This is a genomic window from Allobosea sp. 2KB_26 (genome assembly GCF_052115715.1).
Taxonomy (GTDB): Bacteria; Pseudomonadota; Alphaproteobacteria; order Rhizobiales; family Beijerinckiaceae; genus Allobosea.
In genome coordinates this window covers 110871-223791 of sequence record NZ_JBFRHE010000010.1, presented here as the reverse complement: position 1 = coordinate 223791, position 112921 = coordinate 110871, and the positions used below count along the sequence as shown (strand labels likewise).

The 112921-nt window shown below is 65.2% G+C and carries 102 protein-coding genes (2 of these 102 only partly in view); 59 read left to right on the top strand and 43 right to left on the bottom strand.

Annotated elements, in window-relative coordinates:
- Together cobU and cobO are read left to right on the top strand one after the other, a co-directional pair.
- A protein-coding gene (cobU, locus tag AB4099_RS24210; protein WP_441479903.1) for a bifunctional adenosylcobinamide kinase/adenosylcobinamide-phosphate guanylyltransferase crosses the window boundary here: on the top strand, nucleotides 1-201 show its 3' portion. 324 nt of this gene lie to the left of the window's left edge; 201 of the gene's 525 nt are visible here — the last part of the coding sequence; its start codon lies beyond the left edge, outside the window; its stop codon occupies nucleotides 199-201.
- A gap of 13 nt (nucleotides 202-214) precedes the next feature.
- Nucleotides 215-826 carry a cob(I)yrinic acid a,c-diamide adenosyltransferase gene (cobO, locus tag AB4099_RS24205; RefSeq protein ID WP_441479902.1) on the top strand — a complete coding sequence of 204 codons (612 nt, stop codon included), beginning with the start codon at nucleotides 215-217 and terminating at the stop codon, nucleotides 824-826.
- A gap of 103 nt (nucleotides 827-929) precedes the next feature.
- Here the strand turns inward: cobO and cbiB are convergent, their stop codons facing one another.
- On the bottom strand, nucleotides 930-1910 hold the full coding sequence (cbiB, locus tag AB4099_RS24200; protein ID WP_441479901.1) for an adenosylcobinamide-phosphate synthase CbiB: 981 nt from the start codon (nucleotides 1908-1910) through the stop codon (nucleotides 930-932).
- Between the two features lie 11 nt (nucleotides 1911-1921).
- On the opposite strand from cbiB, the gene cobD reads away from it, so the two are divergent.
- Both cobD and AB4099_RS24190 read left to right on the top strand, forming a co-directional pair.
- The gene (gene cobD, locus AB4099_RS24195) at nucleotides 1922-2929 is read left to right on the top strand and encodes a threonine-phosphate decarboxylase CobD (protein WP_441479900.1); all 1008 of its coding nucleotides are present in this window, start codon (nucleotides 1922-1924) and stop codon (nucleotides 2927-2929) included.
- A gap of 85 nt (nucleotides 2930-3014) precedes the next feature.
- A complete protein-coding gene (locus tag AB4099_RS24190; RefSeq protein WP_441479899.1) occupies nucleotides 3015-3986 on the top strand; it encodes a D-2-hydroxyacid dehydrogenase in 972 nt (323 codons plus the stop codon).
- A 111-nt stretch (nucleotides 3987-4097) separates the two neighbouring features.
- Here AB4099_RS24190 and AB4099_RS24185 read toward each other — a convergent pair whose 3' ends face one another.
- The 4 genes from AB4099_RS24185 to exbB all read right to left on the bottom strand — a co-directional run bounded on the left by AB4099_RS24185 (nucleotide 4098) and on the right by exbB (nucleotide 8388).
- On the bottom strand, nucleotides 4098-5801 hold the full coding sequence (locus AB4099_RS24185; RefSeq protein WP_441479898.1) for an ABC transporter ATP-binding protein: 1704 nt from the start codon (nucleotides 5799-5801) through the stop codon (nucleotides 4098-4100).
- Between the two features lie 203 nt (nucleotides 5802-6004).
- A complete protein-coding gene (locus AB4099_RS24180; protein ID WP_441479897.1) occupies nucleotides 6005-6889 on the bottom strand; it encodes an energy transducer TonB family protein in 885 nt (294 codons plus the stop codon).
- Complete coding sequence (gene exbD, locus AB4099_RS24175) at nucleotides 6886-7341, bottom strand: TonB system transport protein ExbD (RefSeq protein WP_441479896.1); 456 nt, start codon at nucleotides 7339-7341, stop codon at nucleotides 6886-6888. Before exbD ends, AB4099_RS24180 begins: the two co-directional genes overlap by 4 nt.
- A 3-nt stretch (nucleotides 7342-7344) precedes the next feature.
- Nucleotides 7345-8388: a tonB-system energizer ExbB gene (exbB, locus tag AB4099_RS24170; protein ID WP_441479895.1), complete on the bottom strand. Its 1044-nt coding sequence runs from the start codon at nucleotides 8386-8388 to the stop codon at nucleotides 7345-7347.
- A 378-nt stretch (nucleotides 8389-8766) separates the two neighbouring features.
- On the opposite strand from exbB, the gene AB4099_RS24165 reads away from it, so the two are divergent.
- Nucleotides 8767-9990, top strand: a complete 1224-nt coding sequence (locus AB4099_RS24165; RefSeq protein ID WP_441479894.1) for an MFS transporter — start codon at nucleotides 8767-8769, stop codon at nucleotides 9988-9990.
- A 10-nt stretch (nucleotides 9991-10000) separates the two neighbouring features.
- On the opposite strand, the gene AB4099_RS24160 is transcribed toward AB4099_RS24165, so the two are convergent.
- The 6 genes from AB4099_RS24160 to AB4099_RS24135 all read right to left on the bottom strand — a co-directional run bounded on the left by AB4099_RS24160 (nucleotide 10001) and on the right by AB4099_RS24135 (nucleotide 16792).
- Nucleotides 10001-10519, bottom strand: a complete 519-nt coding sequence (locus AB4099_RS24160; RefSeq protein WP_441479893.1) for a hypothetical protein — start codon at nucleotides 10517-10519, stop codon at nucleotides 10001-10003.
- 168 nt (nucleotides 10520-10687) lie between these two features.
- Nucleotides 10688-11551: a formyltetrahydrofolate deformylase gene (purU, locus tag AB4099_RS24155; protein ID WP_441479892.1), complete on the bottom strand. Its 864-nt coding sequence runs from the start codon at nucleotides 11549-11551 to the stop codon at nucleotides 10688-10690.
- Nucleotides 11552-11634: 83 nt separating this feature from the next.
- Nucleotides 11635-12267, bottom strand: a complete 633-nt coding sequence (locus AB4099_RS24150; protein ID WP_441479891.1) for a sarcosine oxidase subunit gamma — start codon at nucleotides 12265-12267, stop codon at nucleotides 11635-11637.
- Nucleotides 12260-15247 carry a sarcosine oxidase subunit alpha family protein gene (locus AB4099_RS24145; RefSeq protein WP_441479890.1) on the bottom strand — a complete coding sequence of 996 codons (2988 nt, stop codon included), beginning with the start codon at nucleotides 15245-15247 and terminating at the stop codon, nucleotides 12260-12262. Before AB4099_RS24145 ends, AB4099_RS24150 begins: the two co-directional genes overlap by 8 nt.
- Nucleotides 15244-15519 (bottom strand): sarcosine oxidase subunit delta, encoded by a 276-nt coding sequence (locus AB4099_RS24140; protein WP_441479889.1) that lies wholly within the window; start codon nucleotides 15517-15519, stop codon nucleotides 15244-15246. The genes AB4099_RS24145 and AB4099_RS24140 overlap by 4 nt, the downstream gene beginning before the upstream one ends.
- A gap of 22 nt (nucleotides 15520-15541) precedes the next feature.
- The gene (locus AB4099_RS24135; protein ID WP_113518794.1) at nucleotides 15542-16792 is read right to left on the bottom strand and encodes a sarcosine oxidase subunit beta family protein; all 1251 of its coding nucleotides are present in this window, start codon (nucleotides 16790-16792) and stop codon (nucleotides 15542-15544) included.
- A gap of 82 nt (nucleotides 16793-16874) precedes the next feature.
- Here AB4099_RS24135 and AB4099_RS24130 point away from each other — a divergent pair, with 82 nt between their 5' ends.
- The 10 genes from AB4099_RS24130 to AB4099_RS24085 all read left to right on the top strand — a co-directional run bounded on the left by AB4099_RS24130 (nucleotide 16875) and on the right by AB4099_RS24085 (nucleotide 26856).
- A complete protein-coding gene (locus AB4099_RS24130; RefSeq protein WP_113518795.1) occupies nucleotides 16875-17879 on the top strand; it encodes a GlxA family transcriptional regulator in 1005 nt (334 codons plus the stop codon).
- A gap of 93 nt (nucleotides 17880-17972) precedes the next feature.
- Nucleotides 17973-18794 carry a transporter substrate-binding domain-containing protein gene (locus AB4099_RS24125; protein WP_441479888.1) on the top strand — a complete coding sequence of 274 codons (822 nt, stop codon included), beginning with the start codon at nucleotides 17973-17975 and terminating at the stop codon, nucleotides 18792-18794.
- Between the two features lie 169 nt (nucleotides 18795-18963).
- A complete protein-coding gene (locus tag AB4099_RS24120) occupies nucleotides 18964-19704 on the top strand; it encodes an amino acid ABC transporter permease (RefSeq protein ID WP_441479887.1) in 741 nt (246 codons plus the stop codon).
- On the top strand, nucleotides 19701-20555 hold the full coding sequence (locus tag AB4099_RS24115) for an amino acid ABC transporter permease (protein ID WP_441479886.1): 855 nt from the start codon (nucleotides 19701-19703) through the stop codon (nucleotides 20553-20555). The genes AB4099_RS24120 and AB4099_RS24115 overlap by 4 nt, the downstream gene beginning before the upstream one ends.
- A 3-nt stretch (nucleotides 20556-20558) precedes the next feature.
- Nucleotides 20559-21311: an amino acid ABC transporter ATP-binding protein gene (locus tag AB4099_RS24110; RefSeq protein WP_113518798.1), complete on the top strand. Its 753-nt coding sequence runs from the start codon at nucleotides 20559-20561 to the stop codon at nucleotides 21309-21311.
- A 130-nt stretch (nucleotides 21312-21441) separates the two neighbouring features.
- A complete protein-coding gene (locus tag AB4099_RS24105; RefSeq protein ID WP_441479885.1) occupies nucleotides 21442-22974 on the top strand; it encodes a serine hydrolase domain-containing protein in 1533 nt (510 codons plus the stop codon).
- The gene (locus AB4099_RS24100; protein ID WP_441479884.1) at nucleotides 22971-24554 is read left to right on the top strand and encodes an ABC transporter substrate-binding protein; all 1584 of its coding nucleotides are present in this window, start codon (nucleotides 22971-22973) and stop codon (nucleotides 24552-24554) included. Before AB4099_RS24105 ends, AB4099_RS24100 begins: the two co-directional genes overlap by 4 nt.
- A 223-nt stretch (nucleotides 24555-24777) precedes the next feature.
- The gene (gene argE / locus AB4099_RS24095; protein ID WP_441479883.1) at nucleotides 24778-25926 is read left to right on the top strand and encodes an acetylornithine deacetylase; all 1149 of its coding nucleotides are present in this window, start codon (nucleotides 24778-24780) and stop codon (nucleotides 25924-25926) included.
- A gap of 81 nt (nucleotides 25927-26007) precedes the next feature.
- A complete protein-coding gene (locus tag AB4099_RS24090) occupies nucleotides 26008-26391 on the top strand; it encodes a nuclear transport factor 2 family protein (RefSeq protein WP_113518802.1) in 384 nt (127 codons plus the stop codon).
- Between the two features lie 51 nt (nucleotides 26392-26442).
- The gene (locus AB4099_RS24085; RefSeq protein WP_441479882.1) at nucleotides 26443-26856 is read left to right on the top strand and encodes an NUDIX hydrolase; all 414 of its coding nucleotides are present in this window, start codon (nucleotides 26443-26445) and stop codon (nucleotides 26854-26856) included.
- Between the two features lie 46 nt (nucleotides 26857-26902).
- Here AB4099_RS24085 and AB4099_RS24080 read toward each other — a convergent pair whose 3' ends face one another.
- The 5 genes from AB4099_RS24080 to AB4099_RS24060 form a co-directional block, all read right to left on the bottom strand.
- On the bottom strand, nucleotides 26903-27943 hold the full coding sequence (locus AB4099_RS24080) for a succinylglutamate desuccinylase/aspartoacylase family protein (RefSeq protein WP_441479881.1): 1041 nt from the start codon (nucleotides 27941-27943) through the stop codon (nucleotides 26903-26905).
- Nucleotides 27944-28052: 109 nt separating this feature from the next.
- On the bottom strand, nucleotides 28053-28835 hold the full coding sequence (locus AB4099_RS24075) for a transporter substrate-binding domain-containing protein (protein WP_113519326.1): 783 nt from the start codon (nucleotides 28833-28835) through the stop codon (nucleotides 28053-28055).
- A 43-nt stretch (nucleotides 28836-28878) separates the two neighbouring features.
- Nucleotides 28879-29610, bottom strand: a complete 732-nt coding sequence (locus AB4099_RS24070; protein WP_113519325.1) for an amino acid ABC transporter ATP-binding protein — start codon at nucleotides 29608-29610, stop codon at nucleotides 28879-28881.
- Nucleotides 29597-30247 carry an amino acid ABC transporter permease gene (locus AB4099_RS24065; protein ID WP_069877846.1) on the bottom strand — a complete coding sequence of 217 codons (651 nt, stop codon included), beginning with the start codon at nucleotides 30245-30247 and terminating at the stop codon, nucleotides 29597-29599. The genes AB4099_RS24070 and AB4099_RS24065 overlap by 14 nt, the downstream gene beginning before the upstream one ends.
- Entirely contained in the window at nucleotides 30244-30906 is a 663-nt protein-coding gene (locus AB4099_RS24060) for an amino acid ABC transporter permease (RefSeq protein WP_113519324.1), read from the bottom strand. Before AB4099_RS24060 ends, AB4099_RS24065 begins: the two co-directional genes overlap by 4 nt.
- 153 nt (nucleotides 30907-31059) lie before the next feature.
- Here AB4099_RS24060 and AB4099_RS24055 point away from each other — a divergent pair, with 153 nt between their 5' ends.
- Nucleotides 31060-31845 (top strand): IclR family transcriptional regulator, encoded by a 786-nt coding sequence (locus AB4099_RS24055; RefSeq protein ID WP_441479880.1) that lies wholly within the window; start codon nucleotides 31060-31062, stop codon nucleotides 31843-31845.
- A 19-nt stretch (nucleotides 31846-31864) separates the two neighbouring features.
- Here the strand turns inward: AB4099_RS24055 and AB4099_RS24050 are convergent, their stop codons facing one another.
- Nucleotides 31865-32137: a heavy-metal-associated domain-containing protein gene (locus AB4099_RS24050; protein WP_113519322.1), complete on the bottom strand. Its 273-nt coding sequence runs from the start codon at nucleotides 32135-32137 to the stop codon at nucleotides 31865-31867.
- Nucleotides 32138-32338: 201 nt separating this feature from the next.
- Here AB4099_RS24050 and AB4099_RS24045 point away from each other — a divergent pair, with 201 nt between their 5' ends.
- Together AB4099_RS24045 and cueR are read left to right on the top strand one after the other, a co-directional pair.
- Nucleotides 32339-34864: a heavy metal translocating P-type ATPase gene (locus AB4099_RS24045; protein WP_113519328.1), complete on the top strand. Its 2526-nt coding sequence runs from the start codon at nucleotides 32339-32341 to the stop codon at nucleotides 34862-34864.
- Nucleotides 34865-34886: 22 nt separating this feature from the next.
- A complete protein-coding gene (gene cueR / locus AB4099_RS24040) occupies nucleotides 34887-35333 on the top strand; it encodes a Cu(I)-responsive transcriptional regulator (protein ID WP_113519321.1) in 447 nt (148 codons plus the stop codon).
- A 49-nt stretch (nucleotides 35334-35382) separates the two neighbouring features.
- Here the strand turns inward: cueR and AB4099_RS24035 are convergent, their stop codons facing one another.
- The 4 genes from AB4099_RS24035 to AB4099_RS24020 all read right to left on the bottom strand — a co-directional run bounded on the left by AB4099_RS24035 (nucleotide 35383) and on the right by AB4099_RS24020 (nucleotide 41789).
- Entirely contained in the window at nucleotides 35383-36723 is a 1341-nt protein-coding gene (locus tag AB4099_RS24035) for an HlyD family type I secretion periplasmic adaptor subunit (protein ID WP_113519320.1), read from the bottom strand.
- Between the two features lie 67 nt (nucleotides 36724-36790).
- Nucleotides 36791-38854 carry a type I secretion system permease/ATPase gene (locus AB4099_RS24030; protein WP_441479879.1) on the bottom strand — a complete coding sequence of 688 codons (2064 nt, stop codon included), beginning with the start codon at nucleotides 38852-38854 and terminating at the stop codon, nucleotides 36791-36793.
- 26 nt (nucleotides 38855-38880) lie between these two features.
- Nucleotides 38881-40866, bottom strand: a complete 1986-nt coding sequence (locus tag AB4099_RS24025) for a hypothetical protein (RefSeq protein ID WP_441479878.1) — start codon at nucleotides 40864-40866, stop codon at nucleotides 38881-38883.
- Between the two features lie 149 nt (nucleotides 40867-41015).
- Nucleotides 41016-41789, bottom strand: coding sequence for a hypothetical protein (locus tag AB4099_RS24020; RefSeq protein ID WP_441479877.1), 774 nt, complete (start codon nucleotides 41787-41789; stop codon nucleotides 41016-41018).
- Nucleotides 41790-42252: 463 nt separating this feature from the next.
- On the opposite strand from AB4099_RS24020, the gene AB4099_RS24015 reads away from it, so the two are divergent.
- Entirely contained in the window at nucleotides 42253-43101 is an 849-nt protein-coding gene (locus tag AB4099_RS24015; protein WP_162768482.1) for a transposase, read from the top strand.
- Here AB4099_RS24015 and AB4099_RS24010 read toward each other — a convergent pair.
- The gene (locus AB4099_RS24010) at nucleotides 43086-43571 is read right to left on the bottom strand and encodes a hypothetical protein (protein WP_113518758.1); all 486 of its coding nucleotides are present in this window, start codon (nucleotides 43569-43571) and stop codon (nucleotides 43086-43088) included. The two genes, AB4099_RS24015 and AB4099_RS24010, sit on opposite strands and share 16 nt — an antisense overlap.
- 42 nt (nucleotides 43572-43613) lie before the next feature.
- On the opposite strand from AB4099_RS24010, the gene AB4099_RS24005 reads away from it, so the two are divergent.
- Complete coding sequence (locus tag AB4099_RS24005; protein WP_441479876.1) at nucleotides 43614-44189, top strand: hypothetical protein; 576 nt, start codon at nucleotides 43614-43616, stop codon at nucleotides 44187-44189.
- A gap of 105 nt (nucleotides 44190-44294) precedes the next feature.
- On the opposite strand, the gene AB4099_RS24000 is transcribed toward AB4099_RS24005, so the two are convergent.
- Genes AB4099_RS24000 through AB4099_RS23985 form a run of 4 tightly spaced genes read right to left on the bottom strand, consistent with a single transcriptional unit; the run spans nucleotide 44295 to nucleotide 48705 of the window.
- The gene (locus AB4099_RS24000) at nucleotides 44295-45404 is read right to left on the bottom strand and encodes an ABC transporter ATP-binding protein (protein WP_113518756.1); all 1110 of its coding nucleotides are present in this window, start codon (nucleotides 45402-45404) and stop codon (nucleotides 44295-44297) included.
- Between the two features lie 4 nt (nucleotides 45405-45408).
- Nucleotides 45409-46938: an argininosuccinate lyase gene (argH, locus tag AB4099_RS23995; RefSeq protein ID WP_113518755.1), complete on the bottom strand. Its 1530-nt coding sequence runs from the start codon at nucleotides 46936-46938 to the stop codon at nucleotides 45409-45411.
- A 7-nt stretch (nucleotides 46939-46945) separates the two neighbouring features.
- Complete coding sequence (locus AB4099_RS23990; RefSeq protein ID WP_113518754.1) at nucleotides 46946-47812, bottom strand: carbohydrate ABC transporter permease; 867 nt, start codon at nucleotides 47810-47812, stop codon at nucleotides 46946-46948.
- Entirely contained in the window at nucleotides 47809-48705 is an 897-nt protein-coding gene (locus AB4099_RS23985; protein WP_441479875.1) for a carbohydrate ABC transporter permease, read from the bottom strand. Before AB4099_RS23985 ends, AB4099_RS23990 begins: the two co-directional genes overlap by 4 nt.
- A gap of 149 nt (nucleotides 48706-48854) precedes the next feature.
- On the opposite strand from AB4099_RS23985, the gene AB4099_RS23980 reads away from it, so the two are divergent.
- On the top strand, nucleotides 48855-50114 hold the full coding sequence (locus AB4099_RS23980) for an ROK family transcriptional regulator (RefSeq protein ID WP_113518752.1): 1260 nt from the start codon (nucleotides 48855-48857) through the stop codon (nucleotides 50112-50114).
- A gap of 46 nt (nucleotides 50115-50160) precedes the next feature.
- On the opposite strand, the gene AB4099_RS23975 is transcribed toward AB4099_RS23980, so the two are convergent.
- Nucleotides 50161-51027: an MBL fold metallo-hydrolase gene (locus AB4099_RS23975; RefSeq protein WP_441479874.1), complete on the bottom strand. Its 867-nt coding sequence runs from the start codon at nucleotides 51025-51027 to the stop codon at nucleotides 50161-50163.
- An 86-nt stretch (nucleotides 51028-51113) separates the two neighbouring features.
- Here AB4099_RS23975 and AB4099_RS23970 point away from each other — a divergent pair, with 86 nt between their 5' ends.
- Nucleotides 51114-52403: an extracellular solute-binding protein gene (locus AB4099_RS23970; protein WP_113518750.1), complete on the top strand. Its 1290-nt coding sequence runs from the start codon at nucleotides 51114-51116 to the stop codon at nucleotides 52401-52403.
- Between the two features lie 57 nt (nucleotides 52404-52460).
- On the opposite strand, the gene AB4099_RS23965 is transcribed toward AB4099_RS23970, so the two are convergent.
- Genes AB4099_RS23965 through AB4099_RS23950 form a run of 4 tightly spaced genes read right to left on the bottom strand, consistent with a single transcriptional unit; the run spans nucleotide 52461 to nucleotide 57078 of the window.
- Nucleotides 52461-53708 carry a Gfo/Idh/MocA family protein gene (locus AB4099_RS23965; protein ID WP_441479873.1) on the bottom strand — a complete coding sequence of 416 codons (1248 nt, stop codon included), beginning with the start codon at nucleotides 53706-53708 and terminating at the stop codon, nucleotides 52461-52463.
- A 13-nt stretch (nucleotides 53709-53721) separates the two neighbouring features.
- Nucleotides 53722-54588, bottom strand: a complete 867-nt coding sequence (locus AB4099_RS23960) for an ABC transporter permease (protein WP_113518748.1) — start codon at nucleotides 54586-54588, stop codon at nucleotides 53722-53724.
- Nucleotides 54585-55526 (bottom strand): ABC transporter permease, encoded by a 942-nt coding sequence (locus tag AB4099_RS23955; protein ID WP_113518747.1) that lies wholly within the window; start codon nucleotides 55524-55526, stop codon nucleotides 54585-54587. The genes AB4099_RS23960 and AB4099_RS23955 overlap by 4 nt, the downstream gene beginning before the upstream one ends.
- Before the next feature lie 31 nt (nucleotides 55527-55557).
- Nucleotides 55558-57078 (bottom strand): ABC transporter substrate-binding protein, encoded by a 1521-nt coding sequence (locus tag AB4099_RS23950; RefSeq protein ID WP_113518746.1) that lies wholly within the window; start codon nucleotides 57076-57078, stop codon nucleotides 55558-55560.
- Between the two features lie 265 nt (nucleotides 57079-57343).
- Between AB4099_RS23950 and AB4099_RS23945 the strand changes: the two genes are divergently transcribed.
- Genes AB4099_RS23945 through ggt form a run of 3 tightly spaced genes read left to right on the top strand, consistent with a single transcriptional unit; the run spans nucleotide 57344 to nucleotide 60879 of the window.
- Entirely contained in the window at nucleotides 57344-58519 is a 1176-nt protein-coding gene (locus AB4099_RS23945; protein WP_441479941.1) for an ROK family transcriptional regulator, read from the top strand.
- Nucleotides 58516-59265, top strand: coding sequence for a glucosamine-6-phosphate deaminase (gene nagB, locus AB4099_RS23940; protein WP_113518744.1), 750 nt, complete (start codon nucleotides 58516-58518; stop codon nucleotides 59263-59265). The genes AB4099_RS23945 and nagB overlap by 4 nt, the downstream gene beginning before the upstream one ends.
- A 21-nt stretch (nucleotides 59266-59286) precedes the next feature.
- A complete protein-coding gene (ggt, locus tag AB4099_RS23935) occupies nucleotides 59287-60879 on the top strand; it encodes a gamma-glutamyltransferase (RefSeq protein WP_441479872.1) in 1593 nt (530 codons plus the stop codon).
- An 85-nt stretch (nucleotides 60880-60964) separates the two neighbouring features.
- Here the strand turns inward: ggt and AB4099_RS23930 are convergent, their stop codons facing one another.
- Nucleotides 60965-62200 (bottom strand): MFS transporter, encoded by a 1236-nt coding sequence (locus AB4099_RS23930; RefSeq protein ID WP_441479871.1) that lies wholly within the window; start codon nucleotides 62198-62200, stop codon nucleotides 60965-60967.
- 206 nt (nucleotides 62201-62406) lie between these two features.
- Complete coding sequence (locus AB4099_RS23925) at nucleotides 62407-63294, bottom strand: LysR substrate-binding domain-containing protein (RefSeq protein WP_441479870.1); 888 nt, start codon at nucleotides 63292-63294, stop codon at nucleotides 62407-62409.
- 251 nt (nucleotides 63295-63545) lie between these two features.
- Here AB4099_RS23925 and AB4099_RS23920 point away from each other — a divergent pair, with 251 nt between their 5' ends.
- The 4 genes from AB4099_RS23920 to AB4099_RS23905 all read left to right on the top strand — a co-directional run bounded on the left by AB4099_RS23920 (nucleotide 63546) and on the right by AB4099_RS23905 (nucleotide 69200).
- A complete protein-coding gene (locus AB4099_RS23920) occupies nucleotides 63546-64289 on the top strand; it encodes a helix-turn-helix transcriptional regulator (protein WP_113518741.1) in 744 nt (247 codons plus the stop codon).
- Between the two features lie 82 nt (nucleotides 64290-64371).
- On the top strand, nucleotides 64372-65079 hold the full coding sequence (locus AB4099_RS23915) for an HAD-IA family hydrolase (protein ID WP_441479869.1): 708 nt from the start codon (nucleotides 64372-64374) through the stop codon (nucleotides 65077-65079).
- 78 nt (nucleotides 65080-65157) lie between these two features.
- A complete protein-coding gene (locus AB4099_RS23910) occupies nucleotides 65158-67575 on the top strand; it encodes a heavy metal translocating P-type ATPase (RefSeq protein ID WP_441479868.1) in 2418 nt (805 codons plus the stop codon).
- Nucleotides 67576-67928: 353 nt separating this feature from the next.
- Entirely contained in the window at nucleotides 67929-69200 is a 1272-nt protein-coding gene (locus AB4099_RS23905; protein ID WP_441479867.1) for an esterase/lipase family protein, read from the top strand.
- Between the two features lie 380 nt (nucleotides 69201-69580).
- On the opposite strand, the gene AB4099_RS23900 is transcribed toward AB4099_RS23905, so the two are convergent.
- A complete protein-coding gene (locus AB4099_RS23900) occupies nucleotides 69581-71065 on the bottom strand; it encodes a B12-binding domain-containing radical SAM protein (protein ID WP_441479866.1) in 1485 nt (494 codons plus the stop codon).
- A gap of 337 nt (nucleotides 71066-71402) precedes the next feature.
- On the opposite strand from AB4099_RS23900, the gene AB4099_RS23895 reads away from it, so the two are divergent.
- Complete coding sequence (locus AB4099_RS23895) at nucleotides 71403-74570, top strand: ATP-binding protein (RefSeq protein ID WP_441479865.1); 3168 nt, start codon at nucleotides 71403-71405, stop codon at nucleotides 74568-74570.
- 51 nt (nucleotides 74571-74621) lie between these two features.
- Here the strand turns inward: AB4099_RS23895 and AB4099_RS23890 are convergent, their stop codons facing one another.
- Nucleotides 74622-75560, bottom strand: a complete 939-nt coding sequence (locus AB4099_RS23890) for a homocysteine S-methyltransferase family protein (protein ID WP_113518734.1) — start codon at nucleotides 75558-75560, stop codon at nucleotides 74622-74624.
- Between the two features lie 328 nt (nucleotides 75561-75888).
- Nucleotides 75889-76572, bottom strand: coding sequence for a Crp/Fnr family transcriptional regulator (locus AB4099_RS23885; RefSeq protein ID WP_441479864.1), 684 nt, complete (start codon nucleotides 76570-76572; stop codon nucleotides 75889-75891).
- A 160-nt stretch (nucleotides 76573-76732) separates the two neighbouring features.
- On the opposite strand from AB4099_RS23885, the gene AB4099_RS23880 reads away from it, so the two are divergent.
- Nucleotides 76733-77038 carry a hypothetical protein gene (locus tag AB4099_RS23880; RefSeq protein ID WP_441479863.1) on the top strand — a complete coding sequence of 102 codons (306 nt, stop codon included), beginning with the start codon at nucleotides 76733-76735 and terminating at the stop codon, nucleotides 77036-77038.
- Nucleotides 77039-77128: 90 nt separating this feature from the next.
- The gene (locus AB4099_RS23875) at nucleotides 77129-80305 is read left to right on the top strand and encodes a cyclic nucleotide-binding domain-containing protein (RefSeq protein ID WP_441479862.1); all 3177 of its coding nucleotides are present in this window, start codon (nucleotides 77129-77131) and stop codon (nucleotides 80303-80305) included.
- A 21-nt stretch (nucleotides 80306-80326) separates the two neighbouring features.
- Here the strand turns inward: AB4099_RS23875 and AB4099_RS23870 are convergent, their stop codons facing one another.
- Nucleotides 80327-80821 carry an Lrp/AsnC family transcriptional regulator gene (locus AB4099_RS23870; RefSeq protein ID WP_441479861.1) on the bottom strand — a complete coding sequence of 165 codons (495 nt, stop codon included), beginning with the start codon at nucleotides 80819-80821 and terminating at the stop codon, nucleotides 80327-80329.
- 130 nt (nucleotides 80822-80951) lie between these two features.
- Between AB4099_RS23870 and AB4099_RS23865 the strand changes: the two genes are divergently transcribed.
- Genes AB4099_RS23865 through lpdA form a run of 5 tightly spaced genes read left to right on the top strand, consistent with a single transcriptional unit; the run spans nucleotide 80952 to nucleotide 86243 of the window.
- Nucleotides 80952-81281 carry a hypothetical protein gene (locus AB4099_RS23865; RefSeq protein ID WP_113518730.1) on the top strand — a complete coding sequence of 110 codons (330 nt, stop codon included), beginning with the start codon at nucleotides 80952-80954 and terminating at the stop codon, nucleotides 81279-81281.
- On the top strand, nucleotides 81278-82507 hold the full coding sequence (locus tag AB4099_RS23860; protein WP_113518729.1) for a 3-methyl-2-oxobutanoate dehydrogenase (2-methylpropanoyl-transferring) subunit alpha: 1230 nt from the start codon (nucleotides 81278-81280) through the stop codon (nucleotides 82505-82507). Before AB4099_RS23865 ends, AB4099_RS23860 begins: the two co-directional genes overlap by 4 nt.
- Nucleotides 82508-82511: 4 nt before the next feature.
- Nucleotides 82512-83528, top strand: a complete 1017-nt coding sequence (locus AB4099_RS23855) for an alpha-ketoacid dehydrogenase subunit beta (RefSeq protein ID WP_113518728.1) — start codon at nucleotides 82512-82514, stop codon at nucleotides 83526-83528.
- Nucleotides 83528-84841: a dihydrolipoamide acetyltransferase family protein gene (locus AB4099_RS23850; protein WP_113518727.1), complete on the top strand. Its 1314-nt coding sequence runs from the start codon at nucleotides 83528-83530 to the stop codon at nucleotides 84839-84841. Before AB4099_RS23855 ends, AB4099_RS23850 begins: the two co-directional genes overlap by 1 nt.
- A gap of 4 nt (nucleotides 84842-84845) precedes the next feature.
- Complete coding sequence (gene lpdA, locus AB4099_RS23845) at nucleotides 84846-86243, top strand: dihydrolipoyl dehydrogenase (RefSeq protein ID WP_441479860.1); 1398 nt, start codon at nucleotides 84846-84848, stop codon at nucleotides 86241-86243.
- Nucleotides 86244-86324: 81 nt separating this feature from the next.
- Here the strand turns inward: lpdA and AB4099_RS23840 are convergent, their stop codons facing one another.
- From AB4099_RS23840 to AB4099_RS23825, 4 genes are all read right to left on the bottom strand, one after another.
- Nucleotides 86325-87743 (bottom strand): ATP-binding protein, encoded by a 1419-nt coding sequence (locus AB4099_RS23840; RefSeq protein ID WP_441479859.1) that lies wholly within the window; start codon nucleotides 87741-87743, stop codon nucleotides 86325-86327.
- A 4-nt stretch (nucleotides 87744-87747) separates the two neighbouring features.
- On the bottom strand, nucleotides 87748-88404 hold the full coding sequence (locus tag AB4099_RS23835; RefSeq protein ID WP_441479858.1) for a response regulator transcription factor: 657 nt from the start codon (nucleotides 88402-88404) through the stop codon (nucleotides 87748-87750).
- On the bottom strand, nucleotides 88404-89084 hold the full coding sequence (locus AB4099_RS23830) for a PepSY domain-containing protein (RefSeq protein ID WP_441479857.1): 681 nt from the start codon (nucleotides 89082-89084) through the stop codon (nucleotides 88404-88406). Before AB4099_RS23830 ends, AB4099_RS23835 begins: the two co-directional genes overlap by 1 nt.
- Before the next feature lie 489 nt (nucleotides 89085-89573).
- The gene (locus AB4099_RS23825) at nucleotides 89574-90218 is read right to left on the bottom strand and encodes a hypothetical protein (protein WP_441479856.1); all 645 of its coding nucleotides are present in this window, start codon (nucleotides 90216-90218) and stop codon (nucleotides 89574-89576) included.
- Nucleotides 90219-90342: 124 nt separating this feature from the next.
- Between AB4099_RS23825 and AB4099_RS23820 the strand changes: the two genes are divergently transcribed.
- From AB4099_RS23820 to AB4099_RS23805, 4 genes are all read left to right on the top strand, one after another.
- A complete protein-coding gene (locus AB4099_RS23820) occupies nucleotides 90343-91896 on the top strand; it encodes a sensor histidine kinase (protein ID WP_441479855.1) in 1554 nt (517 codons plus the stop codon).
- Nucleotides 91893-92492 carry a response regulator transcription factor gene (locus AB4099_RS23815; RefSeq protein WP_441479854.1) on the top strand — a complete coding sequence of 200 codons (600 nt, stop codon included), beginning with the start codon at nucleotides 91893-91895 and terminating at the stop codon, nucleotides 92490-92492. The genes AB4099_RS23820 and AB4099_RS23815 overlap by 4 nt, the downstream gene beginning before the upstream one ends.
- Nucleotides 92493-92627: 135 nt before the next feature.
- A complete protein-coding gene (locus tag AB4099_RS23810; RefSeq protein ID WP_441479853.1) occupies nucleotides 92628-93116 on the top strand; it encodes a GlcG/HbpS family heme-binding protein in 489 nt (162 codons plus the stop codon).
- A 70-nt stretch (nucleotides 93117-93186) separates the two neighbouring features.
- Entirely contained in the window at nucleotides 93187-93876 is a 690-nt protein-coding gene (locus AB4099_RS23805) for an ankyrin repeat domain-containing protein (protein ID WP_441479852.1), read from the top strand.
- A gap of 129 nt (nucleotides 93877-94005) precedes the next feature.
- Here AB4099_RS23805 and AB4099_RS23800 read toward each other — a convergent pair whose 3' ends face one another.
- Nucleotides 94006-94323, bottom strand: coding sequence for a hypothetical protein (locus AB4099_RS23800; protein ID WP_441479851.1), 318 nt, complete (start codon nucleotides 94321-94323; stop codon nucleotides 94006-94008).
- A gap of 408 nt (nucleotides 94324-94731) precedes the next feature.
- Between AB4099_RS23800 and AB4099_RS23795 the strand changes: the two genes are divergently transcribed.
- From AB4099_RS23795 to AB4099_RS23750, 10 genes are all read left to right on the top strand, one after another.
- The gene (locus AB4099_RS23795) at nucleotides 94732-95550 is read left to right on the top strand and encodes a transporter substrate-binding domain-containing protein (RefSeq protein ID WP_069877798.1); all 819 of its coding nucleotides are present in this window, start codon (nucleotides 94732-94734) and stop codon (nucleotides 95548-95550) included.
- A gap of 104 nt (nucleotides 95551-95654) precedes the next feature.
- Complete coding sequence (locus tag AB4099_RS23790; RefSeq protein WP_441479850.1) at nucleotides 95655-96299, top strand: amino acid ABC transporter permease; 645 nt, start codon at nucleotides 95655-95657, stop codon at nucleotides 96297-96299.
- Nucleotides 96296-96952: an amino acid ABC transporter permease gene (locus AB4099_RS23785; RefSeq protein WP_441479849.1), complete on the top strand. Its 657-nt coding sequence runs from the start codon at nucleotides 96296-96298 to the stop codon at nucleotides 96950-96952. The genes AB4099_RS23790 and AB4099_RS23785 overlap by 4 nt, the downstream gene beginning before the upstream one ends.
- Complete coding sequence (locus AB4099_RS23780) at nucleotides 96933-97661, top strand: amino acid ABC transporter ATP-binding protein (RefSeq protein WP_069877795.1); 729 nt, start codon at nucleotides 96933-96935, stop codon at nucleotides 97659-97661. The genes AB4099_RS23785 and AB4099_RS23780 overlap by 20 nt, the downstream gene beginning before the upstream one ends.
- A 2-nt stretch (nucleotides 97662-97663) precedes the next feature.
- Nucleotides 97664-98686: a LacI family DNA-binding transcriptional regulator gene (locus AB4099_RS23775; protein ID WP_441479848.1), complete on the top strand. Its 1023-nt coding sequence runs from the start codon at nucleotides 97664-97666 to the stop codon at nucleotides 98684-98686.
- Nucleotides 98679-100271, top strand: a complete 1593-nt coding sequence (locus tag AB4099_RS23770) for an acyl CoA:acetate/3-ketoacid CoA transferase (RefSeq protein WP_441479847.1) — start codon at nucleotides 98679-98681, stop codon at nucleotides 100269-100271. The genes AB4099_RS23775 and AB4099_RS23770 overlap by 8 nt, the downstream gene beginning before the upstream one ends.
- On the top strand, nucleotides 100268-101041 hold the full coding sequence (locus AB4099_RS23765) for an enoyl-CoA hydratase/isomerase family protein (RefSeq protein WP_441479846.1): 774 nt from the start codon (nucleotides 100268-100270) through the stop codon (nucleotides 101039-101041). The genes AB4099_RS23770 and AB4099_RS23765 overlap by 4 nt, the downstream gene beginning before the upstream one ends.
- A 3-nt stretch (nucleotides 101042-101044) precedes the next feature.
- Complete coding sequence (locus tag AB4099_RS23760) at nucleotides 101045-101800, top strand: 3-ketoacyl-ACP reductase (RefSeq protein ID WP_441479845.1); 756 nt, start codon at nucleotides 101045-101047, stop codon at nucleotides 101798-101800.
- A 17-nt stretch (nucleotides 101801-101817) separates the two neighbouring features.
- Complete coding sequence (locus tag AB4099_RS23755; RefSeq protein ID WP_441479844.1) at nucleotides 101818-102978, top strand: dihydrodipicolinate synthase family protein; 1161 nt, start codon at nucleotides 101818-101820, stop codon at nucleotides 102976-102978.
- 133 nt (nucleotides 102979-103111) lie between these two features.
- Entirely contained in the window at nucleotides 103112-104143 is a 1032-nt protein-coding gene (locus tag AB4099_RS23750) for an AGE family epimerase/isomerase (RefSeq protein ID WP_441479843.1), read from the top strand.
- Nucleotides 104144-104226: 83 nt separating this feature from the next.
- Here AB4099_RS23750 and AB4099_RS23745 read toward each other — a convergent pair whose 3' ends face one another.
- The gene (locus AB4099_RS23745) at nucleotides 104227-105252 is read right to left on the bottom strand and encodes an AraC family transcriptional regulator (RefSeq protein WP_441479842.1); all 1026 of its coding nucleotides are present in this window, start codon (nucleotides 105250-105252) and stop codon (nucleotides 104227-104229) included.
- Nucleotides 105253-105672: 420 nt separating this feature from the next.
- Here AB4099_RS23745 and AB4099_RS23740 point away from each other — a divergent pair, with 420 nt between their 5' ends.
- From AB4099_RS23740 to AB4099_RS23705, 8 genes are all read left to right on the top strand, one after another.
- Nucleotides 105673-105963 carry an STAS domain-containing protein gene (locus AB4099_RS23740; protein WP_162768471.1) on the top strand — a complete coding sequence of 97 codons (291 nt, stop codon included), beginning with the start codon at nucleotides 105673-105675 and terminating at the stop codon, nucleotides 105961-105963.
- A gap of 5 nt (nucleotides 105964-105968) precedes the next feature.
- A complete protein-coding gene (locus AB4099_RS23735; RefSeq protein WP_113518690.1) occupies nucleotides 105969-106334 on the top strand; it encodes a response regulator in 366 nt (121 codons plus the stop codon).
- Nucleotides 106331-108385 (top strand): chemotaxis protein CheA, encoded by a 2055-nt coding sequence (locus AB4099_RS23730; protein ID WP_441479841.1) that lies wholly within the window; start codon nucleotides 106331-106333, stop codon nucleotides 108383-108385. The genes AB4099_RS23735 and AB4099_RS23730 overlap by 4 nt, the downstream gene beginning before the upstream one ends.
- Nucleotides 108385-108867 (top strand): chemotaxis protein CheW, encoded by a 483-nt coding sequence (locus tag AB4099_RS23725; RefSeq protein WP_441479840.1) that lies wholly within the window; start codon nucleotides 108385-108387, stop codon nucleotides 108865-108867. The genes AB4099_RS23730 and AB4099_RS23725 overlap by 1 nt, the downstream gene beginning before the upstream one ends.
- 54 nt (nucleotides 108868-108921) lie before the next feature.
- A complete protein-coding gene (locus tag AB4099_RS23720; protein ID WP_441479839.1) occupies nucleotides 108922-111126 on the top strand; it encodes a HAMP domain-containing methyl-accepting chemotaxis protein in 2205 nt (734 codons plus the stop codon).
- Nucleotides 111127-111211: 85 nt separating this feature from the next.
- Complete coding sequence (locus AB4099_RS23715) at nucleotides 111212-111691, top strand: chemotaxis protein CheW (protein ID WP_441479838.1); 480 nt, start codon at nucleotides 111212-111214, stop codon at nucleotides 111689-111691.
- 17 nt (nucleotides 111692-111708) lie between these two features.
- Entirely contained in the window at nucleotides 111709-112581 is an 873-nt protein-coding gene (locus AB4099_RS23710; RefSeq protein ID WP_162768470.1) for a CheR family methyltransferase, read from the top strand.
- On the top strand, nucleotides 112578-112921 hold the start of the coding sequence (locus AB4099_RS23705) for a protein-glutamate methylesterase/protein-glutamine glutaminase (RefSeq protein WP_441479837.1). It continues 763 nt past the right edge of the window; 344 of the gene's 1107 nt are visible here — the first part of the coding sequence; the start codon lies at nucleotides 112578-112580; its stop codon lies off the right edge, out of view. Before AB4099_RS23710 ends, AB4099_RS23705 begins: the two co-directional genes overlap by 4 nt.

Below are 112921 nucleotides of genomic sequence, written 5' to 3'. Positions count from 1 at the left end.
AGCCGCGAACTGGTCGAGGCCTGCCTCGCGGCACGAGGCCCGGTGGTCCTGGTCTCCAACGAGGTCGGGCTCGGCATCGTGCCGGATAATGCGCTCGCCCGGCGGTTCCGCGACGAGGCGGGCCGGTTGCACCAGATGCTTGCGGCGCGGGCCGACCGGGTGATCTTCATGGTCGCGGGTCTGCCGATGCAGGTGAAATGAGCAGGGAGTTGTGATGACAATCGATGCTGACGAGGCCGCCCGCCACAAGGCCAAGATGGAAAAGCGGAAGGCGGTGCAGGATGCCGAGGTCGCCGCCAAGACGATCGAAAAGGGGCTCCTGATCGTCAATACGGGGCCTGGCAAGGGCAAGTCGACCGCCGCTTTCGGTCTGATCCTGCGGGCTCTCGGCCATGACTGGCGCGTCGGGGTGGTGCAGTTCATCAAGGGCGCCTGGGCGACCGGTGAGCGCAAGGCGCTCGACGCCTTTGGCGATCGCATCGTCTGGCACACGATGGGCGAGGGCTTCACCTGGGAGACGCAGGACAAGGCCCGCGATATCGCCGCCGCCGAGCGCGCTTTCGCCAAGGCGAAGGCGCTGATGGACGATCCGGAGATACGCCTGCTCGTTCTCGACGAGCTCAACATCGCGTTGCGCTACGACTATTTGCCGCTGGCGGAGGTGGTCGAGACATTGGCGAACCGGCGCCCTGATCTGCATATCGTTGTCACCGGCCGCAATGCGAAGCCCGAGTTGATCTCTGTTGCCGACCTCGTCACCGAGATGACGCTGGTGAAGCATCACTTCGCAGCGGGCGTGAAAGCACAGGCCGGGATCGAGTTCTGAGGCTCAAGCATCGGCCCGAAAAGTGGATCGCGGCTTTCGGGACAGCCGATGCAAACACAGAAGGTGAGATCATCGGTCCGGATGCGATGCCCGGTCCGATGATCTACAAGGCGAGCGCGGCGAAGGCGCCTGTAATCGCGAGCCCCCACAGGAGCAGACACGCCCTCCGATAAAGAGCGAGCGCCCGCCGGATATCCGCCGCGCCCGCTTCCGCCCGGCCATCCCCCATCCAGCCGTCGTCGACCCTGACATCGCCATAAACGCGCGGGCCCGCCAGCCGGAGACCGAGCGCACCCGCCATCGCGGCTTCCGGCCAGCCGGCATTGGGCGAACGATGATGGCGGGCGTCGCGTCGGACAGCTCGCCACGCATTGCTGGGGTCTGACGTTCGGTCGAGTGCGGCGGCTGCGGTCAGCAGCAGCGCGGTGAGGCGAGAGGCCGGAAGGTTGACGAGGTCGTCGAGACGCGCCGCCGCCCAGCCGAAGGCGAGGTGGCGCGGTGTCTTGTGGCCGATCATCGAATCGGCGGTGTTGATTGCCTTGTAGAGCGCGCCGCCGGGTAGGCCGCCGACGGCGAGCCAGAGCGCAGGGGCGACGATCCCGTCCGAGAAATTCTCGGCAAGGCTTTCAATCGCGGCGCGGGAAACCCCGGCCTCGTCGAGAGTTTCGGGGTTGCGGCCGACAATCATCGAAACGGCCGCGCGACCGCCGGCGAGGCCATCCCGCTCCAGCCCTTCGGCGACGCGTGCGACATGGTCGTGCAGGCTGCGCTGTGCGATCAGGCTGGAGGCGAGCAGTGCGAGCGGCAGCCAGCCAAGCGGGCCGAGGCCGCGACAGAGCAGGGTCAGCCCCCATGAGACGATGAAGACGACGGCAAGCAATAGCGCGAGGGCGAGGCCGCCGGCCGCCTTGCGCATGGTGAACGAGTCGCTCTCGCGATTGAGCGTCCGATCGAGGCGGGAAATCAGCGCACCGATCCAGGTGACGGGATGGCCGATCAGCGCATACAAGCCCTGGGGGTAGCCGAATCCCGCTTCGATGATCAGCGCGGCGGCGAGGAGCGGCAGGGAATCGGACAGGCTCATGCGGGGCGGGAATGACTGAGGCGGCGGGCAAGGTCTGGCATGGCGGCGATCTGGCACAGGCGAAGGCGCTGTTCCCGGAGGCGCCCGAGCCATGGATCGATCTTTCGACCGGGATCAATCCAATCCCCTATCCGGTTCCTGAGCTGCCGTTAAGCCTCTGGCAGCGTCTGCCGGGAGCGCGGGACGAGGCGGCACTGCTTGCTGCCGCGCGTCAGGCTTATCGCGTATCCGCAGCGGCCGGCATCGTCGCGGCGCCTGGCACCCAGATCCTGATCGAGCTGTTGCCGCGGCTTGCAAGCGCGGGAGCGGTGGCCGTGCTGGGCCCGACCTATGCGGAGCATGCGCTCGCCTGGCGCAAGGCCGGCCGGGCCGTCCACGAGATCGAAAGGCTCGACGATGTCGGCGACGCTGGCGTGGTCGTGGTGGTCAACCCGAACAATCCCGATGGACGGGTGATCGGGAGGGAGCAGCTCGCCGCGCTTGCCCGAAGCCTGGCGACCCGTGGCGGATTGCTCGTCATCGACGAGGCTTTCATCGATTTCATGCCCGAGGCGAGTTTGATCCCGGAGCTGCCTCCGGCGACCATCGTGCTGCGCTCCTTCGGCAAGACTTATGGTCTGGCGGGCCTGCGCCTCGGCTTCGCGATTGGCGAGCCACGCCTGACGGAGATCCTGCGCAACGCGCTGGGTCCATGGGCGGTGGCCGGCCCCGCGCTTCATCTCGGGGCGCAGGCGCTCGGTGATGTAGCTTGGCTGGCGGCGACCTCCGCCGCTCGCACACAGGACGCTGGCCGGCTCGACTCGCTGCTGGAAACGTGCGGCGAGGTCGTCGGCGGAACCTCCCTGTTTCGGCTGCTGGCGACACCCGTCGCGGTCGCGCTCTTTGCCCATCTCGGCCGCAACGGCATCTATGTCCGCCGCTTCCAGAACAATGTCGGCTGGCTGCGCTTCGGATTGCCGGCAGGCGTGCCGGAATGGACCCGGCTCAAGGATGCACTGGCATCCTTCCCGCCTGCCTGAGCGACATGGGGCGTGAGTGCAAGACGCCCGGGACGGCGCCGCCTCGCGCCACTAAGCTCCAGCCGTCACCAAAGGGGAGAACGGAATGACGTCCTGGCCTCACGAGCGCGAACTCACGATCGGCTTCGCCCATGCCGCCTACCAGCTCGGTGCCGAGTTCGCGACGCGCAAGCGCGCGGCGAAAAGTTTCGAGGTCCGCGGCCTGGACGAGCTTAGGGCACGTGCTCCCGAGGCCGATGTCCTCGTCGTCTCCGGTCTCTGGCGCAACGAACTGATCGCTGCCTGCCCGCGCCTGCGCTTCGTCCAGTCGATCAGCGCCGGCACGGATCAGTTCGACAAGCCCGCCTTCGCCTCGGCGGGCCTTCGCCTCGCCAGTGCGCAAGGGGGCAATGAGCGCGCCGTTGCCGAACACGCCATGGCGCTCATCCTCGGCCTTACCCGTCAGATTCATCTCGCCCGCGACAACCAGATGGCGAAGCATTGGCGGCCGATGATCGGTGATCGCGCCCGGCGTGAGGACGAGCTTGGCGGCAAGACGCTGGTCATTGTCGGCCTTGGACGGATCGGCCTGCGTTTGGCGAGGTTGGCTGCGGCGTTCGGGCTGCGCATCATCGGCGTGCGCCGCAGCGAGCACCCCGAGCCCGGCATCGATGCGATCGTGACGCCGGACAAGCTGAGCGAGGTTCTGCTGCACGCCGATATCGTGGCGCTGACCTGCCCGCTGACGCCCGAGACCGAAGGGCTGATCGGCAAGGCGGCCCTTGCCGCCATGCGCCCGGGCTCTCTCCTGGTCAATGTTGCGCGTGGCCGTGTCGTCGACGAGGCGGCGCTGCTGGAGGCGCTGGGCTCGGGGCGCCTGGCGGGCGCCGGGCTCGACTGCTTCCATGACGAGCCGCTCCCGCCGGCCTCGCCCTTCTGGGGGCAGCCGAACGTCATCGTCACCCCGCACAGCGCCGGTGAGACGCGCGCCTACGAGACGAATGTCGTCGATATCCTGATCGACAATCTCGACCGGCTGGCGCGTGGTGACGCGCAGTTGCGCAACCAGATCGTTTAGATCAGCGAACCGGATATCGTATCCGGTCCGATGATCTGACCTTCTGTGATTGCACCGGTTTTCCCGAAACGCGCACAGTACTTTTCGGGCCGATACCTGACCGGGGGGCGCTTACGCCTCGTGCAGTCGGCGGTAGATGCCGTCGGCCTTGACCAGGTCGGCATGGCTGCCCTGCTCGGCGATCCCCGTCGAATCCACCACCACGATCCGGTCGGCGTCACGGATGGTCGCGAGACGATGCGCGATCATCAGCGTGGTGCGGCCCTGCGACAGGTCCGCAAGCGATTGCTGGATGGCACGCTCGGTTTGCGTGTCCAGCGCTGAGGTCGCCTCGTCCAGGATCAGGATCGGCGGATTCCTCAGGAAGATGCGAGCGATGGCGAGGCGCTGCTTCTGGCCGCCTGAAAGCTTGACGCCGCGCTCTCCGATGATGGTATCGAGCCCGTCGGGCATGGCCGCGATGACCTCGTCGAGCCGCGCGCGTCGCGCCGCCTCGACGATCTCGGCCTCGCTCGCCTCGAGCCGGCCATAGGCGATGTTCTCGCGCATCGTGCCGGCAAAGAGAAAGACATCCTGCTGCACGATGCCGATCTGCCCGCGCAGCGAGGCCAGCGTCATGTCGCGGATATCGATGCCGTCGATGGTGATGCTTCCCCCGCTGACCTCGTAGAAGCGCGGCAGCAGCGAGCAGATCGTCGTTTTGCCGGCGCCCGACGGACCCACGAACGCGATCGTTTCGCCCGGCCTGATATGCAGGTCGATGCCGCTGAGCACGGGGCGGCCTGTCTGATAGGCGAACGAAACGCCCGTATAGCGGATTTCCCCCGAAAGCCTCGGTGCAGTCACCGCATTCGGGCGGTCGGCGATATCCGGTTCGGTGTCGAGGAACTCGGTATAGCGCCGGAAGCCGGCGATGCCCTTCGGATAGGTCTCGATCACCGAATTGATCTTCTCGATCGGCCGGAAGAAGACGGCGATGAGCAGCAGGAATCCGACGAAGCCGCCCTGGCTCAGGCTGCCAGTGATGACGAGGTAGCTGCCGGCGACCATCACCACCATCTGGGTCAGCCGCATGCTGAGATAGCTCAGCGAGATGGTGGCCGCCATGATGCGGTAGGCATCGAGCTTGGTCTGGCGGTAGTTCTGGTTGTCACGGGCGAAAAGCCGCCGCTCGTGCTCCTCGTTGGCGAAGGCCTGGACGACGCGGATGCCGCCGACATTCTCCTCGATGCGAGCGTTGAAGCTGCCGACCCGCCCGAAGAGCTGCTGCCAGTTATGCGTCATGCGCCCGCCATAGCGGCCGGTCAGCCAGCCGGTCAGCGGCACGATCGCGGCGGTGACGAGCGCAAGCTCGGGGCTGACCATGAACATCAGCACGAAGGCGCCGAACAGGGTCATGATTGCGATGAACAGGTCTTCGGGCCCGTGATGCGCGACCTCGCCGATCTCCTCGAGGTCCTTGGTGAGGCGGGCCACGAGATGGCCGGTCTTCTGGTTGTCGAAGAAGCTGAAGGAGAGCTTCTGCAGATGGTCGAACGCCTTCCGCCGCATCTCGGTCTCGATATTGATGCCGAGCATGTGGCCCCAATAGGTCACGATCGCCATCAGCCCGCTATTGAGCAGGTAGATCACCAGTAGGGCTGCGGCGCAGCCAAGGATCAATCCCCAGTTCTGGCCCGGCAGCAACCAGTCGATGAAGAACTTCACCGCGATCGGGAAGGCGAGCTCGAGCAAGCCCGACAGCACGGCGCATGAGAAATCCAGCATGAAGAGACCGCGATGCGGTGCGTAATAGGCGAAGAAACGGCGAAGCATGATGGTGTCTTCTCAAATCCGGATCGCGGTTCGGATCGGGCGTCCCGGATCGCGTGATTTTCCGCGGATCCAGAGGCGGGAATGGGGCCGGGCCCCTCTATAGGCTCTGGCGTGCCGGAGCGGAATGCCGGCGACGCATGGGCGGGCCCTGATCACGGATCGACGAGGCGGCGGGGCCTCCGCCTCGTCCCAGGTCGTTCATCTCAGCGATTGTAACGCACCGGCACCGCGAGCGAGATCGTCCCACCCCCACCAATGCCGGCAGGAGGGGCCGGAACGGGGCTCGCCCTGCGGATCATGCTGACGGCCTCCTCGTCGAGCGTGGCATCGCCGGAGCTACCGGCCAGCCGTGCGGACAGGACCCGCCCACCGCGATCGATCGAGAAGGCAATCTGTACCGTGCCGGGACGGGCGCCGCCCGGGAAGCGCTTGTAGCGGTTGAGATGGGCGATCAGCATGCCACGCCATGACGCCGTCGAAGCGGAAGACGACGCGGCGGCGCCGGTCGGAGCGGAGGTGGGGGCAGCAGCGGGGGCGGCCGATGCAGGAGGAGCAGCGGCTTCCTTGGCCCGCGGCCTCTCGCGCTCGACGGGCTTGCGGCGCTCGACGACGCGCGGCTTGGGCGGCGTCAGCTTGCGTTCGACGACCTTCGGCTTCTCGGGCGCAGGCGCAGGCGGGGGGGCGAGCACTGCGGCGGCATCGGGAAGCTGCGGCAGTTCGGGCAGCTTGATCTCAGGCTCGGGCAGGTGGACCGGCTCTGGCGTCACCTCGGGTTCCGGCGGCGGCTCCGGCTCCTTGACCGGCTCGGGAACAGGCTCCGGGGTTGGCGGGGGCGGCTCGGCCTCGGTCGCCTGGGGTGCAGGGGGCAGGTCAGCCGCGGGGGCCTCGGGCGCAACCGAAACCGCCGCAAGCTCGATCATCACGGCAGGCTCGGGCGCGCCGGCCGCGGCCTCTCCCGGTCGCCAGCTCAACGCCAGCCAGGCAATGCCGCCATGCGCGGCCACGACGACGAGCCCAGCCGAGCTCCAGCGTAGCAGCGCCGGCCAGACGCGTCGCGACACGCCGTCATCGAGAGGCCCGGTCTTCATGGTTTTGCACCCGCAGCCGGCATGGCTGCCTGCCCCGTATCCTCGAGCCCGACCAGCGCGATCTTCAGGTAGCCGGCATTGCGCAGAAGGTTCATCACCTCCATCAGCTCGCGATAGGCGACAGTCCCGTCGGCGCGCAGGAAGACCCGCTGCTCACGGTCGCTGCTGGTTTGTCGGTCGAGGACATTCTGCAGCGCTTCGCGGGGGACAGGATCGTTGCCGAGCGCGAGCGAGAGATCACCCTTCACGGTGAGAAAGACGGGCTTCTCGGGCCGGGGCTGCGGCTGCGCATTGGAGACGGGCAGATCGACGGCGACATCGACGGTGGAGAGCGGGGCCGCGACCATGAAGATAATCAGCAGCACGAGGATCACGTCAATGAAGGGTGTGACGTTGATCTCGGAGACCTCAGCCAGATCGCCGTCCTGCGGATCCTTGAGCGAAACGGCCATGGCTCACTCCGCCGACATCAGCGGCGGCACCGCATGCAGCGAGCGGCCGGGACGCTGTGCCGCGCGCCGCGCGCGCTCGAGATCGCGCGAGAGGTGGCGCAACACGTCGCCCGAGGCGTCCGACAGCACGGCGCGGTAGCCGGCGATTGAGCGCGAGAAGACGTTGTAGATGATGACGGCGGGGATCGCCGCGACGAGGCCGATCGCGGTCGCGAGCAGCGCCTCGGCGATGCCGGGCGCGACCACGGCGAGATTGGTGGTCTTCGACTGCGAGATGCCGATGAAGGAGTTCATGATGCCCCAGACCGTGCCGAACAGGCCGACGAAGGGGGCGGTCGAACCGATCGTTGCGAGCAGTCCGGTGCCCTTCGCCATGTCCCGGCCGGCACGGGCTTCGCGACGCGACAGCGCGATGGCGACGCGCTCCTTGATGCCGTCATCGGAGAGATCCGCCGAACGGCGGACCTCATCGCGGGCCGCTTGAACCAATTCGGCGACAACGCTGCGCCGCGCATGGCCGGCAGAGATCCTCTCGGCGGCAATCTCGAGGCTGTCCGCCTCGTCCAGCCGGCGCGCGGCCAGCCGCGCCCTGGTCTTGGCAGCCATCAGTTCCAGGCTTTTGGCGAGCCAGATCGTCCAGGTCACCAGCGAGGCGAAGGCGAGCCCGAGCATCACGGCCTTAACGATGATGTCCGCCGCCATGAACATGCCCCAGGGTGAGAGGTCATGCGGGAGCGCCGCGGTGGCGACAGGGGCGGGGGCTTGCGGTGCCGGCGGCTGTTGGGGAACCGCCACTTGCTCATGGGCTCCGCTTGGGCTCGCGGCCATGTTCGGAGCCGGCGTCGCAGGCGCGGTCGTCGCGGCTGGCGGTGGCGCGGGCTGTTGGGCGGTCGGCGCGTTTGCCGGCGCCTGCGCAGAACTTGTGCCGATTGCGGGGCCAAATGTGAGGGACAGTGCCAGCAGCAGGCTGCCCGCTACGCTGCGTTTCGCCCGACCGGCAGGGCTGGTCGTGGCTGTCCTGCGGCGGGGCTCGTCCTGGGCACTCATACCGGTTGGCTCTCTGCTGTCAGAATGATGGGCGGTTCATTTCACCGGGCAAGGCAATAGTTGTACTATTAATTTAGAAAAAATCTAATCTATGAATACTTCTATGGGCGCGTTACTGGCGATTAACGATGCGAATGTCAAAGATAAAGATCGCGGTTGTGCCGAGTTGTAACCATTGTTTGAGTGCTTCGCGGTCAGCGGCCGGCGCGACCCGGCGTAACACTTCATCGCGTCGCCGCTGCCGGCCGGTCGGCCGTTCACCCCTGCCGATGATGTCAGCCCAGGTATTCGCAGGATGGCGTTGTCTCCGGGGGGCGAGTCGAAGAATGGTCATTCGGTCGCACCCCGTGATGCCGTTTGCCGGATGACCTGATCTCGATGCCGAGTCTGCCTTCGCCCTTGCCGCTGCCCTCGACCGGGCGCGGGCTCGGCCTCATCCTCACCCTCGGCGTGACACAGGTCGCCGGCTATGGCTGCCTCTACTATGCCTTCGCGGTGCTGGCCCGGAGCATGACCGCGAGCTTTGGATGGGCCCCTGAATGGACCTATGCCGGATTTGCCGCGAGCCTTCTGGCCGGCGGCGTCGTGGCTCCGGTCGTTGGCCGGCAAGTGGACCGTCGCGGGGCACGCCTGGTGATGACGATCGGCTCCGCTCTTGCCGGCTTCGCGCTGCTGGCGCTCGCTGAGGCACGTGGCGGCCCGAGCTATTTCGCGGCGATGATTGCCCTGGGCATGGTCTCGACCATGGTCTTCTACGATGCCGCCTTTGCGGCGCTGACGCAGTCGCGCGGCGCGGGCGCGCGACGCTCGATCAGCCAACTCACTTTGATCGGTGGCTTTGCCTTGACGATTTTCTGGCCCCTGACGACGGCGCTGCTCGCGCAGTTCGACTGGCGCGAGATCTACCGGTTCTACGGCCTGCTTCAGCTTGGGCTCTGCGTACCGTTGCATCTCCTTGGGCTACCAGGGCGTGCCAAACGGGCTGCGGAGCGTGGGCATGCCGCGAGCGTGCCGGCGTTGCTCCATACGGATTATCTCGAAGGCGAGGCGCGCCGGCTCGCCTTCGTTCTGCTCGCGCTCGCCTTCTCGCTGCAGGGCTTCGTCGTTTCGGCCATGTCGGTGCATCTGTTGAGCATTTTGCAGGGGCTCGGCCTGAGTGCCGCGGTCGCCGTCGGCATCGGTGCCATGGTCGGCCCCGCCCAGGTCGCCGGGCGGCTGGCGGAGATGCTGTTCGGCGCTTCTCTCTCTCCGGTGACTACGGCATGGATTTCGGCGGCGATGATGCCGCTCGGTTTCGTCCTGCTGATGACGGGCCAGACGACCGCAGTGCTCGCCGGACTCTTTGCGATCGCCTATGGAATCAGCGTCGGGCTGAGCTCGATCGTCCGTGGAACCCTGCCGCTCCAGCTCTTCGGCCCCGCGGGATACGGCGCGATGCTTGGCAAGCTCTCGGCGCCGGGGCTGGTAGTCAAGGCGGCGGCGCCGCTTGTCTGTGCGGTCCTGATCGAGAGGGCCGGCCTGATGCCAACGGCAGGGCTCATGGTGTTGCTGTCGTTGCTTGCCACCGGGGCCTTGTTCACGCTCGCCCGCAAGGTTTCATGACCTGACGGGTTCAGAACCGTCGCGTGCGCCACCATGAACGGACGGCGTCGCGCGTGCGCAGCATGAAGGCATGGATCGGACTGCGCCTCACCCAGTCCAGCGTGCGCGCACGCAAATCGGTGATGACAGCCATTCCGCGCGCGAACCAGCCGATGGTGAGGAGCTTCTTTCGGCCGGCATTGTAGATGCGCTCGACGATCACGAAGCTCGCCAGATACGCCAGCCCGAGCATGATCAGGCCGCTGATCACATGGCCGCGCGCGATCACGATGAGGCTGACTAGCTTGAGAGGCTCGACGACCGCGAACGGCGCCGCCAGCAGCGCCAGGATCGCAAAGCGCGGCATGCGGGCGATCGCCGCCTCGGCCCGCGCCACGAACCGCCGTTCCGACAGCCAGCGAATGGCTGGGCGGTAGAGCGGGCGTACCAACTCGTCGAACAGGATCAGGAACGAGATCAGGCCTCGTACCGGCAGCGCAGCAACGCGGCCGATTGCGGCCGCCAGACGATGGAGAGGTGACGATGCCATCGATCTTTCCTTGCCGCTCGCGTGGCGGAACGGCAAGCGGAAATGCCACGCCTCCCAGCCGCGGATGGCTGGATACCCGCTGTCATCGTCCCTGGCGTCGGTTCCGTCGCCAGGGATGTCGCAACGATTGAGACGACCCGGGCCTTGATCGCCCCGATCGCGGCGACCTCAGTCGGTGAAGACGACGGTCTTCTTGCCGTTCAGCACGACGCGGTCCTCGAGATGATGCAGCACGGCGCGCGCCAGCACCCGCCGCTCGATATCACGGCCCTTGCGCACCAGCGCGTCAGGCGTGTCGCGATGCGAGATGCGCTCGACGTCCTGCTCGATGATCGGGCCTTCATCGAGATCGGGCGTCACGTAATGGGCGGTCGCGCCGATCAGCTTCACGCCGCGCTCGTGCGCCTGATGGTAGGGCTTGGCGCCCTTGAAGCCGGGCAGGAAGGAATGATGGATATTGATGCAGCGACCAAGCAGCTTGGCCGAGAGCCCGTCCGACAGGACCTGCATATAGCGCGCAAGCACAACGAGATCGGTCCGGGTCTCCTGCACGAGCTGCCAGATCTGGGCCTCCTGCTCCATCTTGGTCTGTCGAGTGATCGGCAAATGATGGAAGGGCAGGTCACCGATATCGGTCGAGGCGATGCTGTCGCGACCGTGGTTCGAGATGATGCCGGCGATCTCCATCGGCAGCTCGCCGATGCGCCAGCGATAGAGCAGATCGGCGAGGCAGTGGTCGAATTTCGAGACCAGCAGCATCACGCGCTTCCGCACATGCTGCTCGCGCAGCGTGAAATCCATGGCGAAGCGCCGGGACAGGTCCCCGAAGGCTTCCGCGATCTCGGCGTGCGACCTGCTCTCGGCGAGGCGCTCGAAGACGACGCGCATGAAGAAGCGGCCCGTTTCGGTGTCGTCGAACTGCTGTGCGTCTCGGATGTTGCAGCCGGCCTCGAACAGCAGCGTCGAGACGGCGGCGACGATGCCGGGACGGTCGGGGCAGGAAAGGGTGAGGATCGAAATGCGCTCGGACATGGCTGATGCCGCCCTTCAAGGGGCGGCCCTTCGCTGGGACAATGGGACGGGTTTCGGGTTGGAGGGCGCGCGACGCGCTGCGCTCAACCTCGTCCCGCTGCCGTCACCCTGCAGCCGAACTCCGCCGCGGAGGCGGAAAGCCAGGACCAGAAACTGCCTGCCATGCTGCGTGCGACCATGATCTCGAAAACGGCGTCACCGGATTCCGGATCATCAGCGATCCGCCAGAGATGCACACCCATATAGGCGATGCTTGTCAAGGCGGCAGCCCCGACCGGGAAGACGGAAGGGTACAGATCGAGCATGCAGCCCTTTGCCAGGGCATCGCGCAACTTCGGCCCGGAAAGCCGCAGCGCAGCCCGCCCGTCGGACTGGTCGGAGACGGCGGCGAGCGGCGCAAGATCGCGCAGCAGCTCATCGAATCCGTCCCAATCCGTCGCGATCAGATGCCACTGATCCGGGCCGGCCCAGACCAGACTGTGGCTCGTGCTGGAGACGATGCGCGGCGTCACCGGCAGGTCGAGCCCGATGCGGCCTTGGAGTGCCTGTGCCAGCGCCTGATGGTGCCCATCTCCCGCAATCAGGCTGGCGATGCAGAGGCCGTCGCGCGCCTCGATCGTGATGCCGGGCTGCCCGGCGGCACCAAAAGCGCCCGAGGCCAGAATGCCGGCCCAGGAGCCGCGTGGCGTCCAGGCAGTTGTCACGGCGTCAGCCATGGAGGCGCGCTCCTTCGGGATCGACGAAGACCGGATTGCAGATTTCGAGGACGATGTCGCCGTTGCGCACCGGATCGACGGCGCGGATGCGCTCGCCGATGCGTTTCGGGCCATTCTTCAAGAGGCCGAGGCCAATCCAGTGCTTCAGCACCGGGGAATAGGCGACCGAGGTCATGTAGCCCTCGTCATGCTCCATCGCCGCAGGCTTGCCGAGGCCGATGAAATGCGCGCCGGCTCGGAGTCGTTGCCCGATTTCCACAGGCTTGAAGCCGACCAGTGCCGGACGATCCGGCTCGATCAGGGCTTCGCGCCCAGCCATGACGCGGCCGACAAAATCCTTCTTGGCGGACATCATTCGACCGAGGCCAAGATCGCGGGCCGTGGTCTGGCCATTGAGTTCGTTGCCCGCGACATGGCCCTTCTCGATGCGCATCACACCGAGCGCCTCGGTGCCATAGGGCGTGATCCCGTACGGCGCCCCTGCCGACATCAGGGCACGCATCATCGCATCGCCATGATCGGCCGGGACGGCGAGCTCATAGGCGAGCTCGCCCGAGAAGGAGATCCGGAACAGCCGTGCCGGGATGCCGTCGCCGACCGTGACGCTGCGGGCCGCGAGATAGGGGCAAGCTTCGTTCGAGAGATCGTGCTGCGCATCGACGACCCCGCGCAGAACCTCGCGGGCCTTTGGTCCGGCAACCGCGGCCTGCGCCCACTGCTCGGAGACCGAGACCATCCGGACATCGAGCGTCGGCCAGAGCACCTGATGGCAGAATTCGAGATGCTGCATCACCTTGGCGGCGTTCGCCGTGGTGGTGGTCATCACGAAATGCGTCTCGGCCAACCGCGAAGTCGTGCCGTCATCCATGACGAAACCGTCCTCGCGCAGCATCAGTCCGTAACGGGCCTTGCCGACCGGCAGGGCCTTCCAGCCATTGATATAGACCCGCTCCAGGAACTCGGCGGCATCATCGCCCTGGATGTCGATCTTGCCGAGAGTGGAGACATCGCAGATGCCGACGCCGCTGCGAACGGCCAGCACCTCGCGATTGACCGTGGTCAGCCAGTGATCCTCGCCGGGCTTCGGATAGTACTGCCCGCGCAGCCAGAGGCCGGTCTCGACGAAGACGGCGCCCTGGTCCTTCGACCATTGATGGGTGGGTGCAAGCCGCATTGGCCGGAAATCCGGGCCGCGATGGTGGCCGGCCAGCGCACCGATGGCCACAGGCGTATAGGGCGGCCGGAAGATCGTCGTCCCCGTCTCGGGAATGGTCTTGCCTGTCTGCTCGGCCATGATGGCGAGGCCAGAGAGGTTCGAGGTCTTGCCCTGGTCGGTCGCCATCCCGAGCGTGGTGTAACGCTTCAGATGTTCGACCGGTCGGAAACCTTCGCGCGCCGCCAGCTCGACATCGGTGTCGGTCACGTCGTTCTGGAAATCGACGAAAGCCTTGCCCTTGCCGCCCTTGACCCGCCAGACCGGAGAAACCGAGACGGCTTCAGGATCGGTCTTGGCCGCGGAAGCCCGCGGCTTCGCCGCGAAACCGCAATCGGCGGCAGCTTCGCTGCCGAGGCGGGCGCCGTCCGCCAGTGCCTCAGCCAGGCTGAAATGCCCGGCAGCGCTGCCGGCGGCGCTGAGCCCAGCCGGCATCGTGCCCGGCACGAAGGCCTGGATCGCCTCGTCCCAGATCGGCCGCGTGTTCTGATGCGAGGTCAGGTGCAGCGTCGGGTTCCAGCCATTCGAGACGGCAAGCAGATCGCAGGCAAGGCTGGTCTCGCGGCCGGACGCGTCGCGGATCGTGACCTGCTTGAGGGCCTTGCCGCCGGAGGCGCGGCTGACCGCGTTGCCGGCGAAGACGCGCGCGCCGATCGCGTTTCCGAGTGCGACCAGCGCCGAATCCACCTGCGGACGCGGATCGACGATCGCTACGACCTTCGCGCCGGCAGCGGCCAGATCGCGGGCCGTGGCCCAGCCATCGTCGCCGGCCGTGAAGACCACCGCCTCGCGCCCGGGCAGTACGGCGTAGCGATTGAGATAGGTCCGCACCGCACCGGCCAGCATGACGCCGGGAGTATCGTTGCCGGCGAAGACAACAGGCCGCTCGATCGCGCCAGCCGCCAGCACCGCGCGTTTGGCGGTGATGCGCCAGGAGCGCTGGCGTGGCTGATGCGCCGGGGGCACCGGCAGATGGTCGTTCACGCGTTCGACAGCGCCGTAGATGCCGTGATCGTAGACGCCAAACACCGTCGTGCGCGTCATGATCCGGACATCAGGAAGGCTGGCGAGCTCGGCCATCGCGTCAGCGACCCATTCGGAGCCGGCGCGAGCGTCGATCTCGCGCTTGTCGGCGAGCAGGCGGCCACCCGGCCGAAAATCCTCATCGCACAGGATGACGCGCGCGCCGCTGCGCGCTGCCGCCAGCGCGGCGGAAATCCCAGCAGGTCCGCCGCCAATGACGAGGACGTCGCAGAAAGCGAACGCCTTCTCGTAATGGTCGGGATCCTCCTCCATGGCGGCGCGGCCGAGGCCGGCGGCGCGGCGGATCAGAGGCTCGTAGAGCTTTTCCCAGAAGGCCGCCGGCCACATGAAGGTCTTGTAGTAGAAGCCTGCGGTCAGCGCCGGTGCGAGCAGCGAATTGATCGACAGGATGTCGAAATCGAGCGAGGGCCAGCGGTTCTGGCTCTGCGCCTCCAGCCCGTCATAGAGCTCGGCCACGGTCGCTCGTGTGTTGGGCTCGCGCCGCGCACCGGAGCGCAGTTCAACGAGCGCATTCGGCTCCTCCGGGCCTGCTGAAAGGATGCCGCGCGGCCGGTGGTACTTGAAGGACCGGCCGACGAGCCGCACGCCATTGGCGAGAAGGGCAGCAGCAAGCGTATCGCCGGCATGGCCCTGATAGGAGCGTCCGTCGAAGTGGAAGCCGACGGCGCTCGCCCGGTCGATCAGGCCGCCATTGCTGCGGCGGAAGGGCTGCTTGGCGCTCATGCCGCATCTCCCTTGGCGATCGCGCTGGCCGTGTCGACGGCCTCGATCGCATGGGTCCTGGTGTCACGCGTCACGACCAGCCAGGCATGGCAGCCGGCGCCGTGATACCAGAGTTCGCGATGCCGCCCGGCCGGGTTGTCGCGCTGATAGACATAATCGTGCATCGCCGCTTCCGTCGTTGCCATTCCCTCGGGCCGCTGCGGATTGGCGTCACCGAGATAGGTGAATTCCTGGACGTCGCGGGCGCCGCAATGAGGACATGTGATGCGCATGGAGAAAGGTTCCTGAGCCGGCTCAGTGCAGGTTCGGCTGGGCGCCAGCGCCCTTTTCGTCGATGAGGCGGCCCGTCGCGAACCGGTCGAGCCGATAGGCGGTCGCGACCTCATGGGGTTCGTCGCGGGCGATCAGATGGGCGAAACACCAGCCGGAGGCCGGCGTCGCCTTGAAGCCGCCATAGCACCAGCCGGCATTGAGATAGAGGCCCTGGACCGGGGTGTGGTCGATGATCGGGGAGCCGTCCATCGACATGTCCATGACGCCGCCCCAGTGACGCAGCATGCGGATGCGGCCAAGGCCAGGCCACAAGGCCATGGCCGATTCCATCACGTCCTCGATCACCGGCAGGTTGCCGCGCTGGGCGTAGGAATTGTAGCCGTCGATATCGCCGCCGAAGACGAGGCCGCCCTTGTCGGACTGGCTGATGTAGAAATGGCCGGCGCCATAGGTGACGACATTGTCGATCAGCGGCTTCACACCTTCCGAGACGAAGGCCTGCAGCACGTGGCTCTCGATCGGCAGCCGCATCCCCGCCATGCCGGCGAGCCGGGAGGAGTTGCCGGCGACTGCAAGCGCGACCTTCCTGGCCTTGATCGCGCCGCGCGTCGTCTCGACGCCGGTGATGCGGCCGCCTTCGATTGTCAGTCCGGTGACTTCGCAGTTCTGCACGATATCGACTCCGCGCTGATCGGCGGCACGCGCGTAGCCCCAGGCGACGGCGTCATGCCGGACGGAGCCGCCACGGCGCTGCAGGAGGCCGCCCTGGATCGGGAAACGGCCATCCCGGTAGTTCAGGAAGGGCACCATGGCACGGACCTGCTCGCGGTCGAGCAACTCGGCATCGACCCCGGCGAGCCGCATGGCATTGCCGCGCCTGGCATAGGCGTCGCGCTGGGGGTCGGAATGGTAGAGGTTCAGCACGCCGCGCTGGCTGACCATCGCGTTGTAGTTGATGTCCTGCTCCAGCCCCTCCCAGAGCTTCAGCGACCATTCGTAGAACGGTGTATTGCCGGGCAGCAGATAGTTGGAGCGGATGATCGTGGTATTCCGTCCGACATTGCCGGACCCGATATAGCCCTTCTCGATCACCGCGACGTTGGTGATGCCATGCTGGCTCGCGAGGTAATAGGCGGTTGCCAGCCCATGGCCGCCGCCACCGATGACCAGGACGTCGTATTCGGCCTTCGGCGCCGCATCACGCCAGGCCGGGGTCCAGCCGCGATGACCCTTGAGCGTCTGTGCGGCGAGGGAGAAAATCGAATAGCGCATCGGGGCACCCGGGACGTCTATGCCGGACAGGAATTCGCGCCGGGCTTGTCATCGTGAGATTGCCGAACATAGTCTCCCGGACATGACCATCAGCGACGCGATCTTGACTGCTAACGACAGGTACGAAGACGGGGCGCCCACCCATGTCGGCTTCCTGCTGATTCCGGATTTTGCGCTGCTCGCCTATGCAACGGCGATCGAGCCTCTGCGCGCGGCCAACCGGCTCTCGGGGCGGGACCTCTATCGCTGGAGTCACGTCTCGATCGATGGATCCCCGGCCCCCGCCTCCAATGGCGTCCGCATCCAGCCCGATTTCGCTGTCGGCGATGATGTCCGTCTCGACTACGTCTTCGTCTGCGCTGGCGGAAACCCTGCTGCCTTCCAGCACCAGCCGACCTTCGCCTGGCTCAGGCAGCTGGCGCGCCGCGGGGTGAAGCTCGGAGGCATCTCGGGCGGGCCCTACATCCTGGCGCGCGCCAATGTGCTGACGGGCTACCGCTTCACCATCCACTGGGAACACGCGCCGGCCTTCATCGAAGACTATCCGGAGCTCGATCTGCGGCGCTCGCTCTATGAGATCGACCGTGACCGCCTGACGTCGAGCGGCGGCACCGCCCCGCTCGACATGATGCATGCCGTCATCGCACGCGAACATGGCAGCGAACTGGCTCTCGCCGTCAGCGAGTGGTTCCTCCAGACTCATGTGCGCGAGGGCGAGGGGCCGCAGCGCATGCCGCTGCGCGAGCGGCTCGGCGTCAGCCATGCCCCGCTTCTACGGGTTGTCGGGCGCATGGAGCAGAATCTCGAAACGCCGCTTTCGCGCGGCGAGCTCGCCCGTACGGCAGGAGTCTCGCTGCGCCAGCTCGAACGGCTGTTCCGCCTGCATCTCGGGCGTTCGCTCGGAGAGCATTATCTCGGCCTCAGGCTGGAGCGGGCCCGCCATCTCCTGCGCCAGACCAGCCTGTCGGTGCTGGAGGTCGCACTCGCTTGCGGCTTTTCGAGTGCGAGCCATTTTTCCCGTGCCTATCGCGCCCGCTTCAATCACCCGCCGCGCGGCGAACGTGTCCCTTACCGAACGGCGGTTTGACGCTATGCGTCAAGAAAACGTCGTATGACGACAATTCGAAATGGGGGTAGGTCGAAACTCTAGGCCCCAACAGAACAACGGGGACCGGTTGCCATGAAACGTACCTTCACGCTCGCGCTCGCCTGCGCCGCCATGCTTGCCGCTATGCCGGCGCTTGCCCAGGATTCTCTCGCCAAGATCAAGGAAAAGGGTGTCCTCACTGTCGGCGTGAAGAACGACTACAAGCCGTGGGGCTTCCTTGAGCCGTCCGGCAAGATCGTCGGGCTCGAGATCGATCTCGCCCAGGCGGTCGCCGACAAGATCGGCGTCAAGCTGGAAATGCTCCCCGTCATCGCCGCCAACCGCATGGAGTTCCTCAAGCAGGGCCGTATCGACATGGTCCTGGCGACGATGGGGGACACGCCTGAGCGCCGCAAGGTCATCGGCATGGTCGAGCCGAACTACTATGCCAGCGCCACCAATGTGCTGGCTCCCAAGAGCGCCAATCTGAAGAAGTGGGAAGATCTGAAGGGGCGCAAGGTCTGCGGCGTCCAGGGAGCCTATTACAACCGCCGCGTCTCGCAGCTCTATGCGCCTGAACTCGTGGTTTTCCCCTCGGTACCGGATGCGCTGAATGCGCTGCAGGGCAACAACTGCGTCGCCTTCCTGTTCGACGACACGCTGATCGTCTCGACACTGGCCGCAGGCGATCCGAAATGGGCAAATTACGAAATGCCGCTGGCTTCGGAAGACCCGCAGCTCTGGGCGATCGGCATTCGTCTCGAGGACATGGACGGTCCCTTCGGCAAGCTGGTGAAGGACATGTCGGTCGACTGGCACAAGAGCGGCAAGCTACTCGAGCTCGAAACCAAATGGGGCATCAAGCAGAGCCCCTATCTGATCGAGACCAACAAGAAGCTGAAGTCAGCTTCGTAGCGCGATTGCGCTCGATTGGCTGCGTTGATGCAGCCTCTGTCACGTCATCCCGGGTCTGACCCGGGATCCATCGCCGCGCGGTGCGAGGGATCCCGGCATTCCGGGGCCTGGCGCCTCGGATGACGATGGGCCTTCGGCTGAAACGGTGCTGCGGCATGAGCAGGTTTCCTTGATCGCGTCCTTCTTCCAGTGGCTGAACGATACGCAGGGGCTGAATTTCTCGGTCTTCTACGATGCGTTCGACCGTTCGCGCTTCCTGACCGGGTTGTGGACCACGACCTATATCTGCGTGGTCTCGATCATCGCGTCGATGGCGCTCGGCCTGATCGGTGTCTGGCTCGCCGGCGGCAATTCGCGCCTCGGCCGGCTTGTGGTGCGCGTCTATGTGCAGTTCTTCCGCAACACGCCGCCGCTGGTGCAGCTCTCCTTCTTCTACTTTGCCGTGGCGAGCCTGCTGCCGACGGTGAGCGATGGTTTTGGCGGCCAGTCGCCGCTGGTCTCCGGGACCGGCTGGGCGATCATCGCGTTCTCGCTCTTCGCCGGCGCCTTCAATGTCGAGATCTTTCGCGCCGGCATCGAGGCCGTGCCATCGACGACGGTCGAAGCGGCCGAGTCGCTCGGCTATACCCGTCTGCAGCTCTATCTCCATGTCGTGCTGCCGCTCGCCTTCCGCATCTGCCTGCCGGCGCTGAACAACAACCTGATCAATCTCGTGAAGACCACGACACTGGCCTATGCCATCGGCGTGCCGGAGCTGCTCTATGCGGCTTCGCAGATCTGGTCCGAGGTGTTCAACGTCCGGGAGATGATGAACGTTCTGCTCGTCACCTATGTCGGGCTGGTGGCGGTACTGGTCTGGATCATGGGCCGCTGGGAGCGGTCGATGCGCATTCCAGGATATTCGACATGAGGTCCGGCTCAACCGATCTGCCGGTGCTCAAGCCGTTCCGCGCGCCTGCGCCGATCGCCCCCTCGGGTTTCGCCGCGCCGGTCATGCTGAGCAGCGGCACGTTGGCTGTCTTCGTCATCCTATTCGGCGCTTCGCTGGCTCTTGCGCAGGTCGCGGCGCGCCCGGCTGGCGAAGGCGCGGTCACCGTGCTGCTGCGCTGGGCGCCGCTGATCTTCCAGGGTTTCCTGTTCAATATCCTGATCAGCTTCCTCTCGATGGCGCTTGGCACCGTCGTGGGCGTGCTCGTCGGCATCGCGCAGGTCTCGCTGCTCGCGCCGGTTCGCAAGACCGCCTGGGGCGTCACGCAATTCTTCCGCAATGCGCCCTGGCTGGTGCTGCTGTTCTACGCGATGTTCCTGTTGCCCTTCGAGTTTCGGATGTTCGGCATCACGATCGCTTTCCCAGCCTGGGTGAAGGCGGTCATCGGACTTGCGCTGCCGGTTGCGGCCAATGTCTCCGAGATCGTGCGCGGCGGCATCAAGTCGATTCCCGCCGGCCAGTGGGAATCCGCCGATGCGCTCGCCTTCACGCGGGCACAGACGCTGTGGATGATCATCTTGCCGCAGGCCTTCAAGCGGATGCTCCCACCCTGGATGAACCTCTACGCGATCCTGACCATGGCGACGACATTGATCTCGGTGGTCGGCATCCAGGATGCGCTCTCCGTCACCCGCGCGGCGCTGATCGCCGAGAGCCGGCCGGAACTGATGATCCCGATGTACCTGCTGCTGCTCCTGATGTTCTTCGCCTATTGCTACCCGATTGCGCGGGCGACGCTGGCGCTGGAGCGGCGCTTCAACGTGAAAGCTTGAGCCATGGCGAGCCGTCATCAACTGGGCGAGCCCGTCGTCGTGGTCGAGGGGGTCGAGAAATCCTTCGGCAGCTTTTCCGTCCTCAGGGATGTCAGCCTCACGGTCCGGCGTGGCGAGACCGTCTGCATCATCGGCCCTTCCGGTTCAGGCAAGTCGACGCTGCTGCGCTGCATCAACGGGCTGGTGCCGATCAGCAAGGGCTCGATCAAGCTCGCCGGTCGCGAGGTGAACGATGCGAAGCTCGACAAGCTGGCGCTGCGTCGCGACGTCGGCATCGTCTTCCAGCAATACAACCTCTTCCCTCACAAGACCGCGCTTCAGAACGTGATGATGGCACCGATCCATGTGCTGAAGCAGGACAAGGCGGAAGTCGAGGAGCGGGCGCGCAAGCTTCTCGCCAAGGTCGGCCTTTCGCAGAAGCTCGCGACCTATCCCGGCGAGCTTTCGGGCGGTCAGCAGCAGCGGGTTGCGATTGCGCGGTCCCTGGCGATGAACCCGAAGGTGATGCTGTTCGACGAGGTCACCGCCGCACTCGATCCCGAAACCAAGAAGGAGGTGCTGGTGACGATCCAGGACCTCGCCGCAGAAGGGATGACATGCATCCTCGTCACCCATGAAATGGGCTTCGCGCGTGAGGTGGCCGATCATGTCTATTTCACCGATGGCGGCGTGATCGTGGAACATGGTTCGCCGGCCGAGGTGTTCGGCAATCCACGCGAAGAGCGCACGAAGGGGTTTCTGGACAAGGTGTTGTAGCGCGGCCCCCGCCCGTCCGGCTCTTGCTGCGTCTCGTTCCGACGGTTTCCGCGTGCCTGCCATGCAGTGGCAGGGCCTATGTCGCCTGCGGATGCCTCTCTAACACTAGCGGGGAAGCGAGGGAGAAATCATGCTGGACTGGACACGGGCCAAGGCGGAAGCAGCCGTTATCACGAAGAGTTGGGCCGATCAGGCAGGGCCAGGTGGTGCGGTCGTCATCTTCGATGCGGAGCGACGGCTCGAGGCGTGCGCCGGTGGTTTCGCCAACCTGGAACAACAGACGCCCTTTACGGCGGATACGCCCAATCGTCTGGCCTCGATCAGCAAGCATTTCATGGCGGCGACGCTGCTGCTGGAAGGCATATCGCTCGACGCACCGCTCGGCAGCCTGCTGGATGGTTTGCCTGCGGCCATAGCTGCCGTGCCTCTCGGCCGCGCGCTAGATATGACCGGCGCCCTGCCGGACATGATGGAGACCCTGTGGCAGCTCGGCGTGCCCTACACCACGAGCCTCAGCGCGCCCGAGATTCACGGTTTCGCTCAGCGCCTACCGGGCATCAATGCCGTGCCCGGCCAGGAGATGGCCTATTCCAATACCGGCTGGCGGCTGGCGCAGTCGGTGCTGCCGGCCCAGCGCAGCATCACCTATCGCGAGGCCCTGCGGCTGCGCATGTTCGGGCCTCTCGCGCTGCCCTTCGTCTTCCCGGAGGACGAGAGCGAGATCGTGCCCGATCTCGCAACTGGCTACTGGCACGATGGCGTGAACTGGCGGCGGGGGCGCTACGGCTTCCAGTTCTCTGCCTCAGGCGGGCTCGTCGGCAGCGCATCGGCGCTGGCGATCTGGGCGTCCGATCTGATGGCCGGGCGCGGGCCGCTCGCCGGCCTCTTCGAGAAGCTCACCGCGCCGCGCCAGTTCGCGGATGGTCGCGAGAGCGGCTACCGCCTCGGCCTGGTCAGCACTCCGCTTCTCGGCACCACCGTGATCGGCCATGGCGGGTCTCTGACCGGCTACCGCAACCACTTCCTGATGGCGCCTGAGCATGGCGTTGGCGTCGTCGTGCTGAGCAATCGCGAGGAGGAGGCGCTCTGGCCGGCGTTGCGCGTGCTTGCGGCGCTTCTGGGCGAAGCGCTGCCCGAGGCACCGAAGGCGGGGCCGACTGGCCTCTATCTCAGCGAGGAAGGTTCCTTCTGGGCCGAATTCGGTGGAGACTCGATCAGCGTCATGGGCGGGTATGAGCGTCTTGTCGTCGGCGAGAACGGCAGGCTGAGAAGCCTGCCTTCCTATCTAGACATCGAGCTCGGCACGCTCGGCGAAGACGAGATCCAGGCACGGATCGGTGGCGTCGAGCGTCGCCTCCTGCGCGTTCCCGCCAACACGCCGCTCGACCCGCACCTCGTCGGTCGCTGGCGCGAGCGCAGCTTCGGCGTCGAGATCACGGTTGAAACGGACGGCACGGCGCAATGGCCCTGGGCCGAGCCGGTCGGCATGACCACCCGGCTGACCCCCTTGCCGGGGGGGCGTGCGCTCGCCGATCTTGTCCATGGTCCCTGGCGGCACCGGCCTTGCTTGTGGCTGCAGCCGGACGGCTCCCTGCGCCTCGACAGCCACCGGGCGCGCGTCCTGCAATTCGATCGTGTCGACGACGTTGGAGGTGCCCGATGATCCGTTCCCGCCTTGCCGGACTGTTGCTTTGCGCCGCGTCGCTGACGCTCGGCCTCGAGGCACAGGCCCAGCCGGCTCCGAGCCGCACCTTGCGTGTCGCGCCGCATGCGGACCTCAAGACGCTCGATCCCGTTGCGGCTTCGATCGTCATCACCCGCATGCATGGGCTGATGATCTACGAGACGCTGTTCGCCTGGGATTCAAAGCTGCAGCCGCACCCGCAGATGGTCGAGAGCTTCTCGACCGCTCCCGACAAGCTGTCCTGGAGTTTCACGCTGCGGCCCGGCCTCAAGTTCCATGACGGCCAGTCGGTCACGACCCGCGACGTCATCGCTTCGCTGAAGCGCTGGATGGCGCGCGACACGATCGGCGGTAAGCTCGGCGAATATACGGAAGGGTTGGAGGCGGTCGACGACCGCACCTTCACGCTGAAGCTGAAGCGGCCGATGGCACTGGTACCCTTCGCGCTGGGCTCGGCGGTCGGCCAGATCCCGGTGATCATGCGCGAGAGCGATGCCAAGAGCGATCCGATGAAGCCGGTCACCGAATCGATCGGTAGCGGCCCCTTCCGCTTCAACCGGGCGGAATGGCGCAGCGGCGCGCGCGTCGTCTATGATCGCAACCCCGATTATGTGCCGCGCTCGGAACCGGCCGACGGCCTGGCGGGAGGCCGCGTCGTCAAGCTCGACCGCGTCGAATGGATCATCATGCCGGACGCCGCGACGGCGGCGGCTGCGATCCAGACCGGCGAGATCGATATCTGGGAGCAGCCGAGCCAGGACCTGATCTCGACCATCGCCGGGACACGCGACGTCAAGGTCGAGCGCTACTCGAACCTCGCCAACCAGGTCATGCTGCGGCCGAACCACCTCTATCCGCCGTTCAACAATCCCAAGGCCAGGCTCGCTTTGGCCTATGCCACGGATCAGGCCGATTTCCTCGCCGCCGGCTTCGGCGACGAGGAATGGTGGAAGCGCTGCAATGCCTATTTCGTCTGTGGCGGGCCGAACGGAACCGAAATCGGCTCCGAACCCTATGCCAGGCCCGATCTGGCAACGGCGAAGAAGCTGCTCGCCGCGAGCGGCTACAAGGGCGAGAAGCTGGTGCTGAGTACCTCGAACGACATCGCCCCGATCGGCCGCATGGCCGAGGTCGCGGCGCAGTCGCTCAAGGAGGTCGGTTTCAATGTCGACGTCCAGTTTGCCGATTGGGGCACTGTCACCACCCGCCAGCAGAATCGCGGCACCGTGGATCAGGGCGGCTGGAACCTGTTCGTCACCTACGCGTCGGGCGCGACGATGCAGTCTCCGATGACCAATATCGGCACCAATATGGGCTGCGAGAAGGCCTGGGCCGGCTGGCCCTGCGATGCCGAGGCCGAGCGGCTGCGTGGCGCTGTCGTCGATGCTCCGGACGAGGCGAGCGGCAAGCTCGCGATCGAAGCGCTGCATCGCCGGCTCACGGTCGTACAGCCTTATCGCGTGCTCGGTCAGTTCGACCAGCCCTATGCCCGCCGCAGCAATATTTCAGGCGTGCTCGCCGCACCGGTGATGCTGTTCTGGAACATCGAGAAGAAGTAAGCGGCCAGCACCGACGGCCGCGGTCGATGCGCGGTCCGGGGCGAGGCTTCTCTCGTCCCGGACCGCAAGATCGGAACATTCTGCCGGCGACAGGGCCAATCCCAGCAGGATGGGGCGCCTCCGGGTGCCAGACGGGCACGGATTGCGAGCTGCCCCTCTGCTAGAATTGCGCTTCCCTCCCGCGCGGTCCCGATCGACGGCCGCTTCAATCACGTGGCTTGTCATGACGAGTGTCGAAACGGTTCTGGCCGATCTTGTGGCCTTTCCCTCTGTTTGCCGGACGCCGAATGCGGCGATCATCGCGCATGTCCGCGGATATCTTGCCGGCCATGGCGTCGAGAGCGTCATCGTCCCGGGGCCGGAGGGGGATCGCGCCAATCTCTTCGCCACCATCGGACCGCGTGAGCCGGGCGGGATCATTCTCTCGGCCCATCTCGATGTGGTGCCTGCTGCCTCCGAGGGTTGGGTCGGACAGCCCTTCGCCTTGCGCCGCGATGGCGACCGCCTGATCGGGCGCGGCGCTGTCGACATGAAGGGGTTTGTGGCCAGCGTGCTGGCGAGCGTGCCGGATCTCGCCTCGCGCCGGCTGGCGCGGCCGGTCCACATTGCTCTGTCCTATGACGAGGAGGTCGGCTGCGTCGGCGTTCGTCACCTGATCGCGCGGCTGCCGGAGCTTTGTCCCCGGCCGGCCGGCTGCATCGTCGGCGAGCCGACCGATCTCCATCCCGTCTTGCGTCACAAGGGCAAGATCGCTCAACGCGTCACGGTCGACGGCAAGGCCGGGCACTCGTCGCGGACCGATCTCGGCGACAATGCCATTCACTACGCTGCGGAGTTGATGGCAGCCATCCATGCCGAGGCGCGCCGGCATGCGGCGCAAGGCCCCTTCGCTGACAGCTTTGCCCCGCCCTATTCCACGATCCAGGTCGGCACGGTGCAGGGCGGAACCGGCATCAACATCGTTCCGGCGCAATGCGTCTTCGAGGTCGAGGCTCGCGCCATCGCGGGGCAGGAGCCCGCCGGATTGCTGACCTTCCTGCCGCGCGAGGCGGAGCGCATCCATGCTGCTGCTGTCGCGGATGGGCACAATGTCGTCTTCGGCTTCGAGACGATGAGCGACTACCCGCCGCTCGATCTGCCCGATGCGGATCCGTTGGTCGGGTTGACCGAGGACGTCTGTGGGAAACCGCGCCAGCAGGCCGTCAGCTTCGGTACCGAGGCCGGACTCTTCCAGGCCGCGGGCATCCCCGCGATCGTCTGTGGGCCGGGTGACGTGAACAGGGCGCACAAGCCCGAGGAGTTTATCACCGATGCTGAACTGGCCGGCGCGATGGCCATGATCGCCCGGATTGGCGACCGGCTGTCCTCCTGACGCAGGCTGTCAGCGCAGCTCTGGCTGATCGGCTGAGGCCGTGCATAAATGCCGGCACGGATCATCCGGAGGAGACCGACCATGCCTGATCGCCAGCGCGTCGAGGCCTTTGTCGCAGCCGTCGTGAGTGGCGATCATGTCGGCGCCATCCGTGACTTCTATTGCGAGGATGCCTCGATGCAGGAGAACGGCGCCGAGCCGCGCCGCGGACGCGACGAATTGATGGCGCATGAGGCCAGGGCGCTCGCCCGGCTCAACCGGATGCACACCCACCCACCCCGCGCCGTGCTGGTCGATGGCGACCGGGTCGTCATTCACTGGATCTTCGATGCCTCCGACAAGCAAGGCGTGACGCGGCGGCTGGAAGAACTCGCGATCCAGCGCTGGCGAGGCGACCGCATCGTCGAGGAGCGTTTCTTCTACGATACCGGCTCGGCCTGGCAGGTCGTCGAGCCGGTTCGTTAGATGTCGATCAGGGCAGAGGCCGCCGGCAAGCCGGAGCGCTTCAAGCTGATCGTGTCGGTCTATGTGATCTTTTGGCGGGGGAGCGAACTCCTGCTGCTGCGGCGAGCGAACACGGGTTTTGAGGGACGGCAATTACGGTCTCGTCTCCGGACATCACGACGGCAGCGAGCCGCTGCGAGCAGCGGCCGCGCGCGAAGCCAAGGAGGAGGCGGCGTCGAGATCGATCCAGCCAGCCTGATCTTCGCAACAGTGCTCCACCGATCGCAGGACGAGGAGCGGCTGGATTTCTTCTTCGAGGCGCGCAGTTGGCAGGGCGAGCTTCGCAACGCCGAGCCTGAAAAATGCGCCGAACTGGCCTGGTTTCCCGTCGATGGCTTGCCGGAGAACACGATCACCAACGTTCGTACGGCCATCGCCAACTGGCAGCCCGGCACGCGCTATTGCGAGTTTTGGCAAGAGACCTGACTCTGTCGCTCCTGGCAGAATCAATGTGCTCCTGCCCGCGCCCCCCTTACGACAGCACTCCGCGATAGGGCGCAGCCACGATCAGGCAGCAATTGCCGGGCCGGACGCGGCCGGGCTGGCGCCGGCCATAGAGGATGCCGTCGGCAGCATAGTGCAGCGTCTCGGGCGGGCGGGTCGGGTCCCAGGTGCAATGGATGCGGCCGGCCGGCTGGCCGGCGCTGACTTTCGCGCCGTTGGCGTGGAAGGGTTCGAAGACACCGTCGGCGGTGGCATAGACATAGGCCGAGGTGCCGGGCAGTTCGAGGATCTGGCCCTCGCCGCGCTTCGGCTCCGGTGTGTCGCGCGCGACGATGCCGAGATGGTCGAGCACATTGGCGACGCCGCGCCGGCAGACTTTCAGCGCCTCCAGCGAAACCGTTCCGCCACCCGCCATCTCGGTGCCAACGGTAACGAGCCCGTTGCGGCAGGCGGTTGCGGTTGCAGTGCGCGGCTCGCCGAGATTGCTGATCACCACCGTCATCGGCGCGTCGAATGCCTGCACCGCGGCGACATTGCGCTTGTGCAGCGCCGGATCGTCGGTCGGTTCGACGATCGCGCTCGGAATGATGTCGAGCGAGGAGCCGCCCGAGTGCAAATCGAGGAAGGCATCGCCGAGCGGCAGGATATGGTCGCTCACATAGGCGGCGATCTGTTGGGTGATCGTGCCGCGCGGATCGCCCGGGAAGGTCCGGTTGAAGTTCAGCCCGTCGACCGGCGACGTCCGCTGGCCGGCGATGACGGCGTGCGAATTATTGGCGGGCATCAGGATCAGCCGGCCTTGCACGCGGCCGGGATCGAGATCGCGGATCAGGTCGCAGATCGTGATCGGCCCCTCATATTCATCGCCATGGTTGCCGCCTTCGAGGATCGCCGTCGGGCCGGAGCCGTTCTTGATGATCGCGATCGGGATCCGCGTCGCGCCCCAGGCGTCGTCATGCGGCGAATGCGGAATCATGACGAAGCCGACTTGCTTGCCGTCGCGCTCGGGATCGACTGTCAGGAAGGCGCTGGACGGACGGGGCGTGGGTTTCTGCTTGACGCTGGTCATGGCTGGCTCGCGGGCGCGCCGAGGCTGGCGGGCGGCAATCCGGCCCGGTGGCGCAGTCTGAAGGGAAAATGCCGGGCGCGGCCTGCGCCCGGCTGATGTCTGGCGTCGCTCAGAGCGTCGGAAGTGGGTCCATCGGCATGTCCAAATACTTGCGATGCAGCCGGTCGAGCTCGCCATTCATCGCATTGAAGAAGATGAAGCCGTCGAGCCAGCGCACGAGATTATGCTGATCCATCTGCACGCCCATATGCGCCGGACTGCGGCGGATGACGAATTTGCGCTCGAATTCCTTGTTCGGGTTCTGCTTGGCCAGCGCCTGCGCGACGATGCTGTTGGTGGCGAGCAGGTCGGCCTGGCCGGTGATATAGGCTGCCGCGGCCGTGGCATCGTCCTCGGTGCGCATCAGGCTCGCCTTGGGGGCGGTTGCCGAGATCGCCAGCTCCTGCGTCGTGCCCTTGGCAGCGGCGACGCGGGCGGAGCCGATGGTCTCGGGGCTGCTGACCGCGGAGGCCTTGGCGCCATAGACGGCCAGGAAGGTGTTGGCATAGGGCGCAGTGAACTGGATCTGCTTGGCGCGTTCCGGCGTCAGCCCCATCACCGAGATCACGATATCGACCTTGTCGGTGAGCAGGAACGGAATCCGGTTGGCGCCGGTGATCTGCTGCATCTCGAGCTTCACCCCGAGCCCCTTGGCGACCATCTCGGCCATCTCGATGTCGAAGCCGATCGGCTTGCGGTTCTCGTCCTGGGCGCCGAAGGGCGGGGCGTCGAGCGGCACGCCGATGCGTACCACGCCCTTGGACAGGATGTCCTGGAGCTTGTCGGCCCGGGCTTCGGCTCCGCCAAAGACGGCAACAGTCAGTGCAGCCAAACCTGCAAATAGCGAACGCATGTTTCGTCTCCCCTCGTTGTGCTGTTGGTGTCGATCGGCCTCCTCAGTGCAGGACCGCGCTGAGGAAGGTCTGCAGTTCGGGCGTCTTCGGCTCGGCGAGCACCGCCGCGGCCTGGCCTTCTTCGTGAATGCGGCCCTCGTGCATGAAGACGACGCGCGAGCCGAAGCGGCGGGCAAAGCCCATCTCATGCGTGACGAGGATCATGGTCATGCCGTCCTGCGCTACCGATTCGAGCACCTTCAGCACCTCGCCGGTGAGCTCGGGATCGAGCGCCGAGGTGACCTCGTCGAACAGCATCAGCTTGGGCTGCATCGCGAGCGAACGGGCGATGGCGACGCGCTGCTGCTGGCCGCCGGAAAGCTGGGACGGGAAGGCGTCGAGCTTGTCCTCCAGCCCGACGCGGCGCAGCACGTCGCGGGCGATCTCGCGGGCTGCGTCCGGCGCCTGCTTCTTCACGACCCGCGGCGCGAGTGTGATGTTGTCGCAGACCGAGAGATGCGGGAACAGGTTGAAGCTCTGGAAGACGATGCCGACCTCCTGCCTGAGCTTGCGCAGGTTGGTCCTGGGATCGTTCACCTGCACGCCGTCGACCAGGATCGAACCGCCCTGAATCGGCTCGAGGCCGTTGATGCAGCGCAGCATGGTGCTCTTGCCCGAGCCCGAGCGCCCGATCACGGCGATGATCTCCCCCTTGGCTACGTCCAGCGAGACGTTCTTCAGAACCTGGACCGCGCCATAGCTCTTGCTGATCCCCTTGATTTCAACGAGCGACATCGAGCTTCCGCTCGAGCGAGCGGCTCCATTGCGTGAGGGGGAAGCACATCAGGAAATAGATGCAGGCGACGGTGATGTAGACGGCAAAAGGCTTGTAGGTGCCGGCGGCGGTGAGCTGGCCCTCGCGGGTCAGTTCGACGAGCCCGATCGTCGCGGCCAGCGAGGTGTTCTTGATGAGCTGGACGAGGAAGCCGACGGTGGGCGGGATTGCGACGCGGATCGACTGCGGCACGATGATGTGGCGCAACTGCTCCCAGAGCGACAGGCCGAGCGAGGCGCCGGCCTCCCATTGCGTCTTGGCGATCGAGATCAGCGCGCCGCGCCAGATCTCGCCGAGGAAGGCGCTCCCATAGACCGAGAAGGCGACGGCGGCTGCGAACCACGGATTGACCGAGATGCCGATCAGCGGCAGGCCGAAGAAGATGAGGAACAGCCAGACCAGCAGCGGCGTGCCCTGGACGATATGGGTATAGCCGGCTGCCAGCCAGCGCAGCGGCGCGAAGGGCAGGATGCGGACGACGGCGATGACCAGACCGAGCAGCGCGGCTCCGGTGAAGGCGGTGACGGTCAAGGCCACGGTCCAGCGCGCCGCCGCGACCAGGTACATCACATCGATCAGGCCGAAGGAACGGATCATCGCCTGACGAACGCCCAGTAATAGATGCCGGCAAAGAGGCCGCGGAAGGCCAGCGCGAGGCCGAGATAGAGCACGCCGATCACGGTGTAGACTTCGAAGTCGCGGAAGGTGCGCGACTGCACGATCGAGGCCGCGTGGAACAGGTCCTCGACCGAAATCTGCGAGACCACGCTCGTCGCCAGCATCAGCAGCACGAATTGGCTGGCGAGCGCGGGGAACATCGATTTCAGCGCCGGGAACATCACGATGTAGCGGAAGACCTGCAGGCCGGAGAGGCCGAGCGAGTGGCCGGCCTCGGTCTGGGCCTTCGGCACCGCTTCCAGTCCGGCCCGGACGATCTCGGTGGTATAGGCGCCGAGATTGATGACGAGCGCGATGATCGCCGCCGTCAGGCCGTCGAGCCGGAGGCCGAAGCCCGGCAGGCCGAAGAAGATCAGGAATAGCTGGACCAGCAGCGGCGTGTTGCGGATCACCTCGACATAGCCACCGACAATCCGCTTCAGCCAGCCCGGGCCATAGACACGCGCCGCAGCACAGGCGACGCCGATGACGAGGCCGCCGAGCATCGCGCAGGCGGAGAGCAGAAGCGTGATCCAGACGCCGTCGAGGATCGACTCCCACGCCGCAAACACGTCCCGAAACTGCAGGCCGTACCTCATCGCGCTCAGACCGCCATGGCCGCAGGCGGCGTGACGGCCCGCCCACAACAAACCGACAGAGTGATCAGCGATGGTGTCATTGAGCCTCCCCTTTACAAGAGGCTAGGTTGGCTTCTTATTTGATGTCAAGCTTCACATATGAAACGAGGCAGCATGCCTGACCTTCCGGAAACAGATGACGGCGAGAAGGCCTCCTATTCCGCTCCGGCTCTGGAGAAGGGGTTGGATATTCTCGAGCTGCTGGCGGATGTCGGCGAGCCGCTTTCGACCCGCACCATTGCCGAGCGATTGGAGCGCTCGAAGAGCGAGATCTTCCGCATGGTCTTTGTGCTGCAGCAGCGCAGATATCTGGTGCGGGAGGCGGGAACGGACAGGCTCGCACTGTCGCGACGATTGTTCGATCTCGGCATCAGGACGCCGAGCGGGCGGCAGCTGACCTCGGTCGTACTGCCCCTGATGGAGCGCTTCAGCGAGGAGAGCGGGCAGGCGGCTCATCTCGTCGTGCTGAGCCGTGCGCAAACGGTGGTGCTCGCGACCACCTCCGGACATCTTGACGCGACGGTTACCGTGCGGCCGGGCTATGGCAGGCCGGCACTGGAAGCCAATTCCGGATTGCTCATCCTGGCGTTCCAGACACGGGCACGGCGTCTGACCCTGATGAAGGATGCCGATAATGAGGCGCGGGCGCGGCTTGAGAGCACCGGCGTTGCGGCCATCTTCGAGATGATCAGGGAGCAGGGACACCAGATCGCACCAAGCCGCGACATTCTGGCGGTTACCGATATCGCCTGCCCGGTCATCGGACCGGCGGGTTATGCGCAGGCGGCGATCCTGGTGCCATGCCTGCAGCGCCATGGCGTGCAGACCGATGAGAAGGCGATCCTCACCAGCCTGAAGGCTTGCTGCCACGAGGCGGGGTTGCGCCTGGCCTATAGCTGACCAGGCGCAGGATGTCGGATCAGGCGGTAACGGGCCGCGGCGTGTAGCCGGCCGCCGTGACGATCGCCGCGATGGCGGCGCGGTCGCTGGTGCCCTGGACGCTGACCAATTTCGAGGCCGGGTCGGTCTGGACGCGGGTTCCGGGAAGGCCGATTTCGATCGCCTTGGTGATCGTACCGGCGCAATGCCCGCAGGTCATGTCCTCGACGCGGAAGCTGAGTGTTCCCGCGCCCTGAGGCTGTGTCTGAGTCCGAGGTGTCGTCTTCTCGCTATGGCTCTGGCATCCGCACATCGTGCTGTGTCCTTTCCGAGGGGTATGAAGGGAGCCTAAAGCTTCCCGTGATGGGAAGGTCAAGCGCCTTCTGCGGGATGCCGACGCACATCGCAGGGAGGCTCCGGCCATCTCGTGGAGTGTTGAAAATTGGCCTTGACCTTCCCATCATGGGAAGGATCATACCCCTCGCCATCAACATGCGGAGATCAAGCCATGGCGATGGCACGGACAGCGGGAAGCCCCGTTAGAGAATTTGAGATCGAGATCGGCGGGATGACATGTGCTTCCTGTGTCGGGCGCGTCGAACGCGCCGTGAAGGCCGTCGACGGCGTCGGCTCAGTCGCAGTCAACCTCGCGACCGAACGAGCGCGCGTGACCCTGTCTTCCGGCGGTAGCGATGCCGGCGCGATTGCGGCCGCGATCCGCGGCGCCGGCTACGAGCCCACCGAGCGCATCGTCGAGCTGAAGATCTCCGGCATGACCTGCGCGTCCTGCGTCGGCCGTGTCGAGCGGGCGCTCAAGGCGGTGCCGGGCGTGCTCGACGCGACCGTGAATCTCACGACCGAGCGTGCCACCGTGCGGGCTCTCGGCGGTGCGGACCAGATGCAGCAACTCGTCGCTGCCGTCGCAGGGGCGGGCTATTCCGCCGAAGCGGCGAGCATCGATGCCGGAGCCTCGGATCGCGAGCAGCAGGCGCGCGAGGCGGAGCAGGCGGGTTTGAAGCGCGCGGTCATCATTGCTGCAGTCGCGACGATCCCGCTGCTCGTCTTCGAGATGGGCTCGCATATGTACGAGCCCCTGCACCATTTTCTCGCCGGGCGTGTCGGCGAGTTCAACATCAAGCTCCTGTCCTTCCTGCTCGCGACATTCGTCCAGTTCGGGCCGGGCCTGCGCTTCCTGAAGAAGGGGTGGCCGGCCTTGCTGCGTGGCGCGCCGGACATGAATTCACTGGTCATGCTCGGTACCAGCGCGGCCTATCTGTACTCGACGGTGGCGACCTTCGCGCCGGAGTTCCTGCCTGACGGCACGGACTACACCTATTTCGAGGCCGGTGCGGTCATCGTCACGCTCGTCCTGACCGGACGCTGGTTCGAGGCCAGAGCCAAGGGTCGCACCAGCGAAGCGATCCGGCGACTGATGTCGCTGCAGGCGAAGTCGGCGCGTGTCCTGCGCGACGGCGTCGAGGCCGATGTCGGGATCGAGAGCGTTGTTCCGGGCGATGTCGTCATTGTGCGTCCGGGGGAGCGCATCCCGGTCGATGGTGAGGTTCTCGACGGCGTGTCCTATGTCGACGAGGCGATGATCACCGGTGAGCCGGTGCCCGCCCGCAAGGAAGCGGGAGCGGCTGTGACCGGTGGCACGATCAACGGCACGGGCGCCTTCCGTTTCACCGCCACCAAGGTTGGCGCCGACACGCTGCTCTCGCAGATCGTCCGCACCGTCGAGGCGGCGCAGGGCTCGAAGCTGCCGATCCAGGCCATGGTCGACAAGGTGACGATGTGGTTCGTCCCGGCCGTGATGGCGCTCGCGCTTGTGACCTTCGCGGCCTGGTTCGCTTTCGGCCCCAGCCCCGCCTTCTCCTATGCTCTCGTCAACGCGGTCGCCGTGCTGATCATCGCCTGCCCCTGCGCGATGGGATTGGCGACACCGACCTCGATCATGGTCGGCACCGGCAAGGGCGCCGAGCTCGGCATCCTGTTCCGCCAGGGCGATGCGCTCCAGGGTCTGAAGGATGCGAAGATCGTGGCGCTCGACAAGACCGGAACCCTGACCAAGGGCAAGCCGGAGCTGACCGATCTCGTCACCGCCGAGGGCTTCGAGGAGGCCCAGGTGCTGCGGCTGGTCGCCTCGGTCGAGGCTCGCTCGGAGCATCCGATTGCGGAAGCAATCGTTGGTGCTGCCCGCCAGCGCGGCCTCGCCCTCGCAGAGGTGTCGGAGTTCGCGGGCGAACCGGGCTTCGGCGTCAAGGCCGTCGTCGAAGGCCGGACGATCGAGATCGGTGCCGACCGGCTGATGCGGCGTCTCGGGCTCGACCTATCGCCCTTCACGGAGGCGGCAGGCCGCCTGGGCGATGCCGGCAAGACGCCGCTCTATGCGGCGATCGACGGCAGGCTCGCTGGCATCATCGCGGTTGCCGATCCGGTCAAGGCCACGACCCCCGAGGCTATCGCGTCGCTGCATCGGCTCGGCCTGCGCGTCGTGATGATTACCGGCGACAACCGGCGTACGGCTGAAGCGATTGCTGCGAGGCTTGGCATCGACGAGGTCGTGGCCGAGGTCTTGCCGACCGGCAAGGCCGAGGTGGTGGCCGGCCTCCAGGCCGGTGGCGCCAAGGTCGCCTTCGTCGGGGATGGCATCAACGACGCGCCCGCCCTGGCCAAGGCCGATGTCGGCATCGCCATCGGCACCGGCACGGACATCGCCATTGAGAGTGCTGATGTCGTGTTGATGTCGGGCGACCTGAATGGTGTCGCCAATGCGATCGCGCTGTCACAGGCGACGATCGCCAATATCCGCCAGAACCTGATCTGGGCCTTCGGTTACAATGCCCTGTTGATCCCGGTGGCTGCCGGCGCGCTCTATCCGAGCTTCGGCATCCTGATGTCGCCGATGTTCGCCGGACTGGCCATGGCGCTGTCGAGCGTCAGCGTCCTGACCAATGCGCTGCGCCTGAAGCGGTTCCGCGCTCGCGCGCCGGCCCCGTTGCAGGACCAGCGCGCCGCCAGGCTCGCGTTGGCGGGGTGAGACTGTAGGAGGAACATGAGAGATGAACATCGGACAAGCGGCAACAGCCTCGGGTGTCAGCGCAAAGATGATCCGCTACTACGAGAGCATCGGGCTGATCGAGGCTCCGGTGCGCACCGAGGCCGGTTATCGCGTCTATGCCGGCGACGACGTCCACACCTTGCGCTTCGTCAAGCGCGCCCGGAATCTCGGCTTCTCGATTGAGGAGACGCGTGAACTCCTGGCGCTCTGGCGCGACAAGAGCCGGGCCAGTGCCGATGTGAAGGCGTTTGCCCTGCGCCATATCGGCGAGCTCGAGGCGCGGATCGGCGAGCTTCAGGCGATGGTGAAGACGCTCGGCCATTTGGCGCATCATTGCCACGGCGACGGTCGCCCCGATTGCCCGATTCTGGAGGATCTCGCCGATGCTCCCGTCCGGCAAGGCGCTGTTCGGGCAGGCTCTCGCGGCAGGGTGCGGCATCACGCCTGAAACCGGACATGGCGGGCGCCCCGCAGGGCGCCCGCCCCCCATCGGCGGTTCAGGTTTCCCGGAAAGCGCGCGCCATGCTGTCCTTCAGCGGCTGCATCAGATATTCGAAGAAGGTCCGTTCCTTCGTCTGGATGTAGACCTCTGCGGGCATGCCGGCCGTCGGCTGGAAATCGTGGATTGCGGCGGCGCTGTTGTTGTCGAGGCGGACCCGTACGACATAGAGATCGGACGTATTCGGGTAGCCGCGCTGCCTTTCATCCGGCAGGGCGTCGGCTGAAATATAGATCACCTTGCCGTTGATCATCGGCGTCGTGCGCTGATTGAGGGCGCTGAGGCGGATGGTTGCGACCTGACTGTGTTTGATCTTGTCGATATCCTGGGGACGGACATGCGTCTCGATGACAAGCTCTTCCTGCAGCGAGACGATTTCCATGATGCTCTTGCCCGCCTCGATGACGCCGCCGGCCGAGTGGTAGCGCAGCTTGACCACGGTTCCCTTGACCGGAGTGACGATCCTGGCGCGGTCGAGAACCCCCTTCACCGTGTGTATGCGTTCTCGGACATCGTTCAGATCGGCGCTGACGTCCTGCAACTGCTCCGATGCGGCCTTGATCGCGTTCTTTCTGACACCATCGATCTGCTCGACGGCGCGAGCGATGCGCTCCCGCGCGTCGCCGATGTCCCCGGTGATCCGGCCGGCCTCGCCGCGTAGATTGGCGGCGTTGCGCTGAAGCGCGAGGACGTCGGGCTTGCGGATATAGCCACGGTCCAGCAGGGCCTGTTTGCCAGCGAGCTCTTCCTTGAGGAGTTCGCTCTGCTGGGCGACGGCGGCAAGCTGGGCCTTGCTGCCTGCGATTCTCTCCTCGAGCCCGTCGATGCCCTTTTGCTGGGCCGAAATGTCATTCGAGATGTTGTTCTGGCGGGCAATGAAAGTCGCCGACTGCGCCTGGAGCATCGCGGCGACATCGGGGTCGGTGCTGCTGGCAATGAGGTGGGGGGGAAATACCAGTTGAGACCGACCGGCCGCCTCGGTGTTCAGCCGCGCTTCGACCGCCTCCAGCCGCATCTGCTTGAGCAGGTGCCGGCGGAGTTCCGCCCGGGAAGAGGTGTCGTCGAGCTGCACGAGCAGCTGGCCGGGCAGGACGACGTCGCCCTCTCGCACCATGATCTCGCGGATCACGCCGCCTTCGAGATGCTGGATCGTCTTGTTCTGTCCCGTGGTCACGAAGACACCCGGCGCGATCACGGCGCCTGAGATCGGTGCGGTATTGCCCCAGACGCCGAAGCCCATGATCGTCATCAGCATGATGACGATGCCGCTGAGTTTCGCCCAGCGGGTGTTGCGCGGGACGTCGCCATACCAGGGCTGAACTGCGATCATTGCGGTCATCGTGCGTCTCTCCACCCTTGCAATACGCCTGACTGCCCGTCCCCCGGGGGGCGCGGCGCGCAGAACCTCAGTTCGGCCTTGGCGTGCTGTCGATGTTCCGCTGCCCGACGATCAGGGGCAGGATCTCGTCGCGTGCGCCGATCGCCTGGACCGCGCCATCCTTGATCATCATGATCTTGTCGACGCTACGCAGCAGGGCCGGCCGCTGTGTCACTGCCACGACCGTCATGCCTCGCGCCTTGGCACGCTCGAAGGCTCGCGCCAGCGCGGCCTCGCCGATCGTGTCGAGATTGGAGTTGGGCTCGTCGAGAACGACCAGTCTCGGATTGCCGAAGAAGGCACGGGCGAGCCCGAGCCGCTGCTTCTGGCCGCCGGAGAGCGGGCTGCCATCGATGCCGATCTGCGTCTCGTAGCCATGGACGAACTGCGCGACCATTTCGTGGATGTCGGCGATCTCGGCGGCCTCGTACACATCCTCGTCCCTCGCGTCGTCCCGCATCCTGGCGATATTGGCCTTGATGGATGCCGGGAAGAGCTGCGTATCCTGCGGGAGATAGCCGACATTCTCGCCGAACTGCCGCGGGTCCCAGTTACGCTGCTCCATCCGGTCGAGCCGCACCGTACCGGCCGTTGGCGTGATCGAGCCGACCAGCATGCGCGCGAGCGTCGACTTGCCGCTGCCGGAGGCGCCGACGATGGCAAGCGAGTCGCCGGGTTCGAGGCTGAAGCTGATGCCGTTCAGGATGACCTTCTTGTTCGGTGGCGGCACATAGAGGATGCGCTCGACATCGAGGCGGCCCTTGGGGTTCGGCAACTTCAGCCTATCGAGATTGAGCGGCGAGGCCTGCAGCAGAGCCTGAACCCGGGAATAGGCGGCACGGGCGTGGATGAAGCTGCGCCAGCCTTCGATCGTGCCTTCAAGCGGGGCCAGCGCGCGGCCTGCAACCACTGATGACGCGATGACCATGCCGCCGGTGAGGGATCCTTCCAGGGACAGCCAGGCACCCCAGCCGAGCATGGCGATCTGCGTGCCGAGCCGGAAGAATTTCGACAACCCGGTCATCATGATGTTGCGATCCTGGGCGCTGACCTGCGCTTTCAGGGATTCCGCGGTCTCGCGGCCCCAGATCAGCACGCCCTCCGGGATCATGCCCATGGCGTTGATGACCTGCGAGTTTCGCGACATCGCTTCCGACTGAAGATTGGCGCGCGTTGCAAACGCGCTCGACCTTGCGAAGGGGACGGCCGTCAGCTTCTGGTTGAAATAGGCGACCACGAACAGGACGATGGCGGCGACCGTGACGATGTAGCCGAGATGCGGGTGGATCAGATAGACCGCCAGCAGGTAGATCGGTGCGGTCGGCGCATCGAGCATCGTCAGGATGACCGGCCCGGTCAGGAAGCTCCGGATCTGCTGAAGATCGGCGAGGATCTGGAACTCCCGGTTCGAACCGCCCTGGGCCGCCTTGGCCGCGGCGCTGAGAACGGGGCCGCCGAGCCGGCTTTCGACATCCACGGCAACCCGCATCAGGATGAAGCGGCGCATCATGTCGAGCAGGACATGAGCCAGGATCGCGACCATCACGATGACCGAGAGCATCACCAGCGTATCGAGGCTGCGGCTGGTCAGCACCCTGTCCGACATCTGGAACAGATAGATCGGGACAGCCAGCACCAGCGTGTTCACGACGATCGAAAAGATCGCGACGATCACCAAGTTGTGGCGCGCCTCCGCGAGCCCTTTGCCGAGGACCTGCTGGAAATCGCGATCCCCGAGGCGTTGTTCGAGCGGTGATCGGCCTCCGCTGCCACCGCCCCCTCCGCCGCCACCTGTTCCGCCCTTGCCGCCCCCAGGGCCGTTCGATGTCGTCGTGCCTTGCGGGCTGCCGGCGCCTCCGACCGGTCGCAGATTGGGGACGCCGTCGGCGGGAGGAGCGCCGTACTTCGCCTCGGCGCGCAGCGGGGCTTGCCCTGGTGAGGCCTGACTGGCCTCGCCGGCCAGGCGGTCGTTTGAATTGGCGATCAGCGTGAGCGGGGGCCTGCCAACGGTCGCCCCGAGCGGCGTGGTTCCGGGCAACCTGATCTCGTCTGGACGGTTCGATGGCGTGGCGGGAACGGCTTCGTCGGTCATGGAGAGCCCTCGGATGCGTGCTGGCCTCAAGACATGATGTTGGAGGTGAGGTGATCGTGCTGGGACGGGTCGGGTATGACTGGGCGCGAAACGGAGGAGTCCGATCCGGAGTGCGAATCCACCTCATGCGCGAAGGCGACGAGTTCGGGCACCAATGTCTGGGTGTCGTGGATGGTGACCCTGTCGGTGTCGGTGATCATGTTGGTCTGGATCAGCACGCTCTCCTCGTAGGCGTCGCCGCCCAGGTATTTCGAGGTCGAGAGCGTGCCCGGATCAATGATATGCGCTTCATTGAGCACCGTGTTACCGCCGGCGGCGACGCCTTGGGTCGTCCCGGGCTGAGCATTGGCCTGGATGACCTGGTCGGCGTCGTTCAGAACATTGATCTGGGTGATGACGTTCACGTCGTAATAGTCGCCCGGCACGTAGAGGACGTGCAGCGTTCCGGACCTGTTGCCGTTGAGTTGCCAGTCGGCGTCCGGCGTCAGAATCGTGGAGTGCTGATTAAGCGCGCCGAGAAGATCGTAATGCACCTGCTGCATCGGCTTGAATGCGACGCTGTCGTAGGTCGTGATATCTGCGAGATTGGTAAGGTTGTTGAAGCCTGTGGTGACAACGGTACAATCGTTGCCGTGGCCCGTTGCAAACAGCTTGGCGCTATCTGGGTCCAGAACGATATTGTACTGGTAGATCCAGTCGGCACGGTGATAGTTGCCGCCAATGATGATGATGTCGTAGCTGTCCAGGCCGGTGATCTGAGCGAGATTGAGCTGGGCGTTCTCGCCGCTCTTCACGTCGAAATAGGTTCCGTTCTCCGCCTGAACGATCCTGTCGCTATCGTTCAGTCCATTGAACTGAATGACGGATTTCACATCATAGAAGCTTCCTGGCATGACATCGACCGACCAGAAGGGGGTCGCTGCGGCGCCGTTTGGCGCGATCGTCATCGTATGCGTCGCGAATTCCGCGATGTTGTGGACTTGGTTGCCATGGCTCTGAACCAAAGGGGTCAGCGTGCCATCGACGGCGACGTCGACATGGTCGTTGTCCACGAGGACATTCACCTGCGCGATGCCGCGGCTGAAGAAATAATTGCCGCCCACGATCATCGAGCCGGTTGCTTCGTTGGCGTCGACGATGACCGCAGCATTTGCCAGCATGTTTAGTCCGGTCTCCGAGACGACCGCGACCCCGCCTGTGGGTTCGGCGGCTGTAATGGATTTGGTGATGCTGTCGGCGGGGGCTTCGGCCAAGCGCCAAGGCGCGACCTCGGCAAGGCTCGGCACCGGTGGATCGCTCGCGTTGAGCGCGCCGTCGACGATTCTGCCTTCCATGGCATGCGGGACAGGGCTGCCGTCGGAATAGGGGCTCCCTGTTTCGGCCCAGCGCGTATCGCGACTTTCGATAGCCGCGATCACGCTCTGGGTCGTGCCGCCCTGAAGCGCCGCGACCTCGCTGGGCACAGCGCTCTGCGCCTGGTGCAGCATGTCGCTCAGGACGCCGTCGAGATGAAGTTCGGGGGGCACGACGAGAGTGCCGTCAGGATAACGGATCGCGTCGGATGTCAGCAGATCCCGGTCGTCCGCCTGGTTGACCTGGTGGATCGAGAGCAATGTCTCGGTACCGCCATTCTGATAGCCCACAGTGATGATCCTGTGGCTGGTGACGGTATAGCCATAGTCGTAATCGACGCTGTCGGGCGCGTCGAGACGATGTGGAAAGGGGTGGCTCGCCGGGATGATTTTGACCGGCGGCGTAAAGGGTGGGGGCGTCAGGCCGTGAATGGCCGGGGCGTCGTCGGGGACGTTCCGCGCCTGAAAGAATACCGGTTGGGAAGCCGTTTCATCGGAGGGGATGGGCGTCGCCCGATCGTAGAAGCGATCGCTGCCGTCGTCCGGCAGGAGCCGGGACGCCTCGCCGTCATATGTTTCGCGCGCCCGTATTTCGTCAATGAAGACGCGGAGATAGCCGGCAAAATGCCAGATCGTTTCGGTGAAGCCGCCAGTGTTCATGGCACACTCTGCAATATCGCCTGGCAAGGCCGGGCGAGAGGACGCCCGGCATTGCGTGGGCTCAGGGGCTCACCGGCCCCGAGCAGGGAGCGCGCGGGGAGCGAACCTCGCGCGTCCGAGCGTAGCTTGCCTTCCAAGCGTTGGGACGCTCAGAGTGTGCCGATGTCGTGACCGGCGACGGTCAGGTGATCGACAGAGTTGAACTGGACATTCGCACCCATGGCGATGTGCTGAGTGAAGGCTTCCTGGGTCAGGGCGACGTTGGCGGCAGCGGCGCCGATGCCGGAGTAGCCGTCGCTTCCACCATGGATGTCGCCGAAACTCGACGACGCTGAGCCTCCCGTTGCCGTAGCGGTCATGGAGAAATCGCCAACCGCTTCCGGAATATGGCCAGGACCATAGCAGGACGGGTCGAGCCCACCCGAGTTGAAGTTCACCGACGGGCTGGACAGGCTATCGTTGTCGGCGAGGTTGTTGACCTGCGCAATATTGAAGTTGTTGCCGTCATCCGTCGTCTGGGTGACGACGGATGGCATCACGATCGAGTCGTGGATGTCGTGAATCGAGTCGATATCCATCACCCGGTTGTCGACGGGGGGCACGAGGGCGCCGCTGAGATCCAGGTCGACCTTTACATCGACGGTGGTCTGTACGTGGTTGATGTTCTCGTTGTAGTTGAGGTTGCCGTTCAGGTTGCCATTGGCGTTCAGATTGCCGTTTCCGTTGAGATTCAGGTTGCCGTTGTCATTCCAGACGGAAGTGTCGACGGCCTGCGCGGAGTACTGCGCCTGACCTTGTCCCTGGCCCTGACCTTGCCCCTGACCTTGCCCCTGACCTTGGCCTTGCCCCTGCAGCTGGGCTTGAAGCTCGGCCTGCGCCTGATCCTGGCTCGGGTCCTGCGGATGATAATTGTTGTTCGGCATGGTGCTTTCCCGTCAAAAAAAGGAAAGGCACCCTTCCGCTCGTTGATCGCCGCGTCTCTTCTGCGCTGCGTCGATCCACTTGCGTTGGATGCCATTAGTGCGGGATATTGATAATTAAGATCGAATGAATGTCCCGCTTATCTGCGCAAGGAACGTTCTTCATGATTTCGTGCTGCGACAGCCGAAACCGAATATGAGATTAAGTCATTGTTTGTATCTCCGGAATTTGATTGGTTGCTATAAGTAATAGTTTTTCCGAATTATTAAGCTGGTTCGATATCAGGCCAGAATGTACGAAATGGATTTTGAGTCATATAATTTTATGAGTCATATATTCATAAATAGGTATAAATTCTGAATATTTCTTGAAGTTATAAAATGTAATATTTATCATTGGCAAACAATTTCTTGTTGTTGCCTAATTCAATAAATATCTCAGAAATAATGTGACAACTGAAGGGCTGTGTGCATTATTTCCGAGCGGCCAACATCCAACTATGCCCTTGCGGCGTCAATGTATCGAATTATTACCCATTTTCAGACTTTATTGACTTTCAATTACCCATCTGGGACCATGTTTTCGGGTTGGAGGTGCGCCATGCCGAACGCCATCCGCTTGCAGAACGAGCGCGTCGTCCATTTGTCGCTCGAACGAATGGTCTGGCCCTCCGGGCCGGTTTGCCCGCATTGCGGCGAGGCTGCCCGGCTGGGGCGGCTCAACGGCCTGAGCACCCCGATTGGCGCGTGGAAATGCTATTCCTGCCGGAAGCCGTTCACGATCAGGAACGGCACGATCTTTCACAACAGCCATGTGCCTCTGCATGTCTGGCTCCAGGCCCTCTACCTGCTGACGGCAACCCGGCAGAAGGTGGGGTCGCAAAGGCTGGCGCAAACGTTGGGAGTTTCCGTCCGAACGGCCTGGCATCTGAAGCAGAAGATTGTCGGCGGCCTTGCGGTTTCTCCGCTGGAGGTGGCCTGCTACGCACCATGGCAGCATGGCGACATGGTCATGCGCTGCGAGTTCCTGGACTGCCAAGTCGATGGCGGCCCAGGCAGCGCGAGTTGCGTCGCGCGTTTTGAACGCTTTATGGCTGCGCTGGAGGGAATCGCAACAGCGGAAACGGACACCTTGTTCATTCAGGCGCTGCGGCGGCTCCTTGCAACCCGGCCGGAGCGGCTGGAAGAGGCCGGCGAGGCGTTGACGGAAGTTCAACTTGAACTCGGCCTGCTCGACGACGAGCCGGCGCAGCCGCGCGTCCGAGCTGCGGGCTTCGGCGGTTTCGGCATGCCGGTCTCTCAGGCCAAGAACTGACCTCTGCGCATATGACGTTCGACATGGTCGTGCCAGAGTTCGTCCAGCGCTCTGCTCCCGGCTTCGCCGGTCGGTGCGCTGACTGGCTCCATTCCTACCAGTTCGCCCCCCGATGGCCGAGCGGCATCCAAGGCTTCCAGAAAAGCGAGCGCTCCCATCGATCCCGCGGTGAAGGCCGGGTCGCGGCGGCTGCTCAGAAGACAGATTTCCTCGCCGACAAGTTCCGGGCCGATCCCGGTGAGAGCATTCAGAACCGATGACTGGGCCGAGGCGAGTGCGTGCGTTCGCAGCTCGCCGCATTTGCGTTCGACGATCAGCGTGACCAGGGTTGCCAGGAAGCCGAGAATCTGTGGCTGGAGCCAGTCGCCCGCTTGCAGGCCGGCGCCATTCGCGGAAGTCTTCAGAACGAACGGTTCGAGGACGGAATATGCGGCCTTGCGTGCCGGTCGGGCTCTCAGAAGATCGAACATGCTGGCTCTGCCGTGTCGGAGCCTTCAGGAGCGGTGGACGATATGCCTGGGCATAACCAAAGCGGGCCATCCACGCTGCCGCCCCGTCCCGATTTCACTGCGCTGGAACAGGCCGCGCAACGCTCAGGCGAGCAGAGGGTAGCCTTTCTGTCGCTGATAGGCGATCTCAATTTCGCCTGGTCCAACAATGAGAGCATGTTCATCTATGTGCTGATGCTGCTGCTGGACACCGACGAGGCGGCCGCAGCGATCGTCTTTTCCACGCTCAATACGACGCGGGCGCGCCTCGACCTGGCGCAGCGCCTCGCCAAGATCCGGATCACGGACAAGGCGCTGCGTGTCGAGCTCGACACGGTTGTCGAGGCCTTCTCAGCGGCAACGCGACTGCGCAATGATCTCAACCACGCCACCTTCGTCGTCGACGCGAGCGGGGCGATCACACACACACAGAGCATGAAACTGGAGGAGGCTCGGGGCAGGTTGCGTTTCGGTACCCGCCGCCCCGTCGACCAGGCACGACTCGACGAGATCGCGGCGGCGACGCAGAATCTTTATGCGCTGAACCGCCGGATCTGGGATCTCCTCCCGCAACTCGAACGCGGCGTGGTCACGTCCTGACCTTGCTTGGCATCGCTCCGAAAAGTGGAGTGCGGTTTTCTGGAAAGCCGATGCAAACACAGGAGGTTAGAGCATCGGGCCGGATACGATGTCCGGTCCGACGCTCTAGGGAAGGCGCAGGCGCGTCTCCGCATCGAACAGGTGCAGGAGGTCGAGATCGCATGCGAGTTTCACTGCGGCTCCAGCCGCGGGCACGAAGCGGCCATCCGCCATGCCGACCACTTCGCGGCCGGCCAGTTTGACGATGACCTGCGTCGTGACGCCGAGCGGTTCGGCTACGACCACCGTGGCATCGAGCTTCTGCCGCCCCGCGGTGCTGGCGTCGGGTGCATCGATCGGCTCGACCGTGAGATTGTCGGGCCGCAGGCCGATCAGAACCTTGTTGCGATTGCCGAGGCGCGCGGCCGCGTCAGGAGCGAGGATGAGCGCCGCGCCGCCGGGCTCCAGTGCCAGTACGGGAGCCCCGTTCTGCTGGGCCACCGAAACCTCGAGCAGGTTCATCGTCGGTGTGCCGATGAAGCCGGCGACAAAGGCGCTCGCAGGGGTGTGAAACACGTCGAGCGGCGTGCCGACCTGCTCGATCCGTCCGTCGCGCATGATCACGATTCTGTCAGCGAGTGTCATCGCCTCGATCTGGTCATGCGTCACATAGACGATCGTGGTGCCGATCGACTGGTGCAGCCGCTTGATCTCGGTGCGCATCTGGCCGCGCAGCTGGGCGTCGAGATTGGAGAGCGGTTCGTCGAACAGGAAGACGGTGGGATCGCGCACGATGGCGCGGCCCATGGCGACGCGCTGGCGTTGGCCGCCGGAGAGTGCATTCGGCCGGCGCTCGAGCAGGTCGGTCAGCCCGAGCAGAGCTGCTGCTTCGCGCACCTTGCGGTCGATCTCGGCCTTCGGCAGTTTCGCGGCGTAGAGGCCGAAGGCGATATTCCGGTGCACCGTCATATGCGGGTAGAGCGCATAGTTCTGGAACACCATCGCGATGTTCCGGTCCTTGGGCTCCAGCGTGTTCACGACGCGTCCGCCGATCGAGATCGTGCCGTCGCTGAGGCTCTCGAGCCCGGCGATCATCCTGAGTGTCGTCGACTTGCCACATCCCGAAGGGCCGACCACGACGATGAATTCGCCATTTGCGATCTCAAGGTCGATGCCGTGGACAATGCCGACATCGCCATAACGCTTGACGACCTTGCTGAGCGAAACGCTGGCCATCGGCTCAAAGTCCCTTCGGCGCGGAGAATGAGGCAATGGCGCCGGACAGCGTCTTGCCCGCTGCGGCGTCCCGCGCAGCGTGACGGGCAATCAACTCCTGCGCCTCTGCAGCCTGTGCCTCGTAGAGGGAGAGGCTTTCGGCGATCGCGGCAGAGGCCGGTCCGCCGGGCAGGGTCCGCACCGAGACGAAATACTCGGGCGTCACGGCCTCGCGGAATTCGGCCTCGGTCAACACCGGGTCGCGGTCGGTGACCTTGCGGAACAAGGCGACGAACTCGGCATAGGGCACCGTGCCGAGGGTCTGCCGGGTCGCCTGCAGGTGCTTTGCCATCGCGGCGGCGACATGATGCGTGATGGCGAAGGGCAGTTTTTCGCGGCGCACCAGCGTGTCGGCGAGCTCGGTGATCGTGGCGTAGGAGGCCTCGATATTCGCACGCGCCCGCGTCTCGTCGACCTTGGCGGATGAGAAGACCCCGCCGAGAAGGCTGAGTGCGCGCTCGGCCATGATGAAGGCTTCGTAGCCCTGGCCGTGCACCTCGTGCTCATTGTCATTCATGTCGGTGAAAGGCGTGTTGTGCAGGGCGAGCAGCACCGCGTCGCATTTGCCCGCGGTGAGCGAGGCCATCAGGCGCAGATGCTCCACGGGAACCGGATTGCGCTTCTGCGGCATGATCGAGGATATCTGCACGAAGCCGTCGGAGAAGCGCAGTTGCCCGACCTCGAACGAGGTCCAGAAGGCGAGATCCTGCGCGAAACGGCCGAGATTCAGCGCCAGCACCCGCAGGGCCGAATAGACGCCGGCGGTATAGTCGCTCGAGGCGATGCAGCCATAGGAGTTGCGTAGGAAATCGGGGAAGCCGAGCAGGTCTGCGACGCGGGCACGGTTGAGCGGGAAGCCGGTCGTCGTGATGGCAGCCGCGCCCATCGTGCTGAGGTCGACGACCTCGCGCGCCTGCATCAGCCGGGTCACGTCGCGCAGCAGCACTTCGATGACCGCGCCGAGATAGTGGCCGTAGGTGGAAGGCTGGGCCGGCTGGCCGTGGGTATAGGCAAGGATCAGCGTGCCGGCCTCCTCGCGCGAGCGCCGGATCAGCGTTGCGATCAGGTCGAGCAGCTGCAGGCCGAGCGCATCGAGCCGCTCGCGCAGCGCGAGCTTGAACAGGGTGTGGTCGATATCGTTGCGCGAGCGCCCGGTATGCAGGCGCCCGGCGACATCCTTGCCGATCAGCGCCGCGAGCTTGGTCTCGATGAAGAAGAACAGGTCCTCATGCTCTCCGGTATAGGCGGCGGGCTCTGCTCCGGTGAGCTCACGCTCCACGGTGTCGAGAGCGCCAAAGATCGCCGCTGCTTCGGTGCGGGTCAGCAGGTTTTGCTCGGCCAGCATGACGCCATGGGCACGATGCAGGCGCAGGAGATGCGCGAGATGATGCGTCTGGCTATGGGCAAAGCCCGGTGCCAGCACGGTGCGGGCATAGACCGGCGCCGGAAAGCGGTCGTCGCTGCCGGAATGGGCGTCGGGCGTAAGCGCGTTCATGCGAGAATCAGCCTTTCAGGCCCGCGAGCACGACGCCGCGGATGATGTAGCGCTGGAAGATGACGAAGACGACCAGCGTCGGCAGCGTCGCGATGGTGGCGCCGGCCATGATCAGCTCCCAATCGGTCAGAAACTCGCCGGAGAAGGAGGCAAGGCCGACCGGCAGCGTGTAGAGCGCACGGTCATTGGTGGCGATCAGAGGCCAGAGGAAGGCGGTCCAATTGCCGAGGAAGGTGAAGATCGCCAGGGCCGACAGCGCCGGTGTCACCAGCGGCATAGCCACCTTCCACCAGATCGCGAATTCGCCGAGCCCGTCGATACGCGCAGCATGAATATAGTCGTCGGGCACTCCGGCGAAGAACTGCCGCATCAGGAAGACGCCGAAGCCGGTCATCAGCCCGGGAAACATGATGCCCCAATAGCTGTTCAGCCAACCGAAATTCTTGGCCATCAGATACCAGGGCACGACCAGCATCTCGGTCGGGATCATCAGCGTCGTCAGGATGGCGATGAACACCACCTCACGGCCGCGGAACTTGAACTTGGCGAGCGTGTAGCCGATCAGCGAGTCGAAGAAGAGCACCGACAGGGTGACCAGGAGGCTCGTCACCAGTGAATTGACGAACCACAGGCCGAAGCGCGTGTTCTTGAAGATATAGATGTAGTTCTCGAAGGTCGGTTCGCGCGGGATGATGTTGAGTTCATAGACCTCGTTGGAGAGCTTCAGCGAGGTTGCGACCATATAGACCAGCGGCATCATCATCGCGATGGCGCCCATGGCAAGCAGCGTCCAGGCGAGCATCTGGCCGGGACGAGCAGCGAGCCCCAGCCACCAGTTCGGCATCGGGGATGCGGTGGAGGTTGCCGTGCTCATGATTTCTCCCGCATCAGCCAGAGTTGGACGAGGCTGACCGTCAGAAGGATCACGAACAGCACCAATGTCTGCGCCGCCGCATAGCCCATCTGATAGGAGCGGAAGGCGGTCTCATAGATGTAGAGGACCAGAGGCTTGGTGCTGTTCAGCGGTCCGCCGGCACCGTTGTCGGTCATGTTGTAGACGGTGTCGAAGATGCGCAGGAAGCCGATCGACGAGATCACCACCAGGAAGACGATGGTGGGCCTGAGCAGCGGCAGGGTGATCTGGCGCAGGATCATCCATTTGCCCGCGCCGTCGATCCGAGCCGCCTCGTAATAGCTCGACGGGATGGCGCGTAAGCCCGCCATGAACAGCACGATCTGGAAGCCGAGCCCGGCCCAGATCGCCGGTGTCAGCACCGCATAGAGCGCCTGCGTCGTCGAGCGCAGGAAGGGCTGGGCATCGAGGCCCACCGAATTCAACATGTTGTTGAGCAGCCCGATCGGTGGCGGCTGGTAGAACCAGCGCCAGACCCAGGCCATCGCGACCGTCGTCGTCAGGTGCGGGATGAAATAGCAGGCCCGGATCAGGCCATGCGCGAAGCGGACCTGGTCGAGATAATAGGCAATGACGAAGGACAGCAGCAGGCTGAGCGGCGTGCCGATCATGAGGTAGATGAACGTGTTCTTGAAGGCGAGCCAGAATACCGGATCACCCAGCATCTTCCGGAAATTGTCGAACCCGATGAAGACCGGTTTCGAGAGCAGGTTCCACTGCATGAAGGCGATGCCGAACGATTCCAGCGCTGGATAGAATCGGATCACGGCGAAGAACACGATCGGCACGGCAAGGAACGCCCAGGCCGTGAGCGCCTGCTTCGTCTCGATCGTCAGTCCCGCGTAGCCCCGCATTCGTCGCATCCCCGTTCCGGCGTCCCCGCTTTGTCTCGTTCGATTAAATCAAGTCCGTTGATTTAATACGAAGCCGGCGACATGATGCAAGCCCTGCTTCGCGTCAGGCCCACAGGCTCTGCATTTCCATCGAAAGGTTCGCGCCGCTCATGAGCGTATCCGGTCTCGCCCCGTTCGATCGCCGCGGCCATCATCGCCGCGTGGTGATCGAAGCGTTGCGGCGTTCCGGGGCAGCCTCGCGTGCGGAGATCGCCGAGGCGACAGGACTTTCGGCCCAGACCGTCTCGACCGTGACTGACGAGCTGTGCCGCGAAGGATTGGTGAGCATCGTCGGCCGCCGTGCTTCGGCGCGCGGCCAGCCGCCGATCGACCTCGCGCTGGCGCTCGATGGCGGCTTTGCCATCGGTGTGCAGGTCGAGCCTGGCCGCATGACCGGCATCCTCGTCGATCTCGGTGCCCATGTCCGGGCCGAACGCAGCATCGATTGCGATACGGGGCGCCCCGATCTCGCCCTCCCGAGCCTGATTGCGCTGGTTGCCGAATTGGTCGAGCAAGGCCGCATCGCGCGGGCCCGGCTCTGGGGCGTCGGCATCGCTTTGCCGGGCCCGTTCGGTGACGTCGCAGAGAGCGAGCAGGACCCGCTTGCTATGGCGGCCTGGTCGCGGCTTCCGTTTCGCGAAGCCTTCTCTGCGGGGCTGAACCTGCCCGTCATTGTCGGTAACGACGCGACGGCTGCGGCAATCGGCGAGCATCTGCATGGTGTTGCCCGCGATCTGCGCAGCTTCGTCTATCTCTATCTCGCAGAAGGCATCGGTGGCGGCCTCTTCGTCGAGGGACAACCGGTGACCGGCGCCTTCGGCAATGCCGGCGAGATTGGCCGCATGATTGTCGGCCACGACCCTGATCGGGGTGGGCTTGTGACGCTGGAGGCGCGGGCTTCGTTGCATGCGTTGCGTCGGATGCTGGGTGAGGCCGGGGTCGGGGATGCAGACAATTGTGCCGTTGAGCGTCTCTTCGACGGTCACGAGGCGATCGTCGCATGCTGGATCGCCGAGGCCGCGCGCCATTTGCGCATCGCCATCGCCAACATCGAGAACCTGCTCGATCCCGAGACCATCGTGATTGGTGGGCAGGTGCCGGAACGGGTCCTGGCTGCGCTGATGCAGGCCATTGCGCCGCTGCCGGCCTCCGTCAGCCAGCGCAAGGGCCGACAGCAGCCGCGCTTGCTGACCGGGCGCGCTGGCCGCAATTCGCCGGCGCTCGGCGGCGCGACCTTGCCCTTGTTCAGTGGCCTGACGCCGCATCCGCGCGCGGCAAAACTGCCGAAACCGGCGCGGGCGGCGAGAGCATCGGAGCTTGGAAAGACCCGTCCGGCCAATGGCAGGCGCGATCTGGCGGCGGGGAGCTGAGGCCATGGTACCGGCTTGTCCCGCAATCGAGATCGAACCGGCCAGCCTATTGGTGAAGCGGTTGGTAGGCGAGGGCGCCCGTCGCCGCGTCCTGTACGATGCGGCCGAAGGCCTCGGACTCGATGAAATGCCCGGCGGCGACGATTGCCCCGGTTCTGGCTGCATGCGCCGCCAGGGCGCGGCGGCTCTGTCGCGCCAGATCCTGGTTGCGGTCGGCACGATGGCACCACTCGGGAGCCGCGATCTGGGCCGGGTTGTGCCAGCTGTCTCCGGCGATCAGGACGGGGCGGTCCGCGCCTTCTATCAGGACTGCGTGATGGCCGGCCGTATGCCCGGGAGCCGGCAGGAGCGAGGCGGTGATTTCGCCGCTGTCGAAGATCGGCAGTCCAGCCTCCGCGGCCTCGAGCCGACGGCTCTCGACGATGGGCGCGATGCTGCGCCGGAAGGCCGCGACATGGTGCGGCAGAGCGGCTTCCTCGCCCTGAGCCTGCCAATGCGCGATCTCAGCTGCCGGCGCGAGATAGCGCGCCTGGCTGAAGCGGGGTGCGCCCGTCTCGTGGAGTGCCCAGCCGACATGGTCGAGATGGAAATGGCTGAAGACCACGAGCGAGACTGCGTTCGGATCGAGCCCAGCGGCCTTGAACTCCTCTGGCAGCCGGCCGCCGAGCCCATCGAAATAGGGACTGGGGCCGGGGCCGAGGCCGGCATCGATCATGAGGATGCGGCCATCGCGGCAGAGCAGTGCGAAGACGCCGAAGCGCGTGTGGAACATCCCGCCGGGGAACCAGCGCGCCGCCAATTCAGGATGCGCCGCGAAATCGGCTTCGGGAAACGCATAGCTCGAAGCAGCCGGCGTTGGCGCGGCATCGGTCAGCGCAAACAGCGTTGCGCCATCGAGGTCCAGTCGCCGCATTTCGGTCTCCAGTCACAGATGCGGGCCGGCGCCCGCCTGTTCCACGCCTGCCATCCTTCACCAGGGACAACAAGGGAGAGTAGACCATGACGACAGACAACCAGGGCTTCCGCCTCAGCCGGCGCACCTTCGCGACCGGGGCCGCGGCCGCCGGCCTGACTGTGGCGGCGCCGAGTGTGCTGCGTGCCCAGACCGTGCAGATCGAGTACTGGCAGTACTTCTTCAAGGAACGCGTCGAGGCGATGGATGCGCTCATCCAGCAGTTCGAGGCTGCCAATCCGGGCATCAAGGTCAAGCACACGCACTTCCCCTACGCCCAGTACCGGACCAAGACGGCGGCTGCCGTGCCGGCGGGCGAGGGACCCGATGTCCTGCAGCTCTTCTTCGGCTGGATGCGCGAATATGCCAAGTCGAAGCTGATCCAGCCGCTGCCGGCCGAGCATTTCAAGGTCGCCGATATCGACAAGAACTATTTCGAGTTCGTCCGGATGATGCGGACGAACGAGGGATATTGGGCGCTTCCGACCGCCGTCCGCAGCCTCGGCCTGTTCTACAACAAGACGCTGCTGAGCAAGCCGGGCGCATCTGGCGGCAAGCCGCCGGTGACGCTTGACGACATGCTGAAGAACGCGCTGGCCGTCACCGAGCGCGACTCGCGCGGCAACATCACCACGGCCGGCGCGACCATCGGCATCCCGTCGCAGGACTACCATTGGTGGCGCGAGATCCTGCTGCGTCAGTTCGGCGGCAAGCCCTACTCGGACGATGGCCGCACCGTGACCTATGCCAACGACGCGGGGGCCGCCTCCTTCGGCTGGTATACCGACCTGCAGCGCAAGCATAAGGTCGCTGCGGCGGGCTTCCTCTCCGAGAGCCAGGCGGCCTTCAAGGCCGGCAAGGCGGCGCAGCATGTCGACGGTTCGTTCCGCCTCGGCACCTTCAAGAGCGCGCGTGGCTTCGATTGGGGCGTCGCAGAAATCCCGACCCATAACGGCATTGCCAGCAACTACGCCTCCTATTGGGTCAATGGCCTGGCGTCGAGCGCGACCGGAGCCAAGCGCGATGCAGCGCTCAAGTTCCTCGCCTTCATCACCACCAATGACGCGATGCAGCTCTGGTTCGAGAAGACCGGCGAGCTGCCGGCCAAGCCCGAGGTCGCACTGAGCGCCAAGAATCTGGCCGATCCGCTTTCCGGCCCGATGCTGGCTGGCCTCAAATACGCCCATGCCACCGATTTCGTGGCGGAAGAGGCTCAGGGCCAGATCTTCCAGGACATGCTCGACCGGGTGCTGCTGCAGAACCAGGATCCACTGGCGGCCCTGAAGGAGGCTGCCGCTGCCGAGCAGAAGCTGATCGACGACTACTACAAGGCCTGATCAAGGCCTTGGTCCAAATGCGCTGCCGCCCGGTTCTCCCGGGCGGCAGCGCTGATCTCAGGTCGCCGGCCGCGCGACGACGGGGACGTACTCGTCCAGATCTTCATCGGCGAAGTTCACGGTGCGGCCGAGTTCCGCCGAGCGATAGAGCGCCATCAGCATGTGCACGACGGCGACGCCGTCGGCAAAGGTCTCCTCCGGCATGGTGCCGCGCCGGAACGCCTCGACGAAATGCCGGTTCTCCAGCGTGTAGCCGTAGACGCCGGCTTCGTCCTCCAGCACGGGCATCAGGCCGTGCTCGGCATTCTGCTTCTCGACCAGGTCCTCGCCGCTTGCGCCGCTGACCGCGCGCGAGATGAAGACCTTCAGTCCCGTGTTCAGCGAGCTGAACTCCATCGCATATTCCGGCCCGAGCAATTCGAGCGTGATCCTGAGGCCGGGCCCGACATAAGCCCATGACGTCGTCGCCTCGATCATCAGCTCGTTGCCGTCGGGATCGCGCAGCGTGATCAGCCCGCGCGCAAAATCCTCCGATGGGCGCTTGGCATAGTCGACCTCGGGCCCCATGCCCGCCTTGAGCTGCTTGACATAGGCCGGCCGGTTCCATTTCAGCGTCGCGACCGTGGCATTGGCCGAGACCAGGGTCAGTGCATCGCGTGGCTCGCCCGGCGCGGTCAGCAGATGGCGGGCGACCTCGACGCTGTGGCACATCATGTCCGAGAGCACGCCGCCACCCTGCTTCTCGCCCTGCCAGAACCAGGGTTCGTGCGGGCCGCTATGTTCTTCGGCGGCGCGGGCGATATAGGGCCGTCCGGCGCCGGGCACGGCGCGACGCCAGATGATCTCGCGCCCGCGCTGCACCGCCGTCGAGAACAGCTGGTTCTCGAGATAGCCGTGCAGCAGCCGGGCATCCTCGGCCAGCCGCAGCATCTCGCGGGCCTCGCGCAGCGTCCGGCCCAGCGGCTTCTCGCAGGCGATGGCGCGCAGGCGGGACCGCCCGGATGTCACCGCCGCATGGATCTCCCGCATCGTCTCGACGCGCGTGTGGTTCGGGCTCAGCAGCCAGATCGCGTCGATCTCGCCTGAGGTCAGCATGGCCTCCAGGCTGGCGAACGCCCGGCACGGGCCGAGGTCGAGTTCGTTGGCGCGGGCCGCGAGGGCCTCGCGGCGTTCGGCGCGCGGCGAGTAGACGCCGGTGACCGCGACATTGCGGACGCCCATCAGGGCCGTCAGGTGGAAATGCGCGATGAAGCCGGAGCCGACGAAGCCGATCCGCAGGGTGGGAAGCAGGGAGCGATCGGGCATGGCCACCTCGTGATCAGTCGCGCGGGTTGAGAACGTCGTTGAGCGCATCGCCCAACAGGTTGAAGCCGATCACGACGACGACGATCGCGAGCCCCGGCCAGATCGCCATCCAGGGGGCCTCCACCAGGAACTGTCGCGCGGCGTCGAGCATGCTGCCCCAGGATGGATCGGGTGGCGCCTGGCCAAGGCCGAGAAAGGCAAGGCTCGCCTCCGCCAGCACAGCGATCGCCGTAGTGAGCGTCGCCTGCACGACGAGCGGCGGCATGATGTTGGGCAGGATATGCGAGATGATGACCTTGCGATGCGAAGCGCCGAGCGAGACCACTGCGCTGACATAGTCTTCTTCCCGCACGATCAGGGTCTGCCCGCGTGCGAGCCGTACGAAGATCGGCATGGCTGAGATTCCGATGGCGATCATCGCGTTCTGCAGGCTGGGGCCGAGGAAGGCGGCAAGCGCGATCGCCAGAACCAGGAACGGGCAGGCGAGCAGTGCATCGGTCAGGCGCGAGATCACGATGTCGACGACACCGCCGAAATATCCGGCGATCAGCCCGAAGGGCACGCCGAAGGCGAGCGCGATCGCCACCGAGAGGAAGCCGGCCGCGAGCGAGGCCCTCGCGCCGAAGATGATGCGCGACAGGACGTCCCGGCCCAGATCGTCCGTGCCGAAAGGATGGGCAAGTGTCGGGCCGAGCCTGATCGCCGACCAGTCCGAGGCATTGGGATCGTAGGGCGCGACCCAGGGGGCGAAGACGGCCATCAGCGCGAAGGCAAGCACGATACCGCCGCCGATCAACGCCGCAGGCTCGCGCAGCAGGCGCTCCCAACCCGTACGGGTTCGCACGGGGACAGACGGCGCAAGGATCTCGACCTGGCTCATCCGCGCAGCTTCGGATTGAGCGCCGCATAGGCGAGGTCTGCGAGAAGGCTCATCAGCAGAAAGAAGCCGGCGGCGCACATCACCACGGCCTGGACCACGGCGTAGTCGCGGCTGAAGACGCCGTCGACGATCATCTTGCCGAAGCCGGGAATGCCGAAGACCTGTTCCGTCAGCACGGCGCCGGACAGGAGCTGGCCGAATTGCAGCGTGCCAAGGGTGACGACCGGGATCAGCCCGTTGCGCAGCGCATGGCGGACCACGACGACATGCTCGCTCAGGCCCTTGGCGCGTGCTGTGCGGACGAAATCCTGCTTCAATACGGTCAACATCGAGCTGCGGGTATGGCGCATGATGATGGCGCCGGAGGCGGCGCCGAGCACGAGGCTCGGCATGGCCATGGTCTTCAGGTTGCCGAGCGGATTCTCGAAGAAGGGAACGTAGCCGCCCGACGGCAGCCAGCCGAGCGAGACCGAGAACAGCAGGATCAGCATGATCCCGAGCCAGAAGCTCGGGATCGAAAGGCCGGCGAGGCCGAACAGGCTGACGGCGTGGTCGAGGATCGAGCCGCGCCACAGGGCGGCGATGATACCGGCCGGGATACCGATCGCGACCGCGATCAGCATCGAGAGCGTCGCGAGCTCGATCGTGACCGGCAGCTTCTCGGCGATCATCGTGCCGATCGGCAGCCGGGTTCGGATCGAGAGGCCGAAATCGCCCTGCACGAAGGCGCTCAGCCAGCTCCAGTATTGCACCGGCAGCGGCTGGTCGAACTGGTACTTGGCTCGCAGGAAGGCGATGATCTCGGGGCTGCGATCCTCGCCGGCGAGTGCGAGCGCGGGGTCGCCGGGCAACAGCTTCTGCAGCCCGAATACCAGGATCGAGACCAGCAGCAACGTCGGCACCGCGACGGCCAGACGCCCCGCCAGGAAGTTGATCATTCCACGCCCCTCTCGGCCGCCGGCAAGCGCCTCACGGCGCCGGCTTGACGCCCTTCAGCCGGAGCAGCCCGTCGGGATACACGCTGAGGCCGCCGACATTGGCGCGTGCCGCGAAGAACCAGTTCGGATGATAGAGCGGGATGCTGGGCAGGTCGGCGAGATAGAGGCCGGTGGCCTTCTCGTAGAGTGCCTTGCGCTTGCCGGCGTCCCCCTCGGCACGGGCACTGTTCAGGACGATTTCGAGGTCGCGATTGCAGTACTTGTTGAAATTCTGCCCGCCTGCGCAGGAGAAGAAGGCGTAGAGGGTCGGGTCCGGATCGCCGCGCCCGCTCCAGTTGCCGATATAGACCTCGAAATTGCCTGCGAGATAGCGCTGGATCGCGCTCGCCGTCTCAAGCGGCAGAAGCTTGACGTCGAAGCCGGCCTCCTTGGCCATGGATTGCACGATCTGTGCGACGCGCGCATCCGTGAGGGCGTTCTCGAAGGTGATCTCGACCGGCACGCTGGTCATCCCGGCCTGCGCCATCAGCGCCTTGGCCGCGGCGACGTCACGGGCCGGAACCGGATGCGCCTTCGAATGGAACGGGTCCGAGGGCGGGATCATCTGGTTGTCGGCGGTGTATTCACCGTTGAAGGCAACGCGATTGATGATGGCGCGATCGAGCGAGAGCTCGAAGGCCTTGCGTAGCCTGGCATCCTTCGCGAGGGGGCCGTTGGCCTTCTCGCCATTGCCGAGATTGACCATCAGATGCGAGACGGCGAGACCGGGCGCGCCGTGCAGCTTGAGGCTCTTGTCGTCACGCACGGTCTTCAGATCGGTCGGTGCCACGCGCTCGACGAGATCGAGATCGCCGGCGCGAACGCGCGACAGGCGAACGGTTGAATCCGGCACGTAATAATAGACCACGCTATCATAACCGTAATTGGCGGCGTCCCAGTAATCCGTGAACTTCGTCAGCTTGATCAGATCGCGCGCCTTGCGCTCGACGAACTTGTAGGGGCCGGCACAGACGGGCGCGTTGGCGAAATCCTCCTTCGTACCGGCCGCAGGCGAGACCATCATGCCGGCGCGGTCGCTGAGCACGGAGAGCAGGGGGGCGAAAGGCTCCTTGAGCGTCAGGCGCACCTGATCGGGGGCCACGACCTCGACGCCGGCCACTGCGGAAAGCTCTGCCTTCCGGCGCGAGTCCTTCATCGTCAGCATGCGCTCGATGTTGAACTTGACAGCCTCCGCGTCGAAGCTGGTGCCGTCGTGGAACTTCACGCCCGGGCGGAGCTTGAAGGTGATCGCCTTCTGATCCGGCGCCCATTCCCAGCTCTGGGCGAGTTGTGGTGCGATCGTCAGGTCAGGCGCAATATCGACGAGCTTGTCGCACATCGCCGCGAACACGAAGCGGCCGGCATAGGTCCCGCTCGTCGCCGGGTCGAGCGCATCGGGGTCGTCCTGGATGCCGACCCGAAGATTGGTGCCCTGGGCCGAAGCGGCGACTGCAGCGCCTGCCAGACTTGCCGCGAGCGCAGCGGCAAAAACCAGTGGTCTAGAATTTCGCATGATCCAGCCTCCCGAGCTGTCTCGTCACTGGCTGCCGCCGAGGCGGTGCCGTCTTGAGCGTGATGCTGACGGGAATGCATGCACGCGCTCTCGAGTTTGTAAAGACGCCTGACGAACAATGCCGCTCGGCAAGAGGATTTGGTCGCATCTTGCATGTGCGAGATTGACAATTGGCAAGAACGATCCGTTATTAGTTCGCATGGTTGACGAATTGACGGACGAACCGCCTCGCGCAGAGGCTTACTCCACGCCGGTTGCGCGCCAGATGTCGGTGCGCTCGGTGATTGAGGCCGTGCTGCATCGCGGCCCGATTTCGCGTGCCGAGCTGGCCCGCATCACCGGCCTGTCGAAGCAAACGACCTCCGAGGTCGTGCGAGCGCTGGAGGATAGCGGCTGGTTGCGTGTGCGTGGGCAGACGCAGGGCGCGGTGGGACGAAGTGCCGTGACCTACGAGATCCAGCAGGACGCCGCTTTCGTGCTCGGCGTGGATCTTGGGGGCACCAAAATCCACGCCGCGCTTGCCAATGTGGTCGGTACGATCGTCGCGGAGGAGATGGAGCCGACGGATTCGCGCGGCGGCCTTGCGGTGGTCGAACAAATCGGTGCGCTGGCTGAGCGGCTGGCGCGCAAGGCCGGCCTCGCTCCGGGCGGGCTGCGCTGCGCCGCGATGGGCAGTCCGGGCGTCGTCGATCCACGCTCGGGCAAGATCGAGATCGCGCCCAACATCCCTGGCTTCGATCGCATTCGCGTGGCGGACGAGCTCGAGCGCCGTCTCGGCTGTGCCGTAGTGATCGAGAATGACGTCAATCTCGCAGCGATGGGCGAGCAATGGCAGGGCTGCTGCAAGGATGTCCGCAACTTCGCCTTCATCGCGATGGGCACCGGCATCGGCATGGGCCTGGTTCTGGACGGCCGCCTTGCCCGCGGCGCCAGCGGGGCTGCTGGCGAAATCGCCTTTCTGCCGGTTGGCGGCGATGCCTTCGACTCGCGGGGTCAATTCCACGGGCCCTTTGAGACTGCGATCGGCAGCGTCGCCATTCTGCAGCGCTATCGCGGCTTTGGCGGTCGCATGGCGCAGGATGTGCGCGGCGTCTTCGCGCAGCTCTCCCAGGGCGAAGAGGCCGCCATCGCGACACTCGACGAGACGGCGCGCGTCATGGTCCAGGGCATGATGGCGATCCGTGCTGTGGTCGACCCTGAACTGATCGTGCTCGGCGGCAGCATTGGCGTGCGCGACGAACTGATCTCGCGACTGCGTTTGCTCGTCGCCCGGCATCTCGGGGGAGCTCTGCGGCTCGAGCCGAGCGCGCTTGGCAGCCGCGCGACCCTCGTTGGAGCCGTCGGCACGGCGCTGTCACGAATCCATGACAGCCTGTTCGGCCTGACCAGCCTCCAGAGCGACTTCGCTCTCCCCGCCGGGAAGGCGACCGAGACAGCATGAACGCCCATGTCACTGCCCCCGGCCTCGTCGTGCTCGACGATGCCGCCGCCGTTGCCGCGGATGTCGCCAACAGGATCGTGGCGGAACTCTCGTCGCGGCCCTCCGCCGTGCTTGGCCTGGCGACGGGCGAGACGATGCGCCCGGTCTACGGCGAGTTGGTTACGGCCTATCACGCCGGGCGGGTCTCCTTCGCCGGGAGCACAAGCTTCAATCTCGACGATTATGTCGGCGTGCGACTGCAGCACCCCGCCTCGTTCCCGCGTTTCATGAACGAGACGCTGTTCGACAAGGTCGATGCCGATCGCTCCCGCACCTTCATGCCAGATGGCAATGCGTCCGATCTCGCTCTAGAGGCGGCAGCCTATGAAGCCGCCATCACGGCCGCTGGCGGCATCGATCTGCAGCTGCTGGGCATCGGCTCCAACGGCCATATCGCCTTCAACGAACCCGGTTCGGATTTCGCCTCGCGCACGCGCCAGGTCTCGCTCGCGGCCTCGACCCAGGAAGCAAACCAGGGGCCCTTCGCCGGAAGCGAGACGGTGCCGGAGTTCGGCATCACGATGGGCATCGGGACGATCCTGGAGGCGCGTCGGATCATCCTGATCGCAACCGGAGCGGGCAAGGCAGCGGCGGTGGCCCGCGCGGTCAAGGGGCCGCTCGATCCTGCCTGCCCTGCGTCGATCCTCAGGACACATCGCGATGCGATCATGATATGCGACCGCGCAGCAGCAGCCGGTTTGAGCTGACGACAAAGGGAAGAGACGACCATGTTCGGGACGCGGGATTTCACCAGGCCGGGGCGTTCGCTCGCGGTGGCAGAGAACGGGATGGCGGCCACCTCCCACCCGGCGGCCACATTGGCGGCGCTCGGCATCCTGAAGGCCGGCGGCAATGCGATTGATGCGGCGATCGCCGCCGTGGCGATGCAGGGCGTCATCGACCCCCACATGACCGGCATCGGCGGTGATTGTTTCGCGATCTACGCTCAGCCCGGCAAGGCGCCGATCGCGCTCAATGGCTCCGGGCGCGCACCCGCGGCGGCGACGCTGGCCTGGTTCCGTGAGCAGGGCATGACGTCGATTGCCGATAATTCACCCCATGCGGTGACGGTTCCGGGCGCGGCCGATGCCTGGTGCCGGCTCTCGGCCGACCATGGTCGCCTCAGCCTGGAGGAAGTGCTGCAGCCTGCGATCAAGGCGGCTGAGGATGGCTTCCGGGTGACGCCGCGCGTCGCCCATGACTGGGCGATCTACGCCAATCGCCTGCGCAAATATGAGGGTGCGGCCGCTGTCTATTTGCCGGGTGGCGAAGCCCCCCGCGTCGGTGATCGCATGACCCATCCCGCGCTCGGGCGGACGTTGCGCCGGCTCGGCCAGCAAGGACGCGACGCCTTCTATCGCGGGCCAGTGGCGGACGAGATCGTTTCCGTTCTCAATCGCAACGGCGCTCTGCATGTCGCCGATGATTTCGCCGGCCAGACCTCCGACTATGTCGAGCCGATTTCGGCCGAATATCGTGGTTATCGCCTGCACGAATGCCCGCCGAACGGACAGGGGCTGACGGCACTGATCATCGCCCGCATCCTCGAGGGTTTCGATCTCGCCGAGGGGCGCGTCAGTGAGGCCGATCGTATCCATCTGCTCGCCGAGGCGACGAAGGCTGCCTATCACCAGCGCGACCTGATCGTTGCCGATCCGGCCTTTGCGCCTGTCGATGTGCAGCAGGTTCTGTCGGATGCCTTCATCGGCCGTCTGCGCGACCGGATCGACATGAAGCGGGCGCAGCCAGCCGTCGACGACGACATGCCGGTGCATCGTGACACGGTCTATCTCACTGTGGTCGATCGCGATCGCAACGCCGTCTCCTTCATCAATTCGCTGTTCTGGGCCTTTGGCAGCGGCATCTACGCGCCTGAATCCGGCGTGATGCTGCAGAATCGTGGCGCCGGCTTCCGGTTGACCGAGGGCCACCCCAACGCGATCGCGCCGCGCAAGCGCCCGCTCCACACCATCATCCCGGCGCTGCTGACCAAGAATGGCCGCACGCAGATGACCTATGGCGTGATGGGCGGCCAGTATCAGGCGACCGGCCACGCGCATGTCCTGTCTTCGATGCTCGATCGCGGCGACGACCCGCAGCAGGCTGCCGACCGTCCGCGCAGTTTCGTCGCCGAGGGCAAGCTTACGGTCGAGTCGACGATCGGCCCCGAGATCCGTGCCGATCTCGCCGCGCGCGGCCATGATGTCTCGGTGCTGCCCGAGCCGACCGGCGGCTGCCAGGCCATCTGGATCGACGAGGCGCGGGGCGTCCTGCTCGGCGGCTCTGATCAGCGCAAGGACGGCATGGCGCTCGGCTACTAAGCCTGGCGCCGGCGCACCGAGCCCGCTCGGCGTATGATATGAACAGGGCCCGCCCGGCACAGGCGGGCCGCCTTGTAATAGCTGTCTATCGCGGTCGCGGCCCGATATCGGGCATGGACGGTGGCCGTGTGCTGCGCTCGGAACCGAGGCTTGCCGCCGGCGGCTTTTTCAGCAGCCGCACTGCGAGATAGCCGACGAGGCCGGCCGATAGCAGGCCGATATAGGCCAGCAGCGCCTGCGGCCCGAACGCTTGCATGAACCCTGTGGCGACGATCGGGCCGATGGCTGCACCCGTCCCCCAGAGGAAGAGCAGCCCGGCTGAAAGACCGACCGCCTGATCCTGTCCCAGCCGGAGATAGGCATGCGTGACCGCAACGGTGTAGAGCGCAACGCTGCAGCCCCCGATCAGCGCGAAGAGCGTGTAGGACCAGAGCTTGGCGTGCGGAGCATGGGCGAAGAGCACGGCGCCGAGCGCCGCGGCAGCGAGCGTCACGATCGTTGCCGCGCCCAGCATGATGATGCGGCTGTCGATCCGGTCCGCCATCAGGCCTATCGGCCATTGCAGGATCAGCGCGCCGATCTGGATGGAGGCTGTCAGCAGGATGGCCGATTGCTGGTCGAGGCCGATCAGGATGCCATAGGCCGGGGCGACATTGGTCAGCACTCCGCCCATCAATCCGACATAGAGACAACCGACGACGGCAGCCGGAGCCTGAAGCCAGAGCGTCTTCAGCTTGACCGAGACGAGTTCGTGCGATTCCGGGGCTCTCGTCCGCGTCAGTCCGACCGGGATGAGCGCCAGCGAAAAAGCGGCGCTCGCGATCAAGAAGATGTCGTGGGATTCGATGGCGACATAGCCGATCCCGATCTGCGAGCCGATCAACGCGAGGCGATTGAGGATCTGGTAGGCGCCGAAGATCCGGCCGCGATGGCTCGAAGGCGCTTGTCCGCTGATCCAGCTTTCGATGCAGATGCCGTGGCCGGCTGCGGCCACGCCCATGATGAAGCGCGAGACGCCCCACCATTCCACCGGCATCGACGGAAAGCTCAGGGCAAGCACCGATTGCACCGCGGCAAAGACCGCAAAGCCACGGATATGGCCGATCCGCCGGATCAGCGAGGGGATGGCGAAACAGCCGAGCAGGAAGCCGAGCGAATAGGCGGATCCGACGATACCGATGAGGAGAGGGGGCTGCTTCTCGACCGCCAGTCGCAGGGGGACGACCGTGTGAATGATCGTGCTTGCGATCTGCAGGATCAGGGCGCCGGTGACGATCGCACCAAGCGCTGCAACAGAGCCGGTCTGGCTTTTCTCCGTCACCGGTCCGTCCACCCGTCGGCGAGCCGCGCTTCACGGAGCTGGGGCAGCGAAGACCTGGCGGCCGGGGCGAGGATCCTCATCGAACTATTTTCGTCAGGCGGGCTGATTCGGGGGGGGCGCCGGAGATGAATAGCATCGTGACCGATGCTTCGCTTAGGAAAACTGTTTCCGAGGGCCGGATTATTCCGTTGTCGGCTCGCCCGACGCTAAGCGCGCAGCCCCTTCGCCAGAAACGAGACGACCGCGCGGACGCCGGGGAGCTGCCCGCGCCGATGTGTCGTCAGGATCGAGGTCGTGACCGTGCCGGCTGTCCAGTCCGGCAGGACGCGGATGATTTCGCCGGCTTCGATGGCCCTTCGGCAGGCGACCTCCGGCAGGCACGCGATCCCGAGCCCGGCCTTGGCGGCTCCGAGCAATATCTGCGTTTCGTCGGCGATGAAGCGCCCGAAGGGTGCGGCGAGCACCTCCTGGCCTGCGCTGCCGTGCAGTCGCCAGATCTTGGCGGAGGGGGAGACCAGGAGCCCGTCATGCACACTGAGATCGCCCGGCACGGCAGGAGCGCTCCGCTGGCTGAGATAGCCCGGAGATGCCGCCAGGATGATGGTCTCCGTGGCGACCTGCAACTGCACGAGCCCTGAATCCGGTAGTGGCGCGAAATGGCTGCGCACGGCGATGTCGAATCCCTCCTGGGCCAGGTCGACGAAGCGATCGGTCGCATGAAGCTGCACCGTCAGCTTCGGATAGGCCGCCACAAGCTCCGGCAGGCGCTCTGCCAGATAGAGCTGCGCCGTCGGGACCGACGCCGTGACCCGCACGGTGCCGCTGGGCTCGGCCTGGCGCCGGCGGACGATGCTCTCGGCGGCCTCCGCCTCGATCAGCGAGGCGCGCGCATGCTCGTAGAAGTCCCGCCCGAGTTCAGTCAGCGTGAAGCTTCGCGATGTCCGGTGAATCAACCGTGTGGCGAGACTGGCTTCAAGCTCCGCGACACGCTTGCTGATCGTGGATTTGGGCATGCCGAGGCGGCGTGAGGCCGAAGCGAACCCGCCGCTGTCGACGGCCTGGACGAAGAGATGGAGATCGTTGAGATTGAGCATCGGGCGATTTCGTCATCCACACGCATGGACTTTCGACCCCGTTATGGGCGGTTGCTCCAGCAACGTCCATGAGTTCATCAGGATGGGCCCGGCGGCATAAAGGGTTTCATGAGCTGCGTTCGCGCATAGCAGCGGCTCTTCCCGGTTGACGGTTGCGAAGCTGCCTGTCTCCGCCCACCTTGGCGTGCTCATGCCGGCGCTGCCCGGGGAACCATATTTCGGGCACGGAACTTCGAGTGGGGAGGCTGCGGATGCGCCCGGTCCTGTCGCTACGATCCTATCCGCCGCATGAGACGGAGCACGCTCATGACTGGCATCAGATTGTCGTGCCGGTCGATGGCACCATGCAGATGCACATCGCGGGTCAGGATGGCATCGTCGATGACAGCAGCTTCGTGATCGTCGCCTCGCAGGCGCGCCACCGCTTCACGACCCCGCATTCCGGCCATTTCGTCGTGCTCGATGTTCCGACGGGAGCGGGCTTCTTTGGCCTGCCGGACCGCCTCGTGCACCAGGCGGAGGGGCAGCCATTTCACCCCCTCGACGCCGGATTGCGGCATCTCGCGCATTACATCGCCCATGATGCGGCGGCGCCTGCGCGCCGATCGGACCTGCTTGATCGGCTCGGCGGCATGTTGCTCGAGGCGGTGGCGGAACGGTCCGGCGATCGGCTGCATTGGCCGCCAGCGCTGGAGCGTGCGGTCTCGCTGCTCGGTCATGGCTATGATGCGACGCTGACCGTCCAGCAGCTGGCAGTCGCCGCCGGCGTGTCGGTCAGTGGCTTGCATGCGCTGTTCCAGCGTTGGATCGGCATATCGCCGGGGCGCTATCTCGCCGATCTGCGCCTGCGGGAAGCCGAACAACTGATCCGTGAAACCCGGCGCCCGCTTGCCGAGATCGCGCTTGCAGTCGGGTTCAGCGATCAAAGTGCGCTGACGCGAAGCCTGCGTCGTCGGCGCTCGACCACTCCCGCGGCATTGCGACGTGGAGATTGAGCCCAAAGGTTTGGAGATCGGGACAAGAGCGGGAATCGCCGCCGGTCTATGACCGTCACCAGAGAGATAATGGAGACGGCCCATGAAGCTGCGTGATTTCACCACCCTGACCTTCGATGTCTACGGCACCCTGATCGACTGGGAGTCCGGTCTGCTGGCGCAATTGCAGCCTTGGCTGAAAGCCAGGGGGATTGTCGTCCGCGACGAAGACCTGCTCGCTGAGTTTGCCCGGCTCGAAAGCCAATGGGAGGCACAGCAGCCGCGGCTGCTCTACCCCGAGATTCTGGAGCGTGTGCATGGCGATCTCGCCAGGCATTTCGGCACGTCGCCCGATCAGCAGGCGGCCCGGGAATTCGGTGCTTCGGTCGGGAACTGGCCGGCCTTCCCCGATAGTCGCGAGGCTCTGCAATATCTGGCCAGGCACTATCGCCTGGTCGTGCTCTCCAATGTCGATCGCGCGAGCCTCGGCCGCAGTGCGGCCCTACTCGGCACGGAGTTCGACCTCCGTTTCACCGCGCAGGATATCGGCTCCTACAAGCCGTCGCTCGCCAATTTCGAGTACATGCTGGCCCATGTCGGCGAGGAGAAGGGCAAGATCCTCCACGTGGCGCAAAGCCTGTTCCACGACCACGTGCCGGCCAGCGGGCTGGGTATCAGCAGCGCCTGGATCGACCGCCGCCACGACAAGGACGGCGGCGGCGCGACGCTGCCGCCGAAGGATATGCCGCGCCCGGCCTGGACCTTCCGGAGCCTGGCGGAATTCTGCGAGGCCCATGCTGCGGAGCAGTGACGCGCAGGCTTGACCTTCCCACAATGGAAGGTTGCCCAATGCCGGGGCCGTATCGGCTGGATTGTGCAAAGGAACATCATGGCGAATGCCCCGAAGGAGACGTCTCACGGCGGTCACGAGGCCCATGCGGGCCACGCCGCTCATCACGGTCACCACAGTCCTGGTGCCCATGTCGAGCACCAGCACGCCGGGACGTCGAACGAGGGGCAGGCCAAGGACCCGGTCTGCGGGATGGCGGTCGATCCGCACGAGACGACACACCGCGCGCAGCACGGGGGGCGGCCCTATTATTTCTGCTCCTCGGGCTGCCAGTCGAAATTCGAAGCTGATCCGGCCCGTTACGTCGATCCGAAACAAACTGCGGCGACGGATACCGCGCCTGAGGGGGCGACCTATACCTGTCCGATGCATCCCGAGATCAGGCAGGTCGGACCGGGTTCCTGCCCGATCTGCGGCATGGCACTCGAACCGGTTCTGATTACGGCCGAAGCGCAGCCCAATGCCGAATTGGTCGACATGAGCCGGCGCTTCTGGATCGGCCTCGTTCTCGCCCTCCCGGTCGCGATCCTGGAAATGGGTGGGCATCTGCTCGACCTTGACCACCTGATTCCGCGTCATCTCTCCAACTGGATCCAGCTCGCCTTGGCGACGCCGGTGGTGCTTTGGGCTGGCTGGCCGTTCTTCGAGCGCGGCTGGCATTCCCTGGTCAGCCGCAACCTCAACATGTTCACGCTGATTGCGATGGGAACGGGCGTTGCCTGGGTCTACAGCGTCGTGGCGACGCTGATGCCCGGGATCTTCCCGCCGGCTTTCCGCGGGCATGACGGCTCGGTCGCAGTTTATTTCGAGGCGGCGGCCGTCATCACGGTGCTGGTCCTTCTCGGGCAGGTGCTCGAGCTGCGCGCACGGGAAAGCACGGGCGGTGCCATTCGGGCACTTCTCGATCTTGCTCCCAAGACGGCCCGGCGTCTGAATGCCGATGGTTCCGAGGAGGAGATTCAGCTCGATACGGTGCAATTGGGCGACCGTCTCCGGGTTCGGCCTGGCGAGAAAGTCCCCGTTGACGGCGCGGTGGTCGAGGGCCGGAGCGCGGTCGACGAATCCATGGTGACCGGGGAATCCATGCCCGTGACCAAGATTGTCGGCGCCGCCGTGATCGGCGGCACGATGAACCAGTCCGGCGGTCTCGTCATCGAGGCGCAGAAGATCGGGCGCGACACCATGCTGGCGCGGATCGTCCTGCTGGTCTCGGAGGCCCAACGTAGCCGCGCGCCGATCCAGCGCCTGGCCGATCAGGTCTCCGGCTACTTCGTGCCGGCCGTGATCGCCATTGCCGTGCTCGCCTTTGCCGCCTGGGCCATCTGGGGGCCGGAGCCGCGCCTTGCCTTCGGGCTGGTGGCTGCGGTCTCGGTCCTGATCATCGCCTGCCCCTGTGCGCTCGGCCTTGCGACGCCGATGTCGATCATGGTCGGTGTTGGGCGGGGGGCCCGGGCTGGCGTGCTGATCAAGAATGCCGAGGCGCTTGAGCAGATGGAGAAAATCGACACGCTCGTGGTCGACAAGACCGGCACGCTCACCGAAGGGCGGCCGGCGGTCACCGCGATCCGGCCGGCACCGGGATTCTCCGAGACCGACATCCTGCGCCTTGCCGCCAGCGTGGAGCGGCCGAGCGAGCACCCCCTGGCGGTTGCGATCGTTGCATCTGCCGAAGCCAAGGGCGTTACGACGGCCGCCGTGACGGACTTCGATTCACCGACTGGCAAGGGGGCACTGGGAACGGTCGAGGGCCAGCGGATCGTGCTCGGCAATGATCGCTTCCTGACCGAACACGGCGTCGATGTGTCGAGCCTCGTCCAGATCGCGGACGACCTGCGCAGGGATGGTGCGACGGCGATCTTCATGGGTGTGGACAGCAGGCCGGCAGGCGTGATCGCCATTGCCGACCCGGTCAAGGCTTCGACCCCGGAGGCTCTGTCGGCGCTGCGGTCCGAGGGGATACGCGTCGTCATGCTCACCGGCGACAACCGCACCACGGCGCAAGCCGTCGCCCGCAGGCTCGGAATCACCGAGGTCGAGGCCGAAGTTCTCCCCGAGGACAAGAGCGCGGTCGTGGCGAAGCTCAAGCGGGAGGGGCGTGTGGTCGCAATGGCAGGCGACGGCGTCAATGACGCGCCGGCTTTGGCTGCAGCCGATGTCGGCATCGCGATGGGCTCCGGGACCGATGTTGCGATCGAGAGCGCCGGAGTCACATTGCTCCAGGGCGACATGACCGGGATCGTGCGTGCCCGGCGTCTGTCTGAGGCCACGATGCGGAATATCCGGCAGAACCTGTTCTTCGCCTTCGTCTACAACGCGCTCGGGGTGCCGGTGGCAGCAGGCGTGCTCTATCCGATCTTCGGCTTGCTGTTGTCGCCGATCATCGCTGCTGCCGCGATGGCGTTGTCCTCGGTCAGCGTGATCGCCAATGCTGCGCGGCTGCGGGCGGTGAAGTTGTGATCGATGCGAGCCGGCCGTGCGGGCGCATGCCCGCCTCGGCTCGCTGGCGATTTGTCGATTGCGAGCGCCTGAGAGGGCGCAGGAACATGGTCGATCATGTCCTCGGGCCGGAGTACGCCCGAGCGGCGGCGCCACATTCTCCGTCTTGGTTGGGATTTGAATTCCTGACGCAGATCTGAGGGCAGCATCTCGCAGCGTCAATGCAGCATTGCCTGCTTCAGTCGTTTGAGAGATGCTGTCGTTGCGGTTTGCGATGGTCGCATCGTTGTTGCACCATTTATTCCGGCCTATCGCTTGGACGAACAAGCCTGCCTTCCCCACGAAATGTGAGAGCGTTCTCGACCGGAGGCGAAATGGGCTACGTCGCGGATCGTGCCAAGCAGCAGCTCGCGCAACTCGACGAGCAGATTTCGCAGTTCATCGCGCGCTACAGGCAGCACAGACCGGCCCGGCGCAAGACGGTCATCCTGTTCCCGGGAGGGATGGGATCCAGCATCAAATGGGCGACCACGACCCAGGGCAATACGCCCTATTTCTACAACCTGATCTGGTTGGATTGCCCGATCCTGACCGGCGGTGCCCTGCTCCTCAAGATGAAGGGCGATGACGATGCAGGCCGGCATTTCGTGATCGCCGATGGCTGCGTCCGGTTTCCTCCGATGCTGGTCCCCTACGATGATTTTCTGAGCTGGTGCACGGCCAGGAAGTTCGACTGGTTCGTCTTTGGCTGGGACTGGCGGCGTGATCCCGAACTTGTGGCGCGCTTCTTCCTGAAGAGCTTCGTGCCGAAGTTCCGTAAGCGGGTCCGTGACGAATGCGGCGCCGATCCCTTCGCCGATGTGACGCTGATCGGGCACAGCTTCGGCGGCATGGTCGTCAAGCTGGTCCTCAACGAGGGCGGCTCGCATGTCGCGGCGGTCAGGCGAGCGATCAGCGTCGGGTCGCCGTTCTATGGTTATGCCGGGCAGCTGAACCGCTATTTCAAGGGCGACCCCGACCTGGACAGGCTCTCGTGGTCCTACGACCCGCGAAACCTGACCCAGTTGATCTCGTCACTGCCGGGGCCATACACGCTTCTCTATCTGGACCAGGCGACCTTCCAGCGTGACCAGGCGGCGCTGGCTGCTGATCTGAAATATCCGCTGTCGCGATATCCGGTCAGGGACCAGGACACGGGCGCGATCGCCGATCCTTACAACCCCCAGAAGAACGGAACCCAGGTGCGCTATCCCGAGAACTGGGGCTTCAGCCATGTTGCCCTGGACCGGGGCGAAACGATCTATCGGAAGGTGGCGTTGCCGCTCGGGGCGGCCACGAACAGCAAGTTCTACAATATCCGCGGCGTTCAGCAGCGCAATGGCGCGACCCTCAACGAGACGACCGATGAGCAGACATGGGGCTGGATCGACCCTGGCTTCGATCCGAACGCTGAGCCGTCACCGATCGTGGATCACTCCTATTGCCCCGGCGACGGCGTGATCCCGGCCTGGTCGGCGCGTCTGGTCTCGATACCCGAGGCCAATGTGCGGACCGTGACCGGGGACATCGACCGGGACGGTTTCGAGCATATGGATCTGATGCTGAGCCCGCAGATCCGTGCACAGATCCTCTCCATCATGCAGTAGTTCGGCGAGGTGCGTCATGGCCCTGAGAACACGCAAACCAACGTCCCCGCCGCCTCCGTTGCGCGCCTCCCGGGACGAGCTCAACACATTTCTGGACGGTCTCCAGGCTGCCCAGGCGGAGGCCGCCGGAGACAGCACGAAACTCCGGACCGCAACGCTCGCGCATATCGCGAAGTACAGTCTGCCTGAGTTGCAGGGGCTCATCGGCAGGGCCTATGTCGATGCGCCCAAGAGCGCCAGCCAGAAGCTTGGGACGATGCCGAAGGACGGTGAGCCTCGGGGAGAAGGAGACCCTCCGAAAGGTCCGCGACCGCGTGCTCCATCCGCGAAGAGGCAAGCCAGCCCGAGGCGGAAAAGTAGGTGAACCTGGGAATATTCCGCTATTTCTCCGGGCGCATGGCGACGATGCCGGCGTCCAAGGGGGGCGAAACCGGCAGAGGGCGTGCCGTCGTCTTGGGCTTCCTGCGGGCTTCGGCATAGGGAATGAGCCACAGGCTCGGCTTCCCGTCGCCGTCGGTGAGCGCGATCGGCTCGAAATAGCGGACGCGATCCTCGGGCGAGAGATCATCGGGATGTTCGCCATATTGCGGATCGAGCGTATCGCTCCCGGCCAGATAGGTGCGCGGTCGCGCCGGCGAGGACTTCGACCAGGTAAAGCAATGAAAGCTCGCCGATGCGATGATGTACCATCGCATCGGGTTGAACGAACGGCTGTGGCGGAGCCTCCGCAAGGTCTTGAGCAGGATGCGCATGCGCCCGACCACGGTCCAGGGACGCCGGAAGATCCGTTCGAGAAAGGCGACGATCGGCTCTGCCGGTTCTGCAAGCTGTGCGTAGCAGATCGTCTCGCCGTCCAGGTCCCGGAAGCGAAGGTTGGGGGCCAGGCGCCCGCTTTCCAGGTCCTCCCAGAAGAGTTGGGTTCCGGCGAGAGGAGCAACGGTACTGAGATAGGTCGGCATCGGCATCAGCGGGTTTTCGGCGATGGCTTCCATGGCTTGCTGCATCTCGGCAGCCGTCTGGTAGCGAGGGTCGAAGAGATAGCCGTAACCGACGGCAATGCCGTGCCCCTCGGCGAAGGCGACGTCATCGATGACATTCTGGCGCCGGCTGAGGTTCTGGGTCTTGTTGTAGCGGCGCAAAAACCCCGCATCGAGCGATTCGATCCCGACGAACAGCCCGACGCATTTGGAGGCGGCGAAGGTCTCGATGAGCGCGCGGTCCTGCACGACGTTCTGGGTGACGAGGGCCCCCCAGCCCCGCACCTTGGGGTGGTCGCGCAGGAGCTGGCACACGGCCAGCATATGGGGCCGGTCATCCGAGAAGTTATTGTCCAGCAGCATGACCATCGGATACCAGCTGCGCATGCTGAAGCGGGGGCTCGATGCCAAAGCGCTTTCGAGCGACGCCAGGAAGCTGGCCAGACCATGGCGGACATGCGCCCCGACTTCCGAGGGGATGACACAAAAGCTGCATTTGAAGCTGCATCCGCGCGAGGTCTCGGCAAGATGCGTGCTCGGATTGATCCCGCTCTTGCGCAAAAGACTATAATCGACCGTGTAATCGGAGATCTGCGCAATCGGAGAGCGGTAGATTGGTTGGAGCGAGCCAGCCAAATAATCTGTGACGACATCCCTGACGCAATCGACGCCGCCGGCGCAGACGACATCGAAGAACTGCTGGGCGAATTCCGGGAAAAGCGTGCATACGCTCCCACCGGCCACCACCGTCGCTCCGCTGCGTCTGAAATGGTAGGAGAGCTGCCGCAGACGATCGAAGTCGGGCTGAAGCCCTGTGAGGAATACGAGGTCGTACTGGTTGCAATGTGCAGGGTCGAATGGGCCGTGCCAGTCTTCATGATAAAGCACGACATCAAATCGCTTTGCATCGATCAGTGCAGCAATATGTAGACCTGCGATAGGTTGCATGAAATGCGTCGAGCGCCGTTTGTCGCGACCAGGCCGAAGATGGGCGCAAATGACGATCGTTTTGATCTTCGGAGGTGTGTCGGAACTGGCTTCGGCTGATATTCGGGAGAGGAGACGCGATAATCTTGAGGCAGGCATGATCGGTCGGCCCCCCGTATACTGGCTGAAAAAATAGATACAGCTGCGTAATGACTTCACTCTATGCCGATATGCGGCCATATTCAAATTGACTCGACAATAATCGAGCGCCGGCGTTTGCGACACAGGAGCCTGTGCGATGGCGATGAACGAAACCGAGCCTCGAAAACATGTGTCCGAGAGGCGGTACGTCACGATCGTCTTCGTCGACCTCGTCGGTTACACCCAATTGTCGGAGCAGCTTGATCCGGAGGAGCTGCGGCTTGTTCAGCGCCGCTACCAACAACTGACCCTGACGACGATGGAGCGCTATGGCGGCTTCGTCGCGAGTTACACGGGCGACGGCGTCCTCATCTTCTTTGGCTATCCCACGGCCCGCGAGAACGACGCAGAACGGGCCGTTCGTGCCTCCCTCGAGCTGATGGGGCGGATCAAGACGCTGAACACGGCCGTCGAGGATGGTACCGTTCCGGACATCGCGGCGCGCATCGGCGTTCACACAGGCCTGGTCGTGATGGCACCGGCCCGGCTGAGCAGCGGCTCCAGCGAACTTGGTGCAGTGGGCGAGGCCATCAATCTCGCGGCGCGGTTGCAGGCTGAGGCCGCGCCTGGAACCGTGGTGGCGACCCGGGAAGTCACCGACCTCACCGCCGGCCTGTTCGAAGTCAAAGCCCTCGGGGCAAGGCCCATCCGCGGCCTTTCGCGTGAGATCGAGGTCTTCGAGATTGCCCGAGAGCGCTTGGGAACGGCGCGGCGTCGGAGCAGTGTCTCCAGCCGCATTCCGATTGTTGCCGGTCGGGAAAACCATTTGCAGCGTATCCTTGCGCGCTGGACCGGCGCGACAAGCGACAAGCGGGCACAGTTCGTTCTCGTGACTGCGGATGCCGGAGTCGGGAAGACGAAGGTCATTACGGAGATCTGCGGTCATCCCGCGCTGTCCGATGCAGCGATCTACATGACCTATTGCCATGAGCTGTTCGCCAGCACGCCGCTCTACCCCGTCGCGAGCTTCCTCTGGGCACGGGCTGGTCTCAAGTTCGAGGACGACAACACGGTTCGCGGAGCGAAGATCGGCGCCGTTCTTGACGAAATCGGCCTCAACACGCCGGAGAACAATGAAATACTGGCAAGCCTGATCGGCCTCGCTGCAACCGGGATCCGCGAGCAGTTTGCCCCAGCCCCGACGCTGTTCAAGCGCAAGCAATATGAATTCGTCATCTCGGTGATCGTGCGCACAGCCCGCCGACAGCCGACCCTTGTGGTGATTGAGGACGCGCATTGGCTCGACCCGTCCTCGGCAGAGCTCTTGCGGGAACTCCTGGTGGCCGGGAGTGATGAGGCGCTGATGGTCGTGGCGACCGCACGGCCGTTCCCGCGCGCTGAGGGGTTGCCGGAGCCTGACGAAACTGTGACGCTGGAGCCGCTGTCAGGCGAGCAGAGCCTCGCGCTGGCGCACGCGATTCCGGGCTCGGATGAGCTGCCTCCCGAGAAGATCGCACAAGCGGTTGCTGCGGCCGAGGGCGTTCCGCTCTTTGTCGAGCAGTTCGTGCTCTCTCTGATCGACGAACACATCCAGACGCCTCACCCCATCCGCAAGCCGTCGAATGTCCCGCTTCTCCTTGCGGAACTCATGTCCGAGCGGCTCGATCGGCGTCCGGGCGCGCGCCCCGTGGTGCAGGCCGCGGCCTGTATCGGCCGGTCCTTCACCCCGGTATTCCTCGCCCATGTCCTGGAGAAGGGCATCGGGGAGGTGATCGCACCTGTCGAGGCGCTGGTCGATGCCGAGATTCTCCTCCCAAAGCGCATAGGTGGGGAAATCCGCTATGAGTTCAGGCATTCGTTGCTTCAGCGCATGGCTCATGAATCGATGCTCGCCACCGAACGGCGCGCGATCCACGACCGCATTCTGGGCCTGCTCGATCAGGGGGACGGCGTCGATATCCCCCTGCCCGAGGTCACGGCGCACCATCTCACCGAGGCGGGCCGGTACCAGGAGGCGGTGCAGGCCTGGCTCAGGGCTGGGGCGAGCGCCGGACAGCGTTCTGCCCATATCGAGGCCATCGGGCATATTCGCCACGGCCTGTCCCTGCTCGACAAATTGCCGGACGAGATGGCGCGGACGACGCTCGAGCGCGGCCTTCAGGCGGCGCTGGTCGGTTCCATCACCGCAGCGCAAGGGCCGACATCGGCAGGCTTGCTGCAATGCTGCAAGCGCGGGTTGGAGCTTTGCAGCGAGGACGAGCCATCCGCATTGATGTTTCCGTTCCTGTTCGGAAAGTTCACCTTCGCCAATTGCAGCGGCGACGTGCCTGAAGCCGCGTCGCTGGCCCAGAACTTCCTCGATCGCTCCGAGCGTGCGGACTATGGTTCCGGCCGAGCCATCGGGCACCGTTTGATTGGCATGGTGCGGCTCGGCCAGGGCCAGGCCGACGAGGCGATCGAGCACCTGGAACGCTCCCTGCTCATCGGAGAGCGCGATCGCGACGAGGCCAGCACATTCATGTTCGGCCAGAACACGGAGATTCACACCAGGTCACTGCTGAGCCTCGCCCATTTCTGTCTTGGCAATGTCGATGAGGCCCTGGGTATTGGCATCGATGCGCTTCGTTCCGCGGACGCCTTGCGGCACCCCCATTCCGCGGCGATTCCGATGTCCTATGTCGGTGGCTGGGTCTTCGGGCTGTCGGGCGCAACCAATGAGCTGATGCAGGAGGCAGGGCGGCTGGTGGCCTTGTCTGAGCAGCATGGGCTCGCCGGGTTCCGGGCCCATGGCGCGGCATTCCTTGGTTGGGGGCTTTGCCAGAAGGGCGATCTCGCGCGCGGCGCGGCAACCATGCAGAGGGCGATCGGCGCATTCGAACGCGTCGGCTACGTGCTGTCGCTCTCCGGTTATCTCGGCAATCTTGCGGAAGCCCAGCTTCAGCTGGGCCAAGTTGCGGAGGCGGAGGCATCGTGTGGGCGTGCGATTGCGCTGATGTCGCGGAGCGGCTCGCAGTGGCTGGAACCAGAGTTGGATCGGATCCAGGCCCGCATCATGGTGGCGGGCACGGGGGCGCAACAAAGCGCGGAGGCGGCGTTGCGCTCCGCGGCAGAGAAGGCGAGGCAACTGAACTCTCCCGTGCTCGAGCACCGCTGTTTGGTTTCCCTACAGGACTACCTGGGCGCGAACCGAGCTGATCCCGCGATTCAGGCACGCCTGGGCGCGCTGTCACGGTTTGACGATCTGGCGGGGTCTGTGTCGCGCGCCCTGCGGCGCGGGGGCGCCGCCTCAGCCCCCTCCCGCGTCTCCGACCGGGTGGCATCGTGAGCCGGCTTCATCCTGCCTGCAGGCTTCCGATGACCCGATATCGAGCCTCTGCTACAGACAGGCATAGCAGATCGCCCTGACATGGCGCAGGTCGGTGCCGCAGCAGCCTCCGAGCACGCGGGCATTCTTGAGCCGCTTGCGCAGGCCGCGATAGCGATGGGCGAGATCGAGCGGATCGCCGGCATCGAGTTCGGTCGCCATGTCGAGTTCGGTGTGGCTCAAGGTCGAGGCGTTCGCCCTCAAGCCCCCGATCCTGTCGAGCCAGGGCGCGCTGCCGGAGATCACCCGCTCGAAATGCAGGGGATGCGCACAGTTGATCATGTAGTAGAGGGGATAGGCCTCGGTCGCCTCATCGACGCGCTCGATCGCATGGCCCAAGGTCTCTCCGCTCGGGAGCCTGCCGTCCGTTTCGACGGTGAAGGAGACCACGACGGGCATTCGGTGAGCCTGCGCAGCGGCGGCGATGCCGATTGCCTCGTTGCTGTAGGTCATCGTGATGGCGCTCACCATGTCCGCTTCGGTGCGGGCGAAGGTCTTGACCTGCTCTTGGTGGTAGAGCTGCGCCTGCCGCGCGTTCATGCGCGTATCGATCCGGTAACCGTCCCCACGGGGCCCGATCACGCCGTTGATCACGATCCTTGAATCGCAGGTTTCGTAGTGAGGACGCAGCTCCATCGCCAGTCGAACCGAGGCTCTCTGAACCTCCTCGAGCATGGTGCACGAGTAGTCCAGCTTGCGCCCCCAATCGGGGTTGGCGCGCCAGGTCGGCGTATCCAGAATGAAGCCTTTGCCGTACTCGGCGGCGAGCGTGAGATAGGGCAGGAAATAAGCCTTGAGGCGGGCCCGGCCCTCTTCGCTGCGGACGAGCGGGAAGGCGGCGAAGAACGGCAATTCAAGGCCATCACGATAGGTAAGTGTCGTCTCCAGTCCGCCGTCGGTGAGGAATTCCTGCGTCAGGACTTGCGGAAGTACCGCCCTGTACTTGGCCATGACCGCTCCCCTGTATGGCGACTATTGCCCAACCCTTTCCGGAATGGCGGCTGCGTTCTGTGATCTGGATCACAGATGCTGTCGCACGCGCCACAGTGCGGCGGAGATACGCTTGTGCCAGCCGCGAAGCTCGATCGTGTGATTGCTGTCGGGACGTGTTGGCGCTTCCGGATATCGCCGGATGCGACGAAAAGTTCTGCTGGAACAGCAGCGCCTGGCTCCTTGGCGGCGTCCATCAGGCGGCCGGCGACATCGATGCGGTTGCCGGTTGCCGTGATCTGCACGGCAATCGGGAAACGGAAGGAAGGGCAGGCACGCTCCTCTGTGTTCAGATCGCTCCGGTCTTCGCCAAACGCCGGAAGCCGTCGACATTATGGATCACGAGGCGACCCCGCCCAAGGGAGAGAAGGCCGACCTCTTTCCAGCGCTGTAGCTGGCGGTTCACGGTCTCCCGGGTGACCCCGGTCAGCGCCCCCAGTTCTTCCTGGGAAATATGCAGCTCGCTGCCATAGTCGGTAATCAGCACATCGATGCGGCGCGCCAGCCGGGAGGCGGCGGGCAGGAAGGCCGTGTCCTCCATGCGCTCGCTCATGCCGCGCAGACGCTCGCAGAGCAATTCGATCAGCCGGATTGCAATCAGGGGCTCGTTGTCGAGCAGATTCAGGAAGTCGCGCCGCGGCACGAAGAACATCTCGGTATCTTCCAGCGCGATGGCGTCGGCGCTGCGCGCGCGACCGTCGAGGAGGGCGATCTCCCCGAAGACGTCGCCCCCTCCCAGCAGATTCATCGTCAACTGCTGTCCTGCATCGTCCATGGTGCCAATTCGGATCCGGCCATGCCGGATGGCGTAGAGGCCATCGCCGGGATCGCCCTTCAGGAACAGGACCTCGTGCGGTGCCAAATGCCTCGGAAGGCAAATTGCGGCGATCTTGACCAGGGCATCGTGAGCAAGCCCCGCGAAGAACGGATTCACCGATAGAAGCCGAACGACCAGATGCGGCGCGCTGCGCATTCGTCAGTACTCCTGTTCTCTCCATTGCTGCGAAAAGCTGACGCCTATGTGACCTGTTTCACAGAAGATAGCATGAGAACGGCCGAAAACCCCCGCCCGAAGGCCGCTGCGACTGCAGTCCGCAGTCGCTGTGTGTGCCGCTCCGAACGGGAGTCATGCCGTGCACCACACCGCCAACACCCATTCCGCGCCGTTCAGGACAACCTCCCTCGAGCCTCTGCACGAGCCCGAGACAGTGACGCAGGCGGGCGAATGCCCCTTCCTTGGCAAGGTCACGCGCGTGAGCCGTGCGCTGGTCACGTCACTGGCGCTGGCCCTTAGCCCGCAGCGCGGGCAGTCGCAGGCCGTTGCGATGGATGAGCACACGTTGAACGATATCGGACTGACCCATGCAGAGGCTGCTCAGTGGGGGCCGCTGAGCCGGCATGCTCCGCGCCCCTGGGGGGAGACGGATACGTTGAACTGATGCGCAGGCGCAGGGAACCTATTGTCCGCAACACGCGAAAATTGCGGTACGCTGGAGCGCAGCGCTCACATCACAGGCCGGATGCGCTCCATGGCGGATGGTTCCTCCCTGCAGGCAGCACAGCGCCTGCGCTCGCGGCCAGGACAGGCGGCAGCGCAAGCCGCGCCTCAGGCGCCGGTTGAGGCGAACGCGCCAACAATCGGGCTGTTTGCCTATATCTGGCGCAACAGCCGTCGGCAGCAGCTCCAGATCATCGCGATCGTGCTGCTGTCCTTTCCCTTCTATTATCTTTCGCTTGAGCTGCCGAAATACATCATCACGGACGCCATCCAGGGGCGCGCCTTTTCCGGTGGGCAGGAGACTGCACGGCTCTTTCGGTTTTCGCTCTCACTACCAGCTTGGCTCGGGGGCAGCCGTGAGCTCCTCAGCGGCTTCATGCTCGACCGCATCAGCTATCTGTTTGCCCTGTCCGGCCTGTTCCTGCTGCTGGTGCTCATCAATGGCGCCTTCAAATACGTCATCAACATGCGCAAGGGGGCCTTGGGCGAACGGCTGCTGCAGCGGCTGCGCGCCGACCTCTTCGCGACGCTGCTGAGTTTCACGCCCGAGGCACGGCGCCGGCTCAAACCGTCCGAGGCCGCGACTGTGATCAAGGACGAGGTCGAACCGATCGGCGGCTTCGTCGGTGATGCCTTCATCCAGCCGGTTCTGCTCGGTGGCCAGGCGTTGACGGCGCTCATCTTCATTCTGCTGCAGAATCTGGCGCTAGGGTCGATCGCCGCAGGCATCGTTCTCGTGCAGGCCGTGATCATTCCCCGGATGCGGCGCGAGCAGATCCGGCTTGGGCGGCAGCGCCAGATCGAGTCGCGGGCTCTTGCCGGCAAGATCGGCGAGGTCGTCGAGTCTCTTGACGAGGTTGCCGGCCACGGAACCTCTGCGGTCGAGAAAGCACTCGTCGCAGTGCGCCTCGAGAGGCTGTTCGGCATCCGCTACCAGCTCTATGGGCGCAAATTCGCGGTCAAGTTCCTGAACAACCTGTTGGCCCAGCTGACGCCATTCCTGTTCTACACGATCGGAGGGTATTTTGCCCTGACCGGCCGGCTCGACATCGGCCAGCTCGTCGCGGTCATTGCCGCCTATCGTGATCTGCCGACGCCCGTGAAGGAATTGATCGACTGGGATCAGCAGCGCCTCGACGTCGAGGCGCGGTTTCAGCAGGTCACCCAGCAGTTCTCGCTCGACGATATGCCGGCGCCAGAACTGCCGCAGGCGCCCCCCCCTGGAGAGGGGGGCGTGCCTAGTGAAGGCATGATCGCGGCCAGGGGCCTGACGGTGCTCGGTCCGGCCGGCGACCGGCTGCTCGAGCGTGTTTCATTCGCTCTGCCCTTGGGAGGGAATATCGCCCTGATCGACAAGGCGGGGGAGGGGGCGGCGGCCTTCGCGTGTGTGCTTGGGGGCAGCATGGCGCCGTTCGACGGTGCGGTGACGCTGGCCGGTATTCCTCTGGCGTCGTTGTCCTCGGAACGGAGAGGGCGGACGCTGACCTATCTCGGAGCCGAACCTGTCATTCTCGATGCTTCCCTGCGCGACAACATTCTCTACGGCCTACGCCGACCTGTTGCCGCCCAGGCCGGGGCCCAGCCCTGGTCGCTCGATTTCAACGGCGCCGGCGTCGCGAGCAGGCACGAGCTCGAACGTCTCCTGGTCGAGGTGCTGGGTGTGGTCGGGCTTGCCGAAACGGTGTTCCGCTTCGGCCTGCAACGCCAACTAAGTGCGGACGATTCAAGCGAGATCGTCAACAGGGTCGCCGAGATCCGTGCGAGAATTCGTTCCAGGCTGATTGGACGCGGGGCGGGCGATGCGGTGGAACCCTACGACCCCGAGCGATACACACGAAACGCGACCATCGGCGAGAATATCCTGTTCGGTGTTGTCATCGATCCGGGGCTCGCCGGGGAACGCCTGGCCAGTCACAAACTGGTTCGTTCCATTCTGGACGCGCAGGGCCTGACCACGCTCCTGACCCAGATCGGGCGACGTATCGCAGCGACCATGCTCGAGATCTTTCGCGATCTTCCGGCCGATCACGTCTTGTTCGAGCAGTTCTCCTTCATTTCCGCGGCCCAGTTCCCGGAATATCAGGTCATTCTCGGACGGGCCGAGGCCCGCACCCTCCGGGAGGCCGATCGCTCCCGGTTGATCGCGCTGGCATTTCTCTATGCGGAGCCGCGGCATCGTCTGGGTCTGCTGGGCGAGGCGGACGAAGTCCGTATTCTTGCCGCGCGGCACGCCTTCCGTGCGCAGGCCAGTCCGGAGATGGCGGACGCCATCGCCTTCTACGATCCGGCCCGTTACTGCCCGGCAGCACCACTGCGCGACAATCTCTTGTTCGGCTGTGTTCCCAGCAGCAGTGCCGCCGATGCGGAGCGCGCGCTCGAGGCCATCCGTGAGAGCCTGATCGAGCTGGGCCTGGAGCGTGATGTCTATCATTGGGGGCTTGATCAACAGGCCGGCTATGGCGGGCAGTTCCTGTTCCCGGCTGCGAAGGCGGCCGTCGCTTTGGCGCGTTGCCTGATCAAGCGCCCGCAGATCCTGATCCTGAACGACGCCTTGACGTCTTTCGGCCAGGCCGAGGCTGCCAGGCTGTTCGCGCGTGTCACGACCTTCATGCGGGGGAGGACCATTCTCGTCGCCGGCCGGCAGATTGCGGAACTGGGTCGCTTCGACGCCAGTCTTGAATTCCATGGAACCAACTCCGTCAGTTCCGCCGACGCGGTGGTTCAGACGCAGACTCAGTCCGACGAGGCGGTTGCCAGCGATGCGCTGGACGCTGGCAGCATCGAGCTGCGTGCCCTGCGTTCCGTGCCGATCTTTGCCGATGTCGACACGGTGCGCCTGCGGTTGCTGGCCTTCACTGGCGAGCGGGTCGAGTTCGCGGCAGGCGATGTCATCTTCCACCAGGGTGACGAGTCGGACGCCGCCTATCTGCTGATCACGGGCTCGGCCGACGTATTGTCCGAGACGTCGGGGCCGCCTGTCCGCATCTCGACTATGAACGCCAACAACCTGTTCGGTGAAATGGGAATCGTGACGGATGATCCCCGCTCGGCAACGGTCATTGCGACCACGCCGCTGACGGCGCTCCGCTTGCGCAAGGATGTCTTCGTCGCTCTGCTGACGGAGTTCCCGAGCATGGCGCTCTCGGTGACGCGGTTGATCGTCAGGCGCCTGCAGGACAACGTCGTTACGCTCAGCCAGCGGCATTGAACTGGCCCCTGGAATGGCGCGTCACGGCAGTTGCAGCGGATCGACCGAGATCGCCCGCTTCAACGTCCTGAGACCGAAGGTTGTGCGTGACTGGCGAATTCCGGGGATCCGGTACAGCGTCTCACGGAGGAAACGCTCGTAGTGGTCGGTGCCGCTGACCACGACCTTGACGAGATAGTCGTATTCGCCAGTGACGAGATGAGCCTCGACCACCTCGGGAATGCGCGCCAGCGCGTCCCCGAACGTGTCGAGCACCTTGTCATCGTGCTTGTCGAGGGTGATCTCGACGAAGACGGTGTTGTTGAGCCCCAGCGCCGCGTGATTCAGGACTGCCACATAGCGCTCGATTGCGCCGCTTTCCTCCAGCCGCCTGACCCGTGTCCAGCAGGGCGAGGCCGAGAGCCCGACCTTCTCGGCCAGTGCGCTCGTCGTCAGGCGGCCATCGGCCCGCAGAGCGGACAGAATCCGCCGGTCGATAGGGTCAAGAGTGTCGCTGCGCTTGGTCTTGCCGGACATCGGATGAATCTTCTGCAACTGGAGAGAGTGGCGGAAGAATTTACCGAGATATCGCGGAAGGTCGAGCACCTTCGGGAAATCTCTTTCCGTTTGCCGGATTACCGTCGTTGCGGCGATGGGGGAGGGTGTGATGACCGGGCGAACGCAACGGCGCGTGGTGGTGAGAGCGTCGACCAGCGACGCCCATGACGGGCTGGTCAGGCTCCTGCTCGATGCCCAACGCTTCGGCTTCGCCCTTGTCGAACTGTCGAGCTCCCGCCAAGATGACGGACGAACCGCGATCCGCATGGTCATCGAGACCGAAGGCGTCTCGGACTGCGCGGAGATCGGCTTCCGCCTTGCCCGCCATCCGGCGCTCGCAGCTGTTGAGGCTTTCGAGTTCGGCGACGAGCCAGGTTCATTCTATGTCGGCTCGCTGGATGCGGGTCGGCTGGGCGCCCTTGCCGGAGTGCGGGCATGACCGATCAGCCGTTGCGCTTTCATGTCCCCGAACCGGCCAGTCGCCCTGGCGGCAGGCCGGATTTCTCCAATGTGGTCATCCCGGAAGCGGGCTCGGTGCGCCGGCCTCCGGTCGATATCGATCCCAAGGAGATTCGCGATCTCGCGTATTCGATCATCCGCGTGCTCGACCGGGAGGGTCAGGCTGTCGGCCCATGGGTGCCCGATCTCGACGGGGATGCTCTGATCCGGGGCATGCGCCACATGATGACGTTACGCGCTTTCGACGCCCGCATGCAGATGGCGCAGCGCCAGGGCAAGACCTCGTTCTACATGCAGCACACCGGGGAAGAGGCGGTGAGCTGCGCCTTTCGCATCGCGCTCGGCCCGGAGGACATGAATTTTCCGACCTATCGCCAGGCCGGGCTCCTCATCGCGCATGATTATCCGCTCGTCGACATGATGTGCCAGATCTACTCGAATGAGCGCGACCCGATCAAAGGCCGCCAGCTTCCGGTCATGTACTCGTCGAAAGCGCACGGCTTCTTCTCGATCTCCGGCAATCTCGCCACCCAGTTCGTCCAGGCGGTGGGATGGGCCATGGCCTCGGCGATCAAGGGCGATCGCAGGATCGCCGCGGCCTGGGTCGGCGACGGCTCGACGGCGGAGTCCGATTTCCACGCCGCCCTGGTCTTCGCCTCGACCTACAAGGCCCCGGTCGTCCTCAACGTCGTCAACAATCAGTGGGCGATCTCGACCTTCCAGGGCATTGCCCGCGGCGGCTCCGGCACTTTCGCGGCGCGCGGCCTTGGCTTCGGCATTCCGGCCCTGCGCGTCGACGGCAATGACTACCTTGCGACCTATGCCGTCGCGCAATGGGCAATCGAGCGCGCCAGGCGCAATCTCGGGCCCACGCTGGTCGAGTACGTCACCTATCGCGCCGGCGCCCACTCGACTTCGGACGACCCCTCCGCCTATCGGCCCAAGCATGAATCGGAAGGCTGGCCGCTCGGCGACCCCCTGATCCGGCTGAAACAGCATCTGATCGCATTGGGCGCCTGGACTGAAGAGCGGCACAAGCAGGCCGAGGCCGAGATTCTCGCAACCGTGATTGCTGCGCAGAAGGAGGCCGAGGGCCACGGCACGTTGCATTCCGGCGGCAAGCCCTCGGCACGAGACATCTTCGAGGATGTCTATGCCGAACTGCCTCCGCACCTGCGCCGGCAGCGTCAGCAGAGCGGGGTCTGACGCGATGGCTCGGATGACGATGATCGAGGCGATCCGTTCGGCGCTCGATGTCTCGATGGGCCGCGACGAGAATGTCGTGGTCTATGGCGAGGATGTCGGCTTCTTCGGTGGCGTGTTCCGATGCACCCATGGCCTGCAGCAGAAATACGGGGTGAATCGCTGCTTCGACGCTCCGATCAACGAACTCGGCATCGTTGGCACGGCAGTCGGCATGGCGGCCTATGGCCTGCGCCCCTGCGTCGAGATCCAGTTCGCCGACTACATGTATCCGGCCTACGATCAGATCGTCTCGGAGGCGGCCAGGCTGCGCTACCGTTCGGCCGGCGATTTCACCTGCCCGCTGGTGATCCGCATGCCGACCGGCGGCGGCATCTTTGGGGGGCAGACGCATAGCCAGAGCCCGGAAGCGCTCTTCACCCATGTTTCCGGGCTGAAGACCGTGGTGCCTTCCAATCCGCATGACGCCAAGGGCCTCTTGATCGCCGCGATCGAGGATCCCGATCCCGTCATCTTCCTCGAACCGAAGCGGCTCTATAACGGCCCGTTCGACGGTCATCACGATCGCCCCGTGACACCCTGGTCCAAACATGAGTTGAGCGAGGTGCCGGACGGCCATTTCGCGCTGCCGCTCGGCAAGGCCGCGATCCGGCGCGAGGGCGCGAGCGTCACCATCATCGCCTATGGTACCATGGTCCATGTCGCCGAGGCGGCAGCGGAAGAGACTGGCATCGACGCCGAAGTCATCGACCTGCGCAGCCTGCTGCCGCTCGATCTCGACACGATCGTGGCCTCCGTACGCAAGACCGGCCGCTGCATCGTCCTGCATGAGGCGACGCTGACCTCGGGCTTCGGCGCCGAGCTCACGGCCCTGGTGCAGGAGCATTGCTTCTACCATCTCGAGGCGCCGATCATGCGCGTCGCTGGCTGGGACACGCCTTATCCGCATGCCCAGGAATGGGCCTATTTCCCCGGCCCGGCGCGTGTCGGCGCGGCCCTGCGCGAGATCATGGAGAGCCGGTGATGGCGGAACGGGTCATCAAGCTTCCGGACGTCGGCGAGGGCATTGCCGAGGCCGAGCTCGTCGAGTGGCACGTCAAAGTCGGCGACATCGTGCGCGAGGACGATCTCCTTGCCGCTGTCATGACCGACAAGGCGACGGTCGAGATCCCGTCGCCAGTTGAGGGCGAGGTGGTCTGGGTCGGCGCCGATATCGGCGATACCGTCGCGATCGGCTCGGCGCTGGTTCGGCTGAAGGTTGCCGGCGAAGGCGCCGCGGATGCTGACGAAGCGGCAGCAAACGAGGCGCCCGAGCCGGTGGCTGTTGAGACGCCTGCCGCTGTGTCGAAAAACGAAGCGCCTGCCTCCGCTCCGGTAAAGCTGGCTGAGGCCAAGCCCGCTGCATCACCGAAGCCGCGCGCGGTCTCAGCTCCTCCGCTGAGCGTCGCACCGAGGCGGCAGGCTGGCGAGAAACCGCTCGCCTCGCCGGCCGTCCGGCTGAAGGCGCGCGAGGCCGGGATCGACCTGCGCCAGGTCGTGGGTTCCGGCCCGGGCGGCCGCATCACTCATGAGGACCTCGACAGCTTCGCGCTGCGCGGGCCCGAGGCCGAACGTGCGCCAGGGCTGGCGCGCCTGACCGCCGTCACCGCCGTCAAGATCGTCGGCCTGCGTCGCAAGATTGCCGAGAAGATGGCGCTGTCCAAGGCGCGCATTCCGCACATTACCATCGTCGAGGAAGTCGACGTCAGCGCCCTCGAGGACTTGCGCGCCGTCCTGAACAAGAAGCCGACGCCGGAGCGACCGAAGCTGACGCTTCTGCCCTTCGTGATGCGGGCGCTCGTCAAGGCGCTGGCCGAGCAGCCGAACCTGAACGCGTTGTTCGATGACGAGGCCGGCATCGTCCACCAGCATGCCGGCATCCATATCGGTATCGCGACCCAGACGCCGACCGGGCTGATCGTGCCGGTCGTGAAGCACGCCGAGGCTCGTGATCTCTGGGACTGCGCCCGGGAGCTCGGCCGCCTCGCCGAACGGGGGCGCGAAGGCAGCGCGACCCGTGACGAATTGACGGGTTCCACGATCACGGTCACATCGCTCGGAGCGCTCGGCGGCATCGCGACCACGCCGGTGATCAACCACCCCGAGGTCGCCATCGTCGGCGTCAACAAGATGATGATCCGGCCGATGTGGAACGGCACGAGCTTCGTCCCGCGCAAGATGATGAACCTGTCGTCGAGCTTCGACCATCGCGTCATCGACGGCTGGGATGCGGCCGTCTTCGTGCAGCGGCTCAAGGAGCTTCTGGAAAACCCGGCAATGCTCTTCGTGGATGCCTGACGCCATGACCGAGATCACCTGCAAACTGCTTGTCATCGGCGCGGGCCCGGGCGGCTATGTCTGCGCCATCAGAGCTGGCCAGCTCGGCATCGACACGGTGATCGTCGAGAGCACGAAGCTCGGCGGCAGCTGCCTCAACGTCGGCTGCATCCCGTCGAAGGCGCTGATCCATGTCGCCGACGAGTATGAGAAGCTGGCTACGGCCGCGCAGGGCAAAACCCCGTTCGGGCTCACGGCCTCGGCGCCGGCGCTCGATTTCAAGCAGGCCATCGGCTGGAAGGACGGGATCGTTCAGCGCCTGAACAACGGCGTCGCCGCGCTCTTGCGCAAGTCCAAGGTCAAGGTCGTGCATGGCCGGGCCCGCTTTCGCGACGGCAAGACGGTTGCCGTCGAGACCGAGACGGGACCGAAGCTGATCCGGGCCGAAACAATCGTCATCGCCACCGGCTCGGCACCGGTCGAACTGCCCTTTCTGCCCTTTGGCGGCACCGTGATCTCGTCGACGCAGGCGCTGTCGTTGCCCGAGGTTCCAGCGCGGCTGGCGGTGGTCGGAGCCGGCTATATCGGCCTCGAACTGGGGATCGCCTTTGCCAAGCTCGGCTCGCAGGTCACGATCGTCGAGGCCCTGCCGAAGATCCTTCCGCTTTACGATGCCGAGCTGACCGCGCCCGTGGAGAAATCGCTGTCGAGGCTGGGCGTCGAGCTTCTGCTCGGAGCGAAGGCGCGCGGCGCGGCTCCGGATGCCAAGTCTGTGCTGGTTGAAACGGCGGAAGGCGAGGAACGGCGGATCGCGGCGGACGCTATCCTCGTCACCGTTGGTCGCAAGCCGGCCCTGTCCGATCTCGGTCTCGAGGAATTGGTGCTCGACATGGATGGCAGCTTCATCCGCATCGGCGAGCGCTGCGAGACCTCGATGCGCGGTGTCCACGCGATCGGTGACGTCACCGGCGAGCCGATGCTGGCGCATCGCGCCATGGCTCAGGGCGAGCTGGTGGCGGAGATCGTCGCAGGCTTGCCGCGCGCCTGGGACAAGCGTTGCATTCCGGCAATCTGCTTCACGGATCCGGAAATCGTCTCGGCCGGTCTTTCACCGGACGAGGCGCGCCGCGCCGGCTTCGAGATCAAGACCGGGCTGTTTCCGCTCGCTGCCAGCGGGCGTGCGATGACGCTGCACAGCGAGCAGGGCTTTGTCCGCATCGTCGCGCAGGCCAGCACCCATGTGATCCTCGGTATCCAGGCGGTCGGGCAGTCCGTCTCCGAACTCAGCGCGGCGTTTGGGCTCGCCATCGAGATGGGCGCAACGCTCGAGGATATCGCGGGGACGATCCACGCTCATCCGACGCTTGGCGAAGCGGTGCAGGAGGCGGCGCTGAAGGCGCTCGGGCACGCCATTCATATCTGAATCAGTTGAGGCTGTGACTGGGTTCGGGCCGGGCGCGGTTCGGCGGAAGCGGCCCAACCGGATCCGTTCGGTCCGTGCGGCCTATTGGATCACTGCAGGCCTCAGCTTCATTGCACCATCTCCGTGCTTTCGTTCGCTGCGCCGAGGAGGCTCTATTTCGAACGAGATGGTGCAGCCGGTTTCGGTGTCGGCGACGATCAGTTCCCGACCGTATTCGGCCAACGTATCCGAAACGATCGCAAGGCCCAGACCCGATGAATGGTGACTGTCCGGAGCGAAGTGGACGCCACGTTGCAGGATCAGTTGGCGTCGGTCTCCCGGCACGCCGGGTCCATCATCGCTGACCGAAAGAACGGTGCTGCCGTCGTCAGCGGTGTGGACCTGTACCGTGACGGCGCTACGCGCCCATTTGCGAGCATTGTCGAGCAGATTGCCAACGACCTCGGCGAAGTCGTCGGTTTCCATCGCGGCGCTGACGTTTTCGGGAACCTTGATACTCCAGGTGATGCTGTTGGCGCTGTCGATGCGGCTCATCAGATCGACCAGTCGGTCGACGATCGGCAGGACGAGCGTTCTCATGCTCACCGCCTGTATCGCACCGTGCGTCCGCGCCCGTGCAAGCTCGCGCTCGACATGCGCGCCGATCGCTTCGCATTGCTCATGCAGGATGGCTGCATGTGCGTGCTGTCCGGATCTTTCCAGACGTGCCACTTCGCTCGACAGGATCGTGAGCGGCGTCTTCAGCCCGTGTGCCAATAGGCCCGCTCTGTCGCGTGCCTTGCGGACCAGCTCATCTTGACGATCGAGCAGCCTGTTCAGATCGTCGACCAGCGGCTTGATCTCCTCCGGAAGGGTCCCCGTCAGGCGGGACGTGCGACCTTCGCGCACGGCGGTGAGGCTCGCGCGCAACTGGTGAAGCGGCTGCAAGCCGAACCGCATCTGCAACCAGGCCCCGCCGATCAGCAACAATGCGAGCAGGAAGAGGATCTTGGCGACATCGAGGGAGAAGGCATGGCGCAGTTCGCCGATGTCGGCATGGTCAAGCGCGACGGCCAGCTGGAAGGTCCGTGGGCCATCGGCGCCCTCGAGCTTCACCGAGCGTTCGAGCACATAGAGCTCGGATTTGTTCGGCCCGTCGATCTCGAACGCGCCCTTGCTCTTGTCCTCCACCTTGACCGCGCTCGTATCGAGGATCTGGTCCCAGAGCGACCGCGAGCGCAGAAGCTGCACCGCCCCTTCGCTGATCTGCCAGTAGGCGCCGCCATAGGGCAACTGATAGCGCGCATCGGCGAGATCGTGGTTGATCAGCGGATTGCCGTCCGCATCGAGCTCGAACGCCTTGGCGAGTTCACTGGAGCGGATCTCCAGCTCGATCGCGATACGCTTCAGGACATGCTGCTCGAACACCAGGATGAGCGCTGCGCCTGCGGCCGCGAGCGTCACGGCAATCGTCAGAGCCGCGATCGTCAGGATGCGCTTGCGGATCGAGCCCGAGCTCATCGACTCAGCCCCCGATGATGTAGCCATGGCCACGCCGGGTGCCGATCGTCTCGGCTCCGACCTTCCGGCGCAAGCGCCCAACCAGCACTTCGACGGCGTTGCTGTCCGGTTCGTGATCGCCGCCATAGACATGGTCGATCAGTTCGCCCTGCGACACGACCCGTCCCTGATTATGCACGAGATAACGCAGCAGCCGGTATTCCAACGGAGACAACTCGACATTGCGCCCGCCAACCGCGACCGTCCTGCGGCGTGTGTCGATGTTGAGGTCACGATAGACCAGTTGAGGCGTCAGGTGACCGCCAGCCCTGCGAATGAGTGCGCCGACCCGGGCGACCAGCTCCTCAGCCTGAAACGGCTTGGGCAGATAGTCATCGGCGCCGGCGTCTATGCCTTCGACGCGCTCCATCCAGGCGCCGCGCGCGGTGAGGACCAGAATCGGCGTTCTGACCGAGGCTGCCCGCAGCTTGCGGACAACCGAGAGCCCGTCGAGCTTCGGCAGGCCGAGGTCGAGCACGAGCGCATCGAAATCGTCCGTCTCGGCGCGAAACCAAGCGGCCTCGCCGTCATGGACGACCTCCGGAACATAGCCGGCTTCCGTGAGCGCGGAGGCGACATCGCCGGCGATGCGCCGTTCGTCCTCCACGACGAGAATTCTCATCATCGCCTCCGCATTTGGAGGATCCGGTTGCGCCGGGCGTCGACTACGACTTCGCGGTAGCGGCCTGTGCCGTCGAGAACCAGTAGTTCATAGCGCCATTCGCCCGTGGACGCGAGGCGCAGGTCGACCTCGAGCACGTCACCGGGGACAGCCGCGCGCACCACCGACAGGACGGCCCCGAGCGACACGACCTGCCCCCCCTGGGTGGCCTGACGTGCGAAATCGGCGCTCGTATTGCCCCAGTGCTGGCCGGTGCTGACGGAATCCTCGCCGTTTCTGCCGCCACGACCTGAACGACCGCGCTGATTGTCTCCCGAATTTTGGCTCGCGGCGGATCCGCCGTCATTGCCCGACCTGCCGCTGCCGGAATTGCTTCCGCTATTGCCGGAGCCTCCGCCGCCGCTGGATCCGGAGCCGCCACTGGAGCCGCCGCTGCCACCGCCGGAGCCGCCACCGCCCGAACCGCTACCCCCGCTTCCGCCTCCAGAGCCACCTCCGCCTCCGGAACCGCCGCCACCCCCACTGCCGCCAGAACCCCCGCCGCCGCCGCCGCCGCCATCGCCTCCACCGTCCTTGGCAAAGGCGGGGGCGATCCAGGCCGGGTTTGTCGCGACGAGCGCAAATACGACCGCGAGGGCCGGAACCGCGCGCCACAGGGCGATGTTGCGTGAATGTCGCATGGTAACTTTCGAAGCTACGACATCCAAGCTGACATTTCCCTGACAAGCCGCGTCAGGCTGGCGAGGTTCGAGGGCGTGCAGGCTCTGCTTCGTCACCGAGGAGAGAATGATCGGCGGTGGCTATGGCAAGGAGATACGACCATGACATTGCGATCACTTATGCTGGCGACCACCATCCTGGTGGCGACCACCGGCTCGCAGGGCGTGAGCGCCGCCATCCGTGGCGACAGCTCGCCTCACCTGGAAGGCATCATCCGCCTGGGGGCGTCGGCCCTGTCCCGGAGCGGTGAGGGCGAGAACACTTCCACCGCTCGCAAGAATGCGTCGTCGCGTGAGGATGCGGCCCGCGTCATCCTGGCGCGCGACGGCGGCGGGGGAGGCGGAGGCGGAGGTGGTTCTGGGGGTGGAGGGAGTGGTGGAGGCTCCGGTGGTGGCAGCGGCGGCTCTGGCGGAGGCAGCGGTGGCAGTGGCGGCGGAAGTGGCTCCGGCTCAGGCTCCAGCGGCAGTAGCGGCGGCAGTGGCCGCGGTGGCGATAGCGGTGGAGGTCTCGGCGGTTCGTCGAGTGGCGGTGGCGGCGCTGCCGATGCGCGTGGCCGCGGTGCCGATGATGGAGCCGGTCATGCTCGGGGCGGTCGCGGTGCAGACGATGCCGTAGGTCAGGCTCGGCATGGGCGTGGGGCGGATGATCCGGCTGGCCATGCGCGGCAGGGACGGGGTGCGGACGATGCAGTCGGTCAGGCCCGGCGTGGGCGTGGAGCGGATGATCCGGCTGGCCATGCGCGGCAGGGACGGGGTGCGGACGATGCAGTCGGTCAGGCCCGGCGTGGGCGTGGAGCGGATGATCCGGCTGGCCATGTGCGGCAGGGACGGGGTGCGGACGATGCGGTCGGCCAGGCCCGGCGTGGGCGAGGAGCGGATGACCCGGCCGGCCATGTGCGACAGGGACGTGGCGCGGATGATTCCGTCGGTCAGGCCCGGCGTGGACGCGGGGCCGATAATCCGGTCGGCGACGTGCGTCGCGCCCGCGGCGCCGACGATCCAGTGGGCCATATCCGGGGTGGCCGCAGGGCGGATGACCAAGCCGGTCATCTCTGAAACAGACCGATGCGCGAGGCCGCATACGGCCTCGCGCATCCTCTGGCATCCTGCCTGACGTGGGAAACGGGACGTTGGATAGGCCGGCTGTCTCGGCTGGGCGAGCACGACGGTGACGATGGAGGGCTTGCGCGATAGGGTGTCCTAAACTAGGCGCACCCTCGTGAAGCAACGGCTCCTCGCCTTTCTCGGATTGTGGATACCGCTGGCGCTGATCGCCCTTGCCTTGGCGGCTGCGGCCGAATTCGTCCGGGTACGGGATGGGCTGGAGCGTGATGGCGGCACGCTGCACCGCGTCCTGTCGCAGCGCGTCGATCAGCATGACGCCCATCTGACCAGCCTGGCAGCAGTCCTCGCAAGCTCGGATGCATCATCTGTAACCTTCCAGGCTGTGGTGGAGGCGATGCAACGCTTCTATCCCCGCATCGCTGCTGTCGCCCTGGTCGGTTTCGCGGGGGCATCCGAGATGGATGCCGGCAGCCCGCCGCCTGCTCTCCGGGATTTCGACATGGCGGCGCTTGCGGGAAAGCTCCGCGAACTCGGGCCAGGGCAGGCTGGGACGGTCGCCAGCCGAGGGGGGGCGCCGTTCTACGCGCTGGTCAAGCGCCTTCCCGACACTGCGTCCGAAGTCCGCGCGCTCATCCTGGTGATCGACGGCAAGCTCCTGGTCGAACCGGAGGGCGGCCTGCCGCACGAGATCGCTCTTGTGCTTCGGGATGCTGCCGGAGCGATCCTCGTTCAGACCGGGGTAACCCTTCCCGAACAGGGAGTGATCCCCCGTCTCAGCTATGAAAGGGCGCTGGGCAGTCGGTCACAGCCGCTCGTGCTGCACCTCGCCGGGCAGCCGGTTCTGGCGGATCTCCTCCCACCGCGCACCGCATTCGCCGTACTCACCGCGACGGGGCTCGCGGTCTTCCTGTTGCTGGTGATCCGGCGCGAGAGACGGCGAACGGCGGGCGCAAGGGAGGCCATGCGCCTGCACCAGCATGAGGCCCGGCTGGCCCATGCGATGCGGGTCAATACAGTCGGTGAAATGGCGTCCGGCATTGCCCATGAGATAACCCAACCCCTGACGGCGATCCTCAGCCAGAGCCAGGCGGGCCTTCGCCTGGCTCTGTCGGGAGGGAAAACCCCCGACGAACTCGTGAGCGTGCTTGAAGCCAATGTCCGTCACGCGCGGAGGGCGGGCGAGATATTGGAGCGGCTGAGGGCCTATGTCTCACGACGTGATCCGGTCCGGCAGCCTGCCGATCTCAACCAGATTACCCGCAATGTGGTCGAACTGGTCGGACGCGACCTGCAGGAGCGCGCGATCACGTTGCGACTGGAACTAAGCCCCATTCCGCCATGGGCGGTGGTGGATCGCGTTTCCATCGAACAAGTCGTGCATAATCTGGTTCGAAACGCTGCCGAGGCGCTTGATGCAGTGCCGGAGGAGCGGCGCGTGATCACGATCACGGTCCGGGAGGTCGCTGGGGAGGCGGAGATTTCGGTCGCGGATCAGGGGAGCGGCATTGCGGATGCCGATATGGCGCGCCTTTTCGAGCCGTTCTTCACGACCAAGAGCGGCGGAATGGGCCTTGGCCTGCCATTATGCGAGCGCTTGGTCGAAAGCGCGGCCGGACGCATAGAAGTCCGGAACGGAGCGGCGAGTGGGGCCGTCTTCACGATCCGTCTCCCCGCCTTGATCGCGGAGCGGAAGGTTGCTGCGGAATGAAACCGGCTGCACGCACGGTCTATCTGGTCGATGACGACAGCGATGTCAGGGAAGCCTTGACCTTGCTGTTGAAGACCATGGGATTCGCCGCAAAGCCGTTTTCGAGCGCACAGGCTTTCCTTGATCGCCCGGATCCGCAGCAGGATGGCTGCGTGGTCGTCGATATCCGCATGCCGGGGATCTCGGGTCTGCAGCTGCTCGAACGGATGGCCACCGAGGCAGTACGCATGCCGACGGTTGTGATCACGGGCCACGGCGATGTCACCGCCTGCCGGCGCGCATTCAAGGCAGGGGCCGTCGATTTTCTGACCAAGCCGGTCGATGAGCAGGTTCTGCTCGAGGCGATCGAGGCCGGTTTCGCGCAGCGCGACGACCTCAGCCGGGATCAGGCAGAGCGGACCGAACGGGCCGCACTGCTCGCCCGCCTGACCCCACGCGAGCGCGAAATTCTCGATCTGGTCGCGCAGGGCCGGTCGACCAAGGAGATCGCACGCGCGCTCGACCTCTCGCCCCGCACGGTCGAGACTCATCGTGCCAATATCGGGGAAAAGCTTGGCGCGACCTCGGTCGCCGCCATGGTGCGGGCCGCGCTTTAGGGCTCGGCCCTTCGGCGGGCCTCCGTATGATTACGGAGATGGCTCCGGCACCACACCGATAATCTTCGCCGCCGCCTCGGGCTAACCTTTCTCCGTCGAGCACAGGGTTCGATCATGCTCAGAACCGGAGAAATCATGTCCACGATCCGCCTTGCCGCCGCCGCGGCCCTTGCGCTTGTCCCTGCCGTCGCCGGGGCTCAGGTTCTCCAGGAGCGGAACATGCCGCTGGCCATCGCCCAGGAACTCGCCCAGGCCACAGTCGAGGCGTGCGCGGCCAAGAATTTCAATGTGACGGCGACAGTCGTCGATCGCGCCGGGCTTGTGCGCGCCGTGCTTCGCGCTGATCGGGCGGGGCCGCACACCGTCGAGGCCAGCCGCGCCAAGGCTTTTACCTCCGCCTCAGCCCGCAACTCCACCTCGGCGATCGCCGAAGGTGCCGAGAAGAATCCGGCCGCCCGCCATCTCGCATCGATCGATGGCTTCCTGCTGCTTGGCGGCGGTGTGCCGGTCAAGGTCGGTGACGAGGTCATCGGTGCGGTCGGGGTCGGGGGCGCTCCCGGGGGGCATCTTGATGAAGAATGCGCCAATGCCGGCATCGAGAAGGTGAAGTCGAAGCTGCGCTGAGACTATTCTTGGGCATGTCGATGAAGGCGGCCGGCGCTCCGGCCGTCTTCGGGATTGTCGGAGCGGGTCAATGTCGAGAACGCTGTTCGCCGCCGTGATCCTCGCGGTCACGACCCTGTCAGGCCAGGTGCGGGCGCAGACGTCGCCGAGCGCCACGGAACTGTCTGCCTATCAGGGCCTCCACGCTGCCGCCGCGTCCGGCGACGTCACTCAGGTCAGCCGCCTTGTCGCGACCGGTGCTGACCTGAACGCCCGGGACGGCAACGGCCGCACGCCGCTCCATGTCGCGGCCTTTCGCGGGCAGGGGGCCGTGGCGCGCGCCCTGATCGTCGCGGGAGCGAACCCGGCGCTTCTCGACCACCAGCGTTATGATGCCGTCACCATCGTCGCAGTCAGTGACGACGTGCCGACGTTGAAGGTTCTGCTAGCTGCGGGCGCAGCCGCGACCCTCGTCACCAGCCGCTATGACGGCACCGCGCTGATCGCCGCCGCCCATCTCGGCCATGAGGGCATCGTGGAAGAGCTGATCAAGGCGGAGGCGTCCCTCGATCACGTCAATAATCTCGGCTGGACTGCCCTGATGGAGGCGGTGGTGCTCGGCAATGGCGGCCCACGGCATGTCGCGACCGTGCGGGCGTTGGTCGCCGCGGGCGCCAATCCCGCGATTGCTGATCGGGATGGCCTTACGCCGCTGCAGCATGCCCGCGCGCGCGGCTATCAGGCCATCGTCGAGGCGCTTGAAGGCACGCCTGTTCGCTGATCGACGCCGCTCGCCAACGGCTCTTGGTCATTGGTTTTCTCCGGGGCCACGTCAGGCGGCCATCCTCAGACAGAGTGTCGGGAGAGCGCAGCGCTCCCAACGTTCTTGGCTGGGAGCGCTATCCCGGCTTCAATCAGCCAACCGGTGCTCGAGCACCTGATAGAAATCATCATTGGCGGGGTCCGCAGCCAGTGCGAGCGTGGTCTCGTCGGAGGGGACGCTTAGCCCGCCCGCAAACGCCTTGAACGCATGAGCGGACTCTTCTTCCAGGAAGCAGAGCCGTATCGCCATCTTGTCCCTGGGCAGGGCGACAACGCGATAGGGAATGTCCCGCAGACTGAGCCACGCATCCATGGCGTCGAGCTTGAGGCGCAGATTCACATCGTCCGTCGTGACTAGGACGTGATGAATCCAGTGGGGGGCATCGACGACATCAGGGCATGCCATGCCAACTTCCCCCGCTCGCAGATTATCTCATCGCGCCGCTCCCAAATCTGGCGTTTCTCGCCTAGGTTGTATAGGGCGAATTCTTGCTTGTTCACAGGATTGAGCTGCTGTCGCGCGAACCGGCCCGGAGTGGGCTGACATTCAGCATCCACTTCGACGAGGCCCGCTGAAGGGGAGTCATGGCGGGCACGAAAACCAGCCATCCGCATCGCTCGCTCCCCTTTGGCTATGGACGGAAACGCCAACATCCGAAGAGATTTCCGGCGACGATTGCTCGCGAGTGGAGAGCGATGAGCTGGATGGAAGCGTTCGTGGGCTTGACTCCGATTTGGTCATATGGAACGTTCCAGTTCGAAGCTGGAACGTTCTAGAAGCCCGGCTCATGGAAACGCGACATGGAGAAAGTGCATGGACGAGCATAATCCGTCACGCCGCGCCGCTTTGGGCGCACTAGCCTTGGGGACGGCCGCCGCTGCTGCGGTCACTGCAAGCACGACGACAGCCAGCGCCTCGACGCCTGAGGAATTCACCAAGCGCGGCAGCATTGCCATCGGCGTCGTGTCGGGCGTGCCGCCTTTCGGTATCGTCAATGAGCGCGGCGAAGCATCGGGCTATGATGTCGATGTCGCCAATCTCATCGCTAAATACATGGGCGTGAAGGCGGAGATCACCGCGCTGGCACCGCCGGCACGCATTCCCGCCTTGCAGGCCAAGCGCGTGGACCTGCTGGTCGCGACGCTCGGACCGACGCCGGAGCGCGCCAAGACCATCGTCTTCCCGATGCCTTACAGCGCCTTCCGCATGTCGATCATGGGCGCGAACGATCTGGCTGCGAAGTCTCTGGCTGATCTCGCCGGCAAACGCGTCGCGGTTCCGCGCGGCAGCCCGCAGGACACCACGCTGACGCGCATGGCGATGCCGGGTACGAACATCGTGCGCTTCGATGACGATGCGATCTGCGCCCAGGCGGTCTTCAGCCGCCAGGTCGATGCCGCGGCTCTTCCGGACACCACGGTCAATCAGATTCTGGGTCAGAACAAGGGCGCCAACGCCGAGCTCAAGTTTGCCTTCGCGCTGCAGCCCAACTCGATGGCTGTCCGCAAGGACCAGATGGAGCTGCATCAGTGGCTCAACAATACGATCTGGTTCATGAAGAACTCTGGAGAGCTCGACGAAATCTCCAAGAAGTGGCTCAACGCGCCTCTGCCGGAACTCCCGGTCTTCTGAGCTAGCGCACCGGTGCGCCCTGGCGGCGCACCGGCTTCGTCTTCTCCCGCGATCGAAATGTCAGCACTATGCCAAGCCTCGTCTTTTCCGACGTTTGGGCGCAATTGGACACGCTCCTGAGCGGCCTTCTGCAGACCGTCTGGATCTCCGCTGTCGCAATCGTGCTCGGCGTGGTCATCGGCGTCCTGTGCGCGGTCGCGCGCAGTGCACGCAGTCGGATCCTGCGCGTTCTTGCGGCGGGATATGTCGAGGGCATGCGCAACACGCCCTTCATCGTCCAGCTCTTCCTCGTCTTCTTCGGGCTTCCTGGCCTGGGCATTCAGATCACGGCGATCCAGGCCGGGTTGATCGCGCTCACCCTCAATCTCGGCGCCTATTCGGCAGAGATCATCCGGGCTGGAATCGAGGCGACCCATCGCTCGCAGATCGAGGCTGGTGCGGCACTCGGACTGAGGCGCCGCGATATCCTGCTCCACGTCGTGCTTCTGCCGGCCCTGGAGCGAGTCTGGCCGGCGCTGTCGAGCCAGTTCGTCCTCACCATGCTTGCCTCTTCGATCCTCTCCCAGATTTCCGTCGAGGAGCTGTCCTCTGCGGGGGCGCTGATCGACAGCCGCACCTATCGCTCGATGGAGGTCTACATCATCCTCGCCGGCTTCTATCTCGGCCTCACGATGCTGTTTCGCCTGAGCTTCGATCTCGCCGGCCGCTTCCTGTTTCCGCGTCGTCGCGCGGTGGCGGTGCGTCGATGATCCGTTCCTTCGGTCCCGCCGAATTCACCTTTCTTGTCGAGGCGGCGCGTTGGACCGTGCTGCTCTCGCTGCTGGCCTTCATCGGCGGCGGCGCGATCGGCATGGTCGTCGCGCTGATGCGGGTGTCGCGCAACGCCATGCTCAGGAACATCGCCGCGGGCTGGATCAGCGTGGTGCAGGGCACGCCGGTGCTGATCGTGCTCTTCCTCGTCTTCTACGGCTTGCCGTTCCTCGGCTTGCGCTTTCCGCCGCTCGTGGCGGCGGCGCTCGGGATGACGGTCTATGCCAGTGCCTTCCTGGGCGACATCTGGCGAGGCTGTATCGAGGCCGTACCGCGCCAGCAATGGGAGGCGGCGTCCTCGCTCGCACTGAAACCGGCGCAGCGCATGGTCTATGTCGTGCTGCCGCAAGCCGTCAGGCTGGCCGTGCCGCCGACGGTCGGCTTCATGGTGCAGATCGTCAAGAACACCTCGGTGGCGTCGATCATCGGCTTTGTCGAGCTGACGCGGGCCGGCACCCTCATGAACAACGTGACATTCCAGCCCTTCTGGGTCTTCGGCTCTGTCGCACTTCTTTACTTCGCCATGTGCTGGCCGCTGAGCGTGATGAGCCAGCGGCTCGAGAGGAGGCTCCATGCCGGTCGTCGTAGCTGAGGACGTTCGCAAGTCGTTCGGATCGCTCACCGTCCTCGACGGTGTCTCGCTGAGTGTTTCCGAAGGGGAGCTGATCGCGGTGATCGGCCGCAGCGGCTCGGGCAAAAGCACCTTCTTGCGCTGCCTGAATGGCTTGGAGACGCCGGATTCCGGGCAGATCATCGTTGCCGGTCACGCGCTGGCTCCCGGTGAGGAAGCCCTGCGTGCGCTGCGCCAGGATGTCGGCATGGTGTTCCAGTCCTACAATCTCTTTCCGCATCTGACGGTCGGCAAGAACATTGAGCTGGCGCCCAGACTGGTGAAGAAGATCGGCAAGGCCGAGGCTTCGGATATCGCCCGTTCTGTGCTCGCCGAGGTCGGGCTGGCCGAGAAATACGACGCTTTCCCGGAGCAGCTCTCCGGCGGGCAGCAGCAGCGTGTCGCAATCGCGCGCAGCCTGGCCATGCGTCCGAAGGTGATGCTCTTCGACGAGGTCACATCGGCGTTGGACCCGGAACTGACGGGTGAGGTGCTCAAGGTCATGGAGGGCCTGTCGCGGTCCGGCATGACCATGCTGCTTGTCACACATGAAATGGCCTTCGCGAGGAAAGCGGCGAGCCGGGTGGTCTATTTCCATCAGGGACGCATTCACGAGCAGGGGCCACCCGAGGAGTTCTTCGGTGCGCCGAAGACTCCGGAACTGCAGCAATTCCTCGGAGCCGTTCTCTAGCGATGTCCCGGCCAACGCTGATCGAAGTCGCGGAACGGGCGGGCGTGTCGAAGTCGACCGCTTCGCTTGCGCTGCGTGGCGCCCCGGTTTCGGCCGAGGCACGCGAGCGGGTTCAGCGTGCCGCGTCCCAGCTGGGCTACATCTATGATCGGGCCGCTGCCGCGATGCGGGGCGCTCGATCGGGCACGATCGGGCTGATCGTCTTCGATCTTGCCAACCCCTTCTATTCGGAGCTCGCCGCCGGCGTGTCCGAGAGCCTTGAGGCGGAGGGCGCGCTCGTCCTGATCGCCGACACGCGCGAGGATTGCGGACGGCAGTCACGAATCCTGACCCGGATGCGCGAGCATCGGCTCGACGGGCTGATCCTCTGCCCGTCGACCGGCAGCGATGCGTCGGAACTGAGAGCCCAGATTCCGTCCGACCTGCCGCTGGTCCAGGCGTTGCGCCATGTCGAGGGGTTGGTCTCGGATTATTCCGGCGCTCAGAACGCGGCTGGTACGCAGGCCATTGGTCGCCATCTGCTGGGACTCGGTCACAGGCACATCGCGTTTGCCGGGCATAATGACGAAACCTCGGTCCAGCGCGAACGTTTCGCCGGCCTGAAGCAGGCGACCGATGAGGCGGGCCTGCCGACGCCGCTCTCCATCGCCTGTCCGCCGACGCTCGCAGGCGGCGTCGCTGCTGCGGAGACCGCTCTGGCGCTTGGCCCGCAGCCGACGGCGCTCGTCTGCTTCAACGATCTCGTGGCGATCGGTGCGACGCTGGCGCTGGCGCAGCGCGGCATGACGCCGGGTCGTGAGCTCTCGATCACCGGCTTCGACGACATCATGGAGGCGGCCTTGCGGACGCCGGCCCTGACCACGGTCGCGATCGAGCCCCGCAATCTCGGACGCAAGGCGGCAGAGCTCGTGCTCGAGCGCCTCGACGCTCCGAACGCGCCGCCCAAGACCTGCCTTCAACCCGCCCACCTCATCGTCCGGAACACGACGGGCGCCCCCTCCCTCCCTGGACATCGCCATGTCTAAATCTGTCATCACCGCGCAGGCCGCGGCCCGCCTGATCCCCGACGACGCCGTCGTCACCGTCTCTTCCTCGTCCGGGTTGAACTGTCCCGACGCCGTGCTCAAGGCGATCGGCGAACGCTTCAAGGCGGAAGGTCATCCGCGCAATCTGACGACGCTGCACCCGATCGCCGCCGGCGACATGTACGGCATCGACGGCATCGACCATCTCGCCCAGCCCGGCCTGCTCAGCGCGATCCTCGCCGGCTCCTATCCGTCCGGCCCGTCCTCGCTTCCGTCCCCGCGGATCTGGTCGATGATCGGCAGCAACGAGATTGCCGCCTGGAACGTTCCATCCGGAATTCTCTTCGACATGCACCGCGATGTCGCGGCACGACGAGCCGGTGTTCTCACCAAGGTCGGGCTCGACACCTTCGTCGACCCGCGCCGCCATGGCTGTGCGATGAACGACGCGGCGCGTGCCCGCCCGCCAGTGGTGAGCGTCGTCGCGTTCAGCGGCGAGGAGTGGCTGCACTTCCCCAATATCGTACCGAAGGTCGCGATCATCCGCGGCACGACCGCCGATGAACGCGGCAATATCAGCATGGAACATGAGGGCGCACCGCTCGGCGCGCTCGACCAGGCCATGGCAGTCCGCAACCATGGCGGCATCGTCATCGCCCAGGTGAAGCGTGTCGTTGCGACCGGCTCGCTGCCGACGCGCCAGGTCGTGGTCCCGGGACACCTTGTCGATCACGTCGTCGTCGACCCCGACCAGCGCCAGACCACTGGAATCGACTATGATCCCGCGATCAGCGGCGAGATCCGCGTGCCGGCATCGGCCTTCGAGCTGCCGGCGTTCGGCATCGAGACCGTCATCGCCCGGCGCGCGGCGATGGTGCTGCGCTCGGGCTGGGCGGTGAATCTCGGCTTCGGCGTCTCGGCCGTGGTTCCACGTGTGCTGCTCGCCGAAGGGCAGGCCGGCAGCGTCACCTGGGCTATCGAGCAGGGTGCGGTCGGCGGCATGCCGTTGACGGGCTTCGCCTTCGGATGTGCGGCCAATGCCGACGCCATCCTGCCTTCGCCCCAGCAGTTCACCTATTTCCAGGGGGGCGGCTTCGACTGCGCGCTGCTCTCCTTCCTCCAGGTTTCCGCCGCGGGCGACGTCAACGTCTCGCGGCTGGGCTCGAGGCCCTATCTCACGGCTGGCGCCGGTGGGTTCGTCGACATCACGGCTCACGCCAAGCGCGTTGTCTTCAGCGGGACCTTCACCACCGGTGGGCTCGATGTTGCGATTGCCGATGGCGGTCTGACCATCAAGCGCGAGGGCAAGCTCAGGAAGTTCGTGCCGGAGGCCGAGCATGTCACCTTCAGCGGCCGCCGCAGCCGGAGCGTTGGCACGGACGTGCTCTACGTCACCGAGCGCTGCGTGATGCGCCTCACCGATGAGGGGCCGGAGGTGATCGAGATCGCCAACGGCATCGACCTGAAGCGCGATGTTCTGGAGCAGGCCGATATTCCGCTGAAGGTCGCCGCCGATCTCAGGCCGATGGATCCTCGCCTGTTCGATCCGGCCCCGATGGGCCTCGTCCTTGGAGCCAGGTCGTGAGCGAAGAGCTTTCATTCGACGTCCACGGCCTTGTCGCCAGCATCACCTTGCGACGTGCGGCCAAGCTCAATGCCTTGACGCCGGCGATGCTCGACGGGCTGATCCGTGCCTGCGACGCCATCGAGGCCGATCCGGCCATTCGCTGTGCCGTGCTGCTGGCGGAGGGCAAGGCCTTCTGCGCAGGGGCCGATATCAACGCCTGGTCGGGTCTGACGCCGATCGAGATGTGGCAGCGCTGGATCGTCCCCGGTCATTCCGCCTTTGGCCGTCTCGCTGCGTTGCGCGTGCCGACGCTCGCGGTCGTCGAGGGCGCCTGCTTTGGTGGCGGGCTCGAACTCGCGCTCTGCTGCGATATCAGGATTGCGTCGGAACAGGCGATGTTCGCAATGCCAGAGGTTTCGATCGGGACGCTGCCCGGCTGGGGCGGAACCGGGCGCCTGCCGCGCGCGGTCGGGCTGCCTCGCGCCAAGCAGATGATCTTCTCCGGAGAGCGAATCGATGCGGTACGAGCGGAAAGCTGGGGTCTCGTCAACGGTGTCTTCGACGGCGAAGGGGCACGGGCCGAGGCTTCGCGGCTGGCGGAGCTGATCGCGGGACGCGCGCCGGTGGCGGTCGCGGCTGCGAAGCTTGCGCTCTCCGTGCATGAGAACGATGCGCCGTCGCGCGCGCTCGAGGCGCTGGGCGGAGCGATCGCGTCGGCGACGCAGGATGCGCGCGAGGGCCTGGCGTCATTCCGCGAGAAGCGGGCTCCGAACTGGCAGGGGCTCTGAGACATGGCCGTCGCCAGCGTCACGGGAGCAGGCCGCGGCATCGGTCAGGCCATCGCCATCGCGCTGGCCAAGGCCGGCTTCGATCTCGTCCTGAACGATCTCAGCGAAGAGGCATTGGCCGAGACCGGGGCGGCGGTGGTCGCGTGCGGTCGTCGCCATGCGCTTGTCGCGGGTGATATCGGCTCGGACGCAGCGCGGATCGGCGAGAGCATGGCCGGCGCGCTCGGCCCGCTGCATTGCCATGTCAACAATGCCGGCGTGCCGATGCGCCAGCGCGGCGATCTTCTCGAAGGGGGCGCTGACGAGTTCGATCATGTGATGGGGATCAACCTGCGTGGCACGTTCCTGCTGACGCAGGCGATCGCGCGGCGCATGGCCGGCGAGGCTGCGCCGCCGGAGCCCGCGCGCAGCATCATCACCGTTACCTCCGCGAGCGCGGTTCTGGCGTCACCCGAGCGCGGTGCATATTGCATCTCCAAGGCGGGCGCCTCGATGATGGTCAAGCTCTTTGCCTTGCGGCTCGCCGAATATGGCATCATGTGCCACGAGATCAGGCCTGGCGTGATCCGCACCCCCATGACGGCGCCCGTCTCCGCTCGCTATGACGCGATGATCGCCGACGGCCTGACCCCGGTTGCCCGCTGGGGCGAGGGCGAGGATGTGGCTCGTACCGTCGCCTCCCTTGCGACCGGCGCACTCCCCTTCAGCACGGGCGACGCCTTCCATGTCGATGGCGGGCTCCATCTCCACCGCTTGTGACAGCGCCGAGGTCTTCAATGCCGAACCTTGCCCTACCCGTCGCGCCTGGGCGCAGCGAGACCTTCACCCTGTCGCCGGCGCGCGCTTTCGAGCGGCATGAGGGCCCGTTCACGCGGGTGGCCTATGCTGCGCCCCATGTCGTGGTGGATGCATTGGCCGAGCACGATCCCTGGCTCGACGCAGCGATCGACTGGGAGCGCACCATCGCCTTCCGCCGGCATCTCTGGTCGCTGGGTCTTGGTGTCGCCGAAGCGATGGATACCGCGCAGCGCGGCATGGGACTTGGCTGGCCCTCGGCGCTGGAGCTCATCCGCCGCAGCGTCGAGGCGAGCCGGGATTTCCCGGGGGCGCTGATCGCTTCGGGCGTCGGAACCGACCATCTGGAGCCGGGTCCGGGCGTCACGGTCGATGACGTGCTGCGGGCCTATGAGACCCAGTGCGAGGCAGTCGAAGCGCTCGGTGGGCGCATCATCCTGATGGCGTCGCGCGCGCTGGCCGCCGCGGCACGCGAACCGGCGGATTATGCCCGCGTCTATGGGCGCATCCTGTCGCAGGTGCGCGAGCCGGTCGTCCTGCACTGGCTGGGCGACATGTTCGATCCCGCCCTGGCAGGGTATTGGGGCGGGGCCGAATTCGAGACCACCATCGTTACTGTGCTCGACATCATCGCGGCCCATTCCGACAAAGTTGCCGGCATCAAGATCTCCCTGCTCGACAGGGACAAGGAGATCCTGATGCGCCGCCGCCTGCCGGCCGGGGTGCGCATGTTCACCGGGGACGACTTCAACTACGCCGAGCTGATCGAGGGAGACGAGCACGGGCACTCCGATGCGCTGCTTGGCATCTTCAATCCGATCGCGCCCGCTGTGAACGCGGCGCTGGGGGATCTTGCGCGCGGCGAGCAGGAGCGCTTTCGCAGGACACTGGCGGCGACCGTTCCGCTCAGCCGCGAAATCTTCACGGCCCCGACACGCTTCTACAAGACGGGTGTGGTCTTCATCGCCTGGCTCAACGGTCATCAGGACCATTTCACAATGCTGGGCGGACAGGAGAGCACGCGCTCGATTCTGCATCTCTCGCGGGTCTTCAGACTGGCCGATCAGGCCGGCGCCCTGATAGATCCCGAGAAGGCAACCGCACGGATGCGGCATCTGCTGGCGACACATGGCGTGGCTTGAAAACGTGACGATGAATTCTGCGGCAGCCGGAATGCCTGATTTCGCTTCTCCCAGAGGCCGCGCCGGACGGTGGCTGACCGAGGAGCTGCTTCCCAGCTGGGCGCGGAGTGCCCGTCATCCCGCCGGCGGTTTCGTGAGCGGGCTGTCCGCATCCGGCGAGCCCTTGATCGGGCAGCCGCGGATGCTGCTGGTCCAGGCTCGCCTTGCCTACAGCTTTGCAGTGGCACACAAGCTCGGTGCGCCGGGCGACTGGGCGCTGAAGGCCGCGAAGGATGCCTTCGCCGTGATCGTCGACGCGTTGCGCTCGGCCGATGGCGGCTTCAGGCAGAGCACCGGGCCCGAAGGGGCGACCCGCGACTTCTACGATCATGCCTTCGTGGCCTTCGCCTCTGCCTGGATGGAGCACGTGACCGGCGATGCCGGCTATCGTTCCGTTCTGCGCGAGACCATCGCCTTTCTCGACGATCGGATGGCTCATCCGGCCGGCGGCTATCGCGAGCGCCTCGAGCCCTCCGCTGGCCCTCGTCGCCAGAACCCGCATATGCACCTGCTCGAGGCGCTGCTTGCCGCATGCCGGGTCACCGGCGAAGCCGAGTGGCTTCTGCGGGCGCGGGGCATCGTCGATCTCTTCCTGGCGCATTTCTTCGACGCGCGTACCGGCTCGCTGATCGAGTTCATGACCGAGGACCTGGCGCCCTGCCCGGGGGAAAAGGGCGACTGGCGCGAGCCGGGTCACCATTTCGAATGGGTCTGGCTCCTGCTCGAATACCATGGTCTCTCTGCCGATGATCGGGTGCTTGCCCCCATCGAGCGGCTCTACGCCTCGGCAATGCAGCATGGCGTTCGGGGCTTCGCGGATGGCCGGGTGGGGGTCATCGAGGCGATGAGCGCAGCAGGCGATCCTCTGTCTCTCGATCGTCTGCTGTGGCCGCAGACCGAGTATGTGAAAGCCGAGATCGCGCGGGCGCGGCATTTCGGCGACGGCGACGCGGCGAAGCGCGCGGAACGTCACTTCACGGAGATCCGGGAGCTCTTCTTCGGCAACGGCGCACTGCTCTGGGCGAACCGCTTCGGTCCTGACGGTGGTTCGCGCGAGGATATCGTCCCGACGCGCGTCCTCTACCATGTCGCCTTTGCGGCGGCGGAGCTGGAGCGTGGCGCCTGAGCCGCCTTTTTGACGGTTGAAGTCGCTAAGCTCGAATTCCTGTCCCGGAGATCCCCGGCGAGCCCCCTTCGTCGCTTCGGCATCTAGGGCTTCACGGCTCCCTTCGGTTGCGGCAGCTGGCTGAGCTGGGTGCGCAGTGCCACCGCGCTTAGGCCAAAGGCTGCTTCGAACTGCGTATTGAAGCGCGTGAAATTGGAGAAGCGCCAACGCCGCGCAATCTCGCCGACGCGTTCGCCGGAATGGCCCTCGATCTCGCGTCTGACGCCCTCCAGCCGCACCGAGCGCTCGTACTCGGAGATCGACATCCCCAGGAACTTCTGAAAGCCGTATTGCAGGGCCCGCAGGCTGACGCCGGCGACCGCCGCAAGCTCCTCGGGGGGGATCGGCCTGCGGGCATTCTCCCGGATGAATTCGATGGTCCGCTTGACGTGCTTTGGGGCGATGAGATGCGAGCCCCGTTCCAGCGCCTTGGCGTGATTATGGGGCAGCACCTCCAGGATGAGGTCTGCCAGCAAGGCGCTCAGGCGCCTCGCACCATGTGGAGCATCCTGCAGCAACCGGACCAGCATCGAAAGGTCGAGCCCCACGAGGAAGCAACGCAGGGCGTCGACCGAAGGCTGCTCCAGATCGAGCTCGGGCTCGAAGCTGAGCTTGCGCATCACCGGCGCCCCGGTCAGTTCGAACAGACGGTTGGTCAGCAGGTTTCTGTCGATGAGAACGGAATAGTTTTCCGAATGGGCTGAACGATGCAGCGCCTTGGTCTCGCCCACATCGAAGATCGCGGCCTGCTGCCTTTCGCAGCGAATGACGCGATCTCCGAGCTCGATGCTCGTCGAACCCTTGAGCGCCACCAGCAGTTGATATCCCCATGGACTGTGCCGTGGCTGGATTTCGACCGGATTCTCGAAACTCGTACGGGTAAAGACGATCCCGTCCGACGCTTGATTCAGTGCATTGATCTCAATCCGTCCAGAGGACTCATTCAGCGGCGAGATCGCGATGTTCACGCCGTATGCCGCAAGGTGCTCCATTGCTTCGTGAGGGTCATGGGTGACGAAATGAAGCAGCGTCTGGCGCCGCGCTGTCGAGCGGTGATGGGCGCGCGTCATCACACCGTTCTCGACCTCGGCTCGCGGCACAGATCGCTGGCGGAAGCAAGCGTACTGGCGAGCCCTTGGCTGCATGGCAGCTTCCGACATCGCAGGTGTCGACCCATCTGAAAGCCCCTAGGCCGATCGGATTGCCTGAATCCGCCGCCGATTTTTTACAGTAGGCGAAGCGAGAAGACAGATTGCGCAAACTGGATTCGCCGGGCGCAACTGCCTGACAACCAGCGCAATATCTGATTCGCGGTTAATATATCGATCAGAATTGAAGGTAAAGATTGGCCTTATCAAACGTTTCAGACCTAAACTATCTCGATTGTTTGTATGTAATCCTGTTGTAATTCGGCAGGATGTCGTGCGGGATCGGAGATTGAATCTTGTTGGTCATAAGGAACGAAGATCAAGATATAGAAGGTTCAATTCGTGCTGACGTTAATGCTTCCAGCAGATTGCTCGCTACGAATGGTAGGTCACCTGTTTGATCAGATGACCTCTGCTGTTCAGGCCGAGGCTGAGGTCGAAATCGATTGTTCGGCCCTTGCCGTGATCGATCTCGCCGGATTGCAACTTCTGATTTCGGCTGGCCGGACCGCACAAGCTGGGGGCAAGCGCATCCGGCTGCAGGCTCCTTCGGACATCTTGAACGCTGCGCTGGCGCGGGCAGGCATCTCGCCCGCGCAGTTCGGTGACTGCATTCACATCAACAGGGCTTGAGTGGCATGGCGTCAATTCTGACTGTCGACGATTCTCCGAGCGTGCGGCAGATGATCAAGCTTGTGCTCGCTCCTTCCGGCCATAAGGTCGTGGAGGCGGGTGATGGTTCCGAAGGCTTGGCCAAGGCGAAGGCAGAGCGTTTCGATCTCGTCATCACCGACCTGAACATGCCGGTGATGAACGGCCTGGAGATGATCCGGGGCCTGCGTGCGCTTCCGTCCTTCACGGGGGTGCCGATCGTCTTCCTCACGACCGAGTCCGATGACGGGGTCAAGCAGCAGGCGAAGGCTGCGGGCGCGACCGGCTGGATCACCAAGCCCTTCAAGCCGGAGCAACTGCTTGCGGTCGTCACCAAGCTGGTGCGGGCATGATGGAGCTCGATCCGGCCGAAACATTCAGGCAGGAGGCCAGCGATCTGCTGGACAGTCTGGAGGCGGCGCTGCTCGATCTCGGTCAGACGCCCCAGGATAGCGATCTGATCGACGCGGCTTTCCGGGCGCTGCACACCATCAAGGGCTCGGGGGCGATGTTCGGCTTCGACAGGGTCGCCGCCTTCACCCATGATTTCGAAACCGCCTTCGACCTGATCCGCAAGGGCAAGATCTCGGCGGATCGTGACATCATCACCGTCTCCCTGGCCGCCAAGGACTATATTCGCGCGCTGATCGACGATCCCGACTCGACCGATCCGATCATTGGCGAGGCGATCGTCGAAGAACTCCAGGCCCTGATCGCCACGGGCGCGACGGGAGGCACGGCGTCGCCCGTCGGTGCTGCCCTCGGCGAGCCTCCCGCCGTGGCCGCAGCAGACGGCGCAGGCTGGCTGATCGAAATCGCCTTCGAGCCGGATATCCTGCGCAACGGGACCAATCCGCTGGTCCTGCTCGACGATCTTCGTGCTCTTGGCTCATGCAGTATTCGTGCGCATCTCGACGGCGTGCCGGAACTCGGAGCGCTCGATCCGGAGACATGCATGATCGCATGGACAGTCGAGCTCGAGGGGGGCTGTACGCGCGAGGACATCGAGGACGTCTTCATGTTCGTCCGCGATGAGATGAAGCTTGAGATCACGCCGCTCAGCCTGGCGGGATCGGCGGATGCGAAGCGTCCCGCGACCGTGGATATCGACGCAGTCGCTGCGGCGGCAACCGTCGCCCCTGCCGTTGCGAAGGAGTTGCAGCCGGCCCTGACGGAGCGTGCCGCTGGCGAACGGAGCGAGGGCGCCCGTCGCGGTGAGGACAAGACCTCGACCGTCCGCGTTCAGGCCGAGCGCCTGGATGAGTTGATGGACCGCGTGGGCGAACTCGTCATTGCGCAGGCGCGGCTCAGCCAGCTCGCGCATTCCGGAACAGACCTCGCGATCAAGTCGATCGCCGAGGAAATCGAGCGCCTGGCGTCCGGCCTGCGCGATTCCACCATGGGAGTGCGCATGGTGCCGATGGGCTCGCTCTTCGGCCGCTTCCGTCGCCTCGTGCACGACCTCTCGCGCGATCTCGGCAAGCCCGTCGATTTCGTGACTGTCGGCGAGGATACCGAGCTCGACAAGACCATGATCGAGCGTCTTGCCGATCCCTTGGTCCACCTCATCCGCAACGCGATCGACCACGGCATCGAAGCGCCTGCGGCTCGCGCCGGCACCACCAAGTCGCCGACGGGGCGGATCGAACTCGCGGCGCGCTATGTCGGGGCGCAGGTGCTCGTCACCGTGCAGGATGACGGCGCCGGGCTCGACGCGGCCCGCATCCGCGCCAAGGCCGAAGAACAGGGATTGATCGCGGCCGGGACGCCCCTGAGCGAACACGAGATCCACCAGTTCCTGTTCCATCCCGGCTTCTCCACCGCCCGGACGATCTCCGCGCTGTCGGGCCGCGGCGTCGGCATGGACGTGGTCAAGCGCACGATCGAGGCCATGAGGGGCACGATCGATCTCGCCACCGTGCCCGGCTATGGCAGCACGGTGACGCTGCGGCTGCCGCTGACGCTCGCCATCATCGAGGGTCTGCTGATCCGTGTCGGCGAGGGGCGCTACATCATTCCGCTCTCGGCGGTGGAGGAATGCGTCGAACTGACCGCGGCCGAGGATGCTCGGGCGCGCGGGCGCAACTTCCTGAATGTGCGCGGCGACCTCGTGCCATTCCTGAGGCTGCGCGATCTCTTCGAGGCCGACGGCGAGGCCGACCCGCATCAGAAGGTCATCATCACCACGATGGGGGATACGCGCGTCGGCCTGGTCGTCGACCAGATCATCGGCAGCCACCAGACGGTGATCAAGTCGCTGTCCAAGCTTCACTCCGATGTCACGATGTTCTCGGGCGCCACCATCCTTGGCGATGGTTCCGCTGCCCTCATTCTCGACGTCGCCCAACTCGTTTCGCTCGGCCAGAGCCGCGCCGAGACCGAAAAGACACCGGAGGCGGCGTGATGCAGATTCAGGCGCAAGGCGGCGCTGGCCACGGCCCTCACGCGGCAGCGGAGACGCGGCTTCAGGTTCTGATGATCGGGCTCGGCAGCGAGATCTTCGCGATCGAGGCCGACATGGTACGCGAGATCATCGACCCGGTTCCCGTCACCCGGGTTGCGGGCGCTCGCGCCTTTCTGCCGGCTCTGATCAATGTGCGCGGCAATGTCATCCCCTTGGCGGATTTGCGTCTGCGCTTCGGCATGGCGCGACGAACCGACACTGCCGACACCCGCATCGTTGTCGTGGAGATCGAGATCGACGGCGATCCCGTCGCGCTCGGGATCATGGCCGACAAGGTCTACGAGGTCACCGAGATTTCAACCGCCCAGATCCAGCAAACACCGCGTCTGGGAATGCACTGGCGGCCGGAATTCATCCGTTTCATCACCAAATGGAACGACGAATTCGTCATCGTTCCCGATCTCGAGAAAATTCTGAGCTGAAGCGCTGTCCATCCAGCGCATGACACCCTTCACGTTGCTTATCGGGGACTGACTATGAGATTGACGATCAAGACTAAACTGGCCGGTGCCTTCGGCATGGTCATTGCCCTGTCCATGGTGGCGGGCGGACTTTCCTATCAGAAGCTGTCCGACATGTCCGAGACGCAGGGCGTCTTGATCAACTGGACCAACCGGCTGGATCAGATCAGCGACGTTCGCAGCATGATGAACCGGTCGGTTCGCTCGGAAAAGAATGCCGTCATGGCGGCAACCGAGAAGGAAACACTCGCCCACGCAGCGAGTGCGGTCCAGAACCGCCTCGACGCCGTGAAGCTCAAGGAACAGATCCAGACCCAGGCCAGCGACGCCGGCAAGCGCCGTTGGGAGGCCCTGACGCCGAAGATCAATCGCTTCTTCGCGGCGCAGGACGAGGTCATCCGCAACGCCAAGCTGAATTCGAACAACCGCGCCGCGGAACTCTGGGTCAGCGAGATGACGCCGCTCATCCAGGGCGTGACGGTCGCCTCGACGGCGGTCCTGAACGAGCTCACCAAGCCTTCCGCTTCGCCCGAGGCGCTGCGGCTGGCTCTCGATTTCCAGTCGGTGCGTCTGGAATGGCTGCGCTTGACGCGGTCGATCGGACAGTTGTTCGGCGCGACGACTGTTGCCGATGTCGAGAAGCTGCATAAATCGGCTGAGGAACAGGCTCGCGACGTCCGCGCCGCGCTCGCCAAGGCTGCGGCCCCCATTGCGGAGCAGGGCGTGTCGCCGGCAAATATGCTTGCCGCCTTCGACAAGGGCATCGATTCAGCGCTCCGGATCGCAGCCGTCGCCGGCGAGGCGGGAAACATCAAGGCAAGCACGCTCTCGATGGGCGAAGGCAGCGAGGCCGTCACCGACATGATGGCGGGGCTGGATGAGTATACCGACTTCATCAAGCAGTCCGCCGCTGGCGCGGCCAAGGAAGCCAGCGAACAGGCGGCCTTCGCCAAGACGCTGCTCATCGGCATCATTCTGGGTTCACTGCTGATCGCCATCATCGCCGCCACCTGGATTGCCCTTGCGATCAGCCGCGGCCTGTCGAGCGCAGTCGGTCTCGCCAACGCGGTTGCCATCGGCGACCTCGGACAGTCGATCTCCGTGAAGAGCAAGGACGAGATCGGTGACCTCGTCACCGCGCTGAATACGATGACGGCGAATCTCAACGACACGGCCGCTGTCGCCAACGCGATCTCCAATGGCGACCTGACGGTCGAGGCCAAGAGGATGTCGGAGAAGGACACGCTCGGCATCGCTCTCGAGAACATGGTCGAGAAGCTGCGTGATGTCGTCGGCCAGGTGACGAGCGCCGCCGAGAACATGTCTTCAGGCAGCCAGGAACTGTCGGCCAGCGCCGAGCAGCTCTCGCAGGGCTCGACCGAGCAGGCCTCTTCGACCGAGGAAGCCTCCTCGTCGATGGAGGAGATGGCGGCCAATGTGAAGCAGAACGCCGAGAACGCCAGCCAGACGGAGAAGATGGCCTCGCAGTCGGCGAAGGATGCCGAAGCCAGCGGCGTTGCCGTCGGCAAGGCGGTCGACGCGATGCAGACCATTGCGGCCAAGATCAACATCGTCCAGGAGATCGCCCGTCAGACCGATCTGCTGGCGCTGAACGCAGCGGTCGAAGCCGCCCGTGCCGGCGAGCATGGCAAGGGCTTCGCGGTGGTCGCCTCGGAAGTGCGCAAGCTCGCCGAGCGCAGCCAGGCCGCTGCGGCGGAAATCGGGACCCTGTCGGCCGATACGGTCAAGGTCGCCCAGGAAGCCGGCTCGATGTTGGCCAGGCTGGTGCCCGACATCAAGAAGACCGCCGAGCTTGTCGAGGAGATCACCTCCGCCAGCCGCGAGCAGGATGTCGGCGCTGCCCAGATCAATCAGGCGATCCAGCAGCTCGACAAGGTGACGCAGCAGAACGCAGCTGCCTCCGAACAGGTCTCCGCGACCTCCGAGGAGCTCTCGGCTCAGGCCGAGACGCTGCAGGCCACGATTGCCTTCTTCCGGCTCGATGAAGGCAGCCCGCGCAAGACCACTCAGCGCCCGGTTGGGGTCGACAGGGCGGTTACCCAGTTGCGCGGCAAGGCCACGGCCATGGCAAGCGCGATCCAGCTGAAGAAGGCGCCCGTCTCCGGGTTGCGCCCAGCCAAGAAGGTCGTCAATGGCGGTTTCGCCTTTGACATGGATGGCGGCGAGGATCAGCACGACGCCGCGTTCCACCGCACCTGAGCGGATACCGGCCCCGCCGATGAGGCGGGGCCGGTCCTGCTGCCCTTCAATCCGCCGCGCTTCCCTGCCGCATCGCGAGTCTTCCATGGCCGACACCGCCCAATACCTGACCCTTGGCATCGATCAGGAGCTCTTCGGTATCGATATCCGCAATGTCCGCGAGATTCTCGACATGCGTCCGATATCGAAGTTGCCACATGCGCCGGCCTTCCTACTCGGCATGATCGACGTTCGCGGCGCCGGCTATCCGATCGTCGATCTGCGGACCAAGCTCGGGCTGCCGCGCGCTGAGCCGACCGACGCGACGCGCATCATCATTCTGGACGTGCCGGTCAAGGGCCGCACGCTGGGCGTCGGCTTCGTCGCCGATCGGGTCTTCGAGGTCACGGGGCTCGACGCCGACCAGACCGAAGCCGCTCCCGATGTCGGCGGTCGCTGGCAGTCGAACTACATCGCCGGGATCGGGCGCAAGGGTGAAGCCTTCATCGTCGTCTTCGATCTCGAGCGCCTGATGGAAGCCGACGGCCTCCCCCTGGCTGATCTCGCCGCCGACAAGGCAGCCTGAGACCGATGGGGCCAACGATGTCGCACTCTTCGGACTATCTGGCTGACAAGCATTTCTCCGCCATTGCCGCGATCATCGAGAGCCGCGTCGGCATCAAGTTGCCGCCGACGAAGCGCACCATGGTCGAGGGGAGGCTGCGCAAGCGCGCCCGCGCGCTTGGTTTGGCGGGGGTGTCCGGCTACGGCGCCCATCTGTTCGAGCGCGGCGGGCTCGACGACGAGCTTGTTCACCTGATCGATTGCGTGACCACCAACAAGACTGATTTCTTTCGCGAGCCGAGCCATTTCGAGTTTCTGCGCAATGTCGCCGTTCCACAATTGCTGCGGCGGCATGGCTCGCTTCCGGCCGGCCTGAAGGTCTGGAGTGCCGCCTGCTCGACAGGAGCGGAAGCCTACACGGTTGCAATGGTGCTGCAGGACCTGGTGAATGCCGCCAAACCGATCCGCTTCTCGATCCTGGGCACCGACATCTCGACAGAGGTCCTGCGCGAGGCGAGAGCGGCCATCTATCCACGTGCCTTCGTCGCTCCGGTGCCGTTGGCCATGCAGCAGCGCTATCTCATGAGATCGAAGGATCCGCGGCAGGACGTCGTCAGGGTCACGCCGGAGCTGCGCCGAAAGGTCCATTTCGAGCGGCTGAACCTGATGGACGAGAGCTATCCGTTCGACCGGGATGTCGACGTCATCTTCTGCCGCAACGTGCTGATCTATTTCGACGGGCCGACTCAGAGGGCTGTCATCGAACGCCTGGTGTCGCATCTGCGCCCCGGCGGATACCTGATGCTCGGTCATTCCGAATCGATGGCGGGCAGTGGCATCGCCGGACTTCAGCAGGTCGTCCCGACCGTCTACCAAGCCGATCCCGCCGCGCTCAGGAGGTCAGCAGCATGACCCGCCAACCGATCCGCGTGCTCATCGTCGACGATTCCGCCTCGGTGCGCCAGGTCCTCAGCTCGATCCTGAACGACGACCCGGGCATCGAGGTGATGGGAACGGCGGCCGATGCCTTTGCCGCCGTGCGTCGCCTGCAGAACGAATTGCCCGATGTCATGATCCTCGACATCGAGATGCCGGGCATGGACGGGCTCACCTTCCTGCGCAAGATCATGGCGCAGCGGCCAATTCCAGTGATCATCTGCTCGACCTTGACCGAGACGGGATCGCGGGCGCTATTCGATGCGCTCGAGGCCGGCGCGGTCGACGTGCTGCCGAAGCCGCGGATCGACACGCG

What these genes read in the sequence shown, in the direction of transcription:
- argH (WP_113518755.1), bottom strand. Translation starts at nt 46,938, where the DNA reads ATGAACGCGCTTACGCCCGACGCCCATTCCGGCAGCGACGACCGCTTT.
- AB4099_RS24100 (WP_441479884.1), top strand. Translation starts at nt 22,971, where the DNA reads ATGATCCGTTCCCGCCTTGCCGGACTGTTGCTTTGCGCCGCGTCGCTG.
- AB4099_RS24080 (WP_441479881.1), bottom strand. Translation starts at nt 27,943, where the DNA reads ATGACCAGCGTCAAGCAGAAACCCACGCCCCGTCCGTCCAGCGCCTTC.
- AB4099_RS23955 (WP_113518747.1), bottom strand. Translation starts at nt 55,526, where the DNA reads ATGATCAACTTCCTGGCGGGGCGTCTGGCCGTCGCGGTGCCGACGTTG.
- AB4099_RS24005 (WP_441479876.1), top strand. Translation starts at nt 43,614, where the DNA reads ATGCCTGGGCATAACCAAAGCGGGCCATCCACGCTGCCGCCCCGTCCC.
- ggt (WP_441479872.1), top strand. Translation starts at nt 59,287, where the DNA reads ATGTTCGGGACGCGGGATTTCACCAGGCCGGGGCGTTCGCTCGCGGTG.
- AB4099_RS23870 (WP_441479861.1), bottom strand. Translation starts at nt 80,821, where the DNA reads ATGTCCGGCAAGACCAAGCGCAGCGACACTCTTGACCCTATCGACCGG.
- AB4099_RS23745 (WP_441479842.1), bottom strand. Translation starts at nt 105,252, where the DNA reads ATGACGCGCGCCCATCACCGCTCGACAGCGCGGCGCCAGACGCTGCTT.
- AB4099_RS23720 (WP_441479839.1), top strand. Translation starts at nt 108,922, where the DNA reads ATGAGATTGACGATCAAGACTAAACTGGCCGGTGCCTTCGGCATGGTC.
- AB4099_RS23725 (WP_441479840.1), top strand. Translation starts at nt 108,385, where the DNA reads ATGCAGATTCAGGCGCAAGGCGGCGCTGGCCACGGCCCTCACGCGGCA.
- AB4099_RS24125 (WP_441479888.1), top strand. Translation starts at nt 17,973, where the DNA reads ATGAAACGTACCTTCACGCTCGCGCTCGCCTGCGCCGCCATGCTTGCC.
- AB4099_RS24165 (WP_441479894.1), top strand. Translation starts at nt 8,767, where the DNA reads ATGCCGAGTCTGCCTTCGCCCTTGCCGCTGCCCTCGACCGGGCGCGGG.
- AB4099_RS23755 (WP_441479844.1), top strand. Translation starts at nt 101,818, where the DNA reads ATGCCGAACCTTGCCCTACCCGTCGCGCCTGGGCGCAGCGAGACCTTC.
- AB4099_RS23850 (WP_113518727.1), top strand. Translation starts at nt 83,528, where the DNA reads ATGGCGGAACGGGTCATCAAGCTTCCGGACGTCGGCGAGGGCATTGCC.
- AB4099_RS24140 (WP_441479889.1), bottom strand. Translation starts at nt 15,519, where the DNA reads ATGCGCATCACATGTCCTCATTGCGGCGCCCGCGACGTCCAGGAATTC.
- AB4099_RS24090 (WP_113518802.1), top strand. Translation starts at nt 26,008, where the DNA reads ATGCCTGATCGCCAGCGCGTCGAGGCCTTTGTCGCAGCCGTCGTGAGT.
- AB4099_RS23840 (WP_441479859.1), bottom strand. Translation starts at nt 87,743, where the DNA reads ATGAGCTCGGGCTCGATCCGCAAGCGCATCCTGACGATCGCGGCTCTG.
- AB4099_RS23795 (WP_069877798.1), top strand. Translation starts at nt 94,732, where the DNA reads ATGGACGAGCATAATCCGTCACGCCGCGCCGCTTTGGGCGCACTAGCC.
- AB4099_RS24070 (WP_113519325.1), bottom strand. Translation starts at nt 29,610, where the DNA reads ATGTCGCTCGTTGAAATCAAGGGGATCAGCAAGAGCTATGGCGCGGTC.
- AB4099_RS23915 (WP_441479869.1), top strand. Translation starts at nt 64,372, where the DNA reads ATGAAGCTGCGTGATTTCACCACCCTGACCTTCGATGTCTACGGCACC.
- AB4099_RS24135 (WP_113518794.1), bottom strand. Translation starts at nt 16,792, where the DNA reads ATGCGCTATTCGATTTTCTCCCTCGCCGCACAGACGCTCAAGGGTCAT.
- AB4099_RS23895 (WP_441479865.1), top strand. Translation starts at nt 71,403, where the DNA reads ATGGCGATGAACGAAACCGAGCCTCGAAAACATGTGTCCGAGAGGCGG.
- AB4099_RS23925 (WP_441479870.1), bottom strand. Translation starts at nt 63,294, where the DNA reads ATGCTCAATCTCAACGATCTCCATCTCTTCGTCCAGGCCGTCGACAGC.
- AB4099_RS23885 (WP_441479864.1), bottom strand. Translation starts at nt 76,572, where the DNA reads ATGCGCAGCGCGCCGCATCTGGTCGTTCGGCTTCTATCGGTGAATCCG.
- AB4099_RS23760 (WP_441479845.1), top strand. Translation starts at nt 101,045, where the DNA reads ATGGCCGTCGCCAGCGTCACGGGAGCAGGCCGCGGCATCGGTCAGGCC.
- AB4099_RS24045 (WP_113519328.1), top strand. Translation starts at nt 32,339, where the DNA reads ATGGCACGGACAGCGGGAAGCCCCGTTAGAGAATTTGAGATCGAGATC.
- purU (WP_441479892.1), bottom strand. Translation starts at nt 11,551, where the DNA reads ATGTCCGAGCGCATTTCGATCCTCACCCTTTCCTGCCCCGACCGTCCC.
- lpdA (WP_441479860.1), top strand. Translation starts at nt 84,846, where the DNA reads ATGACCGAGATCACCTGCAAACTGCTTGTCATCGGCGCGGGCCCGGGC.
- AB4099_RS24160 (WP_441479893.1), bottom strand. Translation starts at nt 10,519, where the DNA reads ATGGCATCGTCACCTCTCCATCGTCTGGCGGCCGCAATCGGCCGCGTT.
- AB4099_RS23990 (WP_113518754.1), bottom strand. Translation starts at nt 47,812, where the DNA reads ATGAGCACGGCAACCTCCACCGCATCCCCGATGCCGAACTGGTGGCTG.
- AB4099_RS24075 (WP_113519326.1), bottom strand. Translation starts at nt 28,835, where the DNA reads ATGCGTTCGCTATTTGCAGGTTTGGCTGCACTGACTGTTGCCGTCTTT.
- AB4099_RS23735 (WP_113518690.1), top strand. Translation starts at nt 105,969, where the DNA reads ATGGCGTCAATTCTGACTGTCGACGATTCTCCGAGCGTGCGGCAGATG.
- AB4099_RS23715 (WP_441479838.1), top strand. Translation starts at nt 111,212, where the DNA reads ATGGCCGACACCGCCCAATACCTGACCCTTGGCATCGATCAGGAGCTC.
- AB4099_RS23950 (WP_113518746.1), bottom strand. Translation starts at nt 57,078, where the DNA reads ATGCGAAATTCTAGACCACTGGTTTTTGCCGCTGCGCTCGCGGCAAGT.
- AB4099_RS23830 (WP_441479857.1), bottom strand. Translation starts at nt 89,084, where the DNA reads ATGCGACATTCACGCAACATCGCCCTGTGGCGCGCGGTTCCGGCCCTC.
- AB4099_RS24035 (WP_113519320.1), bottom strand. Translation starts at nt 36,723, where the DNA reads ATGACCGCAATGATCGCAGTTCAGCCCTGGTATGGCGACGTCCCGCGC.
- AB4099_RS23985 (WP_441479875.1), bottom strand. Translation starts at nt 48,705, where the DNA reads ATGCGGGGCTACGCGGGACTGACGATCGAGACGAAGCAGGCGCTCACG.
- AB4099_RS24130 (WP_113518795.1), top strand. Translation starts at nt 16,875, where the DNA reads ATGACCATCAGCGACGCGATCTTGACTGCTAACGACAGGTACGAAGAC.
- AB4099_RS23965 (WP_441479873.1), bottom strand. Translation starts at nt 53,708, where the DNA reads ATGCCCGATCGCTCCCTGCTTCCCACCCTGCGGATCGGCTTCGTCGGC.
- AB4099_RS24105 (WP_441479885.1), top strand. Translation starts at nt 21,442, where the DNA reads ATGCTGGACTGGACACGGGCCAAGGCGGAAGCAGCCGTTATCACGAAG.
- exbD (WP_441479896.1), bottom strand. Translation starts at nt 7,341, where the DNA reads ATGGCCGTTTCGCTCAAGGATCCGCAGGACGGCGATCTGGCTGAGGTC.
- AB4099_RS24115 (WP_441479886.1), top strand. Translation starts at nt 19,701, where the DNA reads ATGAGGTCCGGCTCAACCGATCTGCCGGTGCTCAAGCCGTTCCGCGCG.
- cueR (WP_113519321.1), top strand. Translation starts at nt 34,887, where the DNA reads ATGAACATCGGACAAGCGGCAACAGCCTCGGGTGTCAGCGCAAAGATG.
- cobD (WP_441479900.1), top strand. Translation starts at nt 1,922, where the DNA reads ATGACTGAGGCGGCGGGCAAGGTCTGGCATGGCGGCGATCTGGCACAG.
- AB4099_RS23800 (WP_441479851.1), bottom strand. Translation starts at nt 94,323, where the DNA reads ATGGCATGCCCTGATGTCGTCGATGCCCCCCACTGGATTCATCACGTC.
- AB4099_RS23710 (WP_162768470.1), top strand. Translation starts at nt 111,709, where the DNA reads ATGTCGCACTCTTCGGACTATCTGGCTGACAAGCATTTCTCCGCCATT.
- AB4099_RS23910 (WP_441479868.1), top strand. Translation starts at nt 65,158, where the DNA reads ATGGCGAATGCCCCGAAGGAGACGTCTCACGGCGGTCACGAGGCCCAT.
- AB4099_RS24185 (WP_441479898.1), bottom strand. Translation starts at nt 5,801, where the DNA reads ATGCTTCGCCGTTTCTTCGCCTATTACGCACCGCATCGCGGTCTCTTC.
- cobO (WP_441479902.1), top strand. Translation starts at nt 215, where the DNA reads ATGACAATCGATGCTGACGAGGCCGCCCGCCACAAGGCCAAGATGGAA.
- nagB (WP_113518744.1), top strand. Translation starts at nt 58,516, where the DNA reads ATGAACGCCCATGTCACTGCCCCCGGCCTCGTCGTGCTCGACGATGCC.
- AB4099_RS24190 (WP_441479899.1), top strand. Translation starts at nt 3,015, where the DNA reads ATGACGTCCTGGCCTCACGAGCGCGAACTCACGATCGGCTTCGCCCAT.
- AB4099_RS23865 (WP_113518730.1), top strand. Translation starts at nt 80,952, where the DNA reads ATGACCGGGCGAACGCAACGGCGCGTGGTGGTGAGAGCGTCGACCAGC.
- AB4099_RS23810 (WP_441479853.1), top strand. Translation starts at nt 92,628, where the DNA reads ATGTCCACGATCCGCCTTGCCGCCGCCGCGGCCCTTGCGCTTGTCCCT.
- AB4099_RS24065 (WP_069877846.1), bottom strand. Translation starts at nt 30,247, where the DNA reads ATGATCCGTTCCTTCGGCCTGATCGATGTGATGTACCTGGTCGCGGCG.
- AB4099_RS23980 (WP_113518752.1), top strand. Translation starts at nt 48,855, where the DNA reads ATGAGCGTATCCGGTCTCGCCCCGTTCGATCGCCGCGGCCATCATCGC.
- AB4099_RS24025 (WP_441479878.1), bottom strand. Translation starts at nt 40,866, where the DNA reads ATGAACACTGGCGGCTTCACCGAAACGATCTGGCATTTTGCCGGCTAT.
- AB4099_RS24110 (WP_113518798.1), top strand. Translation starts at nt 20,559, where the DNA reads ATGGCGAGCCGTCATCAACTGGGCGAGCCCGTCGTCGTGGTCGAGGGG.
- exbB (WP_441479895.1), bottom strand. Translation starts at nt 8,388, where the DNA reads ATGAGTGCCCAGGACGAGCCCCGCCGCAGGACAGCCACGACCAGCCCT.
- AB4099_RS24150 (WP_441479891.1), bottom strand. Translation starts at nt 12,267, where the DNA reads ATGGCTGACGCCGTGACAACTGCCTGGACGCCACGCGGCTCCTGGGCC.
- AB4099_RS23960 (WP_113518748.1), bottom strand. Translation starts at nt 54,588, where the DNA reads ATGAGCCAGGTCGAGATCCTTGCGCCGTCTGTCCCCGTGCGAACCCGT.
- AB4099_RS23945 (WP_441479941.1), top strand. Translation starts at nt 57,344, where the DNA reads ATGTCGGTGCGCTCGGTGATTGAGGCCGTGCTGCATCGCGGCCCGATT.
- cbiB (WP_441479901.1), bottom strand. Translation starts at nt 1,910, where the DNA reads ATGAGCCTGTCCGATTCCCTGCCGCTCCTCGCCGCCGCGCTGATCATC.
- AB4099_RS23975 (WP_441479874.1), bottom strand. Translation starts at nt 51,027, where the DNA reads ATGCGGCGACTGGACCTCGATGGCGCAACGCTGTTTGCGCTGACCGAT.
- AB4099_RS23835 (WP_441479858.1), bottom strand. Translation starts at nt 88,404, where the DNA reads ATGAGAATTCTCGTCGTGGAGGACGAACGGCGCATCGCCGGCGATGTC.
- AB4099_RS23785 (WP_441479849.1), top strand. Translation starts at nt 96,296, where the DNA reads ATGATCCGTTCCTTCGGTCCCGCCGAATTCACCTTTCTTGTCGAGGCG.
- AB4099_RS24060 (WP_113519324.1), bottom strand. Translation starts at nt 30,906, where the DNA reads ATGAGGTACGGCCTGCAGTTTCGGGACGTGTTTGCGGCGTGGGAGTCG.
- AB4099_RS23855 (WP_113518728.1), top strand. Translation starts at nt 82,512, where the DNA reads ATGGCTCGGATGACGATGATCGAGGCGATCCGTTCGGCGCTCGATGTC.
- AB4099_RS24145 (WP_441479890.1), bottom strand. Translation starts at nt 15,247, where the DNA reads ATGAGCGCCAAGCAGCCCTTCCGCCGCAGCAATGGCGGCCTGATCGAC.
- AB4099_RS23780 (WP_069877795.1), top strand. Translation starts at nt 96,933, where the DNA reads ATGCCGGTCGTCGTAGCTGAGGACGTTCGCAAGTCGTTCGGATCGCTC.
- AB4099_RS23805 (WP_441479852.1), top strand. Translation starts at nt 93,187, where the DNA reads ATGTCGAGAACGCTGTTCGCCGCCGTGATCCTCGCGGTCACGACCCTG.
- AB4099_RS24055 (WP_441479880.1), top strand. Translation starts at nt 31,060, where the DNA reads ATGCCTGACCTTCCGGAAACAGATGACGGCGAGAAGGCCTCCTATTCC.
- AB4099_RS23770 (WP_441479847.1), top strand. Translation starts at nt 98,679, where the DNA reads ATGTCTAAATCTGTCATCACCGCGCAGGCCGCGGCCCGCCTGATCCCC.
- AB4099_RS23875 (WP_441479862.1), top strand. Translation starts at nt 77,129, where the DNA reads ATGGCGGATGGTTCCTCCCTGCAGGCAGCACAGCGCCTGCGCTCGCGG.
- AB4099_RS24030 (WP_441479879.1), bottom strand. Translation starts at nt 38,854, where the DNA reads ATGACCGACGAAGCCGTTCCCGCCACGCCATCGAACCGTCCAGACGAG.
- AB4099_RS23815 (WP_441479854.1), top strand. Translation starts at nt 91,893, where the DNA reads ATGAAACCGGCTGCACGCACGGTCTATCTGGTCGATGACGACAGCGAT.
- AB4099_RS23730 (WP_441479841.1), top strand. Translation starts at nt 106,331, where the DNA reads ATGATGGAGCTCGATCCGGCCGAAACATTCAGGCAGGAGGCCAGCGAT.
- argE (WP_441479883.1), top strand. Translation starts at nt 24,778, where the DNA reads ATGACGAGTGTCGAAACGGTTCTGGCCGATCTTGTGGCCTTTCCCTCT.
- AB4099_RS23825 (WP_441479856.1), bottom strand. Translation starts at nt 90,218, where the DNA reads ATGCGCGAGGCCGTATGCGGCCTCGCGCATCGGTCTGTTTCAGAGATG.
- AB4099_RS23970 (WP_113518750.1), top strand. Translation starts at nt 51,114, where the DNA reads ATGACGACAGACAACCAGGGCTTCCGCCTCAGCCGGCGCACCTTCGCG.
- AB4099_RS23890 (WP_113518734.1), bottom strand. Translation starts at nt 75,560, where the DNA reads ATGGCCAAGTACAGGGCGGTACTTCCGCAAGTCCTGACGCAGGAATTC.
- AB4099_RS23775 (WP_441479848.1), top strand. Translation starts at nt 97,664, where the DNA reads ATGTCCCGGCCAACGCTGATCGAAGTCGCGGAACGGGCGGGCGTGTCG.
- AB4099_RS24050 (WP_113519322.1), bottom strand. Translation starts at nt 32,137, where the DNA reads ATGTGCGGATGCCAGAGCCATAGCGAGAAGACGACACCTCGGACTCAG.
- AB4099_RS24020 (WP_441479877.1), bottom strand. Translation starts at nt 41,789, where the DNA reads ATGCCGAACAACAATTATCATCCGCAGGACCCGAGCCAGGATCAGGCG.
- AB4099_RS24010 (WP_113518758.1), bottom strand. Translation starts at nt 43,571, where the DNA reads ATGTTCGATCTTCTGAGAGCCCGACCGGCACGCAAGGCCGCATATTCC.
- AB4099_RS23920 (WP_113518741.1), top strand. Translation starts at nt 63,546, where the DNA reads ATGCGCCCGGTCCTGTCGCTACGATCCTATCCGCCGCATGAGACGGAG.
- AB4099_RS23905 (WP_441479867.1), top strand. Translation starts at nt 67,929, where the DNA reads ATGGGCTACGTCGCGGATCGTGCCAAGCAGCAGCTCGCGCAACTCGAC.
- AB4099_RS23860 (WP_113518729.1), top strand. Translation starts at nt 81,278, where the DNA reads ATGACCGATCAGCCGTTGCGCTTTCATGTCCCCGAACCGGCCAGTCGC.
- AB4099_RS24000 (WP_113518756.1), bottom strand. Translation starts at nt 45,404, where the DNA reads ATGGCCAGCGTTTCGCTCAGCAAGGTCGTCAAGCGTTATGGCGATGTC.
- AB4099_RS24180 (WP_441479897.1), bottom strand. Translation starts at nt 6,889, where the DNA reads ATGAAGACCGGGCCTCTCGATGACGGCGTGTCGCGACGCGTCTGGCCG.